At 64.0% G+C, this 89,376-nt stretch carries 76 protein-coding genes, 2 tRNA genes and 3 pseudogenes; 56 read left to right on the top strand and 25 right to left on the bottom strand.

Translation table 11 applies throughout. The features are described 5' to 3' along the window. The first annotated feature begins 11 nt into the window (after nucleotides 1–11). The 3 genes from AB0H22_RS24275 (at nucleotide 12) to AB0H22_RS24265 (ending at nucleotide 7,241) form a co-directional block, all read left to right on the top strand. Nucleotides 12–2,957 (top strand): RND family transporter, encoded by a 2,946-nt coding sequence (locus AB0H22_RS24275; RefSeq protein ID WP_358149701.1) that lies wholly within the window; start codon nucleotides 12–14, stop codon nucleotides 2,955–2,957. A gap of 865 nt (nucleotides 2,958–3,822) precedes the next feature. After that, on the top strand, nucleotides 3,823–4,251 hold the full coding sequence (locus tag AB0H22_RS24270; RefSeq protein ID WP_180750355.1) for an MmpS family transport accessory protein: 429 nt from the start codon (nucleotides 3,823–3,825) through the stop codon (nucleotides 4,249–4,251). Then, nucleotides 4,248–7,241 carry an MMPL family transporter gene (locus AB0H22_RS24265; RefSeq protein WP_180750036.1) on the top strand — a complete coding sequence of 998 codons (2,994 nt, stop codon included), beginning with the start codon at nucleotides 4,248–4,250 and terminating at the stop codon, nucleotides 7,239–7,241. The genes AB0H22_RS24270 and AB0H22_RS24265 overlap by 4 nt, the downstream gene beginning before the upstream one ends. A 140-nt stretch (nucleotides 7,242–7,381) precedes the next feature. Here the strand turns inward: AB0H22_RS24265 and AB0H22_RS24260 are convergent, their stop codons facing one another. The 4 genes from AB0H22_RS24260 to AB0H22_RS24245 form a co-directional block, all read right to left on the bottom strand. After that, a complete protein-coding gene (locus AB0H22_RS24260) occupies nucleotides 7,382–7,846 on the bottom strand; it encodes a DUF5078 domain-containing protein (RefSeq protein ID WP_180750037.1) in 465 nt (154 codons plus the stop codon). Nucleotides 7,847–7,908: 62 nt separating this feature from the next. Continuing rightward, nucleotides 7,909–8,319 carry a hypothetical protein gene (locus tag AB0H22_RS24255; protein ID WP_180750038.1) on the bottom strand — a complete coding sequence of 137 codons (411 nt, stop codon included), beginning with the start codon at nucleotides 8,317–8,319 and terminating at the stop codon, nucleotides 7,909–7,911. Between the two features lie 41 nt (nucleotides 8,320–8,360). Further along, on the bottom strand, nucleotides 8,361–9,359 hold the full coding sequence (locus AB0H22_RS24250) for a Gfo/Idh/MocA family oxidoreductase (protein ID WP_180750039.1): 999 nt from the start codon (nucleotides 9,357–9,359) through the stop codon (nucleotides 8,361–8,363). Beyond that, nucleotides 9,352–9,876: a DUF402 domain-containing protein gene (locus tag AB0H22_RS24245; RefSeq protein WP_180750040.1), complete on the bottom strand. Its 525-nt coding sequence runs from the start codon at nucleotides 9,874–9,876 to the stop codon at nucleotides 9,352–9,354. Before AB0H22_RS24245 ends, AB0H22_RS24250 begins: the two co-directional genes overlap by 8 nt. Before the next feature lie 79 nt (nucleotides 9,877–9,955). On the opposite strand from AB0H22_RS24245, the gene uvrB reads away from it, so the two are divergent. Continuing rightward, nucleotides 9,956–12,124 carry an excinuclease ABC subunit UvrB gene (gene uvrB, locus AB0H22_RS24240; RefSeq protein WP_358149688.1) on the top strand — a complete coding sequence of 723 codons (2,169 nt, stop codon included), beginning with the start codon at nucleotides 9,956–9,958 and terminating at the stop codon, nucleotides 12,122–12,124. On the opposite strand, the gene soxR is transcribed toward uvrB, so the two are convergent. After that, nucleotides 12,125–12,577, bottom strand: coding sequence for a redox-sensitive transcriptional activator SoxR (gene soxR / locus AB0H22_RS24235; protein WP_358149699.1), 453 nt, complete (start codon nucleotides 12,575–12,577; stop codon nucleotides 12,125–12,127). 79 nt (nucleotides 12,578–12,656) lie between these two features. On the opposite strand from soxR, the gene AB0H22_RS24230 reads away from it, so the two are divergent. From AB0H22_RS24230 to AB0H22_RS24220, 3 genes are all read left to right on the top strand, one after another. Next, nucleotides 12,657–14,093, top strand: coding sequence for an MFS transporter (locus tag AB0H22_RS24230; protein WP_358149686.1), 1,437 nt, complete (start codon nucleotides 12,657–12,659; stop codon nucleotides 14,091–14,093). A 12-nt stretch (nucleotides 14,094–14,105) separates the two neighbouring features. After that, nucleotides 14,106–15,575, top strand: coding sequence for a M20/M25/M40 family metallo-hydrolase (locus AB0H22_RS24225; RefSeq protein ID WP_358149683.1), 1,470 nt, complete (start codon nucleotides 14,106–14,108; stop codon nucleotides 15,573–15,575). Between the two features lie 175 nt (nucleotides 15,576–15,750). Next, a complete protein-coding gene (locus AB0H22_RS24220) occupies nucleotides 15,751–16,191 on the top strand; it encodes a universal stress protein (protein WP_180750044.1) in 441 nt (146 codons plus the stop codon). A 26-nt stretch (nucleotides 16,192–16,217) separates the two neighbouring features. Here the strand turns inward: AB0H22_RS24220 and AB0H22_RS24215 are convergent, their stop codons facing one another. Beyond that, the gene (locus AB0H22_RS24215) at nucleotides 16,218–16,895 is read right to left on the bottom strand and encodes an MBL fold metallo-hydrolase (RefSeq protein ID WP_358149680.1); all 678 of its coding nucleotides are present in this window, start codon (nucleotides 16,893–16,895) and stop codon (nucleotides 16,218–16,220) included. Between the two features lie 185 nt (nucleotides 16,896–17,080). On the opposite strand from AB0H22_RS24215, the gene uvrA reads away from it, so the two are divergent. Beyond that, a complete protein-coding gene (uvrA, locus tag AB0H22_RS24210) occupies nucleotides 17,081–20,023 on the top strand; it encodes an excinuclease ABC subunit UvrA (RefSeq protein ID WP_358149678.1) in 2,943 nt (980 codons plus the stop codon). A 10-nt stretch (nucleotides 20,024–20,033) separates the two neighbouring features. Next, nucleotides 20,034–21,515 (top strand): AMP-binding protein, encoded by a 1,482-nt coding sequence (locus AB0H22_RS24205; RefSeq protein WP_358149676.1) that lies wholly within the window; start codon nucleotides 20,034–20,036, stop codon nucleotides 21,513–21,515. Here AB0H22_RS24205 and AB0H22_RS24200 read toward each other — a convergent pair. Genes AB0H22_RS24200 through AB0H22_RS24185 form a run of 4 tightly spaced genes read right to left on the bottom strand, consistent with a single transcriptional unit; the run spans nucleotide 21,512 to nucleotide 26,944 of the window. After that, a complete protein-coding gene (locus tag AB0H22_RS24200) occupies nucleotides 21,512–21,733 on the bottom strand; it encodes a hypothetical protein (protein ID WP_358149673.1) in 222 nt (73 codons plus the stop codon). The genes AB0H22_RS24205 and AB0H22_RS24200 overlap by 4 nt on opposite strands. A gap of 24 nt (nucleotides 21,734–21,757) precedes the next feature. Then, nucleotides 21,758–23,134 (bottom strand): alpha/beta hydrolase-fold protein, encoded by a 1,377-nt coding sequence (locus AB0H22_RS24195; RefSeq protein WP_358149697.1) that lies wholly within the window; start codon nucleotides 23,132–23,134, stop codon nucleotides 21,758–21,760. Nucleotides 23,135–23,182: 48 nt separating this feature from the next. Continuing rightward, nucleotides 23,183–26,515, bottom strand: a complete 3,333-nt coding sequence (gene lysX / locus AB0H22_RS24190; protein WP_180750049.1) for a bifunctional lysylphosphatidylglycerol synthetase/lysine--tRNA ligase LysX — start codon at nucleotides 26,513–26,515, stop codon at nucleotides 23,183–23,185. Between the two features lie 57 nt (nucleotides 26,516–26,572). Beyond that, complete coding sequence (locus AB0H22_RS24185) at nucleotides 26,573–26,944, bottom strand: DUF1844 domain-containing protein (protein ID WP_358149670.1); 372 nt, start codon at nucleotides 26,942–26,944, stop codon at nucleotides 26,573–26,575. Between the two features lie 316 nt (nucleotides 26,945–27,260). Here AB0H22_RS24185 and infC point away from each other — a divergent pair, with 316 nt between their 5' ends. The 6 genes from infC (at nucleotide 27,261) to AB0H22_RS24155 (ending at nucleotide 30,545) form a co-directional block, all read left to right on the top strand. After that, nucleotides 27,261–27,905, top strand: a complete 645-nt coding sequence (gene infC / locus AB0H22_RS24180) for a translation initiation factor IF-3 (protein ID WP_180750358.1) — start codon at nucleotides 27,261–27,263, stop codon at nucleotides 27,903–27,905. Between the two features lie 40 nt (nucleotides 27,906–27,945). After that, a complete protein-coding gene (gene rpmI, locus AB0H22_RS24175; protein WP_180750051.1) occupies nucleotides 27,946–28,140 on the top strand; it encodes a 50S ribosomal protein L35 in 195 nt (64 codons plus the stop codon). A gap of 63 nt (nucleotides 28,141–28,203) precedes the next feature. Continuing rightward, nucleotides 28,204–28,593 carry a 50S ribosomal protein L20 gene (rplT, locus tag AB0H22_RS24170; RefSeq protein ID WP_180750052.1) on the top strand — a complete coding sequence of 130 codons (390 nt, stop codon included), beginning with the start codon at nucleotides 28,204–28,206 and terminating at the stop codon, nucleotides 28,591–28,593. A 32-nt stretch (nucleotides 28,594–28,625) separates the two neighbouring features. Then, nucleotides 28,626–29,378, top strand: coding sequence for an RNA methyltransferase (locus AB0H22_RS24165; RefSeq protein WP_180750053.1), 753 nt, complete (start codon nucleotides 28,626–28,628; stop codon nucleotides 29,376–29,378). 66 nt (nucleotides 29,379–29,444) lie between these two features. Beyond that, nucleotides 29,445–30,401, top strand: coding sequence for an oxidoreductase (locus tag AB0H22_RS24160; protein ID WP_180750054.1), 957 nt, complete (start codon nucleotides 29,445–29,447; stop codon nucleotides 30,399–30,401). A 70-nt stretch (nucleotides 30,402–30,471) separates the two neighbouring features. Beyond that, nucleotides 30,472–30,545: transfer RNA gene (locus tag AB0H22_RS24155), tRNA-Cys, on the top strand. 74 nt (nucleotides 30,546–30,619) lie between these two features. On the opposite strand, the gene AB0H22_RS24150 is transcribed toward AB0H22_RS24155, so the two are convergent. From AB0H22_RS24150 to AB0H22_RS24140, 3 genes are all read right to left on the bottom strand, one after another. Next, the gene (locus tag AB0H22_RS24150; protein ID WP_180750055.1) at nucleotides 30,620–31,174 is read right to left on the bottom strand and encodes a hypothetical protein; all 555 of its coding nucleotides are present in this window, start codon (nucleotides 31,172–31,174) and stop codon (nucleotides 30,620–30,622) included. An 11-nt stretch (nucleotides 31,175–31,185) separates the two neighbouring features. Next, nucleotides 31,186–31,788 (bottom strand): MspA family porin, encoded by a 603-nt coding sequence (locus tag AB0H22_RS24145; RefSeq protein ID WP_255485922.1) that lies wholly within the window; start codon nucleotides 31,786–31,788, stop codon nucleotides 31,186–31,188. A gap of 472 nt (nucleotides 31,789–32,260) precedes the next feature. Then, entirely contained in the window at nucleotides 32,261–33,376 is a 1,116-nt protein-coding gene (locus tag AB0H22_RS24140) for an oxygenase MpaB family protein (protein ID WP_358149665.1), read from the bottom strand. Between the two features lie 230 nt (nucleotides 33,377–33,606). Here AB0H22_RS24140 and AB0H22_RS24135 point away from each other — a divergent pair, with 230 nt between their 5' ends. Both AB0H22_RS24135 and AB0H22_RS24130 read left to right on the top strand, forming a co-directional pair. Further along, nucleotides 33,607–34,608 (top strand): adenylate/guanylate cyclase domain-containing protein, encoded by a 1,002-nt coding sequence (locus AB0H22_RS24135; protein ID WP_358149663.1) that lies wholly within the window; start codon nucleotides 33,607–33,609, stop codon nucleotides 34,606–34,608. 18 nt (nucleotides 34,609–34,626) lie between these two features. Beyond that, nucleotides 34,627–35,406 (top strand): rhomboid-like protein, encoded by a 780-nt coding sequence (locus AB0H22_RS24130; protein ID WP_358149660.1) that lies wholly within the window; start codon nucleotides 34,627–34,629, stop codon nucleotides 35,404–35,406. Here AB0H22_RS24130 and AB0H22_RS24125 read toward each other — a convergent pair. The 3 genes from AB0H22_RS24125 to AB0H22_RS24115 are packed head-to-tail and all read right to left on the bottom strand — an operon-like array spanning nucleotide 35,363 to nucleotide 37,819. After that, nucleotides 35,363–35,866, bottom strand: a complete 504-nt coding sequence (locus AB0H22_RS24125; protein ID WP_180750059.1) for a methylated-DNA--[protein]-cysteine S-methyltransferase — start codon at nucleotides 35,864–35,866, stop codon at nucleotides 35,363–35,365. The genes AB0H22_RS24130 and AB0H22_RS24125 overlap by 44 nt on opposite strands. Next, complete coding sequence (locus AB0H22_RS24120; protein WP_358149658.1) at nucleotides 35,863–37,344, bottom strand: Ada metal-binding domain-containing protein; 1,482 nt, start codon at nucleotides 37,342–37,344, stop codon at nucleotides 35,863–35,865. The genes AB0H22_RS24125 and AB0H22_RS24120 overlap by 4 nt, the downstream gene beginning before the upstream one ends. Before the next feature lie 49 nt (nucleotides 37,345–37,393). Beyond that, a complete protein-coding gene (locus AB0H22_RS24115) occupies nucleotides 37,394–37,819 on the bottom strand; it encodes a DUF6653 family protein (RefSeq protein WP_358149656.1) in 426 nt (141 codons plus the stop codon). 83 nt (nucleotides 37,820–37,902) lie between these two features. On the opposite strand from AB0H22_RS24115, the gene pheS reads away from it, so the two are divergent. From pheS to AB0H22_RS24050, 13 genes are all read left to right on the top strand, one after another. Then, nucleotides 37,903–38,934, top strand: coding sequence for a phenylalanine--tRNA ligase subunit alpha (gene pheS, locus AB0H22_RS24110; protein ID WP_358149653.1), 1,032 nt, complete (start codon nucleotides 37,903–37,905; stop codon nucleotides 38,932–38,934). Beyond that, nucleotides 38,934–41,429 (top strand): phenylalanine--tRNA ligase subunit beta, encoded by a 2,496-nt coding sequence (gene pheT, locus AB0H22_RS24105; protein ID WP_358149650.1) that lies wholly within the window; start codon nucleotides 38,934–38,936, stop codon nucleotides 41,427–41,429. Before pheS ends, pheT begins: the two co-directional genes overlap by 1 nt. 311 nt (nucleotides 41,430–41,740) lie before the next feature. After that, entirely contained in the window at nucleotides 41,741–42,784 is a 1,044-nt protein-coding gene (gene argC / locus AB0H22_RS24100; protein ID WP_180750064.1) for an N-acetyl-gamma-glutamyl-phosphate reductase, read from the top strand. A gap of 74 nt (nucleotides 42,785–42,858) precedes the next feature. Next, the gene (gene argJ / locus AB0H22_RS24095; RefSeq protein WP_180750360.1) at nucleotides 42,859–44,058 is read left to right on the top strand and encodes a bifunctional glutamate N-acetyltransferase/amino-acid acetyltransferase ArgJ; all 1,200 of its coding nucleotides are present in this window, start codon (nucleotides 42,859–42,861) and stop codon (nucleotides 44,056–44,058) included. Beyond that, nucleotides 44,055–44,927, top strand: a complete 873-nt coding sequence (gene argB / locus AB0H22_RS24090) for an acetylglutamate kinase (protein WP_180750065.1) — start codon at nucleotides 44,055–44,057, stop codon at nucleotides 44,925–44,927. The genes argJ and argB overlap by 4 nt, the downstream gene beginning before the upstream one ends. Then, nucleotides 44,924–46,114, top strand: coding sequence for an acetylornithine transaminase (locus AB0H22_RS24085; RefSeq protein ID WP_358149646.1), 1,191 nt, complete (start codon nucleotides 44,924–44,926; stop codon nucleotides 46,112–46,114). Before argB ends, AB0H22_RS24085 begins: the two co-directional genes overlap by 4 nt. Next, the gene (gene argF / locus AB0H22_RS24080; protein WP_180750067.1) at nucleotides 46,111–47,052 is read left to right on the top strand and encodes an ornithine carbamoyltransferase; all 942 of its coding nucleotides are present in this window, start codon (nucleotides 46,111–46,113) and stop codon (nucleotides 47,050–47,052) included. The genes AB0H22_RS24085 and argF overlap by 4 nt, the downstream gene beginning before the upstream one ends. Then, nucleotides 47,049–47,537 carry an arginine repressor gene (locus AB0H22_RS24075; RefSeq protein WP_180750068.1) on the top strand — a complete coding sequence of 163 codons (489 nt, stop codon included), beginning with the start codon at nucleotides 47,049–47,051 and terminating at the stop codon, nucleotides 47,535–47,537. The genes argF and AB0H22_RS24075 overlap by 4 nt, the downstream gene beginning before the upstream one ends. A gap of 11 nt (nucleotides 47,538–47,548) precedes the next feature. After that, nucleotides 47,549–48,757 (top strand): argininosuccinate synthase, encoded by a 1,209-nt coding sequence (locus AB0H22_RS24070; protein WP_180750069.1) that lies wholly within the window; start codon nucleotides 47,549–47,551, stop codon nucleotides 48,755–48,757. Beyond that, nucleotides 48,754–50,163 (top strand): argininosuccinate lyase, encoded by a 1,410-nt coding sequence (argH, locus tag AB0H22_RS24065; protein WP_180750070.1) that lies wholly within the window; start codon nucleotides 48,754–48,756, stop codon nucleotides 50,161–50,163. The genes AB0H22_RS24070 and argH overlap by 4 nt, the downstream gene beginning before the upstream one ends. An 11-nt stretch (nucleotides 50,164–50,174) precedes the next feature. Next, entirely contained in the window at nucleotides 50,175–50,957 is a 783-nt protein-coding gene (locus tag AB0H22_RS24060; RefSeq protein ID WP_180750071.1) for a hypothetical protein, read from the top strand. Beyond that, nucleotides 50,954–51,580 (top strand): hypothetical protein, encoded by a 627-nt coding sequence (locus tag AB0H22_RS24055; protein WP_180750072.1) that lies wholly within the window; start codon nucleotides 50,954–50,956, stop codon nucleotides 51,578–51,580. The genes AB0H22_RS24060 and AB0H22_RS24055 overlap by 4 nt, the downstream gene beginning before the upstream one ends. Beyond that, nucleotides 51,577–52,161 carry a hypothetical protein gene (locus tag AB0H22_RS24050; RefSeq protein ID WP_358149641.1) on the top strand — a complete coding sequence of 195 codons (585 nt, stop codon included), beginning with the start codon at nucleotides 51,577–51,579 and terminating at the stop codon, nucleotides 52,159–52,161. The genes AB0H22_RS24055 and AB0H22_RS24050 overlap by 4 nt, the downstream gene beginning before the upstream one ends. A 4-nt stretch (nucleotides 52,162–52,165) precedes the next feature. Here AB0H22_RS24050 and AB0H22_RS24045 read toward each other — a convergent pair whose 3' ends face one another. After that, complete coding sequence (locus AB0H22_RS24045) at nucleotides 52,166–53,542, bottom strand: hypothetical protein (protein WP_358149638.1); 1,377 nt, start codon at nucleotides 53,540–53,542, stop codon at nucleotides 52,166–52,168. Nucleotides 53,543–53,685: 143 nt separating this feature from the next. Between AB0H22_RS24045 and AB0H22_RS24040 the strand changes: the two genes are divergently transcribed. From AB0H22_RS24040 to AB0H22_RS24025, 4 genes are all read left to right on the top strand, one after another. Continuing rightward, entirely contained in the window at nucleotides 53,686–56,652 is a 2,967-nt protein-coding gene (locus AB0H22_RS24040) for an acyl-CoA synthetase (RefSeq protein ID WP_358149636.1), read from the top strand. Further along, complete coding sequence (locus tag AB0H22_RS24035) at nucleotides 56,649–59,597, top strand: AMP-binding protein (protein ID WP_358149634.1); 2,949 nt, start codon at nucleotides 56,649–56,651, stop codon at nucleotides 59,595–59,597. The genes AB0H22_RS24040 and AB0H22_RS24035 overlap by 4 nt, the downstream gene beginning before the upstream one ends. Nucleotides 59,598–59,756: 159 nt before the next feature. Further along, nucleotides 59,757–60,236, top strand: coding sequence for a hypothetical protein (locus tag AB0H22_RS24030; protein WP_180750075.1), 480 nt, complete (start codon nucleotides 59,757–59,759; stop codon nucleotides 60,234–60,236). 10 nt (nucleotides 60,237–60,246) lie between these two features. Next, a complete protein-coding gene (locus AB0H22_RS24025) occupies nucleotides 60,247–60,453 on the top strand; it encodes a Trm112 family protein (protein WP_358149632.1) in 207 nt (68 codons plus the stop codon). Here AB0H22_RS24025 and AB0H22_RS24020 read toward each other — a convergent pair. From AB0H22_RS24020 to AB0H22_RS24010, 3 genes are read right to left on the bottom strand one after another with little or no spacing between them, the layout of a single operon-like run. Next, a complete protein-coding gene (locus AB0H22_RS24020) occupies nucleotides 60,443–61,051 on the bottom strand; it encodes a TetR family transcriptional regulator (RefSeq protein ID WP_180750077.1) in 609 nt (202 codons plus the stop codon). The genes AB0H22_RS24025 and AB0H22_RS24020 overlap by 11 nt on opposite strands. After that, complete coding sequence (locus AB0H22_RS24015; RefSeq protein WP_180750078.1) at nucleotides 61,048–61,803, bottom strand: ABC transporter permease; 756 nt, start codon at nucleotides 61,801–61,803, stop codon at nucleotides 61,048–61,050. The genes AB0H22_RS24020 and AB0H22_RS24015 overlap by 4 nt, the downstream gene beginning before the upstream one ends. 22 nt (nucleotides 61,804–61,825) lie before the next feature. Further along, nucleotides 61,826–62,587: an ABC transporter ATP-binding protein gene (locus AB0H22_RS24010; RefSeq protein WP_358149628.1), complete on the bottom strand. Its 762-nt coding sequence runs from the start codon at nucleotides 62,585–62,587 to the stop codon at nucleotides 61,826–61,828. A 49-nt stretch (nucleotides 62,588–62,636) separates the two neighbouring features. Between AB0H22_RS24010 and AB0H22_RS24005 the strand changes: the two are divergent. Beyond that, nucleotides 62,637–63,224: pseudogene (locus AB0H22_RS24005) on the top strand (DNA-3-methyladenine glycosylase); the annotation flags it as partial. A 95-nt stretch (nucleotides 63,225–63,319) separates the two neighbouring features. Next, nucleotides 63,320–64,603, top strand: a complete 1,284-nt coding sequence (gene tyrS / locus AB0H22_RS24000; protein WP_358149624.1) for a tyrosine--tRNA ligase — start codon at nucleotides 63,320–63,322, stop codon at nucleotides 64,601–64,603. A gap of 1 nt (nucleotide 64,604) precedes the next feature. Here the strand turns inward: tyrS and AB0H22_RS23995 are convergent. Next, nucleotides 64,605–66,263 (bottom strand): annotated as a pseudogene (locus tag AB0H22_RS23995) (ATP-binding cassette domain-containing protein). A 422-nt stretch (nucleotides 66,264–66,685) separates the two neighbouring features. On the opposite strand from AB0H22_RS23995, the gene AB0H22_RS23990 reads away from it, so the two are divergent. The 18 genes from AB0H22_RS23990 (at nucleotide 66,686) to AB0H22_RS23905 (ending at nucleotide 84,009) form a co-directional block, all read left to right on the top strand. Further along, nucleotides 66,686–67,333 (top strand): tetratricopeptide repeat protein, encoded by a 648-nt coding sequence (locus AB0H22_RS23990; protein ID WP_180750363.1) that lies wholly within the window; start codon nucleotides 66,686–66,688, stop codon nucleotides 67,331–67,333. Further along, nucleotides 67,326–68,330 carry an HAD-IIA family hydrolase gene (locus AB0H22_RS23985; protein ID WP_358149622.1) on the top strand — a complete coding sequence of 335 codons (1,005 nt, stop codon included), beginning with the start codon at nucleotides 67,326–67,328 and terminating at the stop codon, nucleotides 68,328–68,330. The genes AB0H22_RS23990 and AB0H22_RS23985 overlap by 8 nt, the downstream gene beginning before the upstream one ends. 49 nt (nucleotides 68,331–68,379) lie before the next feature. Beyond that, nucleotides 68,380–68,586, top strand: coding sequence for a hypothetical protein (locus tag AB0H22_RS23980; protein ID WP_358149620.1), 207 nt, complete (start codon nucleotides 68,380–68,382; stop codon nucleotides 68,584–68,586). Nucleotides 68,587–68,588: 2 nt separating this feature from the next. Beyond that, nucleotides 68,589–69,395: a TlyA family RNA methyltransferase gene (locus AB0H22_RS23975; RefSeq protein WP_358149617.1), complete on the top strand. Its 807-nt coding sequence runs from the start codon at nucleotides 68,589–68,591 to the stop codon at nucleotides 69,393–69,395. Next, nucleotides 69,392–70,312 carry an NAD kinase gene (locus AB0H22_RS23970; RefSeq protein WP_358149614.1) on the top strand — a complete coding sequence of 307 codons (921 nt, stop codon included), beginning with the start codon at nucleotides 69,392–69,394 and terminating at the stop codon, nucleotides 70,310–70,312. The genes AB0H22_RS23975 and AB0H22_RS23970 overlap by 4 nt, the downstream gene beginning before the upstream one ends. A gap of 2 nt (nucleotides 70,313–70,314) precedes the next feature. Then, nucleotides 70,315–72,078, top strand: a complete 1,764-nt coding sequence (gene recN / locus AB0H22_RS23965; RefSeq protein WP_180750087.1) for a DNA repair protein RecN — start codon at nucleotides 70,315–70,317, stop codon at nucleotides 72,076–72,078. A 105-nt stretch (nucleotides 72,079–72,183) separates the two neighbouring features. Further along, nucleotides 72,184–73,368 (top strand): putative cytokinetic ring protein SteA, encoded by a 1,185-nt coding sequence (gene steA, locus AB0H22_RS23960; RefSeq protein WP_180750088.1) that lies wholly within the window; start codon nucleotides 72,184–72,186, stop codon nucleotides 73,366–73,368. Nucleotides 73,369–73,399: 31 nt separating this feature from the next. After that, on the top strand, nucleotides 73,400–74,344 hold the full coding sequence (locus tag AB0H22_RS23955) for a copper transporter (RefSeq protein WP_180750089.1): 945 nt from the start codon (nucleotides 73,400–73,402) through the stop codon (nucleotides 74,342–74,344). A gap of 133 nt (nucleotides 74,345–74,477) precedes the next feature. Next, complete coding sequence (locus AB0H22_RS23950) at nucleotides 74,478–76,172, top strand: CTP synthase (protein WP_180750090.1); 1,695 nt, start codon at nucleotides 74,478–74,480, stop codon at nucleotides 76,170–76,172. Further along, a complete protein-coding gene (locus AB0H22_RS23945) occupies nucleotides 76,165–76,809 on the top strand; it encodes an NUDIX hydrolase (RefSeq protein ID WP_180750091.1) in 645 nt (214 codons plus the stop codon). Before AB0H22_RS23950 ends, AB0H22_RS23945 begins: the two co-directional genes overlap by 8 nt. A 38-nt stretch (nucleotides 76,810–76,847) precedes the next feature. Further along, nucleotides 76,848–77,795, top strand: a complete 948-nt coding sequence (gene xerD, locus AB0H22_RS23940; protein ID WP_180750364.1) for a site-specific tyrosine recombinase XerD — start codon at nucleotides 76,848–76,850, stop codon at nucleotides 77,793–77,795. Nucleotides 77,796–77,911: 116 nt separating this feature from the next. Further along, complete coding sequence (locus AB0H22_RS23935) at nucleotides 77,912–78,781, top strand: ParA family protein (protein WP_180750092.1); 870 nt, start codon at nucleotides 77,912–77,914, stop codon at nucleotides 78,779–78,781. After that, a complete protein-coding gene (locus tag AB0H22_RS23930; RefSeq protein WP_180750093.1) occupies nucleotides 78,778–79,656 on the top strand; it encodes a segregation/condensation protein A in 879 nt (292 codons plus the stop codon). Before AB0H22_RS23935 ends, AB0H22_RS23930 begins: the two co-directional genes overlap by 4 nt. Then, nucleotides 79,653–80,384 (top strand): SMC-Scp complex subunit ScpB, encoded by a 732-nt coding sequence (scpB, locus tag AB0H22_RS23925; protein WP_180750094.1) that lies wholly within the window; start codon nucleotides 79,653–79,655, stop codon nucleotides 80,382–80,384. The genes AB0H22_RS23930 and scpB overlap by 4 nt, the downstream gene beginning before the upstream one ends. Before the next feature lie 3 nt (nucleotides 80,385–80,387). Further along, entirely contained in the window at nucleotides 80,388–81,131 is a 744-nt protein-coding gene (locus AB0H22_RS23920) for a pseudouridine synthase (protein ID WP_180750095.1), read from the top strand. A gap of 41 nt (nucleotides 81,132–81,172) precedes the next feature. Further along, complete coding sequence (gene cmk, locus AB0H22_RS23915; RefSeq protein WP_358149692.1) at nucleotides 81,173–81,844, top strand: (d)CMP kinase; 672 nt, start codon at nucleotides 81,173–81,175, stop codon at nucleotides 81,842–81,844. Next, the gene (der, locus tag AB0H22_RS23910; protein ID WP_180750096.1) at nucleotides 81,841–83,241 is read left to right on the top strand and encodes a ribosome biogenesis GTPase Der; all 1,401 of its coding nucleotides are present in this window, start codon (nucleotides 81,841–81,843) and stop codon (nucleotides 83,239–83,241) included. The genes cmk and der overlap by 4 nt, the downstream gene beginning before the upstream one ends. 201 nt (nucleotides 83,242–83,442) lie before the next feature. After that, complete coding sequence (locus AB0H22_RS23905; protein ID WP_180750097.1) at nucleotides 83,443–84,009, top strand: LysM peptidoglycan-binding domain-containing protein; 567 nt, start codon at nucleotides 83,443–83,445, stop codon at nucleotides 84,007–84,009. A 78-nt stretch (nucleotides 84,010–84,087) separates the two neighbouring features. Here the strand turns inward: AB0H22_RS23905 and AB0H22_RS23900 are convergent. Continuing rightward, nucleotides 84,088–85,453: pseudogene (locus AB0H22_RS23900) on the bottom strand (DUF222 domain-containing protein). A 162-nt stretch (nucleotides 85,454–85,615) separates the two neighbouring features. On the opposite strand from AB0H22_RS23900, the gene AB0H22_RS23895 reads away from it, so the two are divergent. Next, nucleotides 85,616–85,692, top strand: a tRNA-Pro gene (locus tag AB0H22_RS23895). Between the two features lie 70 nt (nucleotides 85,693–85,762). Continuing rightward, entirely contained in the window at nucleotides 85,763–85,921 is a 159-nt protein-coding gene (locus AB0H22_RS23890) for a hypothetical protein (RefSeq protein ID WP_180750099.1), read from the top strand. A 146-nt stretch (nucleotides 85,922–86,067) separates the two neighbouring features. Here AB0H22_RS23890 and AB0H22_RS23885 read toward each other — a convergent pair whose 3' ends face one another. The 3 genes from AB0H22_RS23885 to AB0H22_RS23875 form a co-directional block, all read right to left on the bottom strand. Further along, nucleotides 86,068–87,738 (bottom strand): potassium channel protein, encoded by a 1,671-nt coding sequence (locus AB0H22_RS23885; protein ID WP_180750100.1) that lies wholly within the window; start codon nucleotides 87,736–87,738, stop codon nucleotides 86,068–86,070. A gap of 236 nt (nucleotides 87,739–87,974) precedes the next feature. Continuing rightward, the gene (locus tag AB0H22_RS23880; protein WP_180750101.1) at nucleotides 87,975–88,313 is read right to left on the bottom strand and encodes a P-II family nitrogen regulator; all 339 of its coding nucleotides are present in this window, start codon (nucleotides 88,311–88,313) and stop codon (nucleotides 87,975–87,977) included. A 5-nt stretch (nucleotides 88,314–88,318) separates the two neighbouring features. After that, nucleotides 88,319–89,376: ammonium transporter (locus tag AB0H22_RS23875; protein ID WP_358149606.1), on the bottom strand; the 1,058-nt coding region annotated here is incomplete at its 5' end.

Here is an 89,376-nt window from a genome sequence, read left to right as displayed (position 1 = left end):
GTGAAGTCCGCATGAGCGGGGCACACGGCAGCGGGGAGCCCACCTTCCTGGCCAAATGGATCCGACGACTCTCCATCCCCATCATCATCATCTGGGTGCTGCTGGTAGTTGCCTTTGGCGCCCAGAAATCTCTCGACACGGTGGCGAAAGAACAAACCGTCTCACTAAGCCCGCAGAGCGCGCCGTCGATGCAGGCGATGAAGACCATGGGCTCGATGTTCAAAGAGTCCGATTCCGACAGCGTCGCCATGATCGTGCTCGAGGGCCAGGAGCGCCTCGGCCCCGGCTCGCACAAGTTCTACGACGAATTGATGGTGCGGCTGCGCGCCGACACCAAACATGTTCAACACGTCCAGGACTTCTGGGGTGACCCGCTCACCGAGGCAGGTGCGCAGAGCACCGACGGCAAGGCCACCTACGTTCAGGTAAACCTCGCCGGAAACATGGGCGAGACGTTGTCCAACGAGTCCACCGAAGCGGTTCGCGACATCGTCAAGAAGATCGAAGCGGACTGGACGAAGGACGGCACGAAGCTCCCGGACGGTCTCACGGTCTACGTCACCGGCCCGGGCGCGTTGCAGACCGATATGAACCACGCGGGTGACGGCAGCCTCAAGCTGATCACCGCACTGACCTTCCTGGTCATCGTGGTGATGCTGTTGTTCTTCTATCGGTCGATCTTCACGGTGCTGATGGTGTTCCTCTTCGTGGGCGTCCAGTTGAGCGTGGCACGAGGTGTCATCGCGTTCCTGGGTGATCACCAGATCATCGGTCTGTCGACATTCGCCGTGAACCTGCTCGTGATGCTTTCCATCGCCGCCGGCACCGACTACGCCATCTTCCTCATCGGCCGATATCAAGAGGCCCGGTCGATGGGTGCCGACAAAGAGGCCGCGTACTACGAGATGTTCCACGGCACGGCCCATGTCATTCTGGGCTCCGGCCTGACGATCGCCGGCGCTATGTACTGCCTCAGTTTTACGCGCATGCCGTATTTCCAAAGCCTGGGTGTGCCTTGCTCCGTCGGTCTGCTCTCCGGTGTGCTGGTGTCGCTGACCCTGGGGCCCGCGCTGGTCACCATTGGAAGTCGATTCGGGTTGTTCGAGCCCAAGCGCGCCATGCGAATTCGCGCCTGGCGAAAGATCGGGACCACCATCGTGCGGTGGCCGGGCCCGGTGCTCGCGGCCGCGTTGTCGATCGCCATCATCGGCCTGGCGGCACTTCCCGGATACCGGACCAGTTACGACGACAAGAAGTACATCCCCAAGGACATCCCCGCCAATGCCGGATTCGAGGCCGCGGGACGGCATTTCTCGCAGGCCCGCATGAGCCCCGAGATGCTGCTCATCCAAGCCGATCACGATATGCGGAACTCGGCGGATTTCCTGGTCATCGACAAGGTGGCCAAGGCGGTGTTCCGCGTACCGGGAATTGCTCGCGTGCAAGCGATCACCCGCCCGCAGGGCACACCGATCGAGCACAGCTCCATCCCATTCCTCATCAGCATGCAGAGCGTCGGCCAGCTACAGAACATGAAGCTGATGAAGGACCGCATGGCCGATATGAAGGTTCAGTCCGACAAGATGGGCGAGAACGTCGTCATCATGAAGCGAACCCTCGCCAACATGAGCGCGATGGCGGGTATCACGCACTCACTGGTCGGCGATATGCACACCTTGCAGGGCACCATTCACGAAATGCGGGACAGTATCGAGAATTTCGATGACTGGTTCCGGCCGATCCGTAACTATCTGTATTGGGAGAAGCACTGCTTCGACATCCCGATGTGCTGGTCCATTCGATCAATCTTTGATGTGCTGGACAAGATCGACGAGATGACCGAAACCATGGACGGCATGGTCGTCAATATGGAGCGGATGGATCAGCTGATGCCCAAGATGGTGTCGGACATGTCGCAGATGATTCCGATCATGGAAGACATGCAGAAGATGATGCTGACGCAGTACAGCACCATGTCTGGGTTCTATAACCAGATGGACGAGATGAGCAAGGACTCGACCGCCATGGGCAAGGCGTTCGATGCCGCGAAGAATGATGACTCGTTCTATCTGCCACCCGAGATCTTCGACAATGCCGACTTCAAGCGCGGCCTTAAGTCGTTCCTTTCACCGGACGGTAAGGCGGTCCGGATGATCATCTCGCATCGCGGGGATCCCGCTACGCCCGAAGGGCTTGCGCATGTGGAGCCGATCAAGCAAGCAGCGATCGAGGCGGTCAAGGGCACCCCACTGGAGAACGCCAAGATCGAACTTGGCGGCACTGCGGCCGTGTTCAAGGACATGTCCGACGGTGCTCGATATGACCTAATGATCGCCGGCATTTCCGCGCTGTGCCTGATCTTCCTGATCATGCTGCTCATCACCCGTAGCTTTGTGGCATCGCTGGTGATCGTGGGCACGGTGGCGCTGTCCCTGGGTGCATCGTTCGGCCTATCGGTCATTATCTGGCAATACATCCTGGGCATCGAACTGCACTGGCTCGTCATGCAGATGGCGATCATCGTGCTGCTGGCGGTGGGGTCCGACTACAACCTGCTGCTGGTATCCCGCCTCAAGGAGGAGCTGCACGGCGGCCTGAAGACGGGCATCATCCGGTCGATGGGTGGCACGGGCAGTGTGGTGACCTCGGCAGGCCTGGTGTTCGCCTTCACCATGGCGGTGATGGTGGTCAGCGACCTGCGCATCATCGGGCAGGTCGGTACGACGATCGCGCTCGGCCTGCTATTCGACACCCTGATCGTGCGGTCCTTCATGACACCGGCTATCGCGACCATCCTCGGTCGTTGGTTCTGGTGGCCACTGAACGTGCGGACCAGGCCGGTGCCGCCGCCCCGCGTGTCAACGGCCTCGGAGCCCGTCCCACCTGGTCCGGTGCCGGTCGGCTCCGGACTAGGGGATGATCCGGTGACGACCGAATTCCCTAGGCCCGCGGTCTAATTGCGTGATGCCGATCGCCGTACCTCCGTCTGAGGTGCGGCGATCGGTCGTTCACGGGCGATTCAAACACCGTTGCCCGGGCGCCGAGGCCCACTAGACTGGTGTTTACCAGAATAAGTAAAGGCGCTTGAGTAATTCGCCCTATGCGAATACTCGGACTTCTCGACGCATCGCCGACATCACCGGGCGGCGGGCGCTGAATGACGTGCCAAATTGTTTGCTGGAGCTGATGTCGCCCACGGTGTGCGACCCTCAGCCGCCCGCCACTACTGAACAAATGTCTCATATTGTGGCGAAGGACACGCCCGGAGGAGCCTGTGGACGTGCATCACTTTTGATCGCCACAGCGCACGCGAGGGTGACGGTCATTCGGGCACGGAAGCCGCAATGCAGCAGTCTGTCAAAAGATAGCGATGGCAAATACCGGGTAGGTCCGGTAGCTGGTGTGATTCTCCGATCAGTCACCAACTTAGGTGTGCGAGCTGGCAGTTTCGTAACATGCCCGAAAAGAACCGGGGAATAGAACCGTGTCATCGGTTGTTGACATTTTCTTGTAGCTAACTAGGCTATTGCAGGTGTTCATGCGAACAAATGTGCAAGTTGTGACCGACAACACATGTACGGTTCCCTGACAAACATATGTAGTATCCCTTACGAATTACTAAGAAAACGGGCATGAGCGGAGCCAAGTGGGATGAACCGACGATGTGAGCGGACACCCCATATGCGCGCTGACTCCGCAAAAACAAGACAGTGTCGTACTGGCCGGTAACTATTTGCGCGTGGATCGCGGTCACGTGTCGCCGCACACAAATAGAGAGTCGAGTTGTTGGCCTCCGGGCCACACGGGTGAAGGGGTTGGACGATTTTCAAGGTCTTAGCGCGGGTATGGGTCCCGCTCGTCGTTCTAGTGGTCATCTCGGCCGCTGGTTTCGGGGTCTATCGACTTCATGGCGTGTTTGGCTCCACCAATATCAATCAGGCGATCGGCATCAAGGATGATTCGAAGAACATCATCCCGAAGGACATCGTCTACGAGATCTTCGGTCCCGCAGGGACAAAGGGTGAAGTCAACTACCTCGACGACAGGGCGCAGCCGCAGCGCGCCCAGTTCACCACCCTCCCGTGGTCACTGACCATCACGACGACCATGACCTCGGTTTTCGCCAATGTCGTCGCAATGGGGGATAGCGACGAAATCGGCTGCCGCATCCTGTCCAACGGCGAAGTCAAGGACGAACAAACCGTGTCCAACCGCAACGCCCAAGTCTTCTGCATGGTGAAATCCGCATGAGTACACATAGCGCCCCTACGCCCGGCGCTCCCCAGAAGCCCTCGCGCATAGCGCGATTCATCCACACGTTCTCCGTGCCGATCATTCTCGGCTGGTTGGTGCTGACCGTCATCGTCAACGTGGTGGTGCCGCAGCTCGAAGAGGTCGGTAAAGCGCACTCGGTATCGCTGGCTTCCAAGGATGCACCGTCATATCAGGCCATCAAGCGTCAAGGTGAACTGTTCCAGCAGTTCAAGGACGACAGCATGGTCATGGTCCTGATGGAGAGCGACACCAAGTTCTCCACCGACATGAACGACAAGGCGCACACGTTCTACCGCGAGATGGTCAAGCGCCTACGGGCAGAGACCAAGCATGTGGAATACGCCCAGGACTTCTGGGGCGACCGCATCACCGCCGGCGGCGCGCAGAGCGTCGATGAGAAATCCGCCTACGTTCAGCTGAATCTCCGTGGAGACCAAGGCACGACGGAGGGTAAGGAATCCGTCACGGCGGTCCAGGATCTCGTCAGCAAGCTCATCGACGAGAGCAAGAAGGCCGGGACCTACCCCGACGGACTCAAGGTCTTCGTCACCGGCCAGGCCGCCCTGACGATGGACATGAACGACGCCGGCGACAAGAGCATGCTCAAGATGACGGCAATCACGTTCGTGGTCATTGCCGTGATGCTGTTGATCATCTACCGCTCCATCACCACGGTGCTGCTCATCCTGTTCATGGTCTTTGTCGAATTGGGGGCCGCTCGCGGGGTGGTCGCGATCCTCGGCAACGCCCAGATCATCGGTCTGTCGACATTCGCGGTGAACCTGCTGACCTCGCTGGCGATCGCCGCGGGTACCGACTATGCGATCTTCCAAATCGGGCGCTATCACGAATTGCGGGCCGAGGGTAAGGACCGGCTCGAATCCTTCTACATCATGTATCACAGTGTCTCGCACGTGATCTTGGGTTCGGGTCTCACCATCGCGGGCGCCACGTTCTGCCTGAAGTTCACGCGACTGCCGTATTTCGAATCTCTGGGTGTGCCGTGTGCGATCGGCATGCTGGTGGTGGTGGCCGCCTCGCTCACCATCGGCCCCTCGGTGATCCTGATAGCGACGAAGTTCGGGCTGCTCGAATCCAAGCGCACCATCAAGAGCCGGGGATGGCGCAAGATCGGCACCGCCATCGTGCGCTGGCCGGGACCGATTCTGGCGGTCACGATGATCATCGCGATCGTCGGCTTGGGCATCCTGCCGACGTACTCGGTGAACTACAACGACCGGTATTACATCCCGACTGGCCTGCCGTCGATTCAAGGCTTCCAGGCCTCCGACAGGCACTTCTCGAAGGCCAGAATGAACCCCGACATCCTGATCGTCGAGGCGGACAAGGATCTTCGCACTCCGGCAAACATGTTGGTGCTGGACCGGATCGCCAAGAACGTCTTCCGCACCGAGGGCATCAACAAGGTGCAGAGCATGACCCGACCGATGGGCGCACCCATCGATCACAGTTCCGTGCCGTTCCAGGTGAGTATGCAATCGGTGTCGATGACCGAGAACATGAATTATCTGAAGAACAGCATGTCGGACATGTTGAAAATGGCCGACGATATGGGTTCCATGATCGCGATCATGGAACGCATGTACAGCATCATGAAAGAGCTTGTCGCGGTGACGCACAATATGGCGACCGTGACCACTCCTGACATGATCAGTGTCACCAATCAAATGCGGGACAACATCGCCAATTTCGACGATCAATTCCGTCCGTTACGCAACTACTTCTATTGGGATAAGCACTGCTTCGACATCCCAATGTGCTGGTCCATGCGCTCGCTATTCGACACCATCGATGGCATCGACAAACTTGCCGAGAGCATGCAGGGATTACTCAAGGACATGAACAACATGGACAAGCTGATGCCGCAGATGGTGGAACAGCTGCCGCCCATGATCGCCATCACCAAGAACATGCGAAACACCATGCTGACCATGTACAGCACGATGAACGGCATGATCACCCAGATGGATCGCATGACCGACACCGCAACGGTGATGGGTCAAGCGTTCGACGAGGCGAAGAACGACGACTTCTTCTACCTTCCGCCGGAAGCCTTCGATAACGAGGACTTCAAGAAGGGCGTCAAGCTGATGATGGCGCCGGACGGTAAGGCCGCGCAGTTCATCATCACGCATGAGGGCGACTACGCCAGCAAAGATTCCCTGGCCAATACGGAGGTCGAGCTCAAGGCCGCCAAGAACGCCATCAAGGGCACCCCGCTGGACGAGGCCAAGCTCTATCTCGGCGGCACGGCACCGACGTATCACGACATCGGCGAGATGGTGAAGTACGACCTGATGATCGCGGTCATCGCATCGCTGTGCCTGATCTTCGTCATCATGCTGGTCATCACGCGAAGCATCGTGGCGGCGTTCACGATCGTCGGGACCATCGCGATATCGCTCGGAGCATCCTTCGGTCTGTCGGTGTTGTTGTGGCAGCACATCCTCGGGTTGCAGCTGCACTGGTTCGTGCTGCCGTTCACCGTCATCATCCTGTTGGCGGTCGGATCGGACTACAACCTGCTGCTCGTGTCCAGATTCAAGGAAGAGCTACACGGTGGTCTGAACACCGCGATCCTTCGAGGTGTCGGTGGATCCGGGAGCGTGGCCACCCAGGCCGGTCTCGTGTTCGCGTTCACGATGGGATCGATGATCACCAGCGATCTGATCGCGATCGGCCAGGCGGGATCGGCGATCTGTCTCGGTCTGCTCTTCGACACCTTCATCATCCGGGCATTCATGACACCCGCGATCGCCGCGCTTATGGGTCGGTGGTTCTGGTGGCCCATGAAGGTCAGCAAGTACGCCACAGATCCGCCGGCACCTCCGGTCCCGGCACAGCAACCGGTTCCGCCGCCTCCGGCACCCGTTCCGGTCGGCCCCGCTCCAGGTCCCGCGCATGACGACGCGGTGACCGCGGAGTTCCCGAGACCCTCGGTCTAGCAACTAACGAGTTCGGCCCCCATGCCTGGTGCATGGGGGCCGAACTCGTTAGTGGGGTGTTCCATGCCGCACGGTGAACAGCGCAAAAAAAACGCCCCGCCGGTGTGTGGTCACCGCGGGGCGTTTCTCTGTTGTCCTGGTTAGGGCCCGTCCCAGACCGACATATCGGACGGGTACTTGCTGCAATTCTCGGTGCCCTTGGCAACGACACCCTTGTTGTTGAAGAAGATCTTGCCCCAGTTGGGCCATTGCGATGTCAATGCCTCCGGCGGGTAGTTCACCGCAAAGACCTCGGACTCCGCACGACGGCCGGTGTAGTCCTTGGCGAAGAACTCGTGGATCCGGTCGATCGTCGACTGCTGCACATAATCGGGTTTGTTGTTCTTGTCGATCATGTACCGCGTGTAGTAGATCGGGTCATAATCGCGGACCGCGGCAAGGTACTGCTCGGCGGTACACGTGGTCTTCAGCATTCGCCGGGGAATTGGGTAGTCATCGGTGGAGTCGGCGGAGGCAATCGCGGGGAAGGTGCTCGCGGCGATTCCCGCGGTGACTATCGCAATTCCCGCCGCGCGAATTGGACGGCGAATGGAGTTCAGGCGCATGGCGCTATTGTAGCGGTTTTCGTGCAGGTCCGGGGTGCAGAAGTGACTAATTTGACTCGCGGTTACGAGTTGAAGTGACCGCAGGTGACGGTGTCGTTGACGGGCCCGTTGAAGATCCCGAGGGCGGGCGGGACGGTCAGGTCTTGGGAGTCGACCACCACATCGTCGACCTGTACCTCGCAGTGCAATCCGACACCGTACGGAGGCAGCACACGAACGGTCATCCCGGCCTGCTGGGCGTCGTCCATCACCAGGTCCACTTCCCAGGTCTCACCCGGGGAGAGGCGAGGTTGTTCGGTCCGCCGTTCCACCGGATCGGTTTTGAACGTGACGGAGATACCGCGGCCGAGTCCGTCGACACGGGCGATGTAGCTGATGTTGTGCAGCTCGGCTGCGGAGGCTGGTGCTGCCAGAAGCGCGAGAGTTATCGCCGCTGTCCCGGCAGCCCCTAGCCCGCGGAGGTGGGGGCGCATACCGGCATCCTACCGGTGCCCTGAACACGGCGGCAACACGATTAGTCCAGGTCAATGGGGTCTTCGGTGTGATGCACCCCTAGTTGTTCGCAGGCCGTGTTGAGCACCCGCTGTACCGCCAATGTGTCGGCGAGCGGCATCACCGCGCTCTGTGCTCTGCCGCCGAGCAGACATTGGGTGACCTCGGCGAGTTCGTGGCTGTAGCCCCCGCCGACGGGTGGCTTCACCATCGGTTCGGGATCAGATCCCTTGCGGTGCAGCACGATCTCGCGGGGGTGATGGAAACGGGGAAGGATGTCGATCCAGCCCTCGGTGCCGAATATGCGCGCCTGGCCGGGGGTGGGATGCAAGAGCGAGCACAGCAATGTCGCGGCGCGACCATCGTCGTACCGCAGCAGCAACCCGGCCTCGGCGTCCACATTGGTGGGAAACAACGAACCGTGGGCCACCACCGCCGCCGGATCCCCCAGAAAGTATTGGGCCAGCGAGACGACGTAGACACCGAGATCCAGCAGCGCTCCGCCTCCTAGCGCGGGGTTGAACAATCGGTCGTCGGGATCGAACGGGCGGTCTACACCGAGGTCTGCCTGGACCTGCCGGACCTCGCCGATAACGCCGTCGTCGACAAGGGCCTTGGCCGCGACGATGGCGGGCTGAAATCGCGTCCACATCGCCTCCATCGCGAAAACTCCACGAGCCCTAGCAATATCGATGACCTCTTGCGCCCCGGATACCGTTGCGGTGAAGGCCTTCTCGACCAGGATGGCTTTCCCGGCGGTGAGCGCCGCGATGGCAATCTGTCGATGCTGGGGATGCGGGGTCGCGATGTACACGGCATCGACGTCCGGGGCGGCGAGCACCTCCCGATAGGAGCCGTAGGCATCGGGAATCCCATGTGTCGCCGCGAAGGCCTGGGCCCGTTCGGCCGAACGGGACGCGACCGCGACGAGCTCCGCACCCGGTGTGAGCGGGAAGTCGCGGGCCACATTGCCGGCGATGCGGCCGGGTCCGATGATTCCCCAGCGGATGGTCTCAGACATGGGCGTCTCCGTTCGGGTCGCGCCAGGTCAACGGCATTCCGGCATCGGCGAGCCATGAGTTCAAGTCATGTCCGTGCTGGGCGAGCTCGTCGATGGCACCGGCTGCGCGACGGATGGCGAGTTCCGTTGCGGCAGTGGATAACAGACCGTCCTTATGCGCGTCGAGCAACTCGTCGACATCCGCCAGTTCGGTTTCGTGTCCGCAGCGCACCACCAGGTCAAGATAGTGGTCGACGGCTGTCCATTGCGATGGCCCGGCGACGAACTCACCGACGTCCAGGTAGAAGTCCTGATCACGTTCATGCCCCGGGTTGAAGTGAAAGATATTCGCTCGCAGCCCCAGCGTGGGGAGCAGCCACGACTCCAGGTAACGGAACTGTGCCCGCCCCGGCGTCGAGCGGGCCATGTACAGCCCCCACGGCTCTACCCGGTATTCGTCCACCGACCGCACAATCCCCTTGGGATCGGTGTTGGTCATGGCGTCGACGTCGAAGATCTCGCGTTTGGGTGGGTGCACCGTGTCTAAGTCGCCCTTTCCTTGTTGGTTCCCGGGTTGGTTTCGGGCGCGTGTCAGACCCTCGGCTTACCCTGAGCGCATGGCTTTCGCAACAGAACACCCCATCGTTGCGCATTCCGAGTACCGCCCGGTAACCGACGTGCTGCGGACCGACGGGCGGTTCGAGGTGGTCAGCGAATACGAACCCGCGGGGGACCAACCCGGCGCGATCGATGACCTCGAGCGCAGGATCCGGGCGGGGGAGAAGGATGTGGTGCTGCTGGGCGCCACGGGTACCGGCAAGTCGGCGACCACAGCATGGCTGATCGAACGGCTGCAGCGGCCGACGCTGGTGATGGCACCCAACAAGACGCTCGCCGCGCAGCTCGCCAATGAGCTTCGGGAGATGTTGCCGCACAATGCTGTCGAGTACTTCGTGTCGTACTACGACTACTACCAGCCGGAAGCGTACATCGCGCAGACCGATACCTATATCGAGAAGGACAGCTCGATCAACGACGATGTGGAACGCCTACGGCATTCGGCGACGTCGAATCTGCTCTCCCGGCGTGACGTCGTGGTGGTCGCATCCGTGTCCTGCATCTACGGCCTCGGCACCCCGCAGTCGTATATGGATCGGTCCGTGCAGCTCGACGTCGGTCTTGAAGTGCCACGGGACGCATTGCTGCGGCTGCTGGTGGAAATGCAGTACAACCGCAACGACCTGTCGTTCACTCGGGGCACCTTCCGGGTGCGCGGCGACACCGTCGAGATCATCCCGTCGTATGAGGAGCTGGCGGTCCGCATCGAGTTCTTCGGCGATGAGGTCGAGGCGCTGTATTACCTGCATCCGTTGACCGGAGACGTTGTCCGGCAGACCAATTCCCTGCGGATCTTCCCTGCCACTCACTATGTGGCGGGTCCGGACCGGATGGAGAAGGCTCTCGTCGGTATCGAGCAGGAGCTCGAGGACCGGCTGTCGGACCTGGAGAGCCACGGCAAGCTGCTGGAGGCTCAGCGGCTGCGCATGCGCACCAACTACGACATCGAGATGATGCGCAATGTGGGCTTCTGCTCGGGTATCGAAAACTATTCACGGCATATCGACGGGCGAGGCGCGGGAACGCCACCTGCCACCCTGTTGGACTATTTCCCCGACGATTTCCTGCTTGTCATCGACGAGTCGCATGTGACGGTCCCGCAGATCGGCGCCATGTACGAGGGGGACATGTCCCGCAAGCGCAATCTCGTGGACTTCGGTTTCCGGCTGCCCTCTGCGGTCGATAACCGGCCTCTCACCTGGGAGGAGTTCTCCGGGAGGATCGGGCAGACCCTGTATCTGTCGGCGACACCTGGGAACTATGAACGCAGCGCGGCGGGAGGCGAGTTCGTCGAGCAGGTGATCAGGCCTACCGGTCTGGTGGATCCGCAGGTCGTCGTCAAGCCGACCAAGGGGCAGATCGACGATCTCATCGCCTCGATCCGGCAGCGCACCGAGGTCGATGAGCGCGTGCTGGTGACGACGCTGACCAAGAAGATGGCCGAAGATCTCACCGATTACCTGCTCGAGATGGGAATCCGGGTCCGGTACCTGCACTCCGAGGTGGACACCCTGCGGCGCGTGGAGCTGCTGCGTCAGCTTCGGCTCGGCGAGTATGACGTGCTCGTGGGCATCAACCTGCTCCGTGAGGGCCTAGACCTGCCCGAGGTATCGCTTGTCGCCATCCTCGACGCCGACAAGGAGGGGTTTCTGCGCTCCAGTCGCAGCCTTATCCAGACCATCGGCCGTGCCGCGCGCAACGTGTCGGGCGAAGTGCACATGTACGCCGACAAGATCACGGACTCCATGAGGGAAGCGATCGACGAGACCGACCGACGGCGTGCCAAACAGGTCGCCTACAACGAGGCGAACGGTATCGACCCAAAGCCTTTGCGCAAGAAGATCGCCGACATTCTCGATCAGGTGTACCGCGAAGCCTCTGACACGGAGAGCAGTGAGGCGATCCAAATCGGCGGATCCGGCCGCAACTCCAGTCGCGGCCGGCGGGCACAGGGAGAGCCCGGTCGCGCGGTCAGCGCAGGGGTGTTCGAGGGCCGCGATACCACGAGCATGCCGCGGGCGGAGCTGGCGGATTTGATCAAGAACATGACCGAGCAGATGATGACGGCGGCGCGCGATCTGCAGTTCGAGCTGGCCGCCCGGTTCCGTGACGAGATCGCCGATCTCAAGAAGGAGCTGCGCGGCATGGACGCGGCGGGCCTCAAGTAGTCAGTCCGGATCGGCGAGCAGCCGCGCACCTGTCGAGCCATCCTCGGCGAGGACGTCGCCGGGGTTGAACAGCGTGCATTTCGTCATCGACAGGCAACCGCAGCCGATACACCCGGTGAGCTTCTCCTGCATGTCGGCGATGGCATTCTTCCGTGCTTCCAGATGTGCGTGCCACTGCCGGGAGATTCGTTGCCAGTCACGGGTATTGGGCGTCCGTCCGTCCGGGAGGCTCGACAGTACGTCCGCGACTTCCGACAATGGGATGCCGAATCCGGTGGCGACACGGATCAGCGAGATGCGGCGCAACGCGTGACGGCGGAACACCCGCACATTACCCGACGTGCGTTCGGCGGGGATCAGACCGATATCGGCGTAGTAGCGAACCGCGGACACCGCGATCCCGGTACGTCTGGCCACCTCACCTATCGGCAGCAGCTCGGCCTTGTCTTTCACCAGGCCTCCTCCGATCGCCGCACTGAGTTGATCCATACTGAGTTGATCTCAAGTGGACTTTAGATCGTACCGTGTCGGCATGACAGAAGACCTGGAATCCGGCAGTTGGCGGGATCTGTTGGGCGGGAGGCAGCTCGGCATCATCACGGTGCTCGCAGGCGGGGTGGCGCTGTACGCGACCAATGTGTATCTCACCACCAGTCTGCTGCCCAGTGCGGTCGCAGACATTGGTGGGGAGCGTTTCTACGCATGGGTGACAACGGTGTACCTGATCGCCTCGGTGAGCACGGCCACGGTGGTGAGCCCACTGCTCGGCTGGGCAGGTCCGCGGCGTGCATACCTCTTCGCGTTCGGCGCATTCGCCGCGGGCACTCTGATGTGCGCGGTGTCACCGGGCATGCAGGTCATGCTTGCCGGACGTGCGGTGCAAGGCGCGGCGGGCGGGCTGCTGGCCGGCCTCGCCTATGCGGTTATCAATCTTGCACTGCCACAAAGACTATGGACGCGTGCCTCAGCACTCACCTCGGCCATGTGGGGTGTCGGAACCTTTGTGGGTCCCGCGGCCGGCGGGCTGTTCGCTCAGTTCGGACTCTGGCGGTGGGCATTCGTCTCGCTGATGCTGATCACCGTGGGTATCGCCATGATGGTGCCCATGGTGTTGACGCGAGCCGAGGGTATGAACTCCGATGCTGCTCGGCACCGCATTCCCGTGCGGTCATTGCTCGTGCTCACGACGGCGACCGGCATGGTGGCCGTGGCCGCGGTCCAATCGACACTGCCGATCATGGTGGGGTTGATCGTCGGCGCGGCCGCTCTGGTCGTCGTGTTTGTCGCCCTCGATCGCCGCTCGTCGGCGTGGGTACTGCCCAAGGCGGTATTCGCGCGCAATCCCCTGAAGTGGATCTACCTGACGATCGCTGTGCTGGCGCTGGCCTCGATGGTTGAGACGTTCATTCCGTTCTTCGGCCAGCACCTCGGCCACCTGGTCCCGGTCGCCGCCGGATTCCTCGGCGCCACGTTGGCATTCGGGTGGACCGCCGGCGAGATGGTTAGCGCGTCGGCGGACGCGAGGAGCGTGGCACGCGTGGTGACGTTCGCTCCCATCGTGGTGGCTGCGGGACTGGTCCTCGCCGGCACATTGCAGCGCGACGGCGCGACTGGCCTCGAGATCAGCATGTGGGCGCTTGGTTTCGCAGTCACCGGTGCCGGTATCGGGATGGCCTGGCCACACCTGGCATCCGCGGCAATGTCGGTGTCTTCCGACCCGGCCGAGAGCGGGGCGGCCGCCGCTGCCATCAGCACGGTGCAACTGATCGCGGGAGCATTCGGTGCGGGACTGGCGGGAGTGCTCGTCAATCTCGGTGGATCCTCCACGCACGGCGCACATCTGCTGTTCCTGGGGTTCGCCGCCGTCGTGGTACTGGGTGTTCTCGTGTCCTCCAGAGTGTTCCGCGCCGGCACCGCGGCCGAGATGACAGATGGGTTCAAGGAAGACACAGTTCGCGCTCCCTTGTAACGGTCGCGGTGTATGAACGAAACCATGCAACGTATCCTCGCGCTTACCGCCGCCGTGCTTACCCTCGCCGCCTGTGGGACAACCGAGAACCACAGCTCGCCGGCCACCGGCACCCCGTCGGGCACTGATGATCGTGGCGCGTTTCGTGACGTATATCGGGAACTCATCGAGACCAATACGACCGCGTCGCAGGGGAGTTGCACCGAGGCCGCACAGAAGATGGCCAATCGCCTCAAGGCCGCCGGGTACTCCGACAAAGACCTAGTGCTTTTCAGCCCACCTGATCGCCCCAAGGATGGCGGCCTGGTAGCGACACTCGACGGGGCGAGTAATGCCGGGGGCCAGATAACCAAACCCATTCTGCAGCTGGCGCATATCGACGTGGTCGAAGCCAAACGTGAGGACTGGAAGCGCGATCCGTTCACCCTCGTCGAGGAGAATGGATACTTCTACGCGCGCGGGGCCGAGGACGACAAGGCCATGGCCGCGATTTTCATCGATAACCTCATTCGTTACCGCGTAGAGAAGTTCGTCCCGAAGCGCCCGATCCGAGTCGCGCTCACCTGCGGTGAAGAAGGCGGCGGGCAGGTCAACGGCGCCGAGTGGCTGCACCAAAACCGACCCGAGCTCGTCGATGCCGAGTTCGTCGTCAACGAAGGCGCGGGCGGCGATCTGAGCGAAGACAACAAACCCATCCTGCTCGAAATTCAGGCAGGCCAGAAGATTTATCAAGACTTCACCCTCGAGGTCACCGACGAGGGCGGACACAGCAGCCAGCCCGGCCCGTTCAACGCAATACGGGCACTCGGTGCCGGTCTGGACCGGCTCGCCGCCGCACCGTTCCCGGTTCAGCTCAACGACATCACCCGCGCATATTTCACGGCGCAGGCTCCGCTGCAGCCGGGTGAAGTGGGTCGGGCCATGTCGGCAATCGTCGCCAATCCGCAAGATCCGGCCGCGACGTCGGTGCTGTCCAAGAACCCGCTGTACAACGCGATGCTCCGAACCACCTGTGTCCCCACGAAAATCGAAGGCGGGCATGCCAACAATGCGCTGCCGCAGCGCGCTACCGCGAATGTGAACTGCCGGATACTGCCCGACAGCAGCGCCGGGGCTGTTCAAGCGGCCGTTCAAGAGACCATCGTGAAGGCCATCAACGACCCCAAGATCGCGGTGAAGCCCACCGAACCGTTCCGCACCAACGTCGCGAGTGTCCCGCCCTTGACCCCACAGATCGTCGATCCCATCAAGGCCGTCGCTGGATCGATCTGGCCGGGTGTGCCGCTTGTACCCACCATGTCGACCGGAGCGACCGATGCCATCTACTTCGGGAAGACCCCGGTCTACGGCCTCAGTGGGATATTCGCCAAGCCGGGAGAGACGCATGCACACGGCCTGGACGAACGCATCCAGGTGAAGTCGCTGTACGACGGTCGGGCATTTCTCTATCAAGTCATCAAGCTGTACGCGAACGGTTCCTGATGCTCGCCGCGTGACGGTGCTCATAACCAGATTGAGGCGCAGGCCATACCGACCCGCGCAGTCGACAAGGGAAAATCACGGGCATAGCCAGACACAATCAGCCAAATGGCGCATGGCCGGGGTCCTTCCCGGCTAATCTCACGTGGCCTGGTCAAACGGAACTGGAGGACCTTTCATGAGCGCATACAGCACTGTCGTTGTCGGTACTGACGGATCGGATTCGTCGTACCGGGCGGTCGCCCGCGCTGGAGCCATCGCGGGTGCGGCGGGCGCCAAGCTCATCGTCGCAACCGCGTATTTCCCGGAGAACAACGCCCAAACGGCCGATGTCCTGAAGGATGACGCCTACAAGGTCACCGGCAAGGCACCCGTCTACGACATCCTGCGCACCGCCCGCGAGCGCGCGGCGACCGCGGGTGCGACGAGCGTGGAAGAACGCTCGATCGAGGGAGCGCCGGTGGATGCGCTGCTGCAGCTGGTGGTGGATTCCAAGGCCGATTTGCTGGTAGTCGGCAATGTCGGTCTGAACACCATCGCCGGACGTCTTCTGGGATCGGTTCCTTCAGATGTGGCGCGTCGCTCCAAGTGCGATGTGCTGATCGTTCACACCACGTAAATCCGGCCAGCGCGAACGGGGCGAGCTCACCAGCCTCGTTCGCGCCATTCGCCGAGCGATCCACGTTCGGTGCCCACAGTGGTGTCATCACCGTGTCCGGGGTACACGATCGTGGAATCGGGATACGCGCCGAACAGCCGCTCGCTCACATCGTCGAGCAGCTGATCGAAGTCTCCGGGATTGAATGTCTTGCCGACGCCACCGGGGAACAGCGAATCCCCGGTGAACAGGTGTGTGACACCACCTGCCGTGAACGCCAGCGCTACTGAGCCCGGTGTGTGTCCGCGCAGGTGAATCACGTCGAAGTGCAGGTCACCGATATCGAAGCTGTCGCCTCCGGCCAGTAGCGTCGTGGGCTGCACAGGTAGCGGTCCAGCGTCCAAATCATGTGCGGCACTCGCGGATTGGGTCTTGTCGACGATCGCCTCAAGGGCCTGCCAGTGATCGAAATGCTGATGTGTGGTGACGATGAGATCGATGTTCGGGGCGTTCTCGTCCAGCAGGGTGGCCAACCGCACGGCGTCGTTGGCTGCGTCGATCAGCAGCGACTTTCCGGTGTTCGTGCAGGTCACGATGTATGCGTTGTTGTCCATCGGCCCCACCGAGGCCTTGATGATGGTCGCGCCGTCCACGGTGCGACGTGCCACGCCGGAACCGGGTTCGATGTGACCGGAGTAGTTGTCGTCGATGGTGATGGAGGTCATAGGTCCACACCGTAGTTGTGATGTGCGCTCGGCGCGAAGAGCGTCGGCCAGGCACATCGACGCGAGGGTTGTCGGTGCCTCGCCCTAGCATGGAGTCGACGACTCAACCGGCGTGGTTCCTGCTTGGGAACACAGCCGCTGAGCTTTGCGAAAACACCCGGAAGGTGCAGCGTGAAAGGACACAGGTGGCCGACCGTCTGATCGTGCGAGGCGCGCGTGAGCACAACCTGCGTGGTATCGACCTTGACCTGCCCCGGGACAGCCTTATCGTCTTCACGGGCCTCTCGGGTTCCGGGAAATCGAGCCTTGCCTTTGACACCATTTTCGCCGAGGGCCAACGGCGATACGTCGAATCGCTCTCGGCGTACGCCCGCCAGTTCCTGGGGCAAATGGACAAGCCCGATGTCGATTTCATCGAGGGTCTCTCGCCCGCGGTGTCGATCGACCAGAAGTCGACCAACCGCAACCCCCGATCCACGGTAGGCACCATCACCGAGGTCTACGACTACTTGCGTCTGCTGTACGCCCGTGCCGGAACCCCGCACTGCCCGGTGTGCGGGGAGAAGATCGCCAAGCAGACGCCGCAGCAGATCGTCGACCAGGTGCTGGACATGGAGGAGGGCCTGCGGTTCCAGGTGCTCGCTCCCGTGGTGCGCACGCGCAAGGGTGAGTTCGTCGACCTGTTCGAGCAGCTGAACTCGCAGGGATACAGCCGTATTCGGGTTGACGGTGTGGTGCATTCGCTCACCGACCCACCCAAGCTCAAGAAGCAGGAAAAACACGATATCGAGGTCGTGATCGACCGCCTCGCCGTCAAGGCCAGCTCCAAACAGCGGCTGACGGACTCGGTGGAAACCGCACTGCGGCTCGCCGACGGCATCGTGGTGCTGGAGTTCGTGGACGCCGACGAGGATTCCCCGCAGCGCGAGCGCAGGTTCTCCGAGAAACTCGCCTGCCCCAATGGTCACCCGCTCGCCGTGGATGATCTTGAACCGCGGTCGTTTTCGTTCAACTCACCCTACGGCGCCTGCCCCGAGTGCACCGGTCTGGGAATCAAGAAGGAAGTCGACCCCGAGCTGGTGGTCCCCGACCCGGATATGACGCTCGCGGAGGGCGCCATCGCGCCCTGGTCGATGGGACAGAACGCCGACTACTTCGTCCGGCTCATGGCTGGGCTGGGGGATGCCCTCGGCTTCGATGTGGACACCCCGTGGAAGAAGCTCCCGGCGGCCGCCAAGAAGGCGATCCTGGACGGATCCTCCGAGCAGGTCCATGTCAGATACAAGAACAGGTATGGCCGCACCCGCTCGTACTACGCCGAATTCGAGGGCGTGCTGGCCTTCCTGCAGCGTCGCATGGAGCAGACCGAGTCCGAGTGGGCCAAGGAGCGGTACGAGGGCTTCATGCGGGACATCCCGTGTCCTGAGTGCAACGGCACCCGCCTCAAGCCGGAGATCCTCTCCGTCACGTTGACCGCCGGGGAGCACGGCACCAAGTCGATCGCGCAGGTGTGTGACCTGTCGATCGCCGACTGCGCTCAGTTCTTGAACTCGCTGACGCTGGGCCACCGCGAGCAGGCCATTGCCGGGCAGGTTCTCAAGGAGGTCCAGTTTCGGCTTGGCTTCCTGCTCGATGTCGGTCTGCAGTACCTGTCGCTGGCGCGAGCGGCGGGCACACTGTCCGGCGGTGAGGCACAGCGCATCCGGCTCGCCACCCAGATCGGATCGGGACTGGTGGGCGTGCTGTACGTGCTCGATGAGCCGTCGATCGGCCTGCATCAGCGCGATAACCGCAGACTCATCGAAACTCTTACTCGACTAAGGGATCTCGGTAACACCCTGATCGTGGTCGAGCACGACGAGGACACCATCAAGCATGCCGACTGGGTCGTCGACATCGGCCCGGCTGCGGGGGAGCACGGCGGCCAGGTGGTGCACAGCGGCACCTACGCCGAACTACTCAAGAACAAGAAGTCCATCACCGGTGCCTATCTGTCTGGGGCGGAGAGCATCCCGCTGCCCTTGATGCGCCGCACGGTTGACGCCAAGCGTGAAGTCACCGTGGTCGGTGCGCGCGAGCACAACCTCAAGGACATCGACGTCGCGTTCCCGCTCGGCGTGCTGACCTCTGTTACCGGTGTCTCCGGCTCGGGAAAGTCGACGCTCGTCAACGACATCCTGGCGACGGTGCTGGCCAACAAGCTCAACGGTGCACGGCAGGTGCCCGGCCGACACACCCGAGTGACAGGTCTGGACAGGGTCGACAAGTTGGTGCGGGTGGACCAGTCGCCGATCGGCCGCACCCCGCGGTCCAACGCGGCCACCTACACCGGGGTTTTCGACAAGATCCGCACACTTTTCGCGGCGACCACCGAGGCGAAGGTCCGCGGATACCAGCCGGGCCGGTTCTCGTTCAACGTCAAGGGCGGACGGTGCGAGGCCTGCACCGGCGACGGCACGATCAAGATCGAGATGAACTTCCTGCCGGATGTGTACGTGCCTTGCGAGGTGTGCCACGGGGCCCGCTACAACAGGGAAACACTCGAGGTGCACTACAAGGGCAAGACCATCGCCCAGGTGCTCGATATGCCCATCGAGGAGGCCGCCGAATTCTTCGAAGCCATCACCTCGATCCACCGCTACCTCAAGACCTTGGTCGAGGTCGGCCTGGGTTACGTGCGACTGGGCCAGCCCGCCCCGACGCTCTCCGGTGGTGAGGCACAACGCGTCAAGCTCGCTGCCGAACTGCAGAAGAGATCCACCGGCAAGACGGTCTACATCCTCGACGAACCCACCACCGGGCTGCATTTCGAGGACATCCGCAAGCTGCTTACCGTGATCAACGGCCTGATCGACAAGGGCAACACCGTCATCGTCATCGAGCACAACCTGGACGTCGTCAAGACGTCGGACTGGGTCATCGACATGGGGCCCGAGGGCGGTTCCGGTGGCGGTACAGTGGTGGCACAGGGCACGCCCGAAACGGTGGCCCAGACGCCGGGCAGCTACACCGGCGAGTTCCTGGTGGGTTTACTGCCCAAGCCGGTCCGGAACGGAAAGACTCCCGGCAAGGCCACCGGAAAGACTCCCACCAAGTCGCGGACCAGGAAGGTTGTTGCGCCGGTCTAGGGTGGCACTCATGAATGACGCGGCTGTTGGTGAACCGTTTGTTCGTATCCTCGCCAACCTCGCGAAAGCCGCACCCGACGCCCCGGCGGTCACCTGCGGTACCGAGTCGGTGACCAGGGCCGAACTAGAGCGACGTGCCACGGCTTTGGCGCATGCCTATCAGCGTCTCGGCGTGCGGCAGGGTGACCTCGTCACCATCGGACTACCCAACTCGGTGGAATTCTTCGCCGCGCAGATCGCGGTGTGGAAGGTCGGCGCCACTCCACAGCCCGTGTCATGGCGGCTACCGCTTGCCGAACGTCGCGCGATCGTCGAGCTTGCCGATTCAGCGCTTGTAGTGGGGGTGGAGGCGGCCGACCATCCGGATCGGGTATGTCTCCCAGCGGGATTCGAGCCTACGGCTGCAGACATCGCCGCTCCGCCGCTGCCAGAGCTGGTATCGCCCGCCTGGAAGGCGCCCACATCCGGGGGCAGCACCGGCCGACCCAAGATCATCCTCGCACCCAGCCCCGCGGCGATCACCGGCACCGCCGCGGGTGAGGTCATGGGCATGCAGTCCGAGGATGCCCAACTCGTTGCCGGTCCGCTGTATCACAATGCGCCACTGATGTTTTCGTCGTATGGCCTGCTCATGGGGCATCACCTCGTGGTCCAGCCGAAGTTCGACGCCCTACAGGCACTTGAGCTCATCGACTCGCATAAGGTCACCTGGTTGCAGGTGGTGCCGACGATGATGTCGCGGATGTTGCGCGAGTTCCGGCAACACCCCGGACGATTCGATCTGTCCACCATTCGAGTGCTCTGGCATATGGCCGCTCCGTGCCCGGTATGGCTGAAACAAGCATGGATCGACCTGCTGGGCCCGAATGTGATTTGGGAGCTGTACGCGGGCACCGAGGCCATCGGTGGCACCATCATCACCGGACAGGAATGGCTGGCCCATCGCGGCTCCGTCGGCAAGCCGGCCCTGGGTGAACTGACGATCCTCGACGATGAAGGAAACCCGTTGCCTCCCGGCGAGGTGGGGGAGATCTTCATGCGCCCATGGGAGGGGATGCCCAAGCCGTATAAGTACCTCGGCGCCGAGATCAAGCGGGTCGGTACCTGGGAATCCATCGGCGATCTCGGCTGGCTAGACGACGACGGCTACCTCTACATGAGCGACCGCCGCACCGACATGATCGTGACCGGTGGCGCGAATGTGTTTCCCGCAGAAGTGGAATCGATCATCAATGGATACCCCGGCGTGATCGACAGCGTCGTCGTCGGCCTACCAGACGACGACCTCGGACAGATTGTGCACGCCGTGGTCCAAGCCGACTCGAACGTGACCGAGGATCAGCTGCGCGACTACCTGCTCGACCAGATTGTCCGGTACAAGGTTCCACGCGCGGTGGAATTCGTGGCAGAGCCCCTGCGTGAGGACTCCGGAAAGGTGCGGCGCAGCCTCGTCCGCGAGCAGGCGATCGCCCGCCGGACCGGTGCTCGCTAGGTTTCCTCGCGCATCGACTTGCGGATTTCTTCGAGCCGCTCGGCCGCCGCCCGGGCTCGCGCCTCGAATTGCTCTTCGAGCTGGCGACCCTCATCGCTTTCGGCGTCCAACTCGGCGGACCCGGCGGCCGTGCCGGACCGGGTTTCGATCTTCTCGCGTACCGATTCGAATGTCGGCACACCACCGTCGGTGTATCCCGGATCAGGTCTGTCGGACATACCGGTCGACGCTACTCCGGTCGACTAGCGCGGCAACGGGATATCCGGCACCGTCGGTGTGCCGATCCGTCCCGCCATCCATGGCAGCGCCGAGGTGAACGCCGTCTGCGCGAAGGGCCATTTGTGCTCACCCGGCTTATGCTGCACCGTGCATGAGATTCCTTGTGCCGCACCAAGCTCACACAATCGGTGGGCAGCGCGGTCCTGGTCGCTCAACGGCGCGGCTGCCGCGGCGCCCGGCGCGGCACCCGTGCTGGTGATGGCTCCGGACCCCGCTCGGTGCAGACCGTTGACATCGAACCAGCCGGTGGTGTTCGTGTACCGCCCGTGGCGCGACATCAGCGTCGCCGGATCGAATTGTTCCCACGCGGCAGCGTCGCCGCCAAAAAGCCGAGCGATGGTCTGGGTCTTGTTACCGGAGTTCGGTGACATATCACCGGCGATGTCCTCGAAGGCGCTGAATGACTCCGGGTGTTTGACGGCCAGCGTCACCGCACAGGTGCCACCCATCGACCAGCCCACGACGCCCCAGTTCTGCGGCCGGGGACTAACCCCGAAGCGCGACACCATGAACGGGATGACGTCCTTGGTCAGATGGTCGGCGGAGTTGCCGCGCGGACCGTTCACGCATTCGGTGTCGTTGTTGAACGAACCGCCGGCGTCGACGAACACCATCACCGGCGCGTTTCCACCGTGCTGACTCGCGAAGGTATCGGCCACATCGACCGCGTTTCCGCTACGGATCCAGTCGCTCGGTGTGTTGAATTCGCCGCCGATCATCATGATCGTCGGCAGCTCTGTACGGGTGGAGTCGAACCAGGCCGGCGGCAGGTAGACGATCTCCTGGCGATGGCGGAATCCGCTGGCGTCGGCCGGGATATCCACGGGTACGAGCTTGCCCTTGGTCATCGCCGGTCCGCGGCGCTCCTCGCGGGCGGCCGTCACTGTGGCCATATCGGCCTGGTTGGGCAGCGGGCCTGCGGTCAACTGTGCCCATCCGGACTGGATGCTGCGCACATATCCAGTCCACTGATTCAGCATCAGTGACCCGGACAGGATCGTGAGCGGCACCGCGCTGAGCGCGATCGCGCGACGCCACCAGCGCGCCGATCCCCAGCCGACCACCAGGACCGTGGCGGCCACACCGATGAGCGCGATCCATACCCACAGCATCGGCGGAGCCGGGTTTCCGCCGTCGGCCCAACCCTCTGACTGGATGTACCAGTAGGCCCAACCGGCCAGCGCGGCACCAACGCCTACCGCCATGGGTAACCAGCGCAGAAACCACCGCCGGGTGCGTAGCCCGATGGCGATGACGAGCGCGAAACCGGCAATGACCTGCATGGAGACGGGAAAAGTCCCATGTAACAGGGAGATGTCATGTCCGGACACGACACCTATGATGGAGTAGGTTCCTGTGAATTGTCTGTCAGGCTTCCGACGTGTCGGTTACCGCGGTTTGGCTAGCGGGAATGGCAGCGTCTCACGAATGCTGCGCCCGGTAATGAGCATGACCACACGGTCGACACCCATGCCCATCCCACCCGTGGGCGCCATCGCGTACTCCATGGCGCGCAGGAAATCCTCGTCGAGTTCCATGGCCTCGGCGTCGCCGCCCGCTGCGAGTAGCGACTGCTCGTACAGGCGTCGACGCTGCTCTACCGGATCGGTCAATTCGGTGTAGGCGGTGCCAAGTTCGACACCCCAGGCCACCAGGTCCCACCGCTCGGCAAGCCCTGGCGTGCTTCGGTGCGGGCGGGTCAGCGGGGATACCGAGACTGGAAAGTCGCTGTAGAAGGTGGGCGTCGTGGTGCGCTTCTCGACAAGCCGCTCGTAAAGTTCGAGCACCAAATGGCCTGCGTCCCATCGTGGATTGAACTGCACCTCCACCGATTCACAGAGCCGTCGCAACGCAGGTACTTCCGTTGTCGAGTCGACCGGTTGACCGAGTGCGCGTGAGACCGCCTCGTGCACAGGGATGATCGGCCATTCGCCGCTGATGTCAATCGGCGCCAGTTTCCCGTCCTCACCCTGCCGCATCACCACCTCGCTGCCGTGCGCCGCCTTGGCGGCGTTCTGGATGAGGCGTTGGGTCGTCTTAGCCCAGACCAGGTAGTCGGCGTGGGCCTGGTAGGCCTCCAGCAGCGTGAATTCGGGGTTATGACTGAAGTCGACCCCCTCGTTGCGGAAGGCTCGGCCGAGCTCGAAGACCCTCTCCACGCCACCCACGCAGAGCCTCTTGAGGTACAGCTCGGGCGCGATACGCAGATATAGGTCCAAGTTGTACGCGTTGATATGCGTGAGGAAGGGACGCGCATTGGCCCCGCCGTGCACCTGCTGCAGGATGGGTGTCTCGACCTCCAGAAATCCTTGAGAGAGCAGGGTACTGCGCAGCGATGTGACGATCGCGCTACGCGCCGCGATCTGATCGCGGGCCTCGGGATTGATCGCCAGGTCGAGGTACCGGGCGCGGACCCTGGCCTCCGGGTCGATGAGACCCTTGCGCTTGTCGGGTAGCGGGTGCAGGCACTTGCCGATGATTCGCCAGGACCGCACCAGCACAGACCGGGTGCCGTTCTGCGACTGGCCCATGACTCCACTGGCCTCTACCAGGTCGCCCAGATCGATTGTCGCGGTGAACTCGTCGTGCAGCAGCGGATCGTCGATAAGCAGCTGCACCTCTCCCGACCAATCGCGTAGTTGCGCGAACAGCACGCCGCCGTAGTCGCGGATCCGCAGCAGGCGGCCACTGATGATGACCTCGGTACCGTCGGCGGCCACCAGCGCCTCGGTGACCGTGTGAGACGGCGGTGAACCCACCGGGTATGCGTCGATTCCCCGTTCCTGCAAGGCGGCGAGCTTGCCCAGTCGCACCTTGACCTGCTCGGGCACCCGCTGTTGCGGCTTCTCGTGTGGAAGCAGGTCGGGGGTGCTTCCGTCGTGGTGCAGCAGTCCGGTCGCCACGATCGATTGGGGCACCGCGCTGTATTGGCCGGTGTGCCGCGGTTCGGCGCGGTTGCCAAAGGGCAGCACCAGGAAGCCCTCGGCGATCACGGACGCAATGCCGATTCGGGGGATGAGCCGAGCATCCTCGTAGCAGACGAACCGGGGCACCCATTCGGGCTGGTATTTGACGTTCGAGCGGTACAACTGCTCAAACTGCCAGAACCGTGAAGCGAACATCAACACCGAGCGCCACAGCCGCAACACCGGTCCGGCTCCAATCCGGGAGCCATCGGCGTACACCGAGCGGAACATCACGAAGTTCAACGAGACCCGGGTAATGCCCATACCCTCTGCCTGGGTAAGCAGCTCGGTCACCATGAATTCGATTGTGCCGTTGGGTGACTGACGTGATCTGCGCATGAGTTCGAGCGACACGCCATTGGGACCCCAGGGCACCAGCGAGAGCATGGCGACGGCGTTGCCATCGGGGTCGACGGCCTCCACCAGCAGGCAGTCGCCATCGGTGGAGTCACCCAGTCTGCCCAGCGCCATGGAGAACCCACGCTCGGTATTGCCATCGCGCCACAGGTCGGTGTTGGTGATGATTTGTTTGGTCTCCTCCGCCGACAGTTCGCGATGGCGGCGGATACGCACCGAGAGCCCGGACCGCCGGGCACGGTTGACGGCTTGGCGGACTGTCGCCATGTGCGGACCTGAGATCGAGAAGGTGCGCGGGTACAGGATTGCCTCGTCACCGAGTTCCAGTGCGTTCAGGCCATGTTCGCGATAGGCCAGCGCACCCTCGGCGCTCGCGCCCATCACCGCCGGCGCCCAGCCGTAGGCCTGGCAGACCCGCAGCCACGCCGAAATTGCTTGGCTCCAGGCCGATTTGTCCCCGATGGGATCCGCGCTGACGAGGCAGACGCCAACCTCAACCCGATAGGTGACGGCCGCACGACCGTTGGGCGCGAAGATGACCGCCTTGTCTCGGCGCGTCGCGAAGTATCCGAGGGAGTCGTCCTGTCCATAACGCTCCAGGAGACCCCGGATCAGTGATTCGTCATCACCTGTCAACGCGTTGACGGCTCGTTGTGAGCGGAACAACACGATGGCCGCGGTGATCAGCGCGAGTGCGCCGAACAATCCGAACAACCAGTTCAGGAAATGCGGTGGAACGCCGTCAAAATCGCGATGTGATGCGATGGAGAAGCCCGCGACACGGTTGAGCGCCCACCAGAATCGATCGTCAGGAACCAGGGTGCGGGGGAAGAGCTCCAGCAGGCCCCACGCGACCAGCGTTCCCGCCGCCATCCCGCTGACCAGCACCACCGCCGCCTTGACGATCGCACCCCGTCGTACTTTCGCGTAGAACTCCTTTCGAGCAAGCAACAGCAGCAGGATGAATGCGCCGTGCACGACGAGGCCCATCAGTTCCACGGTGTCGCGGTGCTCGATAAAGCCGCCGACATTCAATGCCGACCGACCTACCAAGTCGATCAGCAGCACCCACCACGCGATGCTCTTGCGCACTGCGAGGGCAGCGGCCAGCAGCGCAAGCACACATGCCCACGACAGGCTGCTATCGGGCCACCCGAACAGATACTCATCAACGAACTCCCGGGGCAGCCTGGTCGCCATACGAACAAATGGGGAGAAGCTCGAGAGGAAATTCAGGATCGCCAGAACGCCGACGAGCCAGCCGAAGAAGGGCGGAACCCACCGCCACCTCGACGTTATAGGTGGTCGCGCCGCTGGGCGCGCGCCTATACCCGGGAGCGCTGTGACAGCGGATTGCTCCGGGGCGGGTGGTTCAGCTGCCGGTTTGGTGGATGTCACCTTGCGAGAATAAGTGGCATGCCTTGACGTTCCCTGCGAGTTACGAGTTCCGGGCGTTTATCTCAGGTACTTCTCACCGGGGCCTTGGCCCGGCTCGTCCGGGACGGCGCTGGCTTCACGGAACGCCTTTTGCAGGCTCTGCAACCCGTCGCGGATCGGCGCGGCATGCGGGCCCAGGTACTCCACCGAGGCGGCCACCAGCCCGGCAAGCGCGGTGATCAGCCGGCGTGCCTCGTCCAGGTCGCGGTGAGGACTTTCGTCGGGATCGGGGGAGGACAGTCCCAGTTTTTCGGCACTGGAGCTCATCAGCATCACGATGGCCTTGGTGACTACCTCGATTGCAGGGATATCTGCCAGGTCCCGCACGGAGCCGTCATTCGGGGCGTCATCTCGGGACGAGGTGTCGTGAATTTCGAGGTCATCGGTCACGGCTGCTAGACTTCCATGCACGACCGTTCCCGGTAACGCCGGGGACACCAAGTGGAGTCCCGCTCCCACCGCTGACCATAAGGTCTCGCGGTCCGGTCGCAATCACTCTCGGGTGATTGTTCTGCCTCAACATTTGGGGTGCAGAACGGCGTTTTTCGTCGTGACCGGTCGGCTACGGGCCCTGCCATGCGCAGGGCTTCTCTGTTCTACGGGAGCAGAGTCTGTTCGATATGAGCAGAGTGCTGATGGACCCGCTTTTTGTCCCCGTCGACCTGTGTTTCGGTTAAGACAGTAGAGGACGAGCCAGGGAGGCCACATCAGCACTGAGACCCGCATTAACGAACGCATCCGCGTACCCGAAGTCCGCTTGATCGGCCCTAAAGGCGAGCAGGTCGGAATCGTTCGGATCGAAGATGCGCTTCGCGTCGCCGCAGACGCCGATCTCGACCTTGTCGAGGTAGCCCCAGACGCCAGGCCTCCGGTCTGCAAGATCATGGACTACGGCAAGTTCAAGTACGAGACGGCTCTGAAGGAGCGCGAGTCTCGCAAGAACCAGCAGCAGACAGTCGTCAAGGAACAAAAGCTTCGGCCGAAGATCGACGATCACGACTACGAAACCAAGAAGGGCCATGTGGTCCGCTTCTTGGAAGCCGGATCTAAGGTCAAGGTGACGATCATGTTCCGCGGACGCGAGCAGTCGCGGCCCGAGCTGGGCTACCGGCTGCTGCAGCGGCTCGGCGCGGACGTCGCCGACTTCGGCTTCGTCGAGACCTCCGCGAAGCAGGACGGCCGCAATATGACGATGGTGCTGGCGCCGCACCGGGGCGCGAAGACCCGGGCCAAGGCGGCTCAGCAAGCAGAGGCTCCTGCAGGGCCGGCCCCGGCCCAGGCGGCCCCGCCGGCTGAGCAAGCGCCCGTCGAGCAAACGCCAGTTGACCAGGCGCCCACTCAACAGGCGTAGTACCTAAGTACCGACACAACGAAGAACAGGGAACACCAAGATGCCTAAGGCCAAGACCCACAGCGGTGCGTCGAAGCGCTTCCGCACTACCGGCAGCGGAAAGATCGTGCGCCAGAAGGCGAACCGTCGCCACCTGATGGAGCACAAGTCCACCACTCGCACCCGCCGTCTCGACGGCCGTGCCGTGGTAGCGGCGAACGACACCAAGCGTGTCAAGAAGATGCTGACCGGCTAGCAGTCGCGTTCACGACCACCCCAACACACAGCACCACACTGCATCACTAGAAGGAACAAACATATGGCACGCGTGAAAAGGGCCGTCAACGCCCAGAAGAAGCGCCGGACAATCCTGAAGGCCTCCAAGGGCTACCGCGGTCAGCGGTCACGCCTGTACCGGAAGGCCAAGGAGCAGCAGCTCCATTCGCTGACCTACGCCTACCGGGACCGTCGCGCCCGCAAGGGTGAGTTCCGCAAGCTGTGGATCTCGCGCATCAACGCCGGGGCCCGCGCCAACGACATCACCTACAACCGCTTCATTCAGGGCCTGAAGATCGCCGGTGTCGAGGTCGACCGCAAGATCCTCGCCGAGCTGGCCGTCAGCGATGCGGCCGCGTTCACCGCGCTGGTCGAGGTCGCCAAGGCTGCGCTGCCCGAGGATGTCAATGCTCCGGCCGGGGAAGCCGCCTGAGCGACGCACTTCTGACCGAGCGATCACAGACAGTGATCGACGCGGTCAAATTGCACCGGCCCGCCGCGCGTCGGCGGGCCGGTCTTTTTCTGGCGGAAGGGCCGAACCTCATTGAGGCCGCGCTGCGGTCCGGCGCGGTCGAACAGGTCTTCGTCACCGAGTCCGCGGCAGATCGATTTGCAGACCTGCTGTCCGCAGCTCCCATCCGTCTCGTCACCGATCGGGCCGCCAAGGCGTTGTCCGACACCGTTACCCCAGTCGGGTTGGTGGCGGTGTGCCACTCCATTGCGAGGCAATGGCCCGAGATCGCGGCACTTTCCCCGCGACTAATCGTTGTCGCGGTTGATATTTCGGAACCAGGCAACGCAGGCACGCTGATCAGGGTTGCCGACGCGATGGGCGCCGACGCGGTCATTCTCGCAGGAAACAGCGTCGACCCGTTCAACGGCAAGACCCTGCGCGCCTCGGCAGGCAGCATCTTCAATATCCCCGTGGTGGCCGAAGACAGCGTCGACAGCATCCTCAAAGAGCTTTCGGGGCAGGATATTTCGATTCTAGCCACCACGCTCGACGGTGATCTCTCCCTCGACGATGCCGAAACCGTCCTGTCCGGCCCGTGCGCGTGGATCTTCGGGAATGAGGCGCACGGATTGGACGCGGGGACGGTCGCATTGGCCACACACCGAATCACCATCCCGATGCGCGGGGGAGCTGAGAGCCTCAATCTGGCCAGCGCTGCGTCGATTTGCCTGTACGCCACGGCTCGGATGCACCGCGGTCAATAGCCTCCAGTACTATCCACAAAGCCGTAACAACCAGTACTAGTAACTTCCATGGATTGAGGAATGTTGATGTCGGAGCCCCTGAAGATCACGCGCTTCCGCGAGTCGGACGTCCCCAACCAGTCCGGCAAGACCCACGTCATCACCGGCGCCAATAACGGCCTGGGACTCGTGGCCGCCGAGGCCCTGGCCCGCGCCGGCGCCCGCGTGGTGCTGGCCTGCCGCAACCAGGAGACCGGTAAAGCCGCCCTGGACAAGGTGCGCGCCCTCGGACCGAATGCCGACCATGCGCTCGTGGAGCTGGACCTCACCAGCCTTGCGTCCGTGCGCTCCGCCGCGGATGCAATCCGCACGCAGGCACCCACAATTGACGTGCTGCTCAACAACGCCGGCGTCATGGCGATCCCGCTGCGGCGCACCGCCGAAGGATTCGAGATGCAGATCGGTGTCAATCACCTCGGTCATTTCGTGCTGACGGACGCGCTGCTGCCCTCGCTGCTGGCCGCTGACGCACCGCGGGTCATCTCGCTGGGCAGCGTCGCACACGCGCAAGGGCGCAACAACCTGAAGGTCGATGACCTGAACTTCACCAAGCGTCGGTACAACCGGATGACGGCCTACCGGGCCTCGAAGCTCGCGTGCATGCTGTTCGGCTCCGAGTTGGCCCGCAAGGCCGCGACCGCCGGGTCCTCGCTGGTGTCGGTGAATGTGCACCCCGGTGTGGCCGCGACGAACCTGTTCGATTCCATGATCCCGAAGATTCCGGGGCTGCAGAAGGCCTTCTACTTCGGCATGGGCGTGGTGCTGCAGGACGAGCGCCAGGGCGCCGAGTCCGAGCTGTACGCGGCGTCCATGCCCGATGTTCGGCCCGACGATTACCTCGGACCCACGCAGCTTCAGGGTATGCGTGGACCGGTGAGGCGCGCGCCCCGTTCCGGTGAGTCACGCGACGCGCAGCTGGCGGCCCGGTTATGGGAGAAGTCGGTGGAGCTCACCGGCGCGGATTACTCCCGCCTCACCGGATAGGACGCACTGGGATCACCCTGAGTCCAACACTCGTGTCGCGCACCGCAGTTCGGCATCATCGTTGCTCGACGCGGGTGTGGCTGAGAGGCTAGGCACCGGCCTGCAAAGCCGTTCACACGGGTTCGAGTCCCGTCACTCGCTCCAACGAATCATCGGGTCAGCCGATAGGCTGACCCGATGATTCGTAACTGTTGGTCACTGGCTCCAGATCTAAAGATCTAACCGCCGGCGGGCGCTTCCGCCGCTTTCGGCGGCTGTCCGTCAGCGGACTCCAGCGTTGGAGCGGCTGGTGCCCCTGGCATCACTGTGGGAGCCGTGGGCTCGACCGCTGCGGCGCTCTCTGGCGCCTGGCCATGCGGATCCTCCAAAGCCGGATTCTCGTTCCCTGCGCCGAATTGGACGCCCGTGGTGCTTGCCGGCGCGGCCGGCGTTGCGCCGCCCTGGATTCCGTATCGCGTACTGGACGAGGTCAACACGTTGGCGGGGTGGGCACTATTGCCCAGCTTGCTCCCGGGGAGCCCAGTAGCGCCCGCCGCAGGATCGGCGTTGGCCGCGATCTTCACACCGCGTGCGTCCACGGCGGCAGGAGCGACGGCCGGGAAGTTGTTATAGATGTACGTATAACTTCCCGGAGTGGCGGGCAGGGGAGCGGGGACGCCAGGCACAAATGGGATGCCTGGCGGGTCGGCCGCCGCCATCGGCGCGGTGAGCCCTGCCAGCGCCAGGGCCCCGGCCACACCGGCCGCAGTGACGATAATCTTTCGTTTCGGCACGAGAGCCCTCCCTAGATCTTCATCGGGTCGCCGTAAACGGCGAACGAGGTGTGGGCGGAGGCTGTCGAGATCCGCAAGTAGACGTACGACCGGATGGTGACATCGCCGCCGCAGGCATCCGCCTTGATGTGCAGGTTATCGACATCGAGCATAGCCTTGCCACCGTCGCTCAGAGCCATATTGGCCAAGGGGAGATCGGTGATCACACCGGGCTGCAGGATGGTCTGCACGAAACCAGCCACACCGCCGGAGCCGCCGACGCTCGGGCCGCCGCTATAGCCCGCCGATCCCGCCAGGCCTCCGGTGCCGCCGATCTGCAGACCGCTGGAAACGTCTGTCTGACAACCGAGTTGATATCCCGCGATAAAGAGGCTGTCGGTGATCGGCGCGGACCCACCGGTGGCGATTGCGGTCGCGTCGAAGGTCACGAACGCCTCCCGAGAGTTGGAGGCCTCGGCCAGGTTGGGCACCGAGTTGATCGTCTCGTGGTCGCTCCGGATAACCAGAGTCCACCCGTCACGAGTTACCTTGGTGTAGGTCTGGGGCGCCATCGTCACCGGATCGGCGTGCGCGGTTGCCGTTCCCAGAGTGCAGATCGCGGTGAACAGCGCCATGACGGCGGCCGTGCGTGGGAGTACTGCCATGTGAGTGCCTCGTTTCCCCTTGCGGATATGGACCGGTACCTGAGTTTGGGAGCTATCGCAGCGTCGTCGATTACGTGTCGGTGTGATGAGTCCGTTATGTGAGCTGACGGAAAGATACGCCTGCTCAAACGGCGCCGCAGATCGTTTTTCACAGGCCACTCACAGGAATCGCCGTCGGGAACACTCGTGCTCACTTTCTAGTTTCGTTCATTGTGAGTTGATGACGCGTTGCTGGACGCCGGCGATCAACAAAGGACAGGCTGTCCGAATGTGTTCTTATGCTGCGTCAATCACCCAGTGAACGGCGGGTGTCGAACCGCCCACAGGGGAGTAAACCCCTTGTCCGGACGAGCTAATTTCGTCTGTCAGGCGACAGAAATACCTACCGCGAAAATGTGGTCTACGCCATAGTTTGGCCCTGTAAAAGCTGCGTAAACAGGTGTTACGGGACTTCGCGAGCACCCCGAATTGCCCAAGGGGGAGATGCCAGCGAAAAGGTGGCATGTAACAACTCGCCGGCGCGTGCCATGAGTGACCTGGGCTGGGCTGACTGCGGCAGGTAGTGCATCGGCAGCCCCCGTCGGTCCCTGGGCGGCGCGGTGATCTTCGGCGCCTCTACGAGGGGCGCATCGGGAGGCAACTCGCCGCGGGAGCGCTTGTATGCCGATACCGCGCGGGGGTGCAGCCGGATATCGTCGGGCAGCGGGCTGAACGCCAGCTGCACCGCCTTACCGAACAGCCGTAGCAGCACTTCGTCACCTGGTGTCCAACGCATTCCGGCCTTCTCACGCACCGACGGATTGAACACCCCGGCGGCAACCCAGTTTTGGAATGCTCGGGCCGGCGCCCACATCTGATGCCAGAGGAAGTCCGGCATCAGTACGTATCTCGGCTTGGGGATCTGGATCTGGAAGATATCCAGCGTCGCGCGGTTGATCTCCAGTTCGTCGATGCAAACCCGCTCCCAATACTCCTGGAACTCCTCCCACGATTTCGGCACCGGTCGCATGCTCATGCCGTACATCCGGTACCACTGGACGTGCTCGGCAAAGAGCTGACGTTTCTCGGCCTCGGTGAGCCCGCCGCAGAAGTACTCCGCGGTGTTGATGATGAGCATGAAGAACGTCGCGTGCGCCCAGTAGAAGGTCTCGGGGTTGAGGGCGTGGTATCGCCGCCCCTTCGTATCGACGCCCTTGATGGTGTCGTGGTAGCCGCGAATCTGACGTCCGGTGTCCGCGGCACGATCACCGTCGTAGACCACGCCCATAATGGGGAAGACGGAGCGTGTCACTCGCTGCAAGGGTTCGCGGAGCAGTATCGAATGGTTCTCCACACCGGCACCCAGCTCCGGATACATGTTCTGGATGGACCCGATCCACACACCGAGCAATCCGGTGCGCAGATCCGCAAAGTACTTCCACGTTAGCGAATCTGGACCAAGTGGTTGCGGAACATCGTCCTGATCGATTTCGCGCAACGGTTCTGCGATCGAACGCCTGTCGGGCGAGCGCGCAGGCGCGGACCTGTGGGTACCCCGATCGGCAGTGGCGGATGTCATCGTTGACCCTCCTTTGTGGTGCCTATCACGCACGTTATTGGTGACAACTGACGTTGTCAATGAGTACGTCAACGGTGGTGAGAACCGTTTGTTAACCGTGTCCGAAGCTCCACGTCGCCGCTACCAGCACCGACAGATAGCGACCGGGTGGTTGGGGAGACGCGCGCGGACATAGCGACACTGGCAACTACAAGATTGCCGCTACCCACCCCAGCACATAGGCTGATCCCGTGGATGTCGAGCCGTCAGGCCTCGATGCCGAACCGGACCGAGAGCATGACTCTGAGGTCCGTAAGCGCAGGCGAGGTCGCACCCGTGGGCCTGTGCGGCATGACCACGTCCTGGACTCGCTAGATGCAGATGAGGCCGAGGACGGCTCCGTTACCCCCGGGGAGCCCGCGTCCCGCCATATCGCACGAGCCGGTATCTGGTTTCGCAAGATGGATCGGGACCCCGCAGTGGTGGCGGCGGTACGTCGTGCCCGGCGTTCACTGCCTGGCGATCCGTATTTCGGTGATCCGCTGTCCACCAGCGGTTTTGGCGGGGCGAGTGCCGTCGCGCGCGCCGCGGACCGGCTGGTGACCGACAGGGATACCGCGGTCCGAGAGTTCGGGTTCGGTGCCCTACAGCTCTGGCAGGCCCTCACCGAGAGGGTCAGCAAGCAACCGGCGAATCGCGAGGTCACGCTGGTCTTCACCGATCTCGTCGGGTTCTCGGGGTGGGCACTCGAAGCCGGTGACGACGCGACACTCAAATTGCTGCGCCGCGTCGCATCCGTCGCCGAGCCGCCCATCCTCAATGCCGGTGGCCAGGTCGTCAAGCGCATGGGCGACGGCATCATGGCGGTCTTCGACGACCCGGTGACCGCCCTGCGCGCAATCATTCCCGCCCGCGAGGCATTGAGAAACGTTGAGATCCAGGGATATACGCCGGTGATGCGGATTGGTATCCACTCGGGCACGCCCCAGCGGATCGGTTCGGACTGGCTTGGAGTCGACGTGAACATCGCGGCCCGTGTCATGGAGAGTGCCGCGAAGGGCGGGCTGGCCATCTCGCAACCCGCGCTGGCCAAGGTGCCCCTGGCGCTTCTCGATCACCTGGGACTCACACCGACGCCCGTACGACGCCCGCTGTTCTCCAGTAGGCCGGCCGGAGTGCCCGAGAACATGAAGATGTACCTGCTCGAAACTCGCAGGGAACTGCCAGCCGCGGGGGATGACGGTCGCGTCTAGCCGGTGCGATCATGGGTCATGCGGAGAGTCTGGGCCGCGCTAGTCCGGCTACGAGTGACCATCGGTTATGCGGCCGCCCTGGTCGCGGTCGCCACCGTGCTGGTCCTGGAGGGGCCGCGGATGCAGGACCGTGTCGTCGCGCACGCGAGCACCAATCTGCACAATCTCCATCAGGGACGCCTGGGCACTCTTATCGGCAGCGCGTTTGTCACCGACGCCGGACCGATCTACCTGTGGCTTCCAGGCCTTGTCTGCATCCTCGCCCTCGCTGAACTGCAATGGCACAGTGGACGATTGGCACTGACCTTCGCGCTGGGGCATATCGGAACAACCCTCATCGTCGGCCTCGGGTTGGCCCTGGCGATCTGGTTGCATTGGGCTCCGGTATCCATCGCGCGGGTCAGCGATGTGGGGATGAGCTACGGCACCGCGGCAGTCCTCGGGGCGTTGACGCCGTCGATTCCATCGCGATGGCGTGCGTCCTGGGTGATCGGATGGATCACGGTGGGCGTGGTGTCCATCGCGTGCAACCAGATGTTCACCGAGGTCGGACACCTGATAGCGCTGATCCTCGGGATGCTGGTCGCAAGGACCCTGCCGCCTCTTCCGCGGCGCGCCCCGCACTGGACCGCACTTCGCTTGTCGCTGCTGGCTTTCGGCGGCCTCTTTGCTCTGATGATGTTCGCGGAGGACGGCCCGACGCTGGCGGCGGCGGCACCCACCGCTATTGCCGCCGTGCTCGTCACCCAGTGGGTCAACGCGCGGCGGCGGCCTCGTGATCAAGTAGCCATCGCTTGACGGGAAGGCCGTAGCGGAAGCCGCCCAGTGCACCGCCGATACGTAAGACCCGGTGGCACGGGACGAACAACGCTGCGGCGTTGCGCGCACAGGCGCTAGCGGCGGCGCGGATGGCGGCGGGCCGCCCGGCGCGCACCGCGAACTCGCTATAGGTGATGGGCGCTTCCGGGCCGACCATCCGCAGCACGTCCCAGGCATGCACGAGAAAGTCCCCGGAATGCTGGGCGACGGGGATCGGGTCGATGGCCGTCAGATCGCCCGCGTGGTAGTCCGTGACCGCCTTGGTGACCTTTCCGAGGTCACGCCTGTGGCTCAGGGTCTGCGGCCGCAACGTCGGATGAATCAGCGAGCGCAGCAGTTCGGGGGAGTCCGTCCATCCCGATGCGAGAACGGTCCCCGCACCGTCGACGATTGCGGTGAATGGCCCCACCGGGGTGGTAAGGGTCGCGTAGTCGCTCATGAGGTTCCTTTCGGCTTACGGGTGCGTGGACGAGCTTGGGCCGCGATTCCCTTGCGCCACAGGTGCATGGACACATAGGACCGCCACGGCGAGCAGCCGCGGGCGGCGGCGATGTCGATACCCTCGGCGGCTGCGCCGCGGCGCAGCACCAGATCGTGTTCGAGCAGCACGTCGGGATCCGCGAGTTGACGCATCACCACGTAGTCGGCAGTCCACGGCCCAATTCCCTTGATGTCCAACAGCTGCCGACGCAGATCTGTGGCGGTCATCCCGTGATGCAGCTCCAGCTTGCCTGCCGCGAGACTCTCGGCGGCCCGTATGACAGCCTCGATCCGCGCGGCGGGACCCGCCATCACCCCAGCTCCGGCCGCGGCGACAGCGTCGGCTGTGGGAAAGAGGTGCGTCACCCGACCCGTCGTGTCGGTCACCTGCTCACCGAGCGCGGCAACCAGAGATCCCGTCGCGGTATTGGCCGCGGCTACGGAGATTTGCTGACCGATCATGGTGCGCAACAGCAGTTCTGACCCATCGACGGTGCCGGGAACCCTGACACCGGGCGCATCGGCGACGAGGGGCGCCAGTGCGGGATTGGACAGCAGAGCGTCGTCGACGGCGGCAGGATCGGCATCGAGGTCGAGGAGGTGACGCAGTCGCGCCACCGAGGGAGCAAGGTCCCGCATATCGGTGAGCTGCAGGTCCGCCCGCACCTGATCCGTCGACACCGTCAAGGTCGCGATGACCGGGCCATGCGGCATCCGCAGCGCTCGCGTGTACCGCCCGTCGGAGAAATCCTCGACCCCACGAGCGCAATGATGTTCCAACAGCCACGTTGACCATGCGACGTTATGGGGCAGCCGCAGAGGGAGTTTGAGGCTGACTCCACCAGGGATTGGCGCCGCCGCGGCAGTGTCTTTGCGGGGGACTTCAGTACGCAGCTTCGAGGGTGTCGTCGCGAAAACGGCCGCGATCGTGTCGTTGAACTGCCGAATGCTGGAAAAGCCTGCGGCGAATGCGATATCAGACATAGACAGATCGGTGCGCTGAATCAGCAAACGAGCCGTGGTGGCCCGGTTCGCCCGCGCCAGCGCCAGTGGGCCCGCGCCCAGCTCGCCGAGCAGTACCCGGTTGAGCTGGCGACTCGAGTATCCGAGCGCACGCGACAATCCGTCGACTCCATCACGCTCGACCACGCCGTCGCCGATGAGGCGCATCGCGCGGATAGCCAAGTCGGACTTGATGTTCCACAGTGGAGATCCAGGCGCCGCATCCGGTAGGCACCGCCGGCAAGCGCGATATCCGGCGGCTTGTGCGGAGGCCGCGGTGGGATGGAAGGAGACGTTCTGACGTTTCGGTGTGATGGCCGGGCAGGACGGTCGGCAGTAGATACCGGTGGTGCGAACCGCTGTGTAGAACTGTCCGTCGAATCGGGTATCGCGGGACTGAACTGCCCGATAACAGGCCTCCGCTTCAAGCTCCATGCTTTGAGCATGCCCGCGCCCACGGCGGAGTGCTAGCGGAAATCGGACATTACCGTTGGGACTGGTTCTCGTCCCAGATCAGGGCGTAGCGGCGCCACGCCAGCAAGGTGATCGTCATCGACATCGCTGTTCCCGCTATCGCACCGATCGCCGAGCGCCGCCAGGCGGCCGCAAGCGCCGATAACAGCGCAATACCTCCGAGGAGGCTCAAACCGGTGAGTGCGGCATCCGATGTGGGTTTGGTCATCCAGATTTCCTCGCCACGTATCGCTCGGGTGGCGAAGGAGCTGCCATCGCGGGGCGTTGGCGTGACGATGGGGTTGATCACCAGCCAGACAATGATGGGGAGCGACCAGCGCCACCGCCGGGTCCACACCGGGAAGAGCAACAGCGGTGTTGTCGCCCAGCGTGACCACGCGCTCACCGGGTGGCAATGCCTGTCGAAGATCCAGCGGCGTACTGCGGCGCCATTCACATCTCGACATTAGGCGACTGCCATGGTGCCCGTCCGGTATGACCGGAAGGTGGTTAACTCGCCTTACCCTATGATCGGCATCCGTGGCTGATCACTCTGAGGAATCCTTGAACAGCGCCGTTGGTGCTGCTCGCGCCGCATTCGACGCCGCAGGCGACCTAGACGCCCTCGCGCAGGCGAAGATCGACCATCTGGGGGAGAAGTCCCCGCTGGCGCTGGCCCGCCAGGCATTGGGCGCGCTGCCGAAGGATCAACGGTCCGAGGCCGGAAAGCTCGTCAACACCGCACGCACACAGGCACAACAAGCGTATGACGACAGACTGGAGGCGCTGCGCGCCGAGCGCGATGCTGCTGTGCTCGTGGCAGAACGCTTCGACGTGACGCTGCCCTCGACGCGTCAGGCCATCGGAGCGCGCCATCCCATCACTATTCTGTCCGAACACATCGCCGACACCTTCGTCGCGATGGGGTGGGAGGTGGCCGATGGTCCCGAGGTCGAGACCGAACATTTCAATTTCGACGCCCTGAACTTTCTGCCGGATCACCCGGCACGCAGTACCCAGGACACCTTCTACGTCGCACCCGAGGACTCCCGACAGGTGCTGCGCACGCACACCTCACCGGTTCAGGTACGCACCCTGTTGGCGCGCGACCTGCCCGTGTACGTGATCTCCCTGGGGCGCGCCTTCCGGACCGACGAAATCGACGCCACCCATCTGCCGGCCTTCCATCAGGTAGAGGGGATCGCCGTGGACCGCGGGCTGACCCTGGCCAACCTCAAGGGCACCCTTGACGCCTTCGCCCGGGCGATGTTCGGGGCACAGGCACACACCCGGATGCGGCCGCACTTCTTCCCCTTCACCGAACCCTCCGCCGAAGTTGACGTCTGGTTCGAGAACAAGAAGGGCGGCGCCGGCTGGGTCGAATGGGGTGGTTGCGGGATGGTCAATCCAAATGTCCTGCGGGCCAGCGGTATTGACCCCGTTGAATACAGCGGTTTCGCGTTCGGCATGGGCCTGGAGCGCACCCTGCAGTTCCGCAACGGCTTACCCGATATGCGCGACATGATCGAGGGCGATGTGCGCTTCAGCCTCCCGTTCGGGGTGAGTGCCTGATGCGCATTCCCTACAGCTGGCTGATCGAGGTCCTCCGCGTCGGCGCTCCGGAATTCTCGGCCCCCCCGGCCGGTATCGAGGAAACACTGATTCGCATCGGCCACGAGGTCGAAGAGGTGATCGTTCCCGGCCCTGTGAAGGGACCGCTCGTGGTGGGACGGGTCGCCGAGATCACCGAACTTGCCGAGTTCAAGAAGCCGATCCGCTTCTGCCTGGTGGATGTGGGAGAGTCCCAGCCGCGTGAAATCGTCTGTGGTGCTACCAACTTCGTTGTCGACGACCTCGTGGTGGTGGCACTTCCGGGTGCCACCCTGCCCGGCGACTTCACCATTGCGACCCGCAAGACCTACGGACACACATCCGACGGGATGATCTGCTCGACGACGGAGCTGGGTTTGGGCCCTGAATCCTCTGGAATTCTGGTGTTGCCACCGGGCACCGCCGAGCCCGGCGCCGACGCCACCGAGGTGGTCGGGCTGGACGACGCGGTCTTCGATCTGTCGATCACCCCCGATCGGGGATATTGCCTATCCGTTCGCGGGCTGGCACGCGATCTAGCGTGCGCGTACGACCTCGAATTCGCCGATCCCGCTGCTGTAACGCCACTTGCGGCCGATAGGCCGTCGCTGCCCGTACATATCGATACCGGAACCGGGGTCAAGCGCTTCGGGTTACGCCCGGTCATCGGTATCGATCCGTCGGCGGTATCGCCATGGTGGTTGCAGCGGCGGCTCATGCTCTGCGGTATCCGTGCGATCTCGCCCGCCGTCGACGTCACCAACTACGTGATGCTCGAAATCGGGCACCCGATGCATGCTCACGACAAGGCGCGGATCAAGGGCGATTTCCGGGTGCGGTTCGCGACCCCGGATGAAACGGTGGTCACGCTCGACGACGCGGAACGCAAGCTCGAGCCTGGAGATGTCCTGATCGTCGATGACGCCGGGGTCACCGCCATCGGTGGTGTCATGGGCGCCGGAAGCACCGAGATGCGCGACGACTCCACCGATGTGCTCCTCGAGGCCGCGGTATGGGACCCGGCCTCAGTGCTGCGCACCCAACGCCGGCTACACCTGCACAGCGAGGCCGGGCGTCGCTATGAACGCTCCGTGGATCCTGCGATATCGGCTGCCGCGCTTGACCGTTGCGCCTCGCTGCTACGCGATATCGCCGGTGGAACCACGCCCCCCGAACTGACGGACTGGACCGCCGAAGACCTGGACGACAGCGCAAACAGGATCATTTCCATCCCGGTCGAACTGCCGGCGCGTGTCGCCGGCGTGGAATACGCCGATGGCGTGGTGGAACGCCGGCTCCGCCAGATCGGCGCCGTGGTCAGCCGAGACAAGACAGCCGAGGGCGACACACTGCGGGTGACGCCGCCGAGCTGGCGCCCGGACATCATCGAGGGCGCAGACCTGGTCGAGGAGGTGCTGCGACTCGAAGGTTTGGAGGACATCCCATCGATCCTGCCCGCCGCACCTCAGGGCGGTGGTCTCACGCCCGCACAACAGCGTCGCCGTGCGGTGGGGAAGTCGTTGGCGCTCAACGGGTACACCGAGATCTTGCCGATGCCGTTTCTACCGGCCGGGATATTCGACGCGTGGGGTCTGGACAGCGAGGATCCACGGCGACGCACCACAAAGGTGCTCAACCCACTGGAATCCGATCGCCCGGAGCTGGCCAGCACCCTGTTGCCCGGTGTACTGGAGGCGTTGTCACGCAATATCTCTCGTGGTGCCACTGATATCGCGTTGTTCACCATCGGCCAGGTCGTACGGCCAACCGAGACGACCCGCGCCATCCCGTTGCTCGACGTCACCGACCGCCCGTCCGATGCCGAGCTGAAGGCACTATTCGAATCCCTGCCCGCACAGCCCGTCCACGTGGCACTCGTGCTGGCCGGGGCCCGCGAGCCGAGCGGACCTTGGGGCCGCGGACGTGCCGCCGATGTCACCGATGCACTAGAGGCGGCCCGGATCATCGGGCGTGCCGCGTACGTCGACGTGTCGTTGCGGGCCGGTGCGGTACTGCCCTGGCATCCCGGGCGCTGCGCAGAGATTGTGGCCGACGGCCAGGTGATCGGCCATGCCGGCGAGCTGCATCCTGCAGTGATCGAGCGTCTCGGACTGCCCAAGCGCACCTGCGCCCTGGAATTGAGTCTTGATGCGCTTCCTGTCACCAATCCTCTTCCTGCGCCAAGGATCTCGCCGTTTCCGGTGGTTCTTCAGGATGTCTCACTGGTAGTCGCCGAGACGGTGCCGGCAGATGCCGTCACCGATGCGTTGCGCGACGGGGCGGGGGAGTTGCTCGAAGATGTGCGGCTGGTGGAGATCTACACCGGACCGCAGATTGGCGAGGGCAACAAATCGCTGAACTTCCGGCTACGTTTCCGTGCAGCGGATCGCACCCTCACAGAAGACGAAGCCACCGCCGCACGGGTGGCGGCGGTGGCTTCTGCGGCTTCGCGCGTCGGGGCGACCCAACGCGCGTAGCGGGTCTACTTGCCTCGCTGGTCAGCCTGCTCGCGGTGCTGCTCCTGGCGCTGACGATCGGCACGATCCGACATGGAAGGCTCCCTTCTCGTTCGTTTCTGACTGCCGGCACATTCGCCAGCTATCTCCACCGTAACTGTGGCCACCGCGCATTACACCGTTGAGCTCAACTTGAGGTTTACGTGAACATTTCTCGGCGAGAACCTACTCATGCTGCGGTTTTCGGCGATTCGCCTGCGTAGATACCTTTTGGCGAGAACCCGTGACGAATAAACTTGCGTTCTTCTGCATAAAGATACAGAATTGTCGCTATGACTAGTGGGTTCTCGGTCGCGGTCGCCGGTGCCAGCGGATACGCCGGAGGTGAGATCCTGCGCCTACTGCTGTCGCATCCGGCATACGCTGCGGGCCGCCTGCGGATCGGGGTGTTGACCGCCGGTTCGAATGCCGGAACCGACGTCCTCGAGCATCATCCCAACCTGACACCGCTGGCTGACTACAAACTACAGCCCACCGATCCCACACTGTTGCGGGGCCATGACGTGGTGTTCCTCGCGCTACCGCACGGATCTTCGGCGAAGATCGCCGACGAGCTGGGGCCACAGACCCTCATCATCGACTGCGGCGCCGACTTTCGGCTGACCGATACCGCGGCGTGGGAGCGGTACTACGGGTCAAAGCACGCGGGCAGCTGGCCCTATGGGCTTCCCGAACTTCCGGGCGCACGGAACGCCTTGCACGGCACCAAACGCGTCGCGGTTCCCGGCTGCTATCCGACAGCGGCGCTACTGGCGTTGTCCCCTGCGGTGACGGCGGGTCTGGTGGAGCCGTCGGTCACCGTGGTGGCCGTCAGCGGCACCACCGGTGCGGGACGCGCCCCCAAGGCCGACCTGCTCGCCTCCGAAGTGATGGGATCGGCGCGCGCCTACAACATCGCCGGTGCGCACCGCCACACCCCGGAAATCGCACAGGGACTGAATCATCCATCGGGCAAGCCGATGACGGTCTCGTTCACCCCCGTCCTCGTCCCCATGCCCCGCGGGATCCTCGCCACCTGCACCGCGCCGACTACCGCAACCCAAGCCAAGATCCGCGAGGCGTACGAAGAGGCGTACCGCGACGAACCGTTCATCCATCTGCTGCCCGAGGGAAAGTTACCGACCACTAAGGCGGTCTCGGGGAGCAACGCCGTCCATATCGGCCTCGCCGTGGACCCCGACGCCGGCGTACTCGTCGCGATCGCGGCCATCGACAACCTGGTGAAGGGCACCGCCGGCGCCGCGATTCAATCCATGAACCTCGCACTCGGGTGGCCCGAGGGCGATGGTCTGACCATCGTAGGAGTGGCACCGTGACCGATGGTCTTCCCGCAAGCGGCTCATCCACGACCGATGGTCTTCCCGCGAGCGGCTCATCCACGACTGATGCCATGACATCACCACTGCTGCGCACCCAGGGCGTCACCGCGCCCGCAGGATTCAAGGCGGCTGGAATCACCGCTGGTATCAAGCTTTCTGGCAAGCCAGATCTCGCGCTGGTCTTCAACGAGGGGCCGGATTATGCCGCGGCAGGAGTGTTCACCCGCAACAAGGTGAAGGCGGCCCCGGTGCTGTGGACGCAGCAGGTACTCACCACGAGCCGCCTGCGCGCCGTGATTCTCAATTCCGGTGGGGCCAATGCCTGTACCGGACCGCAGGGATTCCAGGACAGCCACGCCACCGCCGAAGAGGTCGCGAAGACCCTCAGCGACTGGGGCACCGAGACCGGCGCCATCGAGGTCGCCGTGTGTTCCACCGGCCTCATCGGCGATCGGCTGCCCATGGACAAGGTGCTGGCCGGAGTGCAGGAAATCGTGCACGAACTGGCCGGCGGCCTGGGCGGCGGGACCGATGCCGCGCACGCCATCATGACCACCGATACCGTGCCCAAAGAGGTTGCACTACACCATAAAGCCGGCTGGACAGTAGGTGGTATGGCCAAGGGCGCGGGCATGTTGGCGCCCTCCCTGGCCACCATGCTGGTGGTCATCACCACCGATGCCGCCGTGCCCGCCCGGCAGCTCGATTCCGCGCTGCGGGCAGCAACTGCACGCACCTTCGACCGGCTCGATGTCGACGGCAGCTGCTCCACCAACGACACCGTGCTTCTCCTGGCCTCCGGCGCAAGCGAGATCGCACCTGACGCTCAAGAATTCGCCGAGGCGGTCTTCCAGGTCTGCGACGACCTCGCCGCGCAGCTGCAGTCCGATGCCGAAGGCGTCACCAAACGGATCCTGATCACCGTCACCGGCGCGGTCAGCGAGGACGACGCTGTCGCCACCGCCCGGACCGTCGCCCGCGACAGCCTCGTCAAGACCGCCCTGTTCGGTTCCGACCCCAACTGGGGCCGGGTGCTCGCCGCGGTGGGGATGGCGCCGGTGGACCTGGACCCGGATCGTGTCACGGTATCGTTCAACGGAAATCTGGTGTGTGCCAACTGCACCGGCGTGCCGGGTGCCCGCGACATCGATTTGTCCGGGCCGGATGTCGAGGTGCTCATCGACCTCGCGGCGGGAGACCAGACGGCGACCATCCGTACCACCGATCTGTCGCACGCCTATGTCGAAGAGAATTCGGCGTACAGCTCATGAAGGCTTCCCAAGAAAAAGCAGAAGTCCTAGCGGCCGCGCTGCCGTGGCTCAAGAAGCTGCACGGCACCATCGTCGTCATCAAATACGGCGGTAACGCGATGACCGACGATGCGCTGAAGAATGCCTTCGCCGAGGACATGGTGTTCCTGCGTAACTGCGGTATCCACCCGGTCGTCGTGCATGGCGGCGGCCCCCAGATCACGTCGATGCTGAAAAAGCTCGGCATATCGGGCGAGTTCAAGGGCGGATTCCGGGTCACCACACCAGAAGTCCTCGATATCGTGCGCATGGTGCTGTTCGGCCAGGTCGGTCGTGAGCTCGTCGGGTTGATCAACGGTCACGGACCGTATGCGGTCGGCATCACCGGCGAGGACGCACAACTGTTCACGGCGGTCCGGCGTACCGCGACCATCGACGGCGTAGAGACCGATATTGGCCTGGTCGGCGATGTGGCACAGGTGAATCCGGAAGCGATCCTCGACCTGATCGACGCCGGGCGGATCCCCGTGGTGTCCACCCTCGCACCCGACGCCGACGGTGTGGTGCACAACCTCAATGCCGATACCGCGGCCGGCGCGCTCGCCGAAGCCCTTGGCGCCGAACGTCTCCTGATGCTCACCGATATCGAGGGTCTGTACACCGACTGGCCCGACCGCACCTCACTTGTCACCGAGATCGGGGCTGAGGATCTGCGCGAGCTCGCCCCCGGTCTGGAGTCGGGGATGATCCCCAAGATCGAGGCATGTCTGCGGGCGGTGGACGGCGGGGTTCCCAGTGCCCACATCATCGACGGACGCGTCGAACATTGCGTGCTGGTCGAGCTATTCACCGACGAGGGCATCGGGACGATCGTCAGGAGCCAATCATGAGCAACACCAGTCAGACTCAGCAGCGCTGGGAACACGTCATGATGAACAACTACGGGACACCACCGGTTGTTCTTGCCGAGGGCGATGGCGCCGTCGTCACCGACGTCGACGGCAAGCGATACCTGGATCTGTTGGGCGGCATCGCCGTCAATGTTCTGGGCCACCGCAATCAAGCCGTCATCGACGCCGTCACGCACCAGCTCTCCACGCTCGGCCACACCTCCAATCTGTACGCGACGGGGCCCGGCATCGAGCTCTCCGAGGCGCTGATCGCACGATTGGGCGTGCCCGGCAGGGTGTTCCTCTGCAATTCCGGTACCGAGGCCAATGAGGCCGCGTTCAAGCTGACCCGGCTCACCGGACGCACCAAAGTCATAGCGGCCGAAGGTGCTTTCCACGGCCGTACCATGGGTTCGCTTGCACTCACCGGCCAGCCGACCAAGCAGGCGCCGTTCGAGCCACTGCCCGCCGGGGTAGTACACGTACCGTACGGCGACCTGGCCGTCATCGAGGCGGCAGTCGACGGCGATACCGCCGCCGTCTTCCTGGAACCGATCATGGGCGAAGGCGGTGTGGTGGTCCCGCCGGAGGGTTACCTCGCTGGCGTACGAGAGATCACCATGCGCCACGGTGCACTCCTGGTGCTCGATGAGGTGCAAACCGGAATCGGACGCACCGGAACATTCTTCGCCCACCAACAGGTGGGTATCACCCCCGATGTCGTCACCCTGGCCAAGGGACTCGGCGGCGGGTTGCCCATCGGTGCCTGCATCGCGACCGGAGCGGCCGCGGATCTGCTCACTCCGGGCTTGCACGGCAGCACATTCGGGGGCAATCCCGTCTGTGCCGCGGCGGCCCTGGCGGTACTGCGCGTCCTCGATGAGAAGAATCTCGTCGACCACGCCGCTGCGGCGGGGAAGTCCTTGAGCCACGCCATCGAAGGGCTGCACCATCCGTTGGTCGCGCGGGTACGCGGTGCCGGTCTACTCCTTGGCATCGTCCTGAACGAACAGCGCGCCAAGGCCGCCGAGGCCGCGGCACGCGATGCCGGCTTCCTTCTCAATGCCGCGGCACCCGATGTGCTGCGGCTGGCCCCACCGCTGATCATCAGTGACGAACAGATCGAGGAGTTTGTCGCCGCATTGCCTGGCATCCTCGACACCGCAGCAGAACAGGAGCTGGCATGAACCCGGCGGGAAACATCAGGCATTTTCTGAGGGATGACGATCTGTCACCTGCCGAACAGGCCGAAGTCCTCACGCTGGCCGCCGAACTCAAGAAGGCGCCGTTCTCGCGGCGGCCGCTTGAGGGCCCGCATGGGGTGGCCGTCATCTTCGAGAAGAACTCCACCCGAACCCGCTTCTCTTTCGAGATGGGCATCGCCCAGCTGGGCGGGCACGCGGTGGTCGTCGACAGTCGCACCACCCAGCTGGGCCGCGAGGAGACCCTCGAAGACACCGGACAGGTGCTGTCCCGCTACGTAGAAGCCATCGTGTGGCGCACCTACGCGCAGGAACGCCTGACCGCCATGGCCTCCGGTTCCACGGTGCCGATCGTCAACGCCCTGTCCGACGACTTCCACCCCTGCCAGGTCCTTGCGGATCTGCAAACGCTCGCAGAGCGCAAGGGCTCCCTGGCAGGGCTGCGTCTGACCTATCTCGGTGACGGCGCGAACAATATGGCGCACTCTTTGATGATCGGCGGGGTCACTGCCGGTATCCATGTCACGGTCGCCGCACCGAGCGGGTTTGCGCCCCACCCCAAGTACGTGTCCGAGGCTCAGAAGATCGCCACAAACACCGGAGCGACGGTGACGGTGACGGCTGACCCGGCGGCGGCCGCGGCCGGTGCCGACGTACTCGTCACCGACGCCTGGACCTCCATGGGACAGGAGAACGACGGGCTCGACAGGGTCCGCCCATTCCGGCCGTTCCAGATCAACGACGAGCTCCTTGGTCTCGCGGATACCGAAGCCGTTGTACTGCACTGCCTTCCCGCGCATCGCGGCCACGAGATCACCGACGAGGTGCTCGATGGTCCGCAGAGTGCGGTGTGGGATGAGGCCGAGAACCGTCTGCACGCACAAAAGGCATTGCTGGTCTGGTTGTTGGAGAACAGGCGATGACAGCCGCACACGCGGCCGATACCCGGGCGGGACGCCAGGCCCGCATCGTGGCGCTCCTATCCACCCAATCAGTGCGCAGCCAAGGCGAATTGGCGGCCCTGTTGGCGGCCGAGGGCATCGAAATCACCCAGGCCACCTTGTCCAGGGATCTCGATGAGCTCGGTGCCGTCAAACTCCGTGCGGCCGACGGCGGGGTGGGGGTGTACGTAGTACCCGAGGACGGTAGTCCCGTCCGCGGTGTATCGGGCGGCACCGACCGGCTCTCCCGGTTGCTGGGGGAGCTGCTGGTATCCACCGATGCCAGCGGTAATCTCGCGGTACTGCGCACGCCTCCCGGTGCCGCGCACTATCTCGCCAGCGCGATCGACCGCGCTGCACTACCCGACATTGTCGGGACCATCGCGGGGGATGACACCATTGCGGTGATCGCCCGCGAACCGTTGACCGGAGCCCAGCTCGCCGCACAGTTCGAACAGCTTGCTTAATAAGGAGAATCATGACTAGCAGTGACCGCGTAATCCTGGCCTACTCGGGCGGGCTCGATACGTCGGTGGCGATCAGCTGGATCGGCAAGGAGACCGGCCGCGAGGTCGTCGCCGTCGCGATCGACCTCGGCCAGGGTGGCGAGGACATGGAGGTGGTGCGCCAGCGTGCCATCGACTGCGGCGCCGTCGAAGCGGTTGTCGTCGATGCCCGTGACGAATTCGCCGACGAGTACTGCCTGCCGACCGTGCAATCCAATGCGCTGTACATGGATCGGTACCCGCTGGTGTCGGCGATCAGCCGCCCGCTGATCGTCAAGCACCTGGTTGCCGCCGCTCGCGAGCACGGCGGCGGTATCGTCGCCCACGGCTGCACCGGTAAGGGTAACGACCAGGTGCGGTTCGAGGTCGGATTCGCTTCGCTGGCACCGGATCTGGAGGTGCTGGCGCCGGTCCGCGACTACGCCTGGACCCGCGAGAAGGCCATCACGTTCGCCTCCGAGAACGCGATCCCGATCAACGTGACCAAGAAGTCACCGTTCTCCGTCGACCAGAACGTATGGGGCCGCGCGGTGGAAACCGGCTTCCTGGAAGATCTTTGGAACGCTCCGACCAAGGACGTGTACGACTACACCGAGGACCCGACCCTCAACTGGGGTGCACCCGACGAGCTGATCGTCACCTTCGACAAGGGTGTGCCGACCGCGATCGACGGCAACCCGGTCACAGTGCTGGAGGCCATCGTCGAGCTCAACCGGCGTGCGGGGGCCCAGGGCGTGGGCCGCCTCGACGTCGTCGAGGATCGACTGGTCGGCATCAAGAGCCGCGAAATCTACGAGGCCCCAGGCGCGATGGTTCTCATCACCGCACACGAGGAGCTGGAGCACGTCACCCTGGAGCGCGAGCTCGGCCGGTACAAGCGGCACACCGACCAGAAGTGGGCCGAGCTGGTGTATGACGGCCTGTGGTACTCACCGCTGAAGCGCTCGCTGGAAGCGTTTGTCGCGGATACCCAGCAGCATGTCTCCGGCGACATCCGACTGGTGCTGCACGGCGGAAACATCTCGGTGAACGGTCGCCGCAGCGCCGAATCCCTTTACGACTTCAACCTGGCCACCTACGACGAAGGCGACAGCTTCGATCAGTCGAGCGCCAAGGGTTTCGTGCATATTCATGGTCTCTCGTCGAAGATCTCCGCCCAGCGGGACCTGTCGGGGAAGTGAGCACCAACGAGGGATCCCTGTGGGGCGGCCGGTTCGCCGGCGGCCCGGCACCCGCGCTGGCGGCGCTGAGCAAGTCGACCCACTTCGACTGGGCGCTGGCCCGTTACGACATCCGCGCCTCGATCGCGCATGCCCGAGTGCTTCGCAAGGCTGACCTGCTCACCGATGAGCAGCTGTCGGCTCTGGTCGACGGATTGCGGCAGTTAGACCGCGATGTGGCGTCTGGGCAGTTCGTCCCGGCCGATACCGACGAGGATGTACACGGCGCGCTCGAACGCGGGTTGATCGAACGTGTCGGACCCGATAACGGCGGCCGACTGCGTGCCGGCCGGTCTCGAAATGATCAGGTGGCCACGCTGTTTCGGATGTGGCTGCGCGATGCGGCCGGGCGGGTCTCCGAAGGCGTGCTCGACGTGGTGCAGGCACTGGCCGATCAGGCCGGCGCGCACCCCGAGGCGATCATGCCGGGCAAGACCCACCTGCAGGCCGCCCAACCGGTGCTGCTCGCACACCACCTACTTGCGCACGCGCAGCCACTGCTGCGCGATGTGGACCGACTTATCGACTGGGACCGACGGACCGCCGTCTCGCCCTACGGGGCCGGCGCGCTGGCAGGCTCTTCGTTGGGCCTGGACCCCGACGTCATCGCATTGGACCTAGGATTCACCGCGGCCGCGGATAATTCGATCGATGCGACCTCGGCACGCGATTTCGCGGCCGAAGCCGCCTTCGTTTTCGCGATGATCGCGGTCGACCTGTCGCGGCTGTCTGAGGATATTATCCTCTGGAGCACAACAGAATTCGGATATGCGGAGCTCGATGACTCCTGGTCAACCGGCAGTTCGATCATGCCGCAGAAGAAGAACCCCGATATCGCGGAGCTGGCCCGGGGGAAGTCGGGGCGACTGATCGGCAATCTCACCGGCCTGCTCGCCACGCTGAAGGCTCAGCCGCTGGCCTATAACCGGGACCTGCAGGAAGACAAGGAGCCGCTGTTCGATTCGGTGGCCCAGCTGGAGATGCTGTTGCCCGCGATGGCCGGGTTGGTCGCAACGCTGCGGTTCCAGATAGACCGCATGGCCGAGCTGGCCCCGGCCGGGTTCACGCTGGCCACCGACCTGGCGGAATGGATGGTGCGCCAGGGCGTGCCGTTCCGTATTGCGCACGAGGCAGCGGGGGAGGCGGTGCGGGTGGCCGAGGCTCGTGGTGTCGGCCTGCAGGACCTCACAGACAACGAACTTGCGGGCATTCACCCGGACCTGACCGGGGAGGTGCGTGCAGTGCTCACCACCTCCGGATCTGTCGCGTCTCGCAACGCGCGCGGTGGTACTGCACCCGAACGGGTGAGCGAGCAGCGCGAGCTGGTGTTGGCACGTCTAAACCTGCTGCGCGGTCAGAGCGGCTAACATCCGTAGCCATGGACGGCGAGCCGGACCCGATGTCATCGGGCCCCGGTCCGGGGGGCGACATACCGGACGACCCGAATGCGGCCTGGCGCCGTCCGGGGGTTGTGGAGGCTGTTTCCGCCGAGCCGCCAGGCTCCGATGCCGCTGAGCCTGCCGGAACGCCGCCCGAACAAGGAGTCCTCGCCCGAACTGCCCACACGGTAGGCAGCTGGTGGAACGACCTCGAGTTTGTACAGATGTGGCATGTGGTCGCCGTGATCGCGGTTGCCGCTACCGCAGGGTTCGGCGGATTGGATGCCGTCGACACGACTCCACAGACCTTCGAGCTGGGCACGCCGTTCGATAATGGTGAATTCACCATCACGGTGCAGAAGGCCATTCTGCGGCCGCAAATCGCCGGCGGTGGCGCGGTGATTGCGAAGGAAAAGCCCGGGCGGATGTACCTTGCCGTCGTCGCGGAGGTTACCAATCATGCCGATAGGGTGGGTCTTGTCGCCGGCAACTTCGCCCTGCCAGATATGACAGATGCGCAGGACATCTTCCTGCCGAAGCTACAGAACGCTACGGTTTTCCGGATCGAGGACGGCAGCAATCTGATTGAGCTGCAACCTGATCTGACCGAGAAGGTGGCGGTCGTGTGGAGCGTTCCTACAGCCGCCGTACCACCGGGCTCCCAGGTATCGGTTCAGGTGCCGTATCGAGCTTTCAGCCGTGGCTTCGTGAACTATGGCGAGGGCTGGATTGACAACGGCAAGACAGCGACAGCCACTGTACCGGTGGAGGTTCCATCATGATCTTGTCGAAAGATCTCGCGGCATTACGCGCCTCTTCACCGCTATTGCGCCTCTCCAGCACGGCCGTCGTGGTCGCCGTCATCTTGTCCGCGTCGGTATTCGTCTGGAATCGTCTGCCGAATGCCGCCGCGACGCAGAATGCCTTTGACGTTCATGGCTCGATGGGAAGTTCCGTCACCGGGCGGCTGTTCTCTGCCACAGTGACGAAAGTCGGGGTGGCGCCGGTGGTCAAACACACGGGTTACTCCCCTCGGCAACGGAATATCAAGTCCGTCGGCCAGTGGGTGGTCGTCAAGCTCAACATCACGTCCATGACCGAAGCCCCTCAGGCCGATGCGATACTGGCATTTGGCGAGAAGGGCTACACGCCCGACGACCGGCTTCGAGGTTCCACATTGCTTGGCGCACAGCTGACTCCGCTGATCCCTCAGACCGGTGTTTTCGTTTTCGAGGTCAGCTCGGGTGTACTCGAGCATGCCAGCTCGGCGAAGCTGTACATTTTCTACGCTGCTGGGCAATACAAATGGGACTCGCGGCTTGTCATCGACATTCCGCTTGACATCGAGCATGCGCCACGTTCGTCCGTTATCGCGCTTCCGATAACGGTGGTGGGCAAGCAATGAGTGATATGGCAACCAGTACCGAGGGCCCACGCCATCGGCGTGACAACGCTACAGATCAGCTGCCGTTGCGGTCACGATTGTGGTTTCGCAACGCCATCGCAGGAGTGGTCGTTATCGCCGTGTTCACCGGAGTGTGGGCTATCTCGCTCCGTGGCCCCTGGCGTGACTATCGAGCCAGCGTGACGCCTCTTCATCTAATTCCTGCCGGCCAGTCCGGTGATGCCTACGGACAGAGCTGGCGTCTTGCCGGGATCAAACACCTCGGCAAGGCCCCGCACGGAGCCAACGGGATTGTGCCGAAGGGGGCAGAGCTGGCGGTGGTCACGATCGAACGTTCGGGTGCGGTTCCAGAAGATTTTTTCTGCGACGGAAGACTCACCGACGGTGCGCGTTTATGGCCGGAGGCTCCATTCCTGACGTACACGGTGCCGCCTCCCGACGGTGTCGTCGATCACTGTGACAAACCGGGGAACCTCCAGCTCACCTTCCTGGTGCCCGACGATGTCACTATGAAGGCAGTCGACATAGTGAACCCGGTGGGCGGCGGAAACCAAATTCTGGTCAGGCTTGAAATTCCCTGAGTTTTTACGCCCCGGAGACTGCAGGATTTGCCGGGCGGGAATCATCCGGGTCGCCCGGATAGTCAAAAATCTCATTCTCGTGCGTCGCGGGCTCGTACGGCACGGACGATTCTGCCTCGACTCGTTCAACGCAGTGGGCGAAGACTGACGCAATGACGCAAATACGTAGTGAGGCAACAAGAACACCCGAAATCGCCGTAAGTATGGGGGCGACACCATTCCAGAACGACAGGGGATGGGGCCCCAATATCCAGGCGAAGCCACGCGTCAAATACCCGCCAACCTGCATTTGTGTCGTCAAGAAACTATCGGACATGTCTAACCACGACAGACACAGGTAAACCAGTACGTAGCTTGACAGCACCACCAAACCGCCGTGCAGCACCAGGCGTGCCGAATCGATAACGGGTTTGGCGCTGCCGAATTGGGACAACAGCCAATCCTTAGCCTTACTTCTGGTCTGCTCGGACAGCCTGCCGCTCACTTGGCGCTGCACCCGGTCCCGGGCGGGAGCCAGCTTGTCGGCCGCCGCATCGGCCTGCCTACCAGCTAATCGGCGAAGCACTCCACGCCAGCTGGCCTTGTCGGACGAGCCGTAGATGATGCCTGCGATGGCCAACCAGACCAGCGGTACTGCCGCAGCGCCCCAGACGATATGCCACACGTCGCCCACAATGCTCCACAGAACTTCCAGCGGGCGAAAATGCGAGAACAACTCGCGACGCATGTCCTCAGCCCAGACCACGATGCGGCGTTCCTTAAACCAGGCCGACGGACTGAGGAAGAAGCTCACACCCTTACTGGCCGAGAAGGAGAGCACCAGGAAGACCCACAGGGCATCCAGATACACCCTGATGAAGACAAACCACCCCGGCAATCTCTTCTTGATCGGCCCGAGGTTCAACGCTAGCCGGAGGATAAAGGCACCGGTAATAAGAACCCAGACATAACTGGTTACCGGAACATTCCCCAAGTCGGCTATCTGGTCGCCAGTGGTCATCCGCGCGCCGATGCGGTGCCACATCACCTTCTGCTCGTAGGTCAACCAGTCGTCCTGGAACATCTTCCACGCGAGGTAGATAACGAAGAATGGCAGCACGATACTGGCGAACAGATCGATATTGCGCAGCGAGATCTTGGGCATCCCCGCGAGCACCGGGATGGCCGGTCTCAGCACCAGGAACATCGCGATGATCGACCCAAGGCGGGCCAGACCGGCGAATGGCATGAGCAGATCGACTACTAGATAGTTGTTCCAGCCGTATTTGGCGGCGAGTTCGATGACGATATTGCGCCCCAATAGCCCCAGCAGGTAACACGCAGCCAGCTGCGGAAGATAGGTGAGCCAGAGGCGCAGAGGCCGCAGTAACAGATTCCCCACCGGGTCATCGTAGAGGTTCGCTGCAGTCTGTTTCGCTCGATCATGCGATAGACGATTCGGCCAGTCCGGCACACCCGTTGTGACAGGATGAGCGGGCCCTCACCTGGGCGGCACGGGTAAACGACCGGTATCTAGGAGCAGCTGTGGCCTTTAATCTCTCCTCCTTGACCAAACCCGTGGCACGTCTGGCAGCCACCGCGCAGAACGGCCTGGAGGTCCTGCGCCTCGGCGGGCTCGAAACCGACAACACGGCGTCACCGCATCAGATCGTCGAGAGCGTCCCCATGTACCGGCTGCGCCGCTACTTCGCACCGAGCTCGCCGGGCGAGGACGCCGGCCCCGTGGTCCTGATGGTGCACCCGATGATGATGGCCGCCGATATGTGGGACGTCGCCCAGGACGCTGGTGCCGTCGGCATCCTGCACCGGGCCGGTATCGATCCATGGGTCATCGACTTCGGGAGCCCCGACCGGATTGCCGGCGGCATGGAACGCACCCTGTCAGATCACATCGTCGCCGTCAGTGACGCCATCGAGACCGTGCATCGCATCACCGGCCGCCAGGTGCATCTGGCCGGATACTCCCAGGGCGGCATGTTCTGCTATCAGACTGCGGCCCTGCGTAAATCACGCACCATCGCGAGCATCATCACCTTCGGCTCGCCGGTCGACGCCACCGCCGCGATGCCCATGGGGATGCCCGCCGGGCTGTCCGCGGATATCGCCGAGTTCATGGCAGACCACGTGTTCAGTCGATTCTCCATCCCGGCCTGGTCGGCTCGGATCGGGTTTCAGATGCTCGACCCGGTCAAGACCATCAAGGGCCGCCTCGACTTCCTCCGACAGCTGCACGACCGTGACGCCCTGCTGCCCCGGGAACAGCAGCGCAAGTTCCTGGCCAACGACGGCTGGATCGCCTGGTCTGGCCCCGCCATCGCCGAGCTGCTGCGCCAGTTCGTGGTGCACAACCGTATGACCACCGGCGGGTTCACCGTCAACGACCGCGTCGTCACCCTCAGCGATATCACCTGCCCGGTTCTCGCGGTCGTCGGCGAGGTCGATGACATCGGGCAACCCGCTTCGGTGCGCGGCATCCTGCGGGCAGCCCCGAAGGCCGATGTCTACGAATACCTGATCCGGGCAGGACACTTTGGTCTCGTGGTCGGCTCCACTGCCGTGGCCCAGACCTGGCCGACGGTAGGCCAATGGGTGCAGTGGCGCGACGGTGAGGGACCTAAACCGCCGGCGGTCGACCTGATGTACGAACACGAAAGTGGCCAGCTCGATGGGGGTGTGCCCATCACCTCGCGGGTCGCGCATGGGTTGAGCACCACCACCGAGGTCGCGATCGCCGCCGCGCGCACGGCCGGAATGGCTGCGGCCGCCGCCAACAAGTCGGTGAAATCCATTGCCATCGAAGCGGTTCGCACCCTTCCACGGTTGACACGTCTGGGTCAGATTCACGATCACACCCGAATCTCTTTGGGCCGGTTGATGGCCGAACAGGCACGCCGCACTCCCAATGGAGAGAGCTTCCTCTTCGACGGCCGGGTACACACCTACGAAGCGGTGGATCGACGCATCAACAATGTGGTGAGGGGCCTCATCGAGGTGGGCGTCCGCCAGGGTGTCCGGGTGGGCATTCTCATGGAGACCCGTCCCAGCGCCCTGGTGGCGATCGCCGCACTGTCCCGTCTGGGCGCCGTCGCGGTGCTACTGCCGCCGGACGCAGATCTCGAGCTCGCCGTGAAGCTGGGGGAGATCTCCGAGCTGCTCACCGACCCTCCGAATCTTCCTGCTGCACAAGGTCTTTCCGTGCATGTGCTGGTACTCGGCGCCACCGCTAACCGCGACGTGTCGATACCCGACGATGGCTCGATTATCGACATGGAGAAGATCGACCCCGATGCGGTCGAGCTACCCGGCTGGTACCGGCCCGATCCCGGGCAGGCTCGCGATCTCGCCTTCGTGATGTTCAGCGGATACGGATCCCGTCTGGTACCCAAGCAAATCACCAACCATCGATGGGCACTGTCTGCCTTTGGTACCGCATCGGCGGCCGCACTGAGCTCCAACGACACCGTGTATTGCCTCACCCCGCTGCACCACCAGTCCGGGCTCTTGGTGAGCCTGGGCGGGGCCGTCGCCGGCGGCGCACGAATTGCCCTGTCGCGCGGTCTCAATCCCGATCGATTCGTCCAGGAGATCCACCAGTACGGCGTGACCGTCGTCTCCTATACCTGGGCGATGATGCACGAGGTGATCGACGATCCCGGGTTGGCCTTGGGTGCGCATCACCCAGTGCGGCTGTTCATCGGCTCCGGTATGCCCTCTGGGCTGTGGCGGCGGGTCACCGAGAGATTCGCGCCCGCTCGTGTCGTTGAGTTCTTCGCAACCACCGATGGGGAGGCGGTGCTGGCGAATGTGTCCGGTACCAAGATCGGTAGTAAGGGGCGCCCGCTGCCCGGCGGCGGTCAGGTTCGACTCGCCGCGTATGACCCGATCGACGATGTAATCATCGAGGGGGAAGACGGTTTCGTTCAGATCGCCAAGCCCGGCGAGGTCGGTCTGCTACTTGCGAAGCCACCTGGCGATGTGGACCCCGCCGCCGCGGTTCGGCGCGGCGTCTTCGCCCCGGGTGACACCTGGGTCTCTTCGGAGTCTCTCTTCCGCCGTGATGACGACGGTGACTTCTGGATGCTCGATGGACGTAGTTCCGCGATCCGGACCGCACACGGCGTGGTGTACGCCGAAGCCACGAGTCACGCGCTGGGCTCCGTGGGTGCCATCGACCTAGTCGCGACCTATCCCGTGGAGGTCGGCGAGACCAACATTGCAGTGACTGCCGTGGTGCTCCGACCTGGCGAGGCAATATCGCCCGCTGACCTATCGGAAGCCTTTGCCGCCGTATCTATCTCGGAGCGTCCCGGCATTATCAAGGTGGTGCCCACACTGCCGCTCAGTGCGACATATCGGCCGTCCACCACGCACCTACGGACATTCGGGTTGCCAAAGCCGGGACGGCAGACCTGGCACCTCGACCCGGAGTCGGGTGTGTACCACCGACTTACCGCCGCGACCTACGAGGCATTACAGGAGGCTATGTCGTGACACGCGCCGGGGCACGCCTCATGGCCACGATGCAGAACGGCTTTGAGGTGCTCCGGCTTGGCGGGCTACGCGGCGATACCCAGCCATCGCCATTCTCTGTAGTTGAACAGACTTCGATGTATCGACTACGGCACTACTTCCCGGGCAGTGCTGGCGTCAACCGCCCCGTGGTGCTACTGGCGCATCCAATGATGGTGTCGGCCAACATGTTCGATGTCAATCGGCAGGACGGAGCAGTCGGCATCCTGCATGCGCGCGGCACAGACGTATGGGTGATCGACTTCGGGAACCCCAACCGGATCCGCGGCGGTATGAAACGTACCTTCGCCGATCACGTCGTCGCGGTCAGCGCGGCCGTCGACACGGTGCACCGGCTCACGGGCCGCCCGATTCACCTGGCGGGATACTCCCAGGGCGGCATGTTCTGTTACACGGCGGCAGCATTGCGCAAGTGCCAGGACATCGCCAGCGTCATCACGTTTGGTGCGCCTGTCGACGCGGTGGCGGCACTTCCCATGGGGATCCCGGCCGACCTTGGCGCCCGCGGCGCGAGCCTGCTCGCCGGCATATTCGGATTGTTCGGTTGGCTGAGCATCCCAGGATGGTTGGCCCGTATCGGGTTTGAACTGATGACCCCGATCAAGACGCTGCGCAACAGGCTGGGATTCCTCTTTCAGTTGCACAACCGCGAGGCACTGCTGCCTCGAGAGCAACAACGCCGCTTCCTGGGCGGGGAGGGCTGGATCGCGTGGTCCGGGCCGGCGGTCGCGGAATTCTTGCGGCAGTTCGTGACGCAGAACCGGATGATGAGCGGTGGCTTCGTGATCGACGATCAGCTGGTGACCCTCACCGACATCACCTGTCCGGTGCTGGCATTCATCGGTGACGCCGACGACATCGGACAGCCGGTGTCGGTCCGTGGTATCGGGCGTGCCGCACCGCGCGCGGAGGTATACGAATCCACGCTGCCCGTTGGGCATTTCGGCCTCATCGTCGGATCCGGCGCTACCACCTCGACCTGGCCGACCGTCGCCCAGTGGATACCGTGGGTACAGGGCAGTACCAGCAAGCCTGCCGGCATCGTGCCGATGCCAACCGGTCCCGTGACCGGCTCCGGGGTAACCATCACCAAACGCGTGAGCGCCGCGTTGTCGGCGGTGTACGACAGCGCCGCACAGACGTCGAGGGTTCTCTTTCCGCTACTTCTGGGCGCGCCGCGTCGCCTCCGGCAAGTGGGTTTTACGCGGCTGGCCGTGGAGGCCGTGCGTACTCTCCCGCGGCTCAATCGACTGGACCAGATACATCCCAGTACCCAGATCTCGTTGGGACGCTTGCTATCCGAACAGGCACAACGCGCACCCTCCGGGGAGTGCTTCCTCTTCGAGGACCGAGTGCACACCAATGAATCGGTTCACCGTCGCGTCGACAATGTGGTCAAAGGCTTGATTCATAGCGGTGTCCGCCAGCAGACCCGGGTCGGTGTACTGATGGACACCCGGCCCAGCGCGCTCGTCGCCATCGCGGCGCTGTCTCGATTGGGGGCCGTTGCGGTTCTTCTGGCCCCCGACGGCGATCTCGCCGAATGCGCACGGCTCGGCGAGATCACGACACTCCTCTGCGATCCGCCCAACCTCGAAGGTGCTCGGCGAGTTTCCGTGCCCGTCTTGGTCTTGGGAGGCGGGGAGACCCGCGAGCTGGCGCTACCGGCAAACGGCTCCGTGGTGGATATGGAAAAGATCCGCCCAGGCGCGGTCACTCTTCCCGGGTGGTACCGACCGAACCCGGGCAAGGCCCAGGACCTCGCTTTCGTCATGTTCAGCTCGGCCGGAGGGCAGATCGCAGCCAAGCACATCACCAATCAGCGGTGGGCTCTATCGGCGTTCGGTACCGCGTCGGCAGCAGCCTTGACTTCCAACGACACCGTGTACTGCCTCACGCCGCTGCATCACCAAGCCGGCTTACTGGTCAGCCTTGGCGGAGCAGTAGCCGGGGGAGCGCGAATAGCCTTGGCCCGCAGCCTTGATCCCGCGCAGTTCGGAGCCGAGATACGCCGGTACGGCGTGACCGTGGTCTGCTACACCTGGGCGATGCTGCGTGAGATACTCGACCACCCGGCACTGACAGTCGATCCGAATCATCCGGTTCGAATGTTCATCGGCTCGGGCATGCCGATCGGGCTGTGGCAGCGGGTTCTCGACACCTTTGCCCCTGCAAGGGTTCTGGAGTTTTTCACGACCACCGAGGGCGAGGCCGTACTGGCCAATGTGGCGAGCCGAAAGATCGGCAGCAAGGGTCGCTCGCTCCCGGGCTCGGGGCGCGTCAAGCTCGCGAAATACGACGTGACGGCGGGACAGATCATCGACGACGCCAACGGTCTCGCGGCCATACCCGAACGGGGAGAGGTGGGCCTGCTGCTGGCCAAGCCCCGTGGCCGGCTCGACGCCGGCACCGCCACCCGACACGGGGTCTTCGAAGCCGGGGATAGCTGGGTGACAACGGACTTTCTGTTCTCGCGCGATGCCGACGGGGACTATTGGCTCGCCGACTCGCTGTCCGGGGTTGTGCACACCGCGCGCGGGCCCGTGTTCACCCAGCCCATCACCGACGCCCTTAACACGATGGGCGCCGTCGACCTGGCCGTGACATTCCAGATAACGGCGAATCGCGAGCCCGAGGCTATGTCGGTTGTCTCACTGCGCAGCGGAAAGTCATTGACGACCATCGATCTCAATATGGCGATGTCCACGTTGGACCCGCACCAGCGTCCCCGCTGCGTGCGCGTCGTCAAGGAGATCGCGCTCAGCGCGTCGTATCGGCCCTTGCCACCCAAGATGCGCACGCTGCCGCGTTCCGGGGCTGGGGTGTGGCTGTTCAATCCAACGACCCGCCGGTACGACGAGAAGCCGGCCGCGGCCAGAAAGCCCACTGCAGGCACGAGCCGTTGACGGTGATCGCGATCCCGTTCTGGCAGGTCAACCAGAATGGCGAGACACCCCCGCCATTCGCGGGCCACCACACGTTCCCATCACCTTCCGCTGCTGATGTGGCTGCATGTTGTTAGGCTGACCATTCGTAATGCCCGGGAACACCGGAAGGATCTCGTCATGCCGTCACGCCTACGTGCCCTCGCTGGTACCGCACTGGCCACCACCGGCCTCTCCGCAGCCCTGGTGTTCGGGCCCGGTGTCGGCACTGCCAGCGCCGACGTTTTGGACGATATAGCGCACGAATACTCCCTCGGGACCAGCGGCGGCCAGGTCTCGAATCTGGTCCGCACCGCGCTCCAGCTGCGCGCGAAGGGTGCCCAGGTGAGCTCAGCTCAGAACGATGCTCTCAAGGCCGCGCTGGACAAACGTCCCAGCCAGATGCCGCTGATCAACTCGCTGAAGTCGGTTATCGCGACGCAGTCCCAATTCCTCAAGGCCGCTCAGAAGCCACAGCAGCCCGTACATATCGGGGTGGGCCCCATCAACGGGGGCGGCAACCCCAACGGCGGACCTCCGAACGTTAACCCGGGCAACGGAATCGGTGTCACCGGTGGTGGCGGGCAGCAGATCTTCAACGAGAACATCCCGGTCGGCTGATATCACCGATATGCCCCTTGACGCTGCGCTTCTAGACATCCTGGTCTGCCCGATCGACCGCGGGCCGCTCCTGCTCGTCGGCGACGACACTAACGGCCTCCTCTACAACCCGCGGCTGCGTAAGGCCTACCGGATCGAGAACTCCACCATCCCGGTGCTCTTACCCGATGAGGCGCGTGAGGTGTCCGACGAGGAACACCAGCGCTTCACCGAGTAGCGATGCCCGGCAGCTCACCCGTCAAATACCGCTGAATATTCGGCCCCACGGTGAGGGCAATCTGTTCCGCCGTCAGCGAGGCCAGCGGCTCGACTTCCATGATGTAGCGGCCCACCAATATCCCCGCCATCTGGGTGATCGCGAACTCGGCACGCAACACTCCGCTCCCGACTGGATTGTCCACCCGGTCGGCGATGATATTGACCAGGACCTCACGGAAGAAGACGCGCACCAGCCCATCATCGGCGCCGGTAAGGGCCGACCGGAAGAGCGCCAGCACGTTGGCCCCGAACTCCGAATCCCAGAACGGGATGATCAGCCTCGGAATCGCGAGTCCAAGCTCCTCGACGGGCATATCCCGCAGCGGCTGCAACACCACACTCGGATCGACCGGCAGCTGCACCACCTCACGGAAAAGATCGAGCTTCGTCCCGAAGTAGTGGTGAATGAGGGCCGGGTCAACGCCCGCGTCGGCGGCAATGGAGCGGATCGACGTCTTGTCGATTCCGTTGACCGAAAAAAGCTTTCGAGCACTTGCGAGGATATCCTCGCGAGTGTTTGCCCCACCCGGCCGACGGCCCGGCCGCTTTGGCGTCATGGTGTCCGACGGCGCAGGGTGGCTGCGGCCAAGCCCAGCGCCACCGCCGCGCATCCGAAGACGACTGCGATATCCCGTGCCGCCACACCCGTCAGTTCCGGGTGACTCCCCAGCTGCTGCAACGCCTCTACCGCATAACTCACCGGCATCACGTTACTGAACCACTGCAGCCATTCCGGCATTGCCGCGCGGGGGACCAGAATCCCGCAGAGCAGCAGCTGCGGAATCACCACCACCGGCATGAACTGCACGGCTTGAAATTCGGTGCGCGCGAACGCGCTACACAGCAAGCCAAGACCGACACCGAGGATGGCGTTTCCGATGGCGATCAGAAAGACCCATTGCGCGCCGGCAGCGGTGGTGAGATCCAGCAGCCCGTAGGAGACCAGGCAGGCGATCGTGGCCTGGGCCGCGGCCGCCAACGAGAAGGCGGTGCCGTAGCTGGCCAATAGGTCGAACCGCCTTAGGGGAGTGGTGAGAATGCGTTCCAGGGTCCCCGAAACCCGTTCGCGCTGCATCGATATCGAGGTTATGAGGAACATGACCACGAACGGGATGAGCCCAAGCACGAACAGACAGGCGATGTTGAACGGCGATGGGCGGTTTGGGAGAGTCGGCAGGTCCCGGTAGAGGAAATACAACAGGGTGATCAGCACGCTGGGAACGACCAGGATCATCGCCAAGCTGCGATGATCGGCGCGAAGCTGTCGCAACACGCGTCCGGTGGTGGCCACATAACCGTTGGCGTACATGGGATTCCGCTCCGTCTCGCCGCTACGCGGCCGTAGTTTCGGTGCGTCGGATAACGGCGAGAAACGCCTCTTCCAAGCCATCGCATTCGGTATCGCGGCGCAGCTGCAGGGGTGTGGTGTGGGCGAGCACGCGGCCCTCGCGGATAAGCACCAGGTCGCCACAATGATCGGCCTCGTCCATGACATGACTGGAGACGAGAAGCGTGGTGCCACCCGCCGCGAGGCCTTCGAACTGTTCCCAGAGCTCTGCGCGCATCACCGGGTCCAGGCCCACCGTGGGCTCGTCGAGCACCAACAGCTCGGGCCGGGTGACCAGTGCACACGCGAGCGAGACACGTCCGCGTTGTCCACCCGAAAGATCGCCGCAGTAGGCCAGGCGATGTGACCGCAATCCGACGGCATCGAGTGCCGCATCGGCGTCGGACTTGCTGCGACCGTATAGCGCGGCAAAGTACCGCACGTTATCGATCGACCGTAGATCGTTGTAGATCGTCGGATTCTGCGTCACGTAGCCGATGCGGTGCCGCAGGGCGGGCGAGCCCGCCTCCAAACCTAGTACGCGGACTGTCCCTGACTCGATGATCTGGGTGCCTACAATGCAGCGCATCAGCGTTGTCTTACCGCATCCGGAGGGCCCCAACAGTCCCGTGATGGTGCCGCGGCCGATCCGTAGCGACACATCGTCAAGGGCTTTGAAACCGCCGCGAACCACGCGGAGACTCTCGACCTCGATGACGGCCTGATGCCGACCATTGGTTAATTCACCACCCAATGAACTCATCATGTGATGAATAATGGACCCGGCCGATCCGACTGTCAAGGACAATCGTGGAGTGAGCGCCCAGATCCTGACGACCCATCCGATAAAGGCCGCGCAGCGCCTACTCGGAGCGGTCATCGAATCTCGCGGGGTGCGTGCGGTCATCGTCGAGGTGGAGGCATACGGCGGGGTGCCAGATGGGCCGTGGCCCGATCCCGCCTCACATTCGTTTCGCGGACCGACCAATCGCAATCGGGTGATGTTCGGACCCGCGGGCCGCCTGTATGTATACCGAAGCCATGGAATTCACCTGTGCGCCAACGTGGTCTGCGGCCCGGACGGTACCGCCGGCGGAGTGCTGATCCGCGCCGCCGCGATCATCGACGGCGCACCCGTGTGTTGGGAGCGGCGGCCCACCGCTCGCGACGATGCGGGTTTGGCCCGCGGGCCAGGAAATCTGGGCGCCGCCCTCGGAATCACACCGGAGGACAACGGCGTCGACGTCTTCTCCGCTTCCAGCCCGGTACGGATCACGTTGAACCGGAAACAGCAGGCGCTCTCCGGGCCACGGGTGGGTGTCAGCGTGGCGGCGGACCGTCCCTGGCGGTTCTGGCTGCCCGAGTGTCCGGAGGTTTCCGTGTACCGGCGTAGCCCCCGTGCTCTACCACCGTCGCCGATGACCTCATCGGCAGCCCGGGACCGGACTGGGAAGAGCGGTACCCGGCGCACAAAACCCCATAAGGGATAATCGATACCGTGGTTTCCAACATTCTCGACGAGCTGACCTGGCGCGGCCTTATCGCGCAGACGACGGACCGTGACGCGCTCGCGGCCGATATCGCGAAGGGACCGATCAGCGTTTACGGGGGTTTCGATCCCACCGCCGCGAGTCTGCACGCAGGGCATCTGGTGCCCCTGCTCACCTTGAGCCGATTCCAGCGGGCGGGCCACCGGCCCATCGTGCTGGCCGGGGGAGCGACGGGCCTCATCGGAGATCCGCGCGACACCTCCGAACGCAACCTGCACGGGGCCGACCTCGTCGCCGAATGGGCCGACCGAATTCGCGGGCAGCTGGAGCGGTTCGTCGAATTCAACGACACGCCAACCGGAGCCATCGTCGCGAATAACCTCGACTGGACCGGCCAACTCACCGCCCTGGAATTCCTGCGCGATCTGGGCAAGCACTTCTCGGTCAATGTCATGCTCGAGCGCGACACGATTCGCCGACGCCTGGACGGCGATGGCATCTCCTACACCGAGTTCTCCTACATGTTGTTGCAGGCCAACGATTACGTGCAGCTGCACCGCAAGTACGGCTGCTCGCTGCAAATCGGCGGTTCGGATCAGTGGGGCAATATCGTGGCCGGAGTTCGGCTGGCTCGCCAGCAAGACAGCGCGGCGGTGCACGCCTTAACCGTTCCGCTGGTGACATCGGCCGACGGCGCCAAGTTCGGTAAGTCCACCGGCGGCGGCAACCTCTGGCTCGACCCCGAGATGACGAGTCCGTACGCCTGGTACCAGTACTTCATCAACACTGCCGACGCCGACGTGGTGCGATACCTGCGCTGGTTCACCTTCCTGTCCGCCGAAGAAATCGGCGAGCTGGCGACGTCGACAGCGGAACGGGCACACGAGCGTGCCGCTCAGCGTCGATTGGCCGTCGAGGTCACCACCCTGGTGCACGGCGAAAGTGCCACCCAGGCTGTCGAACTCGCCAGCGGAGCACTATTCGGTCGCGGCGAGCTGGACCGGCTCGACGAGGGCACACTGACAGCGGCCCTCACCGAGGCCGGCAACGGAGAGCCCGCCCGGCTCGCGGGCGGCGAACCCGACACCATCGTGGATCTTCTGGTGAGCAGCGGGCTTTCGGATAGCAAGGGTGCCGCACGCCGCACCATCAAAGAGGGCGGCGTCTACGTCAACAACACCCGGGTTGACGCCGAGGACTGGACTCCGACCGATAGCGACTACCTCACCGGCGGCTGGCTGGTACTTCGCCGCGGAAAGCGCAACATCGCAGGAGTTCAGCGCATCCGCTAGATTAGTTCCATTGGGGCTCAACGGATTCCTTCACCTTGCCATCCTCACCGAAAATGAGGAAACGGGTGAATGCCCGGGCGAACCACCGATCGTGGGTGACCGCGACGACAGTGCCGTCGAAGGCCGCCAACGCATCCTCCAGCGCCTCAGCCGAATGCAGGTCCAGATTGTCGGTCGGCTCGTCGAGTAACAGCAGGGTGGACCCCATCAACTCCAAGAGCAGGATCTGAAAGCGGCCCTGCTGGCCGCCGGACAGCGAGCCGAAGGTCTGCTCGGCCGACCGCGCCAGCCCGTAGCGGTCCAGGATCCGCGATGCCTGCTCTCGCCCATGCCCCGCGCGCCGCTCATCCCCGTGATGCAGGATGCCCAGCAGCGTCCGATCCATCAGCCCCTCGTGATGGTGCGTCTGCGCAAACCAGCCGGGACGGACCCGCGCCCCCAGCCGTAGTTGACCGTCGTGCCGCACGGGTTCGGGAATCATGTCGCCCACCGGCAGCTGATCCGGTTCCGGGTCAGTGCCGCCACAGGCCAGCAGGCGCAGGAAATGTGACTTGCCGGTGCCGTTGCCGCCCAGCACCGCCACTCGATCTCCGTACCACACTTCGGCATCGAACGGCCTTGTGAGACCGGTCAATTCAAGACTCTCCGCGATCACGGCACGCTTGGCGGTGCGACCGCCGGCAAGGCGCATGCGAACGTTCTGCCGCAGCGGCACCGCTTCGGGCGGCCCCGCCTCGTCGAATCGGCGTAGCCGAGTATCGGCGGCCTGCAGCCGGCTGGCCATATCGGAGTTGTAGGCAGCTTTCTGCCGGTACATCAACACCAGATCGCGCAGTGCCGCCCGCTGTTCGTCCCAGCGACGGCGCAATTCGGCGAGTCTGGCGTTCCGGTCCGCCCGGGCCTGGTGATACGTCGCGAACGAACCCGGGTGCACCCACAGGGTCGACCCGGACCGCGTGGGCTCCAAGGTGGCGACCTGGCCGGCCGCCCGGTTGATCAGCTCCCGATCATGGCTGACGAACAACACCGTCTTGGGCGACTCCGCGAGTCGCTCCTCAAGCTAGCGTTTCGCCGGCACATCGAGATAGTTGTCGGGCTCGTCCAGCAGCAGCACCTCATGCGGCCCGCGCAGCAGCGATTCGAGAACCAGACGTTTCTGCTGGCCACCCGAGAGCGTGTTGACACCGCGAAACCTGGCCAGGTCAAACGGAATTCCCAGCGCGGCCATGGTGTGCACATCGCACTCGGTCTCGAACTCATAGCCGCCGACATCGGCCCAGTCGGCCAGCGCCTGTGCGTACTTCAGCTGATCCTGCTCGCTATCGCGCTCCATCAGCGCCAGCTCGGCTCGGTCCAGGCGGTCGGCAGCCAGCCTGATTCGATCGGGTGCGACCGATAGCAGCAGATCGCGGACCGTCGAATCGTCTCGAACGGAACCGATGAACTGCCGCATCACGCCAAGCTGACCGCCGCGGGTGACGGCCCCGTCGTGTGGGTCGATATCGCCCGCGATGATCCGTAACAACGTCGTCTTACCGGTCCCGTTAGGGCCGATCAGCGCGGTTTTGCTGCCCTCGCCGACCCGCAGGCTCACATCGTGAAGTAGCGCTCTGCCGTCCGGGAGGTGGTAGCCGATGGCATCGAGCTGCACATGGCTCATACGGCTAAGTCTGCGCAACCCGCCGTGTTGAGTGCCACCGAATTTCCGAGGTTGGCCCCCGTACCGGCATACTCGCGCTGTAACCGATGGTCTTCACGCATGCGGCTCATCGATAGAAGGAGGCGCCCGTGGGGCAAGACGCCAGCCAGCGAGGTCCCAGGCAGCAGGGGCCCAAGAGGCAGGGGCCGAGTCGGCCTGCGCGCGATTCTGGCGCCCGGCGCGACGACCGCGGTGGCGGCCCAGCCCGGCCGCATCGGCCCGATGAGCGCGGCCGTCCCGGCGCCGGCGACGAGCGTGGCGGCAGCCCCGCACAGCCGCGCCGGTCGGAAGATCGCGCCGGCGACCGTCCCAGCAGGCCCCGTCGCACCGACGACCGCTCCCCGAGGGGGCAGATACAGCCCTCACAAAACTTCGGCCCGCATATCCCCGATGAGGTAGTGGCCAAGCAGCTCGCTCCGGACGTGCGAGCTGAGCTGCGGACACTCGATAAGAACACCGCGGACACGGTGGCCAGGCACCTGGTCACCGCGGGCAACCTGCTCGACGAGGATCCGCAGGCCGCGTTGGATCACGCGAAGGCCGCCAAGACCCGCGCCGCTCGCATCGCGGGCGTCCGCGAAGCGGTCGGCATCGCCGCATATCACTGCGGAGACTGGGCGCAGGCGCTGTCTGAGCTGCGTGCGGCCCGTCGAATGGGCAGCAGGTCGCCACTGCTGGCATTGGTTGCCGACTGCGAACGCGGAGTGGGTCGGCCGGAACGCGCCATCGAACTCGCCCGCAGCGATGAGGCCAAGGCACTCACCGGTGATGCCGCCGACGAACTGCGCATAGTCGCCGCCGGAGCGCGCGCCGATCTGGGACAGCTCGAGCAGGCGCTGGCGGTGCTCTCCACTCCCGCACCCGATCCGACGCGTGTCGGCGAGATCGCAGCGCGGCTGTTCTACGCGTACGCCGATATTCTCCTGGCCCTGGATCGCAAACCGGAAGCGGTGCAATGGTTCCTACACGCCGCCGATGCCGATGTCGAGGGTCACACCGACGCCGAGGATCGGGCCGCCGAGCTTGCCTGACACACTCGCCAACTCGTACGACTGCCTGCTCCTAGACCTCGACGGCACCGTATTCCGGGGCTCCGAACCCACCCCGAATGCCATCGCAGCATTGGCGGCTGCCGGCGACGCGCGGCAGCTGTATGTCACCAACAACGCCAGCCGGTCCGCACCTGAGGTGGCCGAACACCTCATCTCATTGGGTTTCACGGCGATCGCCGGTGACGTTGTGACGAGCGCTCAGAGTGCAGCGAGACTGCTCGCGGAGGCACTCCGGCGCGATGACACCGTCCTGGTCGTAGGCACCGAGGCACTGGCCGCCGAGGTATCGGCGGTCGGCCTTACGCCCGTGCGCACCTTCGATAAGGCGCCGCGCGCCGTCGTGCAGGGGCATTCACCCGATACCTGCTGGACCATCCTCGCCGAGGCCGCACTCGCCATTCGGTCGGGTGCCTACTGGGTGGCAGCCAATATCGACGCAACCCTGCCCACCGAGCGCGGTCTACTACCCGGAAACGGGTCGATGGTCGCCGCACTGCGCACTGCCACCGATGCCGATCCGGTTGTGGCAGGCAAGCCCGGACGCGCGCTGATGGAGGATGCGTTGGCACGCGGCAATTTCGCGCGCCCGCTAGTTGTCGGCGACCGCCTCGATACCGATATCGCCGGAGCCAATGCCGCGGGCCTGCCCAGTCTCATGGTGCTCACCGGCGTGAACGACGCCATCGACGCGATCTGGGCCGATACCGCGCATCGACCCACCTTCTTGGGGACGGATCTGAGCTCCCTGCACCTCCCAGAGACCGATGTGCGCATCGAACCCAAGGATTCCTGGCAGATCACGGTGGATGCAGACCAGGTTTCGGTCGCATCACTCGACAGCACGGGATCGGTGCTATCGCTGGCACAGGCGTTGGCGGCCGCGGTCTGGGCTACCGGTCCCGCCCCAGCGATCCGGCCCGTCGTGGCCACGGACGACCTGGCCGAACAGATCTTGCAGCAGCTTTCCGCCGGATAGTGTGTCGCCGGCCCTGCGGCTCGGGGCCCATCAACTAGCCTTGACCGCGATGACCACTCCGAACGATGTCGCCCGCCACACCTCCGGCCCCGACCCTGATGCGGTCAGGTCGCAGGTGCAGGCCCTGCTGGGTCAGCTCGACCCGCCGGCCGGACCAGAGGGCCAGAGCGAGCTCGATCTGGAGACCCAGGCACAGGTTCTGGAGCAGGCACATGACGTTCTGGTCCGAGCACTGGAATCCGCGGAGAACGGATAGCCATGGCCCGGCACGCCAGGGTGGACGCCGAGTTGGTGCGCCGTGGGCTCGCTCGCTCTCGCCAACAGGCGGCCGAACTCATCGACGCGGGGCTGGTCCGTATCGACGGTATCCCCGCCGCGAAAGCCGCCACCGCGGTGTCGGCGACGGCTTCTCTTGTGGTGCAAGGGGAATCCGACGAGCGATGGGTATCGCGCGGTGCCCACAAACTCCTCGGCGCGCTTGATGCCTTTGGTCCACAGGGACTTTCCGTCGACGGCAGACGGTGTTTGGATGCGGGCGCCTCGACGGGTGGTTTCACCGAGGTGCTGCTGCGCTCAGGCGCCCGCGAAGTGGTCGCTGCCGATGTCGGGTACGGACAGCTGGCCTGGTCACTTCAGTCCGACGACCGAGTCACGGTTCTCGATCGCACCAATGTGCGCACCTTGACGCCGGAACTGATCGGCGGAGCTGTCCAACTGATCGTCGCCGACCTGTCCTTCATTTCACTCGCGCTGGTGCTTGACGCGTTGATTGCCTGTGCCACAACGGATGCCGATATCGTGCCGATGGTGAAGCCTCAGTTCGAGGTGGGCAAGGAGCTCGTCGGCGCGGGAGGTGTGGTGCGCGATCCGCAGCTACGCGCCGATACCGTCGTGTCCGTCGCCCGTCGCGCCCAGGCACACGGTTGGCATACCGCGGGTGTAACCGCCAGTCCGCTACCCGGGCCATCCGGAAACGTCGAGTACTTCCTGTGGCTGCGGAACACAGATTCAGGCCTGGACCTCGAGGCCGCCGTCACCGAAGCCGTCACAAAGGGACCCCAGTGACCGAACGCAAGATTCTGCTTGTCGCACACACCGGACGCGATGAGGTAACCGAAACCGCCCGACGCGTGGCGAAAACACTGGGGGAGAACGGTATCGCGCTCCGGGTGCTAACCGCAGAGGCCATCGATAGCGGCCCCGTGCACCTGGACCCCACCGAGTTCCGTTCCCTCGGTGTGGATGTCGAGGTTGTCGATGCGGATCAGGATGCCGCCACCGGCTGCGAGCTGGTGTTGGTACTGGGCGGGGATGGCACCTTCCTGCGCGCGGCCGATCTGGCGCGCAGCGCTACCGCACCCGTACTCGGCGTCAACCTGGGCCGTATCGGATTTCTCGCCGAGGTCGAGGCCGAGGCGATCGACGCCGTACTCACTCACGTGGTGGAGGGCACCTACCGCGTCGAGACACGCATGACACTGGACGTCCAGGTCCGCATCGGTGGTGAGATAGTCGAGCGCGGCTGGGCGCTCAACGAGGTGAGTATCGAAAAGGGCCCCCGACTGGGCGTGCTCGGAGTGGTGTTGGAAGTTGATGCCCGTCCCGTATCGGCCTTCGGATGCGATGGCGTGCTCATCTCGACACCCACGGGTTCTACCGCCTACGCATTCTCGGCCGGCGGACCGGTCGTGTGGCCCGATCTGGATGCGATCCTGGTGGTGCCCAACAACGCTCACGCCCTGTTCGCTCGGCCGATGGTGACCAGCCCCGCTGCCACCGTGGCCGTCGAGATCGAGGCCGACGGACATCACGCGCTGCTGTTCTGTGACGGCCGCCGCGAGATCCGGGTACCGCCGGGTGGACGGGTCGAGGTGGTGCGCGGCCATCAGCCGGTGCTGTGGGCACGTCTGGACAGCAACCCGTTCGCCGACCGAGTGGTGCGCAAGTTCCAGTTGCCCGTCAAGGGTTGGCGGGGACGGTAGCCGTGCTTACCGAGATTCGCATCGAGTCCCTTGGCGCCATACCCTCTGCTACCGCGGAATTCGACAGCGGACTGACCGTGCTGACCGGCGAGACAGGTGCCGGCAAGACGATGGTGGTCACCGGTCTCCATCTGCTCGGTGGTGCTCGCGCCGACGCCAACCGGGTGCGCGTGGGCGCCGACCGCGCCGTCGTCGAGGGTCGATTTCTCACCGTCGACCCGCTTGGCGCCGAACCCGCGGAGGTCACCGACATCCTGGACTCCTCAGGGGCGCAACGCGACGATGACGGCAGCGTGATCGCCACCCGATCCGTCACCACCGACGGCCGCTCGCGGGCGTACCTCGGCGGGCGCAGCGTGCCCGCCAAATCGCTGGCCGGCTTCACCGCGGGACTGCTCACGGTGCACGGCCAGAACGACCAGCTGCGGCTGATGCGCCCGGACCAGCAGCTTGCCGCGCTGGACAGGTTCGCCTCGGAAGGTCCAGCCGGCATCGAGGCGCTGCTCACCACATATCGCAAGCGGCGCGAGGAGTGGCTCACCGCGCGGCGTGATCTCATCGACCGCACCCACCGGGCCCGCGAGCTGGCTCAGGAAGCCGATCGACTCGGGTTCGCGCTCAACGAGATCGACGCCGTCGACCCCAAACTGGGGGAGGACGACCAGCTCACCGCCGATATCCATCGCCTCTCCGAGCTCGATGCGCTGCGCGATGCCGCAGCCTCGGCTCGTAGCGCTCTCGCCGGCGCCGACGACGCTGATGGTGGATCCGATTCGGCGATCGATCGCATTGCGAAGGCCAAGGCACTGCTGGAGGGAACCGATGAAGCGGCCCTGCGGACCCTGGCACCTCAACTGGCCGAGGCGCTGGCCGTGGTCAGTGACGTCTCCCGTGAGCTCACCGCCTTCACCGATGAATTGCCCAGCGATGCAAGCACGCTCGAGGGAAAGCTGGCACGCCAGGGACAGCTTCGCACGCTGACCCGTAAGTACGCCGCCGATTTGAACGGGGTGATGGCGTGGGCGCAGGAGGCGCGCAGCAGGCTGGCCGAGGTCGACACCTCCGAGGAAACTCTAGCCGCCCTCTCACAACGCGTGGATCGACTTGCCGGTGAGCTGGCGGCCGCCGCAACGGGTCTGACCAAGGCGCGCACGAAGGCCGCCAAGGCGCTGGGCAAGGCCGTCACCGGCGAGCTCGCCGGCCTGGCGATGGACCGGGCCGCATTCACCATCGCCGTCGAGCCGATTCCGGCCAGGGCGGATGATTCGGCGCCGCTGCAACTGTCGCCTGGACAGGCCGTGCACGCGGGGTCATCGGGTACCGACGCCGTCGAGTTCGGTTTTGCCGCGCATCGCGATAACCCGATGCTGCCGTTGGCCAAGAGCGCCTCCGGCGGTGAGCTCTCGCGCGTGATGCTGGCGCTCGAGGTGGTGCTCGCCGCCTCGACCGCCGGAACCACCATGGTGTTCGACGAGGTCGATGCCGGTGTGGGTGGCCGCGCGGCGGTACAGATCGGGCGACGGCTCGCCAAATTGGCGCACACCCACCAGGTCATCGTGGTGACCCACCTGCCGCAGGTGGCCGCCTTCGCGGATATCCACCTCACTGTTGATCGGGTGAACAGCAAGGGCAGCGGTGTCCGACGCCTTGATGACGAGGACCGGGTTGCCGAGCTGGCTCGGATGTTGGCCGGTCTGGGGGACTCCGACACGGGCCGGGCGCACGCTCGCGAGCTACTCGACGCCGCCCGTTCCGAGCGCGCCTGAACCCGTCGCTCCGGGGAAAAGCGGGGGTGACGGGAGTGACTAATGTGACAGGTGTTACGGCGCGCCTCCACAGCCTCAGCAGGCCCTCGGGCCATCATGACCTGTATGAACTTGACCACGATGCTCACGCGAAGCAGCAGCTCTCGACCCGGCATCGTCGGAACAGTGCGCACCGACAAGGACATCAACCGGCTGCTACAACGCCTGAACCCGGGTGATATCGCCGTCATCGACATTCTCGATCTGGACCGCGTCACGGCGGATGCTCTGGTCGACGCTCGCGTCAGCGCCGTGGTGAATGCCTCGCCATCGATCTCCGGGCGCTACCCGAATCTCGGACCCGAGGTGCTGGTCGCCAACGGCATCACCCTGATCGACAGCATCGGTCCGGAGGTCTTCAAAAAAGTCAAGGACGGCTCCACGGTTCGGGTACACAACGGCGGCATCTACAGCGGTGACCGCCGACTCATCGCGGGGACTCCGCGCACCGACGCGGACGTCCACGATCTGATGACTGAGGCCAAGACCGGTCTCGTGGCACATCTGGAAGCGTTCTCCGGTAACACCATCGAATTCATCCGTAGTGAAAGCCCGTTGCTTATCGACGGCATCGGCATCCCCGACGTCGACATCGACCTGCGCAACCGGCACGTCGTTGTCGTGTCCGATGGCGTGGGCACTGCCCAGGACCTGAAGAATCTCAAACCGTTCATCAAGGAGTACCAACCGGTTCTCATCGGTGTCGGTGGCGGTGCCGATATCCTGCGCAAGTCCGGGTATCGGCCGCTCATTGTCGTCGGCGATCCGCTGCTGATGAGCACCGATGTTCTGAAATCCGGTGCGCAGGTCGTCCTTCCGGCCGACGCCGACGGACATGCGGCCGGGCTCGAACGCATCCAGGACCTCGGAGTTGGGGCTGTGACCTTCCCTGCGGCAGGTTCGGCCGCCGACCTGGCATTGCTGCTGGCCGATCATCACGGGGCATCGCTGATCGTCACCGTCGGGCATACCGCATCCATCGAGGAGTTCTTCGATCGCGAACGCCAGCTGTCCAATCCATCGACCTTCCTGACCCGACTCAAGGTCGGCGCCAAGCTCGTCGACTCCAAAGCTGTTGCGACGCTGTACCGCAACCGATTCTCGGGCGGTGCGATCGCATTGCTGATCCTCGCGGTGCTGGTGGCCGTGATCACCATGCTGTGGGTAACCAGCGCAGGCGACAGCGCGGCCGAATGGCTACTCGCCTACTGGAACCGGCTCACGGTCTGGGCGCAGAACCTAGTCAGCTGACGAGCCCGCCACATTCCATAAGGGACCACACGTGATTACCCTGCGCCAGCACGCAATATCCCTAGCCGCGGTGTTCCTCGCCCTCGCGATAGGCGTTGTACTCGGCTCCGGCCTGCTCAACGACACCCTGCTCTCGGGCCTGCGTGAGGACAAACGCAGCCAGCAGCGGCAGATCGAGGATCTGAATCAAGACAAGAACGCGCTCAATGAGAAACTCAACGCGGCAAGCAATTTCGATGCCACCATGGCACCTCGCATGCTCTCCGGCGCCCTGAACGATCGCAAGGTGGTCCTGATCACCACCCCCGAGGCCGACCGCTCGGACGTGGAGGGGATCGCACAACTGATCTCCACGGCAGGCGGGGCTGTATCGGGCCGGATCGGATTGACGGATCAGTTCACCGACGCCAACCAGGGCGAACGGCTGCGCACCATCGTGAATTCATCGATCCTGCCCGCCGGAACGCAGCTGCGCACCGATGCCGTCGACCAGGGATCGCAGGCGGGTGACCTGGTGGGCATCGTGCTGCAGATCGCACCGAACCGCCCAGAAGAGCCGGCACCGCCGGTAACCGATATGCAGCGGGACACCGCGCTGTCGGCGCTGCGTCAAAGCGGATTCATCACCTACACCGATGGGCAGGTGTCGGCGGGGAATCTCGCGGTGGTCGTGACCGGGGGAGCACTGCCCGACGACGCCGGGAACAAGGGCTCGACCGTCGCGCGCTTCGCTGCCGCACTGGACCGGCGCGGCTCCGGCACCGTGCTGGCCGGACGCAGCGGATCAGCCAGCGGTATCGCGTCGATCGCGGTCACCCGGGCCGACGGATCCATGGCCTCGGCGGCCAGCACGGTCGACGATATCGAGATGGCGTCGGGGCGCGTCACCACCGTCCTCGCGCTGCGTGAACAGTCCGACGGCCACTCGGGCCGGTACGGACTGGGCCCCGGTGCTACCGCCATCACGGTGCCGTAAAACACGGATCAAGCTCACACTGCGCGGCGTGTTCAGTGCCGGCTGTCGGCGTCTTTGTTAGGGTGAGGTTCCGTGGGTCAGCAGGGCCCCGAGCAATCAAGAATTGCCCTGCGCAGTCGTCACGGGAGTCTTCTTGCCAGCTCTACGCAAGCATCCTCAAACCGCTACCAAGCATCTCTTTGTCAGCGGCGGAGTCGCCTCCTCGCTGGGCAAGGGTCTGACCGCCTCCAGCCTGGGGCAACTCCTCACCTCGCGCGGTTTGCAAGTGACCATGCAGAAACTCGATCCGTACCTCAACGTGGATCCGGGCACCATGAACCCGTTCCAGCACGGTGAGGTGTTCGTCACCGAGGACGGGGCCGAGACCGATCTCGACGTCGGGCATTACGAGCGCTTCCTGGACCGCAACCTCTCCGGATTTGCGAATGTCACTACCGGACAGGTCTATTCGGCGGTCATTGCCAAGGAACGGCGTGGCGAGTATCTCGGCGACACCGTCCAGGTGATTCCGCATATCACCGATGAGATCAAGCGTCGCATCCTGGCGATGGCCGAACCCAACGAAAAGGGACAACGGCCTGACATCGTCATCACCGAGATCGGCGGCACCGTCGGCGACATCGAATCGCAACCCTTCCTGGAAGCGGCGCGCCAGATCCGCCATGACGTCGGTCGCGACAACGTCTTTTTCCTGCACGTCTCGCTCGTGCCGTACCTAGGCCCGTCCGGTGAACTCAAGACCAAGCCCACTCAACACTCCGTCGCCGCGCTGCGCAGTATCGGTATCACCCCCGATGCCCTGATCCTGCGCTGTGATCGCGATGTCCCAGAGCCGCTCAAGAACAAGATCGCGCTCATGTGCGACGTCGATATCGACGGAGTCATCTCCACACCGGACGCTCCGTCCATCTACGACATCCCCAAGGTGCTGCATCGCGAGGAGCTCGACGCGTATGTGGTGCGCCGGCTCAATCTGCCGTTCCGCGACGTCGATTGGACGGAATGGGGCGATCTGCTGCAACGAGTCCACGAACCCAGCGAGTCGGTGCGCATCGCCCTGGTGGGCAAGTACATCGACCTGCCCGACGCCTACCTGTCGGTCACCGAGGCGCTGCGGGCCGGAGGCTTCCGGCACCACACCAAGGTCGACATCAAATGGGTGCCGTCGGACGACTGCGAGACCGAGGCCGGTGCGCAGGCCGCGCTCGGGGACACCGACGGGGTACTGATCCCCGGCGGTTTCGGCATCCGAGGCATCGAAGGCAAGCTCGGCGCCATCCGGTACGCCCGTAAGCGGCGCCTCCCGATGCTGGGCCTGTGCCTGGGGTTGCAGTGCATGGTGATCGAGGCGGCGCGCTCGGCGGGTCTCGCCGATGCCAACTCGGCCGAGTTCGATCCCGACACCCCGAGCCCGGTAATCGCCACCATGGCCGATCAGGTGCGGGCGGTGGCCGGCGAGGCGGATCTCGGCGGAACGATGCGTCTCGGCGCCTATCCCGCCGTCCTGGAGGCCGGCTCAATCGTCGCCGAGGCCTACGGAACGACGGAGGTGTCCGAACGGCACCGGCATCGCTACGAGGTGAACAACCCCTACCGCGACAAGATCTCCGAGAGCGGCCTCCGGTTCTCCGGAACATCGCCCGACGGACATCTGGTGGAGTTCGTGGAATATCCGCGAGATATCCACCCCTTCGCGGTGGCCACCCAGGCTCACCCGGAACTCAAGAGCCGTCCGACCCGTCCGCACCCGTTGTTCGTCGCATTCATCCGCGCCGCAATGGAATACAAGGCAGCCGAACGTCTTCCGTTGGACCCCGACAGTGAGTGACGGGGCTTCCGGGGAGGGCGAACGCCACGAGTTCGTCACCCTGGAGTCCGAGCCCATCTACCTGGGCGGCATTTTGGCGCTACGCCGTGACCGTGTTGCGATGCCCGGCGGCGGCAGTGCGATCCGGGAGGTCGTCGAACACTATGGGGCGGTGGCTGTCGCCGCCATCGACGAGAACGGACGTATCGCGCTGGTGCATCAGTACCGCCATCCGCTCGGGCACCGACTGTGGGAGCTGCCCGCGGGGCTACTGGATATCGCAGGCGAGGACGTCCAGCAGGCGGCCGCACGGGAGCTGCTGGAGGAGGCCGGAGTCGAAGCCACCACCTGGCGGGTGCTCGTGGATGCCGCCGCTTCGCCCGGATTCACCGACGAGGTGGTCAGGGTGTTCCTGGCGACGGGACTATCGCATCCCGGCCGCGGTGAAAGCCATGACGAAGAGGCCGATATGACGGTGCACTGGCTACCGCTGCCTGAGGCGGTCTCCATGGTGCTCACCGGTGATGTGGTGAATGCCATTGCCGCGGCGGGCATTCTGGCCGCACACGTCGCACTCGAGGGCCACCACTCTCGCCCCTCCGACGCCCCTTGGCCAGACCGACCGACAGCATTCACACAACGCAAGAGCAAGACGTGACTCCGGCTCTGGCCCCTGGCTCTTCGCCCGAGAGGCTCATCGCTGGGCTCCTCGATGGCGAGATCCAGTCCTATCTGGATCACCTGGACGTGGAACGCGGCGTCGCCGCCAACACACTCAGCTCATACCGTCGTGACCTGCGCCGCTATCAACAGCATCTCGCCGAACGCAAGATCAGCCGACTGGCGGACGTCTCCGAACCCGATGTCAGCGATTTCGTCGTGACACTGCGCAGGGGTGACCCCGATAACGGCGTGCCCGAGCTGTCCGCATCCTCGGCCGCCCGCGCGCTGATCGCCGTCCGCGGACTGCACCGCTTCGCAGCCGTCGAGGGTCTGGTGCCGACGGATGTCGCCCGCGCCGTGAAACCGCCCACTCCTAACCGACGGCTGCCCAAGAGCTTGACCGTCGACCAGGTGGAGGCACTGCTGGTCGCCGCCGGCGGTGGTCCCGGCAGCGCTGCCGACGGCCCTCTCGATCTCCGCAACCGCGCACTGCTGGAGCTCCTGTATTCGACCGGTGCCCGCATCTCCGAGGCCGTGGGGCTCGATGTCGACGACGTCGACGTCCACGCCCGCTCGGCCCTGCTCTGGGGCAAGGGCGGTAAGCAGCGGCTGGTCCCGGTCGGGCGGCCCGCGGTGGAAGCGCTCCAGGCATATCTGGTGCGTGGCCGTCCCGACCTGGCACGAAGAGGACGAGGTGGCGTTCCCGCGCTGTTCTTGAACTCTCGGGGCGGGCGGTTGTCTCGCCAGAGTGCCTGGCAGGTGCTCGCCGATGCCGCCGAGCGCGCGAAGATCAGCGCGGCGGTGTCCCCGCACACCCTGCGGCATTCCTTTGCAACGCACCTTCTCGAGGGCGGTGCCGATGTCCGCGTCGTCCAGGAGTTACTTGGCCATGCCTCGGTGACGACCACGCAGATCTACACCCTGGTGACGGTGAGTTCGCTGCGCGAAGTGTGGGCCGGTGCGCATCCCCGTGCCCGGTAGTAGCGATCGCATGCGCGGGTTGCCGCTACCAGACGCCGCAACCCCACTAGACTTGCCCGAATGCTGGCCGATGAGCCGCTTGCGCGAAGAGGATCAACGGTGGATCGGGAGGTGACGTGACGGACGAGGATCTTCCCGCCGAAGACACCGACCTTGATCTCACCGGGCGTCCTCACAAAGACATTCCCGAACCAAAGCCGCTGACCAGCCATGGGCTGGCCAAGGTCATCGCCATGTGCAACCAGAAGGGCGGGGTGGGTAAGACCACGTCGACTATCAATCTGGGTGCCGCGTTGGCTGGGTACGGCCGACGGGTCCTGCTTGTTGACCTTGACCCGCAGGGGGCCCTGTCGGCCGGTTTGGGAATCGCGCACCACGAGCTGGAGACCACTGTGCACAACCTGCTGGTGGAGCCCAGGGTGTCGGTGGACGAGGTCCTCATGCGCACCCGCGTCGAGGGACTGGACCTGATCCCGAGCAACATCGACCTCTCTGCGGCCGAGATTCAGCTGGTCAACGAGGTGGGCAGGGAACACTCACTGGCTCGCGCGCTGCATCCGGTGCTCGACCGCTACGACTACGTGCTCATCGACTGTCAGCCGTCGCTGGGTCTGTTGACCGTGAATGCGTTGGCTTGCGCCGAGGGCGTGGTCATCCCAATGGAATGCGCATTTTTCTCGCTGCGCGGGCTGGCGTTGCTGACCGACACCGTCGCCAAGGTGCGCGACCGGCTCAACCCGAAACTGTCGGTGTCCGGAATCGTCATCACCATGTTCGATGCCCGCACCCTGCACGCACGTGAGGTGATGGCCCGGGTCATCGAGGTGTTCGGCGATCAGGTCTTCCACACCGTCATCACCCGCACCGTCCGCTTCCCGGAGACCAGCGTGGCGGGGGAGCCGATCACCACCTGGGCGCCCAAGTCCTCCGGCGCGCTGGCGTACATCTCGTTGGCCCGCGAGGTAATCGCCCGGTTCGAATCGTGACGATTGGTTTGGACCAGGAGCCAGACGTCGCCGAGACCCACACAGATCCCGTCGTCGCCGACTCCGCGGCTCCGGAACCTGATGCCGATACTCGTGGCTTCCGGATTCGGCTCTCGAACTTCGAGGGTCCTTTCGACCTTCTGCTGCAACTGATTTCGCAGCACCGGCTCGACGTCACCGAGGTGGCGTTGCATCGGGTGACAGACGAGTTCATCGCCTACACCAAGTCGCTGGGCGATACGTACAGCCTGGATGAGGTCACCGCGTTCCTGGTGGTGGCGGCCACATTGTTGGACCTCAAGGCCGCCCGCCTGCTGCCCTCCGGCCAGGTCGAGGACAACGACGATCTGGCCTTCCTGGAGATCCGCGACCTGCTGTTCGCTCGCTTGCTGCAGTACCGGGCCTTCAAGCATGTGGCCGAGATGTTCGCCGAACTGGAGGCCGCTGCCTTGCGGTCGTATCCGCGTGCGGTGGCGCTGGAAGAGCGGTTCAGTGAGCTGCTGCCGCCGGTCCACCTCGGCTTGGACGGGGCACAGTTCGCTGAGCTCGCGGCGGGCGCGTTCACGCCCCGGCCGGTGCCGACGGTGGGGCTGGGACACCTGCATGTACAGCGCGTCTCGGTGCCCGAACACGCCAAACGGATGGTCGAATTACTCTCCGGACGTGGTGCAGGACAGTGGATGACGTTCACCGAGCTGGTGGCCGAATGCTCGGCGCCCATCGAGATCGTTGCCCGCTTCCTGGGCGTGCTCGAGTTGTACCGGTCCAAGGCGGTACTATTCGAGCAATCTGAACCGCTTGGACCGCTCCAAGTTTCGTGGACCGGTGAGCGTCCGGCGCAGGATGATCTGGAAAAGGCAGTGGACTACACATGAGCGAGCAGACGACCTCGGTCGAGGGGTCAGGGGAGTCCACCGAGCTCGACGACCCCGTCGATTCCGGTGAAGAGCGTCGCGAGGACGAATTCGTCCCGATGTCCGATGACGAACTGACCAGCACCCTCGAAGCGCTGCTGCTCGTGGTGGATACACCCATCAACGCCCCGACCCTGGCTTCTCTGGTTTCCCAGCCGCTCGATCGCGTAACCGAAGCGCTGCAACGGGTTTCCGAGATTCTGACCGACCGCGCCAGCGGTATCGACCTGCGCGAGAGTGCCGATGGCTGGCGGATGTATACGCGCGCCCAGTACGCCCCGTACGTCGAGAAGCTGCTGCTTGACGGAGCACGTTCCAAGCTGACCCGCGCCGCACTGGAGACGCTGGCCGTGGTGGCCTATCGGCAGCCCGTGACGAGGTCGCGCGTCAGCGCTGTGCGTGGTGTCAACGTCGACGCCGTCATGCGGACTCTGCTGATGCGCGGGCTGATCGCGGAGGCGGGTACGGACGACGATTCCGGCGCTGTGATGTTCCGCACCACCGAGCTGTTCCTCGAGCGCCTCGGGCTGACCTCGCTGTCGGACCTTCCCGATATCGCACCGCTACTTCCGGATATCGACGTCATCGACGACCTGTCGCAGAATCTGGCTGAAGAACCGCGATTCGCGCGGCTGAACCGCGCGCCTGCCACTGTTGCAGCGCCCGCCTTTACTGTGGATCAGGACTGACCAATGAGCGAAGAAGAAGGCATTCGGCTACAAAAGGTGTTGTCGCAAGCGGGAATTGCGTCACGCCGGGTAGCTGAGCGGATGATCTACGAGGGCCGCGTCGAGGTGGACGGCAAGATCGTCACCGAACAGGGCAGGCGAATCGACCCGGCAACCAGCGTGGTTCGCGTCGACGGTGTGCGCGTGGTGATGAACTCCGAGCTGGTGTATCTGGCCCTCAACAAGCCCTTCGGCATGCTGTCGACGATGTCCGACGAGCAGGGGCGCCCGTGCATCGGGAAGCTGATCGAGGAGCGCGTCCGCAAGAATCAGGGCGTCCGCAACGTGGGACGCCTGGACGCCGACACCGTGGGACTGATCCTGTTGACCAATGACGGAGAGCTGACGCATCGGCTCATGCACCCGTCGTTCGAGGTGCCCAAGACCTACGTGGCAACCGTGGCGGGAACCGTCCCGCGGGGCCTGGGCAAACGGCTGCGGGCGGGTGTGACCCTGGACGACGGGCCCGTCAAGGTGGACGACTTCAAGTTCGGCGGGGAAATAGGCGGCAGAACGATGCTTCAGGTGACTCTCCACGAGGGTCGCAACCGAATCGTGCGACGCATGTTCGACGCCGTCGGCCATCCGGTATTGGAATTGGTGCGCACCAAGATTGGCGAAGTAACGCTGGGCGATCAGCGCCCGGGGAGCCTGCGCGCCCTCGGCCGTGACGAGATCGGCTCGCTGTACAAAGCGGTGGGACTGTGACGAGCGACTCGCGCGAAGAACATCGCGTACCGACCCGTGTTGTGGTCGCCATTGACGGCCCGTCCGGCACCGGCAAGTCGTCGGTAGCCAAGGAATTGGCGCGGCAACTCGGTGCCGCATACCTGGATACCGGTGCGATGTACCGGATCGTCACGCTCTGGGTGCTGCGCGCCGGCGTCGACCTCACCGACCCTGAGGCCATTGCGGCGGCAACCGAACAGGTTCCGATGTCCGTCGGCTCCGATCCCGATGTGGAGACGGCTCTGCTTGCCGACGAGGATGTTTCGGTGCCCATCCGCGGCACGGAGGTGACCGGCTCGGTCTCGGCGGTCTCAGCGGTGCCCGCGGTGCGCGAGCGCCTGGTACAGCGGCAGCGCGAGCTGGCCGAAGGTCCCGAAGCGGTCGTTGTCGAGGGCCGCGATATCGGCACCGTGGTACTGCCGGAGGCCGACGTGAAGATCTACCTGACCGCATCGGCACAGGCACGGGCACGGCGCCGCAATGCGCAGAACGTTTCCGACGGCAAGGCCGACGAATACGACCGGGTCCTGGCCGACGTCCAATGCCGCGACCACTTGGACTCCACGCGGGCGGTGTCGCCATTACGCCCGGCCGAGGACGCGGTAGAAATCGACACCAGCGAGATGACGCAGGACCAAGTGGTGGCCCACCTGCTGGAACTGGTCCAGAGCAGAGCAGGGGTATCACGATGACCGATGGCACATGGGTTGACGAAAATGATTGGGAACTGACCGAATTCGAAGACGGTGAGGAATCAGAAGAGCCGTCGGCACCGCCCGCGGTGGTGGCCGTGGTCGGTCGACCGAATGTCGGCAAGTCGACATTGGTGAACCGGATCATCGGGCGGCGCGAAGCCGTCGTCCAGGACATCCCCGGGGTGACCCGCGACCGAGTTTCCTATGACGCCCAGTGGCTGGATCACCGCTTCACCGTGCAGGACACTGGCGGGTGGGAAGCCGATGCGACCGGCCTGCAGCAGCTCGTCGCCGAACAGGCGCGCCACGCGATGTTGACTGCCGACCTGATCATCCTGGTGGTAGATGCCACAGTTGGTGCAACCTCCACCGACGAAGACGCGGCCAAGCTGCTGCGCCGCTCCGGTAAGCCAGTCTTCCTGGCGGCCAACAAGGTTGACAGCGACCGCGCCGAGGCCGACGCCGCCACACTGTGGTCGCTGGGACTGGGGGAGCCCATGGCGATCAGCGCGATGCACGGTCGCGGCGTGGCGGATCTGCTCGACCGCGTCGTTGCCGACCTGCCCAAGGTTTCCGCGCGGGGATCCGCCGAGGGCGGCCCCCGCCGCGTGGCGCTCGTCGGAAAACCCAACGTGGGCAAGAGCTCTCTACTCAATCGACTCTCCGGAGACCAACGCGCGGTGGTGCACGAGACCGCGGGGACCACCGTCGACCCGGTGGACACATTGATCGAACTCGGCGGCAAGACTTGGCGTTTCATCGATACGGCGGGACTGCGTCGCAAGGTGGGGCAAGCCTCCGGTCACGAGTACTACGCCTCACTACGGACCCATGGAGCCATCGAGGCCGCCGAGGTCGCGATCGTTCTCCTCGACGGATCGCAGCCCATCACCGAGCAGGACCAACGGGTGCTGTCCATGGTGATCGAGACCGGACGTGCATTGGTGCTCGTGTTCAACAAATGGGACTTGGTTGACGAAGACCGTCTCGACCTCCTTGAACGTGAAGTAGACCTTCAGCTTTCACAGCTGAAATGGGCACAACGCGTGAATATCTCGGCCAAGAGCGGGCGCGCCGTGCAGAAGCTCGTGCCAGCCTTAGAGGCTGCGCTGCAATCATGGGATAGACGGATTTCCACCGGTCAGCTGAATACCTGGGTCAAGGAAGTGGTTGCCGCGACGCCACCCCCGGTGCGTGGCGGGAAACAGCCGCGAGTGTTGTTCGCGACGCAGGCCACCTCCCGACCACCCACATTCGTGCTATTTACCACCGGTTTCCTCGAAGCGGGATACCGGCGTTTCCTAGAACGCAGGTTGCGCGAAAGTTTCGGTTTTGACGGAACTCCCATCCGGATCAACATTCGGATGCGCGAGAAGCGCGGACCCAAACGCTAACTGTCAATGAGATAGCAACGGGCACAAGCCAAAAGACCTCATGCACATTGCCCTCTCAGGCTCTGTTCACCGAATATTCGCGTTCACGTTGAGATCTACCCGATCCGAATCGCCCACTTTTCCGGTTTGCCGACCTAGGCTGGTTTAACCGTCTACCATCCTGCGGCGGTACCAAAACCACCTACCGAAAGGCGCAACACAGTGGCGGACACACTTACCGGAGGCCAGAAGCTGGAAGCCGGTCAAAGCCTCACGTCGAACAACGGCGCGTACTCGCTGACTCTGCAGGACGACGGCAACCTGGTCCTGAACGACGGCGGTAGCCCCGTTTGGGCCTCAGACACCAGTGGACACACCGCTGGCCACGCAGAGGTACAGGGCGACGGCAACTTCGTCGTCTACGACAACGGTGGTGGCGCGCTGTGGAGCAGCAACACCGAGGGTCGCTCCGACGTGAAGCTGGTTCTGCAGGACGACCGCAACCTGGTTCTCTACGCAGGCGCGGACTCCGTCTGGTCTTCGGGCACCCAGACCGACACCCCGGCCGCTCCCGCTGCCGAGTCTGTCGAGGTTGCTCCCGCAGCCGTTGAGACGCCGGCTCCCGCCCCGGAGCCCCGCACCTACACCGTGGTCTCGGGTGACACTCTGTGGGCCATCTCCGAGCGTTTCTACGGCGACGGCAACCAGTACCAGAAGATCGCGGATGCAAGCGGGATCTCCAACCCCGACCTGATCCAGCCGGGTCAGGTGCTGACCGTCCCGGAGTAACCACTCCGGCCTGGCAGTTCTAAGCCTCTTGGCCCCATCGGCCCCGTCGGGTTAACCCCCGGCGGGGCCGATGTCGTTCTACTCCCGCAGATAGCCGTCGGGGTGGTGGAACCGGTTGGCGCGCGGAATGCGGGACGGATCGACGTGTGCCGGCGGGATCCACCACGTTCGGCCGTCTGGGCCACGAACGGCCTGCCAGTGGCAATCCTCGGTCCCTAGCAGTTTGTGATGCTCTTCGCAGCCAAGCGTGAGATCGTCGATATCGGTCTTGCCGCCGACCGCCCACTCGTTCATGTGGTGCACCTGGCAGTGATACGCGGGCCGGTCGCACCCCGGATAGGTGCAGCCACGGTCCTTGGCGGTCAACACAATTCGCTGATCCTCGGTGGCGATCCGTTTCGTGCGCCCGAGATGGAGCGCACGGCCGTCGTCATCGAAGATCGCCAGATAGTGGTGAGCGTGGCTTGCCATCCGAATGAGATCCGGTATCGGCAACAGCGAGCCACCGCCGGTCACCACCACTCCCGCGCCCGCCTCGAGCTCCCGCAGCGTCATGGTGACTACCGCCGTCACCGGCAGCCCGCGATGGTGCCCAAGCCCACCCGAAGACAATGCGGACCGGCAGACCGCCTTGAGGGCATCATGCTGACGTTGCGCGACGGATCTCGTATCGCGTTTCGCTGCGTCAACATCGGGATCATCATCCACACAGGGTGTTTCATCGTCCGGGTTACCCGCACCCGGCGCGGCGTACTTTGCGAAGATCGCGTCAAGATAGGAGCGCAGCTCCGGGTCGAGGTCGAATGTCCCGGGCGTCATGAGGTCCGCGCCTTGGCGCCCCATGCGGAACCCGCGCCGTCGGGCGCGGTCGGCATCTTCGGTGAGGCCGCCGTCGGGGTCGAGATACGCCAGGAGCCTGTCCGCAGCCTTGCGGAGCTCATCCGGCCGGAGCGTTCCCGCGAGCTCGGCAAGCTGCTTCTCAGCGGCCACCCGGGTCTCCATATCGACGGCACGGGGGAGCCGGTCCCAGAACTGGCGAATGACCGCAATGTGATCGTGCCCGGCAGTGCCCGCACGCTACCGCCGCGGCGGTAGCCGCGAGCACCGGTTCGATCGGTTCGCCGCTTAGGGCGGCACTCGGAGCCAACTCCGCGGCATCCCGCATGCGCCTGCGCGCGTCCGAACGGGTGATCAGCAGGGCGTCGGCCAGCACATCCGCCAGATTGGCGCCACCGAATCGCCCCGGAACATGCTCGACCACAAGCTCGTTGACGATCGAATGTGTGGCCGCGGGAATTCGTCGCATAAGCGTCTCTACGTCGCGAAGAACGACGAGGCGGTCATATTGCGTGAGCGTCTGAGCATCGATTGCCTGCAGCGCATCGACAGCGGAGGCGAGCCCGGCAAGGACCTGATCTGCGTCAACGTCGATTATCGAACTCATGTTCGAATAGTAGGTCGCCACTCCGACAAGTAACCGCCAAATGTTGCGGATGATTTTGTTGTGACACAAGTGATTTCGAAGAACCGTCGTCGCGGCACCGAAACCGAGTTCGGGATCTGACTAGACCTACGGTAGGCTTCCGTCTGCCGTTAACAACGGCGGCGGGCTGTGGCGCAGCTTGGTAGCGCACTTGACTGGGGGTCAAGTGGTCGCAGGTTCAAATCCTGTCAGCCCGACCAGAGTTCTTGCAGTTGAGGGGCGGTTTCGGAGAAATCCGGACCGCCTTTTCTGCTACCCGGAGGAGCGTGGATGGCAACGTCTCACGGACATGTTGCCGGGGACCGTTCGCCCGAGCAGATCAGCGACAGCCTTGATACCGACACCGGCCTCGAGCCAAGCGACCGCAGCAGAGTGCCGGAACGTGGGAACGCCGATCCCGTCATGCCTGCCTTCTCCGCCGCGATCTGAATCGTCCGCAAGATGTTCCGGGGATCGACTGGAGTACCGAACTCGGATGCGAACACAAGTCCGGCGTCGCAGGAAGGCCGGCCTACCGCGGTGTCGGTCCAAAAGCGGGCCGGTCTCTCCCGAAACGCACCGGTGAGACCGGTCCCTCACGCGGCGCTGGCCGCACGCCCCTTCCGAAGCGTCTCCAGCAGCTCACGATACGGTCCAACGATGTAGGCGGTATCCCCGGCAGCTAGCTGCGTTTCTCGACGGGGGCGCAACCGAATTGGCCCGCCACTCCGGTTGATCGCGATAACCCTTGTTTGCGTGGATAAATCGGCCATCCGCATGCCGTCCAGCTCACTGTCCGCCTCCACGAAGACCCCACCAACGGTGAAGGATTGCCGACCGACCGAGAAGGTGCTCAGCACGTGCAGCCCCATCGCAGCACCGATAAACCATGGCGCCGCAAGATCGACGGTCGAGCGGACGTTGCCGAACCCGAACCGCTGAGCCACCGCAGTGCCCAGATTGCGGTCGAAGATCCGCAGCACCACGGGGACATCGGACCATCTGGCGCCCAACCGGTTCCGCAACACGATGCCCGTCTCGATATTGACCATATCGTCGTGGGTGAGCACCGCAACCGCCTGCGCCTCGTCGATCTGTGCTGCATCCCATGTCTGCGGCAGGCTCGCATCGCCGAATATCACCGGGATCCCCAGATTGGCGACAGTCGCCAGATACCTGTTGTTCTCGGACTGTTCGATCACGGCGACATCGTGCCCGGCGGCCTTCAAATCTTGGGCCACCCGGATGCCGAATGACCCGAGGCCAACCACGATCACATGGTTGGTGAGGTTCCGAACCTTGCGCCGTCCCGAGTTCTGGGCGATGCGCTGCGATAACAGCAGGTCCACGACGAATGCCATGACCACCGCCGTCGTCGCGATCCCAGCGAACATCAGGAAGATGCTGAATAACCTCAGCCAGGTCGGCTGGTTAGCGAAACTGAAATCCCCATAGCCCACAGTCGCGATGGTTTCGGTCGAAAAGTACAGCGCGTCCACGTAACTCATCCCAGGCCGCTGATACGTGTACCGCAGCAGCACTGTAGCCCCGGCCAACAACGCCATCGCGGTCCCCAGCGCGCGGAAAAAGATCGGATTCATATCCTCCCGGAATGCCCGTATCCCGAGCAGTAACCGTGACACTCGCGAGCGCCGCCACCGGGAAGGTGCCGTGCCCGACGTTGGCGTAATTCCCTGGGCGGCAATCTCCTCGACGGTTCCGATCATGGCTGTCCAGTCTCCGCGGCGCACCTGCAAGTCTCGTCCGGGACACGCCACCACCTGGTCGGGTGTGGGCGAGCTGTGCCCGTGCACAACGGCGACCGGAGCGAGGTCGCCGTACAACTCGCGTAACGTGCCGTCGCGCGGTGCATCAGTACCGGAAATGATGAAGTCGGTGCCGGCCGCTGAGATGGTGTGGGTGGTACGGCGCAGGCACGCCTCCACTACCGACGGAGCGGCGAGGTCGGCGACACCGAGCACCGCACCCGGCCCGCCGTCCACCGCGACGGCCTCGCGAAGTACGTCGTTGACCATACGGGTAACAACGCGCACTGTCGGGTTGAGTTGTCTTGCCAGCAGCGCAATTTCGAGGTTTTGCGCATCATCGGACCCGGCGCACACAATCGCGGCGGCACCCGCTATCCCCACCGCGCCCAGACCGTCAACACTGTCTAAAGCGGCGACGGCAACACCGGCGGTCCAGAGTTCTTCGGCGATCCGGATCGCTAGCGCGTCCTTGCCGTAGACGATGGTATGTCTCTCCACTCTTGATGACGTTAGCGCGTAGAAGGCAGCTTCACACTCCGGACCGCAAATTCGGAATTATCTTGCGGCCGAGGATGCTAAGCCGGAACGCACGGCTATCCGTGCTACACCCGCTGTACACGCCAAACAACGCGAAGAGCTGCATTCAGACGAAATCAATTGAGCCGAAACACCATCTGTCTACTGTGCGGCCATTGTCCAGCCGCCCGGATGTCCATCGGGTGTTAGAAGAAATACTAGAGGGCCTCGGCGCCCTGTTCGCCGGTGCGCACCCGCACCACAGACTCGACGGGGCTCACCCATACCTTGCCGTCGCCGATCTTGCCGGTGCGTGCGGCGGTCACGATGATCTCCACCACCTTGTCGACGGCACTGTCGTCGACAAGGACCTCGATCTTGACCTTCGGGACGAAGTCGACCTGGTACTCGGCGCCGCGGTACACCTCGGTGTGGCCCTTTTGCCGGCCGTAGCCCTGCACCTCGCTGACCGTCATGCTGGGATTGCCGGTTTGTTCGAGTTGCGTCTTGATGTCCTCGAGGGTGAATGGTTTGACGATCGCGGTGACGAGTTTCATGTCCCTCATGCCTCTCTGTTGGAGATGAGGGGGCGTCCCTCTGAGTGGGAGACTCCGGAATTCCCTATAACTGATCCGACGCCGAGCGCGACGAAATCGTATGCGCCTTCAGCGTGTTGGGATTCGTCGGCGCCAGCCGCCTCTCCCTCGTCGCTGATGCGCAGGCCAATGGTGTACTTCACGATAAAGGCAACGATAGCGGTGCCTATCGCCGAATAGAGCAGGACCGCCCCGGCGCCAATGGCTTGACGGCCCAACTGTTCTAGTCCGCCGCCATAGAACAAGCCAAGTTTGACCCCGGTGGTGCCCGCCGCCCCGGTACCGGGTGCAAGGAACAACCCGATCAACAACGTACCGATGATGCCACCGACCAGATGCACGCCCACCACATCGAGCGAGTCATCAAATCCCAGCTTGTACTTCAAACCCACCGCCAACGCACACACGATGCCTGCGATGGTGCCGATGGCAAGGGCGCCAACAACATTGACCGAAGAACACGACGGCGTGATAGCCACCAGACCGGCCACGATCCCCGAGGCCGCACCCAACGAGGTCGCATGCCCATCACGGATACGTTCGGTAAGCAGCCAGCCCAGCATCGCCGCCGCCGTGGCCACCGTGGTCGTCACGAACGTGGCTCCGGCCAAACCATTAGCGCTGGTTGCCGATCCGGCGTTAAACCCATACCAACCGAACCACAGCAGCCCGGCACCCAACATCACGAACGGCAGATTATGCGGCCGCATCGGGGTACCCGGCCAACCCTTGCGCTTACCCAAAATCAGCGCCAACACCAAACCCGCGGTACCGGCATTGATATGCACCGCGGTACCACCGGCGAAGTCGACCGCAAGAAGTTTATTGGCGATCCAGCCACCGTGTTCAGCCGATGCCTTATCGAACGCGAACACCCAGTGCGCGACCGGGAAATACACCACCGTGACCCACAACCCCGAAAACAACAACCAGGACCCGAACTTCAACCGATCCGCCACCGCACCCGAGATCAGAGCCACCGTGATGATCGCGAACATCAACTGGAACGCCACAAACACCGTCG

Source organism: Mycobacterium sp. NPDC050853 (genome assembly GCF_040653875.1).
Taxonomy (GTDB): Bacteria; Actinomycetota; Actinomycetes; order Mycobacteriales; family Mycobacteriaceae; genus Mycobacterium.
Note: the sequence above shows the minus strand (reverse complement) of the source record. Positions and strands in the feature narration are given on the sequence as shown.

Bases quoted from the DNA above. Each gene is read 5' to 3' on its own strand.
- AB0H22_RS24275 (WP_358149701.1), top strand. From the start codon at position 12: ATGAGCGGGGCACACGGCAGCGGGGAGCCCACCTTCCTGGCCAAATGG.
- AB0H22_RS24265 (WP_180750036.1), top strand. From the start codon at position 4,248: ATGAGTACACATAGCGCCCCTACGCCCGGCGCTCCCCAGAAGCCCTCG.
- AB0H22_RS24260 (WP_180750037.1), bottom strand. From the start codon at position 7,846: ATGCGCCTGAACTCCATTCGCCGTCCAATTCGCGCGGCGGGAATTGCG.
- AB0H22_RS24255 (WP_180750038.1), bottom strand. From the start codon at position 8,319: ATGCGCCCCCACCTCCGCGGGCTAGGGGCTGCCGGGACAGCGGCGATA.
- AB0H22_RS24250 (WP_180750039.1), bottom strand. From the start codon at position 9,359: ATGTCTGAGACCATCCGCTGGGGAATCATCGGACCCGGCCGCATCGCC.
- uvrB (WP_358149688.1), top strand. From the start codon at position 9,956: ATGGCTTTCGCAACAGAACACCCCATCGTTGCGCATTCCGAGTACCGC.
- AB0H22_RS24230 (WP_358149686.1), top strand. From the start codon at position 12,657: ATGACAGAAGACCTGGAATCCGGCAGTTGGCGGGATCTGTTGGGCGGG.
- AB0H22_RS24225 (WP_358149683.1), top strand. From the start codon at position 14,106: ATGAACGAAACCATGCAACGTATCCTCGCGCTTACCGCCGCCGTGCTT.
- AB0H22_RS24220 (WP_180750044.1), top strand. From the start codon at position 15,751: ATGAGCGCATACAGCACTGTCGTTGTCGGTACTGACGGATCGGATTCG.
- AB0H22_RS24215 (WP_358149680.1), bottom strand. From the start codon at position 16,895: ATGACCTCCATCACCATCGACGACAACTACTCCGGTCACATCGAACCC.
- AB0H22_RS24205 (WP_358149676.1), top strand. From the start codon at position 20,034: ATGAATGACGCGGCTGTTGGTGAACCGTTTGTTCGTATCCTCGCCAAC.
- AB0H22_RS24200 (WP_358149673.1), bottom strand. From the start codon at position 21,733: ATGTCCGACAGACCTGATCCGGGATACACCGACGGTGGTGTGCCGACA.
- rpmI (WP_180750051.1), top strand. From the start codon at position 27,946: ATGCCTAAGGCCAAGACCCACAGCGGTGCGTCGAAGCGCTTCCGCACT.
- rplT (WP_180750052.1), top strand. From the start codon at position 28,204: ATGGCACGCGTGAAAAGGGCCGTCAACGCCCAGAAGAAGCGCCGGACA.
- AB0H22_RS24160 (WP_180750054.1), top strand. From the start codon at position 29,445: ATGTCGGAGCCCCTGAAGATCACGCGCTTCCGCGAGTCGGACGTCCCC.
- AB0H22_RS24145 (WP_255485922.1), bottom strand. From the start codon at position 31,788: ATGGCGCTGTTCACCGCGATCTGCACTCTGGGAACGGCAACCGCGCAC.
- AB0H22_RS24140 (WP_358149665.1), bottom strand. From the start codon at position 33,376: ATGACATCCGCCACTGCCGATCGGGGTACCCACAGGTCCGCGCCTGCG.
- AB0H22_RS24130 (WP_358149660.1), top strand. From the start codon at position 34,627: ATGCGGAGAGTCTGGGCCGCGCTAGTCCGGCTACGAGTGACCATCGGT.
- AB0H22_RS24125 (WP_180750059.1), bottom strand. From the start codon at position 35,866: ATGAGCGACTACGCGACCCTTACCACCCCGGTGGGGCCATTCACCGCA.
- AB0H22_RS24120 (WP_358149658.1), bottom strand. From the start codon at position 37,344: ATGGAGCTTGAAGCGGAGGCCTGTTATCGGGCAGTTCAGTCCCGCGAT.
- pheT (WP_358149650.1), top strand. From the start codon at position 38,934: ATGCGCATTCCCTACAGCTGGCTGATCGAGGTCCTCCGCGTCGGCGCT.
- argC (WP_180750064.1), top strand. From the start codon at position 41,741: ATGACTAGTGGGTTCTCGGTCGCGGTCGCCGGTGCCAGCGGATACGCC.
- argJ (WP_180750360.1), top strand. From the start codon at position 42,859: ATGACATCACCACTGCTGCGCACCCAGGGCGTCACCGCGCCCGCAGGA.
- argB (WP_180750065.1), top strand. From the start codon at position 44,055: ATGAAGGCTTCCCAAGAAAAAGCAGAAGTCCTAGCGGCCGCGCTGCCG.
- AB0H22_RS24085 (WP_358149646.1), top strand. From the start codon at position 44,924: ATGAGCAACACCAGTCAGACTCAGCAGCGCTGGGAACACGTCATGATG.
- argF (WP_180750067.1), top strand. From the start codon at position 46,111: ATGAACCCGGCGGGAAACATCAGGCATTTTCTGAGGGATGACGATCTG.
- AB0H22_RS24075 (WP_180750068.1), top strand. From the start codon at position 47,049: ATGACAGCCGCACACGCGGCCGATACCCGGGCGGGACGCCAGGCCCGC.
- AB0H22_RS24070 (WP_180750069.1), top strand. From the start codon at position 47,549: ATGACTAGCAGTGACCGCGTAATCCTGGCCTACTCGGGCGGGCTCGAT.
- AB0H22_RS24060 (WP_180750071.1), top strand. From the start codon at position 50,175: ATGGACGGCGAGCCGGACCCGATGTCATCGGGCCCCGGTCCGGGGGGC.
- AB0H22_RS24055 (WP_180750072.1), top strand. From the start codon at position 50,954: ATGATCTTGTCGAAAGATCTCGCGGCATTACGCGCCTCTTCACCGCTA.
- AB0H22_RS24050 (WP_358149641.1), top strand. From the start codon at position 51,577: ATGAGTGATATGGCAACCAGTACCGAGGGCCCACGCCATCGGCGTGAC.
- AB0H22_RS24030 (WP_180750075.1), top strand. From the start codon at position 59,757: ATGCCGTCACGCCTACGTGCCCTCGCTGGTACCGCACTGGCCACCACC.
- AB0H22_RS24025 (WP_358149632.1), top strand. From the start codon at position 60,247: ATGCCCCTTGACGCTGCGCTTCTAGACATCCTGGTCTGCCCGATCGAC.
- AB0H22_RS24020 (WP_180750077.1), bottom strand. From the start codon at position 61,051: ATGACGCCAAAGCGGCCGGGCCGTCGGCCGGGTGGGGCAAACACTCGC.
- AB0H22_RS24015 (WP_180750078.1), bottom strand. From the start codon at position 61,803: ATGTACGCCAACGGTTATGTGGCCACCACCGGACGCGTGTTGCGACAG.
- AB0H22_RS24010 (WP_358149628.1), bottom strand. From the start codon at position 62,587: ATGATGAGTTCATTGGGTGGTGAATTAACCAATGGTCGGCATCAGGCC.
- AB0H22_RS23980 (WP_358149620.1), top strand. From the start codon at position 68,380: ATGACCACTCCGAACGATGTCGCCCGCCACACCTCCGGCCCCGACCCT.
- AB0H22_RS23975 (WP_358149617.1), top strand. From the start codon at position 68,589: ATGGCCCGGCACGCCAGGGTGGACGCCGAGTTGGTGCGCCGTGGGCTC.
- steA (WP_180750088.1), top strand. From the start codon at position 72,184: ATGAACTTGACCACGATGCTCACGCGAAGCAGCAGCTCTCGACCCGGC.
- scpB (WP_180750094.1), top strand. From the start codon at position 79,653: ATGAGCGAGCAGACGACCTCGGTCGAGGGGTCAGGGGAGTCCACCGAG.
- AB0H22_RS23920 (WP_180750095.1), top strand. From the start codon at position 80,388: ATGAGCGAAGAAGAAGGCATTCGGCTACAAAAGGTGTTGTCGCAAGCG.
- der (WP_180750096.1), top strand. From the start codon at position 81,841: ATGACCGATGGCACATGGGTTGACGAAAATGATTGGGAACTGACCGAA.
- AB0H22_RS23890 (WP_180750099.1), top strand. From the start codon at position 85,763: ATGGCAACGTCTCACGGACATGTTGCCGGGGACCGTTCGCCCGAGCAG.
- AB0H22_RS23880 (WP_180750101.1), bottom strand. From the start codon at position 88,313: ATGAAACTCGTCACCGCGATCGTCAAACCATTCACCCTCGAGGACATC.